The following is a 115,343-nucleotide window of genomic DNA, read 5'->3' as shown; positions in this document are numbered from 1 at the left end:
TACGATTTGTAAATTTTCCACTGCGCCTTTGGGGCTGCCTGGCAGGTTGATGATGAGAGTCCGTCCGCGGATACCGGCCACGGCGCGCGAAAGCATGGCATGCGGGGTCTTCTTGAGGCTTTCCGCACGCATAACCTCCGCAAGTCCGGGCGCAGTCCGCTGGATGACGCGGGACGTGGCCTCAGGCGCCACGTCCCGCGGGGCGAAGCCTGTGCTGCCAGTCGTGAGAATTACGTCAACCTCGCCGCTGTCCGCCCATTCGATCAGGACAGAGCAGATGTCAGATTCTTCGTCAGGAAGTATGTGTTGTCTGGCGACGGACCAGTTTTGGGCGCGGATCAGCTGCGCGAGCGCGGGTCCCGAGGCGTCATCCCGTTCACCTTTGGAGGATCGGTCGGAGATGGTCAATATCCCGAATCGTATCGTCATTGGAACTCTTTCCCAAAAACGATGTCTTCCTTCTGTTCGCGCCATCCGAGGTTCCCATAAAATTGGACGGCTTCTGTATTATCGGCAAGGACATGCAGCAAACATTTGAGGCAGCCCTTGGCTTGCAGGCGCTTCTCCACTTCTCTAAGAAGCATTGCCCCAATTCCCTGCGCGCGAAATTCCTTCTGAACCGCCAGGTGATAGATCATGCCACGCCGCCCGTCAAATGCGCCGATCACCGAACCCACGATCTTTTTGTTCTTCACCTCGGCAACCAAAAACAGGTCAGGGTCGCGTTGAAGTTTTTTATGGATCTCTTCCGCTGTGTCGGAACGCCCGACCTTCAGCCCGGCTTCAATGCTTTCCCACAATTTCAGAACAGGGCCGTAATCATGTTCAAAGCAAAACTCACGTATGCTGGCCTGGGATGACATCACGCAGATCGAATGGTCCTTTTTAACATGGTGATGAGATCATCGGGCATATACGGTTTCAACAAAAACCCATCTGCGCCGTGACGCATACATTCTTCCTTCATGCTTGCACCGGAGGACATCACCACGCGCACGTTGGTCAGGTCATCCGAACTGCGCAGGTTATCCAGAATATCCAAACCACTCTGGCTTGAAAGATGCACGTCCAGCAACAGCACGTCGGGTTTTTCATTCCGCACAGCCGCCGGCACATCCGCGTCCGCGTGTAATGCCACCACTTCAAAGCCCTCCATTTTCAGCAGGGTTTTTAATAATGACACCATGGTTGCGTCATCTTCCGCGAGCAGTATTTTTTCTTTTGACATTCTTCCTTGCCTTTGTTGTTTTGGTTTTTTTCTTTGCGGGTGTCTTCACCGGTTTCTTTCCAGGCTTTGTTTTTTCGAGCGCGGCATTGATCACGTCGTCCACGGATTCGGCAAAAATGAATTTCATGGTATTCCTGATCTCATCCGGGACATCGTCGATATCCTGTTCGTTGTATTTGGGCAGGATCACCGTTGTGAGACCGTTGCGATGCGCTGCCAGCACCTTTTCTTTGACGCCACCAATGGCAAGCACCTGACCCCGCAATGTGATCTCGCCGGTCATGCCGACCTGGGGCCGGACCTTGCGCCCTGAGATCAGCGACACGAGGGAGGTCGCCATCGTTACCCCGGCGGAGGGTCCATCTTTGGGTTGTGCACCGGAGGGGATGTGCATATGTACATCATGTTTATCAAAAAATTCGTGCGGAATACTCAAGGACACCGCCCGTGAACGGACATACGATAACGCCGCGCGAGCGGATTCCTGCATGATGTTGCCAACCGAGCCGGTGACTTGAAAACCGCGTCCGCCGGGCATGGCGGTGGATTCAACAAACAGCACGTCTCCGCCAAAGGATGTCCACGCGAGGCCCGGCACAACGCCGGGAATGGACGTGCGTTTGTTCAGTTCCTCGGGTCCAAAAAAAGTGGGGTGGTCGAGAAATTCATCCACCAGTTTGGGCGTAATCGAAAATTTCTCCGCGCTTCCTTCGGCGATCCTTGTGCCAACCTTGCGGCACACCGCACCGATCTTTCGCTCCAGATTGCGCACACCCGCCTCCCGTGTATATTGGCGGATGATCATTTTTAAAGCGTCATCGGTAAAAGCGACTTCGCCCTCACGCAGGCTGTTCTCCCGCAGCTGGCGCGGGATGAGATAACCACGCGCGATGGCCAGCTTCTCGTTTTCAGTATAACCCGAAAGATAGATGATCTCCATGCGGTCACGCAATGCGCGCGGGATGGTCTCAAGTGTGTTGGCTGTTGTGATAAAGAACACTTGTGAAAGGTCATAGGAGACTTCAAGGTAATTATCGCGGAATTCTCCGTTCTGTTCGGGGTCCAGTACTTCGAGCAGCGCGGAGCCAGGGTCGCCATGAAAATCGTTGGTCAGTTTATCCACTTCATCAAGCATGAAGACCGGGTTTTTCGAATCGACACGCCGCAGGGATTGCAGAATTCGTCCCGGCATGGCACCGATGTAGGTGCGGCGATGACCACGGATCTCGGCTTCGTCGCGCACGCCGCCAAGCGAGGCACGGATGAATTTCCGCTCCATCGCGCGGGCAATGGACTGGCCAAGAGAGGTCTTCCCCACACCGGGCGGACCCACAAAACAAAGAATTACACCTTCACGCTCACGGCGGATTGCATCCGTCGATTCCTCTTTTTTATCATCCTTGCGGTCAATACGTAATTTTCGAATCGCAAGAAACTCAAGGATGCGGTCTTTTACATCTTCAAGTCCATAATGATCCTTATTCAGGATCTCGCGCGCATGGGCAATATCCAGATTATCCTCTGTGGATTTTGACCACGGGAGCGTGACCAGCCAGTCCAGGTAGGTGCGGATGACACCATACTCTGCCGAGGCGGACGGGAGGCGGGAGAGACGCTCCAACTCGCGTTTTGCCTGCTTCAATGCTTCTTCGGGCATTTTCGCATCTTCGATCTTTTTGCGGAATTCCTCCGCCTCCTCGGATTCCCCGTCCTTCTCGCCCAGCTCGCGCTGGATGGCTTTCATCTGTTCGCGCAGGAAATATTCACGCTGGACTTTCTCAATCTCGCCGCGCGCCTCATTCTGGATCTTCTGCCCGATCTGCAAGACCTCGGCTTCACGCACCAACAAGCCGATCAATTTTTTCAACTTGTCGTACACGGAATCCAATTCAAGGATTTCCTGCGCATCCTTCAGTTCAATGCGCTGGAAGTTGGCAATCGTATATGCAGTTTGAAGCGGGTCCTCAAGCGAGGTGATCGAACCCACCAACTCGTCTGGAAAGGACGGGATCATTTGCGTGATCTGCTGGAACTGGTCACGCGCATTGCGGGCCAGCGCATCCGTCTCAATATTTGTCTCATCGCTTTCCGGCACAAGGTGGATGTGGGCCTTTAGATAGGGTTCTTCCGCAACGAACTCACCAAGGCGAAAACGCTGCATGCCCTGCACCAGCAAACGGACGGTGCCGTCCGGGGCACGGAGCAGACGATGCACGGTTGCGATCGTGCCGACCTGGTAAAGCTCTTTTGGACCGGGCGTCTCCTGCTCCGGGTTGAGCGCGGCGACAAGTCCCACGAGTTTATCGCCGCTGACTACATCGTCCACCAGTTTGATGGAACGCGCCTGTCCAACCGTGAGCGGGACTGCGGTGTTGGGATAGACAACGACTCCGCGCAACGGCAGGATGGGGAGCACATCGGGGAATTTCTGCTCCCCATCTTTGTCCACATCCCGCGGGCTGGAGGAAGCGTCGTCCTTCCTTTGGAACTGCGAAAAAACCGACGACATGAACGTGTTCATTAATTCGTCGTCTGTTTCACCAACTGTCTGAAAGAATTCGTGGATACCGGAGTGCCATCGCTGTGCGGGCATTTTTCTACTCAACCTTGATCTGATTTGGTTTTGCTTTCGGAAGGGTAATGGTCAGGAAGCCGTCTTTATATTCCGCGCGCGCCTCGTCCATGTTGACAGGACCCGGCAGACCAACGGCGGTTGCAAATTTTCCAAATCTTATTTCCATTTGATGATAGGAACGCCGTTCGGAAGAATCGGGGCGCACACCCATAATTAAGAGCGTGTCATTTTCAAGCGAGACCTCAAAATCCTCTTCACGCATCCCCGCTATTTCCATGCGGATAATATACTCAGCCTCTGTTTCGTATTCGTCCGTCGGCGGGCTCCAGATATTGGATCCCACCTGCCAGTTCAATGTACGAAGGAGGTCACGCCTGAATTCGATGAGTGTTTCTCTCGATTTGCGAATAACAGTGGGCATGGTTTTTCTCCTTCTAATTCGCAATGACACCATTTTCAGCACCCCCGGCGGGATTCGAACCCACAACCTCCTGCTTAGAAGGCAGTTGCTCTGTCCATTGAGCTACGGGGGCAAATTACAATTTTACTCCGCCTCTTCGGAAACTGGCGAGGGGTTTTGGACCGGCCGCAAACCGCGATACACACGCGGACCGGAAATTGTCTTTAAGATCACGCTGGCGGGTCTGCCAAGCCTCTTGCCAAGTTCCTCGGCGGACATGGGAACATTACCATTCACCAAAAAGGTTCGGAAGATGGCTTCGACCATCGCCGTCCGCTCGCTTTTAAATTCCGGAAGCAGGGCGCAGTGACTCATCAGGGCATGTTGAACACCATCCACAGGCTTTACTTCCGCTGTTTCAGGGTCGATCCAGTCCATCATTCCGTCTTCCTCGATATTCGCGAAGGCTTCCTGGTGTTCGGTGCACAGCAGGGAAAGCATGAAGACATGCCAGTCGCGTTCATTCTTTTTCCACCACTCAAAGTCAATATGGAACGGCGTTGTTGCGCCGGGTTTTAGCAGGCTCATTCAGCCTCCTCAGCCAGACGGAAGTGTAAATCGCCCACGTGCTTAAAGGCAGGATTGTTCACCAGCAAAACGAACAAGGGCGCCGGCGGCACACGGCGGACAAGGTTCACTGCCGCGTAGAGTTCCTGCGCATGGACATGCCCCTGCGGGTTGGATTTTGTCAATTCCTTCATAACCAGCAACACCAACTCTTCAAACGGACGCTTCTTTTCCCAAACGGGATCCAATGTTTTAAAATCAGGCACATGGATGACCATGCGGTCGTTGAACTCGGCAGTAATGGATTGTTTCAACGTGGCGAATACAAAACCGCCGTCGGTGCCCACCATGACCGTGCGCACCCAGTCTTTCGAGGAGCGCTGGCTTTTCACCTCCACAATTACTTCGCCGGGCTCCTCGCCTCTGCGAACCTGCACGAGTGAGCCTGGAATTAGTTGATGCAATTTATACCATTCGCGCAAGCCAAACACATAACCGTGTTCGCGCACAACCCAGGCGGGGATGTGCTGTTTTGTCTTTCCGTCCACGAGGGTAAAGCGAACACGTGGCGATTCATAAGCCGTGGGAAACAACGTCCGCGCCCGCGCAGACATCGGCAGTGTCCCTGCGCGCAGATGAGGGTAGATGAGCGGGATCGTGATGGACGAGACATCCTCGCGAAAGTCCTTTTCTTCGGGCGGAGTTAATTCATCATCCAGTTGCGACTCGAGGTTCTTCATCTCCGTGCTCAGCTGGCTGCGGTCATGTTCAATCTCGGTATACTCAAGCGGCGGCGGGATTTCCCGCACGTAATCCGGTTCGAGACGGCGCAAACACCACAACACCTGCCCCGCGGGACCCACTTCATCAAAGCGGTTGTCATCCTGCAAGGCATGGTTCAAGGAAAATTCAGCCAGCTTCGGGTTTACGCCGGCAGGCAACTCAATATCCTTCATCAACGCTTCGGTGGGAAGCGGCTCCCCTGCGGACATATCCAAAATGGCTTCCGCAAGATTTAACTGGCCTTGATTTATATCGATCAAAAGCGCGCGCGGGAACCAGCGTCCCGCAATCTTGACAAGTCCATCATCCGCGCTGAATGCGTCTTCCAGTTTTTTCTCGATCAAGTCGCTGTGCTCGCTCAAAATAGCTGCGGAACTGACTTCGTCGCTTTCAGGGGTCGAAAGCGGAGCATCGTTCAAAAGATGCGACTCCAGCCTGGCGGCGAACATCCGCTTGCTCCGATCTTCCATTTCGACAGTCAACACGTCGAAATCCTTCACGGATGGATTCGTTCCGGGCCGTATATCGGTCACCTTTCCGCGTTTCCAGTCCAATGCGGAAAAGACAAGTTCGTCACCGATCTCATATTTATCCCTGGGAAGAAAATTTTTACCAGCCGTTTTCTGTTTGCTTTCCGCGGCATTCCGTTCGGCACGAATACGCGCCTCCACAAATTCAAAGGAAAGATCACGCGTCGTTAACGGCGTCTCACGCTCGAACAGAAAAGTGTGTAGGTTTTCAACGTCTTTCGGGGTGATCTGAATGGATAACCAATATTCTGTGGGTAGTGTAAATGCGCCTGCCATACTCAGCCTTGTAATGAATTTGCGCCTAACGCGCGGCGTACTGATTATACCTTACCTTGCGCAGACTTCCTATACTTTGCGAAAAAAAGCACTAAATACGCGGAAATCACGGGAAATCTTAATTATCTTCTCAAGTAGATATAGTAAATTTTTACGGCTTCACAGCGACATAATAACAACACGATTCGCCATACAAAGGACAAGAATGAAAAATCAGACGTTGCCCGTAATAACAATGCTCATTGCCATCGCAGTCTCTGCATGTGGTGCATGGGCAGCCTCCCCAACGGAAACGCTTCCTCCTGCGCCCTTACCTGCCACCCAGGCTGATGCATTGCCTCAGCCCATCCAGCCCCCGGCCTCCACAGACACCCCCGCCCCTCCTGAAGAGATGCCCGCCCTGAATGTCAGTTTTGCAAATGACGTGATGCCCATTTTCGAAGCGAAGTGCATAAAATGTCACGGCGTCGAGACAAAAAAAGAAGGCCTGGATATGCGGACGCATGACGACATCCTGAAAGGCTCGCGAAAAGGCGCCGTACTCGTCCCCGGTAACGCCAATGACAGCCTATTCATACAACTGATCATCGATGGCGAAATGCCCAACCGTGGAACAAAGGTCACCCCTGAGGAACTTCAACTCATCATGGATTGGGTCAATCAGGGTGCATTGAATAATTAACCCACCTCAATCATTACTGGAAAAGACCTCCGAAATCTTGAAGATCTCGGAGGTCTTCCTTATTCGATGCCATCAAACATATGATCGATCACATCATTACTGACATCGAAGACCGAGCCGTTTTCAGGAATGGCTTCGCGAGTCATCCATTCGGGCAGGCGATCATCCTTTGCAGTGAAGCCTGCGCGTTTGTTGAATTCACGCTCCAGTTTAATGGTCTCCTTGCCCAAGGCCTGCAAAATAGTATCGGGAACATCGTCCCAGCCGTAACGCGCCTTGAGCAGGCGTTTGACAACACCATCAGGCGTGGCGGCATAACCGAAACCTGCAAAGATGCACGCACCTATCGTATCGTAGCCAGCCATGTTCAATTGGGCGTTGAGCGAGACATCCTTTTGAGCATTTGGATCAAGATGATCGATCTGCGCGCGGATGGTCAACCCGCAGGTATGATCTGCACCCTGCGGTGTGGTGGCATAGGTCAAACCCGTACCTTTGATCGAGCGCGGCTCGTACGCAGACATGGCTTGATTTTTAACCACAGGCACGCGTTCGATATTATATTTTTTTCCAGTTGCCGCCGCACCATCGCCAAGCGTGCGTCCCAACTCCGTGCCGTTACGAATTTCATCGATCAATTTCAGGGCGTCTTCCTCGCTTCCCCACCTCATTAATCCCGCCTCGGCGGCAACACCAAGCGCCGCGCCAACTTCAATGGAGTCCAAGCCCAGATCGTTGACATGCCAGTTCAAACGTCCGATTGAATCGAGCGAGTCAATATCAAGGTTCGAGCCCATCAAACCGATGGTTTCATATTCGAGCGGTGAGACGATGATCTTTCCATCCTTTCCTCCGAAGACATTTGAGCATTTAATCGTACATCCCGCCATGCAGGCATGCGACGCATCCGACGGTTTTCCGCGCGTGAGCGTGAACTCGCGCAATTGCTCGCCGCTAATCGCCTCCATATTGTCAAATGTTCCACGCGAGAAATTATGCGCGGGAATCGCCGCAAAACGCTGGGTCATCTGCGCCATGGCGGCCGTACCGTAATCACGATAGGTAATGGACTGCGGGTGTTCCATGACCGCCTTGGTGTAATCCTTCTGCGCGGCTTTGAACGCCTCAGGATTCGCGATGGCTGGTTTATGCCCCCCGGCATGGTCAAAGACAATGGCTTTAAGCCCCTTTGAGCCCATGACTGCACCCAGTCCGCCGCGCGCGGCGATGCGGGCTGGGATTTTATCCTTGTCGATGTTTTGAATCCCCGCGGATTTCATGCGCATCTCGCCGCCGGGTCCAATCAGCGCAATGGCAACTTTATCGCCATATTTTTCGAGCAGTTTTGGCGCGGTCTCGTACACGCCCAAGCCAACGAGATCATCGGCACGTTCCCATTTTCCGCCGTCTTTCAGAGACAAGTGCAGAACCCAATAGCCATCGTTCTTGGGCATGTCTTCGATGATGAGCGCGTGGATACCCATGAACGCCATGTGATAGCCCGTGCGTCCGCCTGCATTGGCTTCCTTGATGCCGCCCGTCAGCGGGGACTTGCCGCCTACCGAGATGCGGTCTGTGGACGAGAGGATATGTCCCACCAGCAATCCGGGTGTGAAGATAAGCTTATTGCCCGCACCAAGCGGATCACATTTCGCATCCACTTCATCGACCATGATGCGGGCTATCAGTCCACGCCCACCGAGGCGCTGCCAAGTTTCAGGGATAGGTTCGCATTTTAGTTCCTGCGTGCGGGTGTTGATGCGCCAGATCTGGGTTTTATGTTCGGTCATTTTCTACTCCTGTCGGCAGGATTATATTCTCACGGGTTTTCAAATAGTTTGCACGTTGTAGGGGCACAGCGCCGCTGTGCCCCTACAACATTATCCAAAATAAAGATTGTACTGCTTCTCGAAAGACCTTCGTGTGGTAATCCACATCTGCTTGCGTGGTTTCGGGCGAGATGAGCGCCATGTTGTGGAAGGGCGTCATCAGGATGCCGCGGTTGAGCGCGTAAAGATGCATGTAGCGGTCCAGTTCGGGATCGACGGCGGCATGGGCTTCTCCGCCATTTTTGGGAGGAGTGGGACGGAACCAATACTCGGAGCGATTGCCCAGACGCTTCACGATCCAGGGGAGGCTGAATTCTGCTATGACGCCTTCGACTCCCGCTGTGAATTGTTCCTGCAACTTCGTCGCCCTGGCATAGAACTCATCGGTCAGCACGTTTTGGAGCGTGGCTTTCATCGCCGCAATGGACAGGGCGTTGCCTGCCAGCGTCCCGCCGATGCCGCCCACATCCGCATCATCCACGGCGAGTTTGGCAGTGAAGGCTTGAGAGACTTCTTCGGTGAAGCCATAGATCGCGGCGGGAACGCCTCCAGCGAGGGGTTTGCCGAGGGTGAAAAAATCAGGCTCAAGTCCGAAGGAGGCGGTGTATCCGCCGGGTCCTGTGCAGATGGTGTGAGTCTCATCGATAATGAGATAGGTCCCGAATTTGCGGGTGATCTTGCGCAGGGCTTCGTGATAACCAGGGTCGGGGTGGATGATGCCGATGTTGGTCATGGCAGGTTCGGCGAGGACGGCGGCAACATCACGGGAGGAAAGCGCAATTTCGAGCGCACCGATGTCATTGAACTCGATGATTTTGGTCGTTTCACGAGGATCTATCTGCGGACCCATGTTGTTGGGACGCGAGATGGGTGTGCCTTCTTCGTCAAGCGTGACGAAGGTTTCGTCCACCGAGCCGTGATAGCAATAGTTGAAGACGAGAACTTTCGGGCGGCCTGTGATCATGCGCGCCATGCGCAGTGCAAAACGATTTGCATCGGTGGCGGTGAGGGCGAACTGCCAATATGGAAGTTTGAAGCGGCGTTGAAGTTCTTCACCCACCCAGATGACATCTTCATATGGAAGCATGAGCGTGATGCCTTTTTGAATTTGCTCGGTGATGGCTTTCACCGTGACATCGGGGCTGTGACCGGTCATCGCGCCCGTGTCGCCGAGGCAAAAATCGATGTAGTCGTTGCCGTCCACATCAGTGAAGTGCGCGCCTTTCGCCTCTTTGACAAACATAGGAAATAATCCCGCCCAGCGCATCATCCACAGCATCGGCACACCACCATGCAGCGATTTGCGTGCACGCTGATGGAGTTCGTAGGATTTGGGATGACTTTCATGGAAGAGTTCTTCTTCGGCTTTGAGGAGCTGTGTAAGTTTAGTACGGTCTAGTGTTGGGGACATGGTTGAAGGTTACAGGTTGGAAAGTTGACAAGTTTGAACGTTCTAACGTTTAAATGTTCAAATATTAGAACGCTAAACACTTTCCTTTAGCGTCTCGCTGAATATTTTCAACCCGTCATTGATTTGATCTGATGTCACGTTCAACGGGGGAATCCAGCGCAGGATGTTATCGTACGTCCCGCAGGAGAGCAGGAGCATGCCTTTCTCTTCAGCTTTATGGATAACGTCCTTGACCAATGGCTTGGCTTTTGCCTGACTACCTTCCATAACAAATTCGGTGCCGACCATCAAGCCCTTGCCGCGCACATCACCAATCTGCGGATATTCCTCCTGCAATTTGCGGAGTCCCGTCATCAATTGGATGCCTTTCTCTGCGGCATTTTCCAACATCTTCTCATCGCGCATCGCACATATGGTAGCGCTTCCCGCCGCACAGGCAATGGCGTTACCACCGTACGTCCCACCAATGGAGCCGACATCGAGTTTCTTCATGATGTCTGTACGGGTGAACACGCCGGAGAGCGGCATGCCCGAGGCGATGCCTTTTGCGGCAGTGATGATGTCAGGAACAACGCCGAAATGCTCGAGTGCAAACCATTTGCCCGTGCGTCCAAAACCCGATTGCACTTCGTCGAAGATGAGCATGATACCGTGCTTGTCGCAAATCTCACGCAAGCCTTTCATGAAAGATGCAGGCGGCACGATGTACCCGCCCTCACCCAGTACAGATTCGATCAGGATCGCGGCGGTGTCCTTCGGAGCGGTCTGTGACGCAAGGAGGTATTCCAGCTGTTCCAGCGCATACTGGCTGGCTTGCTCTTCCGTCATCTTCAGGTGGAATGCATACGGGAACGGCGTGACATATATCCCCGAAGGAAGAGGCGTAAAACCTGTGCGATAGATCGTCTTGGACGTGGTCAACGCCATCGTGGCGTGAGTCCGCCCGTGGAAGGAGCCGTTGAAGACGATCACATTCGGTCTGCCTGTGGCGGCTTTGGCGATCTTGACCGCGTTCTCCACCGCCTCCGCACCAGAGTTGGCGAAGAAGAAACTATCAATTGATGGAGGCACGATCTTTCGCAATTCTTCAATGAGTTGCAGCATCGGCTTGTGGATGACGATGTTCGCCTGCGCATGCAGGAACAAGCCCGCCTGCTCGCGGATCGCCTCCACGACCTTCGGGTGGCAGTGACCTGTGTTGGTGACTCCGATGCCGCTGGTGAAATCGAGCAGTTTTTTGCCATCATCCGTGTAGATGTATGCCCCTTCCGCACGATCGGCCACGAAATTGAAAATACGGCTCCACGCGGGAGTCATGTGGGAAAAGTTATCTTGATAGAGTTGGGTGGTCATGGATTTCCTAATTCTTCTTCAAACACGAAGGGCACGAAGTACACAAAGGGGAGGTCTTGCACCTACCCACTTTATTCCTTCGTGCCCTTTGTGTTTAATTGGCTACGCGGGCAGGTAATCAACCGCCCACTCGATATCGTGCTTCTTGAGCGTATCGGGCGTGGGGACGCCGTCGTTCGTCCAGCCTGCCATCTTGTAGTAGGTGTCGAGAGCGGTCTCAACTTCCTCATGGGTCAGGGAGAAGCCAGCGGTGGGACCCGTACCCTTCAATTCCTTGAAGAATTTCTTGGGCAGTTTGTCGTCCTTGCGGGTCAGCCCTTCGCGGGCGTTGAACACGCGGAAGAGGTCCAAACGGCGTTCGCCGACCGCCATCAACTCCTCAACGGTCACGTCCCAGCCCGTGACGGCACGCACCATCTCGACCGTCTCGGCGGGACCGTAAAGCGTCCACGCAGGACCAAAGACGAACTGGCAGACTTCAAGCGAGTCGACCATCGAATAGAAAACTTCGGTCAGGTAAGCAAAGCGGACTTTTTCGGGAGTGAGGCTGTAAGCAGGCTGCGGCTCGCCAAGTCCAAGCAGTTTGAGGCGGTCTAGGTTGAGGTCGGCAACGCCCTCTTCGTAATACGGATCATGCTCGGAGGACTGGTGATCCGCGCCGAAGGGATTGACCGCGTAGATCAAGCCGAGCGAACGCTTCGCCTGCGGCATGTGAGCAGGAGCCTCTGCGCCTTTGACGGTGATGAGGAATTCATCCGCGCCGCTGCCCCAGATCTTCGCGGCGCGTTCGGAGCCTTGCGAAAGCGCCTTACCAAAATCGCCCTCGGCGTTGACCATCATTTTCAATGCCTTGATCATCGCATCGGCATCGCCGAACTTGAGTTCAAGACCGCCCGTCTGCTCCTTCGTGATGACGCCATTCTCGAAACATTCCATCGCAAAAGCGATGGTCGCGCCCGCGGCAATAGTGTCCACCGCGTATTCGTTGCAGATCTGATTCGCAAGATTGACCGCCGCCAGGTCGCTGACTCCGCAGTACGAGCCGAACGTGCCGATGGTCTCATATTCGGCGCCGCCATAGCGGGGATCGACCTTGTACGCGCCTTCCTTGATCTCGACTACGCGCTTACAACGGACAACACAGGCATAGCAGGTATCCCGCCCCTTCAAAATCGTGGCGGACATCGTCTCGCCGCTGATGGCTTCAAAATGCTCAAACTGACCTTCGTTATAGTTGCGAGTCGGGAGTGTTCCAATCGTATTATTGAACGCCACCACTGTCGCGGTTCCGTCATTCGCCAGTCCGGGCATATCGGGGTTGTCGGGCAGTATCTTGGGACCCATCTTGTTGAGCGCGGTGAGCGCCTTGGAATCCGCAAGCGTGGGTTTCTTTTTACCGCGCACCACCACGGCTTTCAAATTCTTGGAAGCCATTACCAGGCCCATGCCCGTGCGTCCGTTGTGGCGGTTGGACATGGAAACCAAGGATGAGAACAGCACGCCATTTTCCGCGCCCATGCCATGCTGCAAGATTTCCGCTTTCGGGTCAACTTCCTTATGGATGATGTCATCCACCTCCCCCGATTTCTTCCCCATCAAATGCGCCGCGTCGCGCAGTTCATATTTACCTTCGATGATCGCCAGATACACAGGCTTCGAGGACTTCCCCTTAATTACAATTCCGTCAAACCCGGCAAACTTCAACTCGGCAGGGAAAAACCCGCCGCTCTGCGAGTCGCCGATACCGCCGCTGATGGGTGACTTGGCATTTGCATTCAAACGACTCTGACCAGAGATTGCCGCGCCCGTCGTCACACCTGCGAACAATGTCAGAACATTTTCAGGACCAAGCGGGTCGGCGCCCTTCGGCATCTCGCGCAGGATGTAGTGCATTCCCATCGCGCTCCCGCCCAGGTACTTGCGATAAAACGCCTCGTTCGGCTCCTCCACTCCAAGCGTGCCCTTTGTCAAATCAACGTGCAGGATCTTTCCGTTATATCCGTTTGGCATGGCATCCTCCGTATGAATTTTTCCACAATTATAACAACTGCCTTTGACTTTCTACAACTTGGCATTTCCGAAAGCGACAGGATGCGACCCAAGCCCAAACCTTTTCCTGCAGGCCTGTGACGCCTGCCTTCCCAACCGACGGCTGGTGAGGCGTCAAGAGGCTTTTTCTACTCTTTGAGTTTAATTATGGAGTCAGGCGGCTCATCGCCGTTCGGGAGCACACCACTGCGTGGCACTAAACTACCTGACTCCATAACGGATTCAATCGTCAGCGGCGGGGGAAGCGGAGGATTCGGGCAGGTCGTTCAGGTTGCCCCATCCAAGCGCGTTCTTCATGTCCACAGGTTTACCGTACACATCCTTCAAGATCTTCGGCGGGTCGATCTTGCCCGTCGCCAGCGATACGATGATGAAGGCGATGATCGAGATGATGAAGGCGGGCGTGGATGCGATATAAACGGCATCCCAAAACGAACAGTACAAGTCGCCTTCACAGAGGACGAAGGTCTGCTGGTAGTAATAAACCGAGAGAAAGCCCCACGATATCGAGCCAGAGAAGAATGATGTGAGCGCGCCGATGTGATTGGCTTTCTTCCAATACATGCCGATCACATAAGGCGCCACCATTCCGACCAGAATACAGGTATTCGCCAGTATTGCCAGCTCGTAGATGGTTTCCGCCCAGAGCGCGATGATGAGGCTTAAGATGCCGCTGACTGCGAGCGCAAGACGGGTGAGAAGTAATTGGGTTTTATCCGCGAGGTCGGGCTTGAAGGCCTTGACGATATTCTCCGTGAACATTGTCGCCCCAGCCAGCATGGAACTGTCGGAGGTGCTCATCAACGCCGAGGCAAGCGCCGCCACAAAGAGCGCCGTCAAAATTGGGTGCAGGTATTTCATCGCCATCGTGATGATGATAAATTGCGTTTCATCCGATGGAATATCGGGTCCGATGGCGGAATATGCTGCCATGCCGATGAACGGGGAAAGCACACCGAAGGTGATGTACAGGAACGCGGCAATATAGGTGGCTTTGACCGCCACGTTTTCGTTCTTTGCGGCGCAGGTGCGCTGGAGATAATCCTGCGCAGGAATGGAACCGAGGCCGATCGCCATCCACGCCGCGGCATAGTAGAACCATCCCAACGTGCCGCTATAGCCGAGATAGCCCTCCTCCTCTGTTGGCGCAAGCGCGAAGGGATAATCGGTGTACTGCGCGCCCGCCATGCCAAGGAAGGCATCGAGACCACCCACCGCCCATAAGATGCCGATGAAGATGACCAGCAAGCCGATGGTCGTCAGGAACATCTGCATGAAGTCGAGCGCGGTATCCGCCCATAGACCGCCTGCCATCGTGTAGATCGTCACCACGCCAGCCACCAGCACCATGCCCACGGACAAATCCCAGCCGAGCAGGGCTTGCAAAATTGCGCCGCCTGCCACGATCTGCGCCGCCGTCCAGCCGAAGTAGCCAATGATCTGTGCCACCGATCCCACCACCGACATGGTCGTGCCGTAACGCTGTTGGAAGAAATCCATGATCGTCACATATTGTGCGCGGCGCGCCAGGCGCACGATCAGGAAGGCGGACAACACGAGGCACAACGTCGCGCCAAACGGGTCGAAGATCACACCTTGCAAGCCATATTTATACGCCTCCGAACTCGACCCCATCAACGTCTCTGCGGCGAACCAGGTCGCCATGATGGACGGAGCCGCCATCCACAACGGCAGGCGGCGTCCCGCCAGCACATAATCCGTTGTCGTCTCCACTTTTTTAGACGCCCAATACCCAACCCCCAAACGGATTATCAAAATCACCACAATCCCCCCGATGATCAAACCTGAGTATTCGTACCCATCCATGGTGCCCTCCAAAAACGCGGACATCACTCCGCAAAAAATTAGCGGACAAACGCTCTCACGTTTGTCCGCTTTGTTTTTTCTATGCGGTCAGTTCCTTCATTCCATAAGGAAAGCCGTAATCTGTCATTTTTTCCATGAATGGATCAGGTGGGAAGGCCTCGGGTCCCAGTACACCTTTGCCTTTCCAGGCACCGTGCTTCAGCAAATCCATTGCGATTACCGCGGAGAAGGCGGTCTGCGCGACAACCGCCTGGCAGCCCCACGCCTTCATGCATTCTTCGTTATCCGCAACCTGATAGAGATAGACCGCCCGCTTCTTTCCATCCTTTGTGCCTGTTACATACGTCCCCGCGCAGGTCTTACCCTTCATCTTATCCCCCAGATGAGCAGGGTCTGGCAGACAGGCGGCAACCACATCTCGCGGCGCGACCTGTACACCTTTGACGTTTATCTTCTCCTTATTATCCAAGCCGAGCATGTGCAGGGTTTTCAAAACACTGATGAACTCATCGCCCAATCCATACTTGAACGTGACGCGCTTCGCCTTGACCCAGCGCGGCACAAGCAGTACCTCCTCATGTTCCACGTTAACGACTTCGACAGGTCCGATCTCAGGGAAGTCAAATATCTCAGGTTCGGAGAACGGCGGTGTGGTAAACCACTGCCCGTCCTGCCAGATCACTGGTGGATTCAGGCATTCTTCGATGGTTGTCCAGATGGAGAAGTTAGGAGCAAAGTCATAGCCTTCGATGGTGATATTCGCTCCGTCACGGACGCCAACTTCGTCAATCTCGTCGAAAAGATGATCCGCCGCATAGCGGGCGAAGACATCCGCCATGCCAGGCTCCACGCCGATACCAACGAGCGCGAGCAAACCTTTCTTTTCCCAGTCCTTGGCTTTTTCGAACTGGTAGTCGCCCAGTTTCACGCCGGGCTTGTTGAACGGGTCGGTGGGATGCGGTTCAGAGAGTGTCATCGCCATGTCCATGTAGGTCACGCCGACCTTATAGGCGGCATCGAAGATCTGCTTGTTGAAAATGGGATCCACCGAGTTCATGATGAGATCCACCCGGTATTTCTTGGCCAGTTCTTCGATGCTTTGCTGGTCCCCCGCGTCGATGAACTCGACGGGAAAGCGCTTGTTGTCCCCCAGTTTTTTCTGCACCTCTTCAGCGCGTTTGACATTGTAATCTGCCAGCACCATCAACTCCATCCACTTGCGCGGCCTGGCGATTGCGGCAATGGCCTCCCCCACTCCGCCCACTCCTACTAGCAATATTCTCATGACCTTTCCATTCTCCATAGGTTTTATAACCCGCGCATGAGCGAGTTAGAATACAAAACAATCTTTGAAAACGCTCAGAGGAGAGCGTGCGAAATGGTAAGAATAAGTTAACAGGCAGGCTGGATGCATTCGTTTCTAAAAATAGATCTCTTTGGTGATCTTCAGATACATGAAGGATTCCGTCTCGCGGACTCCATCCACCTTTGCAAGTTTTTCGGTCATGAATTTAAGCAGGTCCTCGTGGTCACTACAAAAGACTTCGACCATGATGTCGAACCTGCCGCTGACAACGACGATGTAAACAACCTCGTCGAATTTAATAAGCTTGTTTGCCACTTCCAGCATTTTGCGCCCATCCGTGCGGACGCCGATCATGGCCATGGTGCGCTTACCCATCATAAGCGGGTTGGTGACAGCGACGACTTTTAGGTAACCAAGTTTTACGAGGCGGTTGTAGCGCTGGCGGACCATGCCAGGCGAAACGCCGAGATTTTCAGCAATTTGAGCGAAGGCTTCCCTGCCGTCCCGCCGCATTGCATCGATAATATACATGTCTATCTTGTCCAGCCGCTCAGAGTGATTGCCAATTGCGCTGTCCATATTTAAATGTTATTCCTTTTCTGCAAAAATGTCAACTACATTATGATGAATAATCATAATTTACATCAATTTTGTGCTGATTCTACCATTAGGACGGCCTAATCATGACTTTATACAAACGCCTGCCGCTGCCAGCCATTAAAAAACGGCAGCCGCTCCGAATGCGACTGCCGTCTCAAATCAACTAGCTGCCAATGGAAGCTTTGAACTCCGTCCAGATGCGGTCGTACAACTGAAGAGCATCGCCCACATCCTCGATCCATTGCAATCGGGCTTCAACATCCGGGGGCGGATAGATGCCTTCGTCTGCAAGCATTTCGGGGTCAATGAATTCCTTGGAGGCTTCGTTTGGCGTTCCATAACCGACAAACTCCACGTTCTGCGCGGCAATCTCGGGGTAGTTGAGGTAGTTGATGAAGACCATCGCAGTATAAGCGTTCGGCGCATTCACGGGGATCGCGAGGTTATCCTGCCAGATGACGCAGCCTTCCTGCGGGATGACATAAATAATGCCATCGCGTCCGCCGTAATCGGGCAGTCCGGCGAGAATTGCATCACCCGTCCACATATGACCAAGGACGGTTTCGCCGGCAACGACCAGGTCATCATTGGTCTGGCTGTCATAGGCTTTTACGCACTTGGATTGCTCGATCAGCAGGTCCTTGGCTTCTTCGAGTTGGGCAGGATCGGTGGAATTTAGGGGATACCCAAGATACATGAGCGCAGCGCCAATGGTTTCACGCTGGTCGTCCAACATGCTGATCTGGCCGCAGTAGGGCGAATTCGGATCGAACATCATGCTCCAGGAATCTTCGTATTCGGTCACAACGTTTGTGTCCACGGCAAAACCAGAGGTTCCCCAGAAATAGGGAACGGTATATTTTTGTTCGGGATCGAAGTATTGGTTGACGTTCAGGTCGTCCATGTTGGAAATGTTGCTGATGAGGTTGAAATCGAGTTCCATCAACATACCTTCGGAAATCATAATCTGCACCATGTAATCCGAGGGGACGATAATGTCGTAGTCGGCGCCGCCAGCCTGGAGCGTGGCGAGAAGCGTTTCGTTCGAGTCGAAATTGGTCTCCACGACCTCCACGCCGCATTCCTCCATGAACATGTCCTTGATAGAGGGGTCGAAATACTCAACCCAGTTGTAGAAATAAATTCGTTCTGCGAGCGGCTGGCTGCCATCGCCGCAACGCTCGGACAGTTCCGCAGCGCCGCCTGCATCCGAGCCGTCGGCGGGCACGGCATCAGGGGCGGGCTGACACGCCGAAAGCACAAGAGCCACAAGCACAAACAGGTAAATCAAACTCTTTTTCATTTCTTCATCTCTCCTTTTTCTTTGTATCGGTCAACGGTCTCCGTCTAGGCGGATTTATAACTATGCGGATAGAACAGGGAACCACCTCCTTTCATTCATCAGGATAGTAACAGGAACATGGATAGGTATGCGGCGAAGGCGACGATAAAAACCGCAATCCATGCAAGCACCCTGCCGGGGTTGTTCGTCTCATGCAATTCTTCGCGGAAGCCTTTGAAGGAATTCCAAGCCCAGTAACAACCCGCCAGCAAGAGAAGCCGAATAATCAGGGACGCTGCCGTAAAATCGCCCGGCGCAAACACCGCAGGCAGGCTGGACAAGCCGTATGCACCAAGCCCCAGCCCGGCGCCAAAGGACATGGCGCGCGTGTAGAGCGCGCCGCCGCTTTGGGCTGTCAGGGAAAGCCCGACCAAGCCAATGGAACCAACGAGCAGTACCGTGGAGAGCGCGTTAATCTCCGGGGTGACGCCTTTGCGCACAAGCGAATAGATGTACAACGGCATGGTCTGATCCTGCACGCCCTTGGTAAAGACGGTGATCAGGTAGTCATCCAAAGACAGGGTGAACGCCATGAGAGCGCCGCCGATGATGCCGGGCATAAGCAGGGGCAGGGTCACCCGCTTGAAGGTATTCCACTCGTCCGCGCCAAGGTCTGCGGCGGCTTCCTCCAGCGTGCGGTCGAAGTCCGCCAGGCGGGCGCGCACGATGACATAGACAAAGGGGATGTCGAAGGCGATGTGCGCTAAAGTAATGGTGTGCAATCCGGTCGTCGCACGGATGCCAAACACGTTTTGCATAAACGGGAAAAGCGCCTGATTGAAGAACAACAGCAGGGCAATGCCCATGACGATCTCAGGAATAACAATCGGGAGATACAAATTGGCATCAAAGGTAGTCCGCAACTTGAAGCGGTAACGGTCCATTGCCAGGGCTGTCAACGTGCCGATGACAGTGGCGACAATGGTAGTAATCAAACCAACCAACAGGCTATTGCGAGCCGCTTCCAGAAGTTCGGTGTTTTGGGAGAGTTTCAAATACCATTCTGTCGAAAATCCTGTAAACACCGCTACCGAGCGGGTATCATTGAAGGAAAAGATGATCAAGATGATCACCGGCAGATAAAGGAAGCCAAACACCAAAGCCGCATTTGACCCGAGAAGCCAGCTGCCGATCCGTGTACCGAGGCGCACTTTTTGGCGGGGATACACAGGAAATGCACTCACATCGCCCTCCGCGTCTCTTCATTGCTGGAACGGAAGTAGGCGACCACCCCGATCAACACCAGCGTCATCAACACCAGCGACATTGCCGAACCAAAGGGCCAGTTGCGCGCCACGCCAAACTGACGGTTGATCAGCGTGCCGATCATCTCGACCTTCCCGCCGCCCATGATGTCGGGCGTGATGAAAGCCCCAACAACGGGAACAAATACGAGGATGAGCGCGGCGGCGACGCCGGGCAGGGTCATCGGCAGCATCACCCGCCAGAAGGCACGCTGTGGCGGCGCTCCCAAGTCCGCAGCGGCTTCCATAAGGGAGTGGTCGAACTTTTCGATGGACGCGTACATCGGCAGGACAGCGAAGGGCAGGTAGCCGTAGATCAAACCGACGACAACCGCAAACTCATTGAAGAGTAAATCCAAAGGGCCGCCAATCAGGCGCAAATTCATCAGGAATGTATTGAGCAGACCCTCTGTCGCAAGAACCGATTTGAGCGCGTACGTGCGGACGAGGAAATTCGTCCAGAATGGGATGATGACGAGAATCATCAACGCATCGCGCCAGACGGGTTTTTGCCTTGCAATAAAATAGGACAGCGGGTAGCCGATGACGATGCACCAGAATGTCACCACCAGCGCGATACGGACAGAATTCCCGAAAATCCCCATATAGAGAAAAGGATTGCAATTCACGCCTGCAAAATCGGAGGCGCAGGCGTTGAAGAACAATTCATAGTTGTTGAGCGTGTACACGGGCGGGAGCTTAATGCCGCCGGCGCGTCCGCGCTCGACAAAACTAATGAAAAGCATGATCAGGATCGGCAGGTTGAAAAAGAGAAATATCCATAGCGCCCCCGGACCCAGCAATCCTAAAAGTTGAAACCCTTTTTTACCGCGGAAGAATTTAAGCATAGTAATCCCCCGCCCTATTCTGTGAGAACGCGGGGCGAAGTAAAGGTAAAGGACATTGTCACTTCGTCACCGGTCTTCGCGATGGATTTTCGAGCAAGCGTAATATTCTGCTCGCGAACACGCGCCTTGTGACCGCCGGGGAATCGCACACCATAATGCGTATCGGTGCCAATGTAGATAACCTCCTCCACATGTCCTTTGAGGGTATTTCCATCTTTGCGATCGGAATTCAACGAGAGTTTTTCGGGACGCACCGCCACGGTTACCTGTTGTCCGTTCGTGAACGTTCGGCTCGATTCGACAAAGACGATCCCTGTTCCTGTCAGGTCAATTTCAACCTTTGAGCCGCTCTGTCCCTTCACAACACCGTCCAGGAAATTGGTCTCACCAATGAAGTCCGCAACGAACTTGGTGGCGGGGCGTTCATAGATCTCCTCCGGTACGCCGATCTGTAATGCGACCCCCTTGCTCATGACTGCGATGCGGTCACTCATGGTGAGCGCCTCCTCCTGGTCATGGGTGACATATATGAACGTAATCCCAACCTCGCGCTGGAGCGTTTTCAATTCCAATTGCATTTCCTTGCGCAGCTTCAGGTCAAGCGCACCAAGCGGTTCGTCGAGGAGAAGGACTTCAGGTTTGTTGATCAAGGCACGGGCAAGGGCGATGCGCTGTTGCTGTCCACCGGATAATTGTTTGGGACGGCGCATCTCCATGCCCGGCAAACGGACCATTTCCAGTGCTTCTGAAACCCGTTTGGAACGTTCGGTCCGGGAGACCCCTTTCATTTCCAGGCCAAACGCAATATTCTGTTCGACGGTCATATGCGGAAAGAGGGCATATTGTTGAAAGACCGTATTGACGGGCCGTTGAAAAGCAGGAACCTGGCTCATCTCCTTGCCATGAATCAGGATTTTACCTTCCGTCGGCAATTCAAAGCCAGCGATCATTCGCAGGGAGGTCGTCTTGCCGCAGCCGGATGGACCGAGCAGGGAAAAGAACTCGCCATCCTTGATCTGCATGGTGACATGATTGACCGCCGCCAAAATACCGCCCTCCGGTGTTACGAACTGCTTTAGAACATCCTGCATTTCAACTGCATACTCACTGGTCATCCATCTTCTCCTCTGAATAGTATGAAGTAAATTACATCGATTTGCTGATTTCCTTTAGCGCGTCGTCGAGACGATCAAGCAATGCATCCATCTGCTCCCGCATGACAACCAGCGGTGGCTCAATCCGGATCGTCTGCGCGTTTGTCAATGTCCCTGCCACCAAAACATTGCGCCTGAATAACGCGGAAGCCACTTTATAGCCTGTTTCGGGATTTTTGAAATGCATACCAATCAGAAGACCTTTGCCAGTTATTTTCTCATAAATTTGCGGATATTGTACAACGAATTTATCCAAATTTTCAATAAGATATTCGCCCTTCTCCGCAGCTTTTTCCCAAAGGCGCTCACGCAGAGTGATATGAATGGCAGCGATCGCGGCCGAACAGGCCAGCGCACCGCCGCCGGTGGTCGTGGTGTGCATGAAGGGGTTCGGGTACATCATCGGATGGAATATTTCCTCCGTGGTTGTCACCGCGCTGATGGGCATCACACCGCCGCCCAGTGACTTGGCAACCGTGATAACGTCGGGAGTAACATCCCAATGATCCACGCCCCATAGCTTTCCAGTCCTGCCCAATCCCGTCTGCACTTCATCTGCTATTAACAACACACCATGCTTCCTGGTTGCGGCGCGAATGCGGGGCCAGAAATCATCCGGCGGGACAATCGCCCCTGCCTCGCCCTGAATCGGTTCGAACACCACCGCTGCGACTCCAATGCCAACCTTATCGCAGATTTCGAGCTGCCGCTCCACCGCCTCTGCATCACCGAACGGGACATGATACACCTGCCCCCCATACATGGGGCCCACCGATGCACGAAAATCCGATTTCCCTATGAGTGAAAGCGAGCCCATCGTCTTGCCGTGGAAGGCTTTCACCGCCACAATGAAGGCGGTCTTCCCGGTGTACAGTTTCGCAATTTTCATGGCGGCTTCATTGGCTTCCGTACCGCTTGCGCCAAACCAGCTGTATTTCAAATCGCCGGGCAGGATGGATGCCAGCAATTTCGCCAGCACACCACGCAGCGGGTCAAGCAGCTCCTGCGATGGCATCGGCGAGCGGTCTAGTTGCGCGCGGACGGTCGCCACCACCTCGGGGTGACTCCAACCCAGGTCCATCATGCCGTAGCCGCCCAGGAAATCCAGATATTCGCGTCCCAGCACATCCTTGAAGACAGCGCCGGAACCGCTCCATTCCACCGCCGCCCAGTCGCCCGCCTCCGTCACAGATTTGCGGTACTCGAGCCAGTTGCGATTGTAATGTTCGGCAAAATTATATTTTGATTCATCAATGATCCACTTCCCCTCCTTTTCCGGAACATCCGCCTTGTGGATGATCTCGATCCATTTTTCAGCATACTCAATGGCACGATTAAGATCGCCTGACATGATCTCTCCTTATGAAATAATTCGGCAGGTCCCATCATCCGTTGACGGAACCCGCCGAATGAGGTGTAAAAAATCTATTTGTCGTATTCTTCGGGGCGCAACTTGCGGAGCGCGTCCCTGATGGGAATCAGACCAAGATAGTGAACAGGATTGGTATCCATCCGTTCGCCATCCACATCGGTGATCGGCTTGGGGGCATCCTTCTTCTGGGTCGCCAGCGAGACGACGATCATCATCGCAATGGAAGTAAGGAAGGCAGGGAGCGAGGCGATATAGGTCGCGTCCCAGAACGCGCAATCCGTGTCACCTTCACAAACGAGAAGGGTGGGGTCTCCGCCGATACCGACGTTGTAGGCGATCACAATGCCGATTGCCCACGCCAGAAACCCTCCAATGAAAGCCGCCGCCGCACCATATTGATTGGCTTTTTTCCAGTACATGCCGAATGCAAAGGGCGTGAACAAGCCGACCAGCAGGATGGACCAGGCCACCACGCCCAGTTCATAGATCACCGCCGCAGAGGCGGCAATGACGATGCCAATCGTGCCGTTGACGGCAACCATGATGCGTGTCCATTTGACTTCGCTGGCGGAATCGAGTTTTTTCCCGAATAACGGGAACAGGTTCTGGGTCACGACCGAAGCGCCCGCCAGCAGGGAGCTATCCGCTGTGCTCATCAGCGCTGAAGCGAGCGCCGCCATGAAGAGCGCCACGAGCACAGGCGGGACATAATTCAGCGCAGCCATGATCAACACCCCGTCAAAATTGACCACATTCGGGTCAAGTTTGAACATCATGATGCCGATCAAAGGAGACATGACGCCGAAGACCAGGTACAGTACACCCGCCAGATACGTTCCCCAAACCGCCGTCGATTCATTGCGAGCGGACATGGAACGCTGGAACAAGTCCTGCGTGGGAACCGAGCCGAGACCGATCGCCATCCACGCCGCCAGCCAGTAGATCCAGGCGGTCGCCTTGAAGTAGCCGAGATACCCAGCCCCGCCTTCCGTCATGTCCGGCAGAAGGGTGAACGGTTTCGGGTTGTATAGCGTTTCGCTGATGGCGGTCATGCCTTCCCAGCCGCCCACTTGATATAGCAGAAATGCAAAAATGAGGGTGACACCGCCCGCCGTGAAAAACATCTGAATGAAATCAAGCATGGTATCTGCCAGCATCCCGCCCAGCATGGTGTAGCCGACCACCCAGACGGTCACAAGCGCCATCCCGACCACGAGCGGCACATCCGGGAACAGGGCAACTACAATGGTGCCAGCGGCAACGATCTGCGCACCCGTCCAAACAAAATATGTCAAGAGTTGGGCCAGCGAAGCCAGAATGGTCATTCCCTTTCCGTAGCGGCGCTCAAAAAAGTCCACGACGGTCAGGTAGCGTGCACGGCGCATCAGGCGCGTAAAGAAAAACGCCGAAAGGAAGAGACATGCCGCCGCCCCGAACGGGTCGAACACCACCCCCTGAAATCCATATTGATATGCCGTCGAAGACGCCCCCAACAGTGTTTCAGCGGCGAACCAGGTTGCCATCACCGAGGCACCGACCATGTAGATCGGTAACCTGCGCCCGGCAACGATATAATCCGCGGCATTTGAAATTTTTCGCGAAGCCCAAATGCCGACACCCATGCGCACGGCAAAAAAGCCGACGATGAATGTCACGATCAACCAAACATGTGAATAGCCTTCCAGTTCCATTTCTTTGCAATCTCCTTTTTCCCGACCCAGCGGGTGAATTTATGCGGGCGCCCTCCCGGGGTGCCCGCGCATACCCAGAACTAGAATTTCCGGCTCCATTCCTTCGGCCAACGTTCGACCACAACTTTTTTCTGCGTGAAGAACTCCACCGCATCCGTGCCCTGCCCATGCATGTCGCCAAAGAAACTATCCTTCCAGCCGCTGAAAGGGAAGAATGCCATCGGCGCGGCAACACCAATATTGATGCCGATATTGCCCGCATCCACTTCGTAACGGAATCTCCGTGCCGCATTCCCGCTGGTAGTGAACAGGCTGGCTTGGTTGCCATACACGCCGCTGTTGGCAAGTTGGACGGCGTCATCAATGGTGTTGACGTGCATGAGACTGAGCACGGGACCAAAGATTTCCGTCTTCCAGATCTCGCTTCCAGGCTGGACGTCGGACAGGATCGTCGGGCGGACGAAGGATCCACCCTCGTAGCCTTTGATCTTCGTCCCGCGTCCATCCACGGGGACGCCTGCGCCTTCCTTTACACCGAGCGCGATCAACTGCTCCACGCGCTGCTGCGAGGCGGTGTTGATGACCGGTCCCATCTGCACGCCCGAGTCCATGCCGTAGCCGACGGTGCGCGAAGCGGCGGCGTCACAGATCAATTCGGTGAATTCGTTCTTGGCTTCGCCCACGGTCACAGCCAAAGAAACTGCCAAACAACGCTGACCAGCACACCCGAAGGCCGAATCGGCGATGATCTTCGTCGCCATTTCCATATCCGCATCAGGCAAAATGATGACGGGATTCTTCGCTCCGCCCTGCGCCTGCACGCGCTTGCCATGCGCCGCCGCAGTGGAGTAGATGTACCTCGCCACGTTGGTCGAGCCGACGAAGGTGATGGCGCGGATTGCGGGATGCTCAAGAATGCCATCCACCGCATCCTTCGCGCCGTTGACCATGTTGACCACGCCCTTGGGGAAGCCAACCTGCTCGACGAGTTTGAAAATATATTGCATCGTCATCGGAACTTTTTCGGAGGGTTTGATAACGTAGGTGTTGCCCGCCGCCAACGCATACGGCAGATACCAGAACGGAATCATGCCCGGGAAGTTGAACGGTGCGATGGTGGCACACACACCCACAGGCTGACGGATCATGATCTCGTCGATGCCGGGGGCGATATCCTCCACAAATTCGCCCTTGCCCATATGCGGCATCCCGCAGGCGACTTCGATATTTTCGTACGCGCGCACCATTTCTGCTTTTGCCTCTTCAAGGGTCTTGCCGCATTCATCCGTGATGAGCTGGGCAATTTCATCACCATGCTCGCGCATGATGTTGCGGAGTTTAAACAGGTACTGCACACGGTCATTGACGGGCGTTCTGCGCCAGCCGACAAACGCTTCACTTGCCGCTTTCGCCGCTGCAGCCACATCCGCTTTTGTGCTGAGCGGGGTCTTTGCAATCACCTTTCCCGTGGCAGGATTGATGACATCGAAATAGTCACTGACGTTAGGTTTTATCCATTCGCCGTTGATGTAATTTAGGATTTCCATATTTTCTCCGATGTAGGGGCGCAGCGACGCTGCGCCCCTACATATCATTAATTCGTCTGTGTATCCATCAATTCTGCCAGCCCCTCATCGATCATGTTCAAGCCTTCATCCAATTGTTCTTCGGTAATGATCAGCGGCGGCACGACGAAGAGGATGTTTTTGAAATTGAAGACATATACGCCATTGGAGATGAGGAAGTTCTTGAGCGCAGTGATGTCGAGCGGTTCTTTCGTCTCGCGGTTCTTCACCAATTCCAACGCGGAGAACATGCCGATGTAACGCACATCTCCCACGGACGGATGTTTGGTTTTCAATTCTTCCAAGCGCTTGCCGAGATATTTCCCCACCTTGCAGGCGTTCTCGAAGATATGATCTTCCTCATAGGCTTCGATGGTGGCAAGCGCGGCGGCGCAAGCAAGCGCGTGGCCGTTGTAGGTCAGTCCTGCTACAAGGACATGGTCATCGAAATGTTTGGCGATATGTTCGCGGACAATGACTGCGCCAAGCGGAACGTAGCCCGATGTAATTCCCTTCGCCGTGGTGATGATGTCGGGGGTGACCTCCCAGTTGTCCACGGCGAACCACTCGCCGGTGCGCCCCCAGCCGCTCATCACTTCGTCGGAAATGAGCAGGATGCCATACTTGTCGCAAATTTCGCGCATGCGGGGCCAGTATTCATCCGGCGGAATGATAAGACCGTTCGTGCCGGTCACGCCTTCGAGGATGATCGCCGCGATCTGGTCGGGACCTTCATGCTGGATGACTTCTTCCACGTGACTGATGCACTCGCGGTGACAGGTAGCCTTGGTCCAGCCAAAGGGACAGCGATAGCAATACGGGTCAAGGAAATGCACCACGCCTGAAATGGCAGGCTCCGCGGCGAGACGACGGTAGTCGCCAGTCAACGCAATCGCGCCATGCGTCGCGCCGTGATAGGAGCGATAGCGTGCCAAAATTTTGTGCCTGCCTGTGTACTGGCGGGCGATCTTGATGGCGTTCTCGTTTGCTTCCGCGCCGCCGAGGGTGAAGAAGGTCTTTTTCAAGTCTCCGGGGGTGATCTCCGCCAATTTCTTGCCGAGCAAGCCGCGCGGTTCGGTGGCAGCGCCGGGGCTGGCAAAGGTCAGCACGGCGGCTTGGTCTTGGATGGCTTTCACCACCTTGGGATGTTGATGTCCGACATTTGTATTTACCAACTGGGACGCAAAATCGAGATACCGCTTTCCATCGGCGCTGTAGAAGTACACCCCGTCCGCATGCGTCACAGGAATGGGGTTGACCGTTCCCTGCGCGCTCCATGAGAAGAAGGTGTATTCCTTATTCATATCAACAATTTCTTGAGCGGATAGTTTATTCGACATGAGTTCTCCAAAACAAAGTCAAAGGTCAACTGTCACAGATCGGTTTGACCTTCGACATTTGACCTTTGACGCTACTATTTCTTCACTTCCTTCACGATCTCGGCATAGACGTTCAGCGTCTCGTCGACGTCGGCATCGGAATGTTCGTAACACATGAACCAGGGTTCGCGGGCATCATGGTCGGGCATGACTCCGCGCGCAATGGCTTTATCAGCAAGCTCAAGATACAGCGCATGGTCACTCTGCGCCCAGTCCCGTTGACAGGTGACTGACTCGGTGTTCAACGAGAAGGAAAACATGGCGGGATAGCCCGTAAACACCGCAGGAATGTTGTTCTCTTCAAAGATTTCCTTCAGACCGTCCATCAGGCGTTGTCCGCGTTTTTCGATGGTCTTGAGGATGGGTTTGGTTTTGAGCAGGTTCAGCGTGGCATACGCGCCCGCCACGCCGGGCTTGTTGTTGGTGTATGTTCCACCCTGCGCCACGCCGTGACCAATGATGGACATGATTTCTTTTTTGCCGCCAAAGGCCGCTATCGGGTAGCCGTTGCCCAGGGCTTTGGCATACGTGACCAGGTCCGGTTTGAGGCGGTAGTATTCCTGCGCGCCGCCGTTGGCAATGCGGAAGCCCGTCTTCACTTCATCCAAAATAAAGACGCAGCCGTGTTCTTCCGTCTTCTTGCGGATGAGTTCGAGGAAGCCGTCCTGCGGGTTGATCGCGGCGCAGTTGCCCTGACACGGCTCGGTAATGACCGCGGCGATCTGGTCGCCGTAGGAACGCATGACGCGTTCAAAGCCTTCAAAGTCGTTGAAGGGCAGGGTGATGATAAATTCGCGCATGGACTTGGGGATGCCCGATGATGCAGGCACGGGGATGGGACTACGGCTATTGCCGTATGCTTCCACAGGCGCATAGGTTGACCAGAGCGTGTGATCATGGAAGCCGTGATAATTGCCTTCAAATTTCAGGATGATGTCGCGCCCTGTGAATGCGCGTGCCACGCGGATGCCGTGCATGGTGGCTTCGGTGCCTGAACAGGCAAGGCGCACCATATCGATCGCGGGGGACATTTCCACGATCATCTCCGCAACCTGGATTTCAAGTTCACCCGTCATGGCGAACAGGATGCCTCTTTGAATTTCCTCGATGACTTTTTGATCCACCTCATCATAGGCATGACCCAAAATAATGGGACCAAACGCCATGCGATAGTCAATATATTTTTTTCCATCCATGTCCCATAAATACGGGCCTTTTGCATTCTCCACATAGGGAGTGATGCCCTCCCCCCAGTATCGAAAATTTGAATTGACCCCCAACGGCACCACCTTTTGCGCGCGCTGTTGTAATGACTGCGTCTTCGAGCCGAACATGATGATCCATCTCCTTTATGAATTATGCGTTTCCGTTTTTGGTCTTTTCCTTCGCAATTCGTTCAGGGATTCTCCACTGATATACATCCTTGAGAATGATCGGCACGATGGAAGTCGTGGTCTTGCGGACTCCCGGCACCTTGCGTATCACTTCGGTCACAAAATAATAGACTTCCGACGTATCCTTTGCGACCACCTGGATGCTGATGTCGTTCTGACCGATGCCGCAAGCCACGTAGGTGACATTCTCGAATGCCGCAATTTTCTTCGCCACTTCAAGGATCAGATCCGACTCGACCTCCAGCCAGACATCCGCCTTGATGGTAAAGCCCAGCGACTCCGGACTGACCACGGCACTGATCTGAATGACGCCTTCCTCGATCATCCTGTCAATACGGTAACGGACAGCGCGCTCGGATATGCCTCCCATGCGGCGCGAAACCTCCGAGGCGGACATTCGCCCGTCTTCAAGGAGTAAATTGACAATTTTTATATCAATTGTGTCGAATTCATACATAATTGCACTATAACTCTTCCGAATACTACGCAAACAATATACATTATTGACTTTTAATTGTCAAGTCCCTTATTCGAATATATCCAAGAGCAAGACGGGCAGCGGAATTCCTGCCACCTTTTATTTCGTTTTCCAACTGCAAGTTGTCCATTACCCCACTATCCTGTACAATGTGCCAAATTTTTCGTGGAAAGAAAACTATGAAACTTGGACTCACCGGGATCAAAAAGCAGAATATTTTCAAGGCAAAGGAAATCAACGTTCAACTGGACACCACGCCTGTTCGATATTACCGGCATGGGTGGCAGTCGTGGTCGTTAAGCGCGTGGACGGACCTCTCGCCGCGCCCGATTCAAAAGCCATCCATCTATCATCCTCTGCAAACAGACCCCGTCTATGCCCGCGAGAAACATCCCCATGGATCGTGGGTGGGCGCAGTCGAATTCGCGGATGGGAACATCCTTCTGCTTGGCGCGCTTGCCACAGACGCGCATGTGTTTCTGGTCGGGGATCAACTCGCAGGTCGGAGCGAGGCGGGCGAGATCGAGTGGTTTATCGCGCATGGGGCGGAGAGTCAGGTCTTCGATGGCTACGTCAACGAGTTGGGAATCCGCTTTAGCAGGGCGGATAAGAATCATGTGCCGCGCGTGTGGTGCTCGTGGTACGGCCTGTACACCGCGATCGATGAAAAAATTCTGAACGAAACTTTTGACCAACTCGATGATTTACCATTTGAAGTTTTGCAAGTGGACGACGGCTGGCAGAAGGACATCGGCGATTGGGAGACGAACGAAAAATTTCCGTCGGGCATGGCGGCGCTGGCTGAGAAGATCAAGTCAACGGGTAGAAGAGCGGGGTTGTGGCTCGCGCCATTGATCGTCGCGAAGTCATCGAAGACCTATCGCGAACGTAAAGACTGGTTGCTGCGCGATGATAAGAGACGACTCGTCTCGGCTGGATTCAACTGGGGACAGCCGCTCTACGCGCTCGACACCACGCATCCCGACGTCCACTCATGGCTGGCTGCACTGATGGAGCAGGTGCGCCACTGGGGTTTTGACTACTACAAACTGGACTTTTTATATGCGGGTGCGTTGAAGGGGAAACGATATAACGACATGCCGCGTGAAGCTGCGTACCGTGAATGCCTTGGCTACATGCGCAAAGCGATGGGACACGGCGCATTCTTTTTGACATGCGGCACACCGATCATGCCCGCCCTCGGAATGTGTGACGCCATCCGCATCGGACCCGATGTTTCGCACGAGTGGGAAAATTACCGCAACGAGACCATCCTGCAAAATTTCACCACGCCCGGCACGAGGAACGCCATCCGCACGGTAGTTCATCGTTTGTGGCTGAAAGACTTGGTTCACATCGACCCCGATGTAACGTATTTTGAATCGCGGGAAAATGGTTTGAATCAAGCGCAAAAGGAACTGCTCAAAGACCTGGCGCTGATCTGTGATTTCAAAGCCACTTCCGACCTGCCGCAGTGGTTGACCCCCGCAGAACGCGAACAGGTGCGCGCGTTTTTACCGGCGCAGCCAAAGGTGGCACAGCTCAGCCGTTACGTGTACCAGCTCGACGACCGTATCGTGGATTTCTCCACCGCAGTGGAATTACCAAGTCCACCGCAGGGACTCGCCGCGCTCTGGGCGGAATTCCTCAGCTGGCTGGGCAATTGGACTTTCGTCCTGCGAATATTAAAGATGCTGGATGATAATGCATTGAGAAAAAGGGTTTCGAGAATTTAAGGATCATATCACTCTGGGCGCAGCGAAGAGTCTCTTTTTGAGAGAATGACAAACCCAAAAATACTTCTGAGGTGACATGAAAATCCCCAACTCCATCCATGACCTGATCGCCTCCGCTCCGCTCGCGCATTTGACCACGCTCAACGCGGACGGCAGTCCGCAGGTGACCGTGGTTTGGATTGGCATCGAAAATGACGAATTTGTCTGCGCCCATATGAGCGCGTATCAGAAGGTCAAAAACATCCGCAAGGACCCGAGGGTAGTGCTATCCATGCTCGGACATAAGAAAACCGAAATAGGCTTGCAGGAATATCTGGTGGTGTACGGGAATGCCTACCTGACCGAAGGCGGCGCAGCGGACTTGCTCCAGAAACTGGCATATTCCTATATCGATCCCGATGTGAAATTCCCGCCCCAATCTGTTCGTGATCAATCAGGGTACATCACTCACATCACGCCGATTCGGTTCGCAGGGGTTGGGGAGTGGAAATGACGAAGCGGGTATGTACTCTGAATTCTGCTCGGGGGCAAGATATTGCTCAATTATAAAAGCCCACGCTCCCGCTTTTCATCCTCTGGCATCAGGCTTATTATTCTCTCATTCATCTGAGATAACCAGACCAATTCATCGCTATGGATTTTCCTTAATCGTTTGTCAATCCAAACATGAAATTCAAGAATTTTCTGGTAATAAAGATCAGCCAGGCTTTCTACAGGAATTTCATCTTCCGATTCGTCTAAATATGATCTGGCTTTGGCTGGCCAATTTGACCAATATCGCAAAATTGATCTTCTTAAAACAAATTCTGATACAACCTGATCTAGTTTTTGTCCGTCGCTCGAAGTAATTTTCATGCTAGCTTGGGTAAATGGAAGTGAGTAGTGCAAGCTGTAATTTCTCAAGCCCTCAATAAAACCAGAAATTGGATTCTCGGTAAAGCGTGATAAAACTTGCGCTTCATATTCTGATAAAAAATCCGACTCTGCATACCATTCTGAAACCAAGGCGCGAGTATGATCTACCAAAGTCTTTGCTGCTGCCAAATAGTTGTGTAACAATCGGGTTATGTCTTTGGTAACGGCTGATAACTCATTACGATTTTTTAAGTCCCACAGTCTAAGAATCATTTTTGTCGATTTTGTGAGATGTAATAGTCGCTTGAGCTCGTGATAATTCCTGCTAAAAACAAAAAAATTTACACTCAGTAACTCAAGACGACCATAAATTTTATACGCTAGTGATGAGTATACTTTTTCTGCCAAGGAATAAGCATCTTCTGGTTCTGTCATAGATTAATCACCCAACCATCCCATCCGTCTTTGCCGCCATGACAAAATCGTTCTGGTGCAATCCCTTGACCACATGCGTCCACCACTGTACGGTCACCCTGCCCCACTCGACCACCATCAAGGGATGATGGTCTTCCTTTTCGGCGGTCATCGCGACCTTGTTCGTGAACGCCATCGCTTCGACGTAATTCTTGAATTTGAAAACGCGCTGTAAACGCGGGATGCCGTCCGCGTGGACCAATTCCCATTTGGGGATTTGCGGCAGGCGTTCCGCGATATCAGCGTCCGTCAGCGCGGGGTCGCCTTTGCGGCAGGGAATGCATTTTCCAGCGGCGAGATCAGTCATTTCTGGCTCAGAAAATCTTCGGGGTCGATACCCGCTTGTTTTAAAATAGCTCGCAGGGTGCCTTCAGGCATATCCCCCGGATGGTTTGGAACTGTCGTGAATCTGCCGGTCTTTTCATTTTTCCAGATTTCATGGCTGCCTGCCGCATGACGATAAAACTCAAAACCAAAGGTTCTGAGTTTCCTGACAATTTCACGATATCGAAATCCCGCCAATCGCCCCATTGGTTCATCCCACGATCAACGGATAATCAAAACTCTCTTCAACTTGTGGAAGGTCAACGTCACTTTGCGCTTCGATCAGTTTTCGAGCTACGTCCCGCGCAATCTCCAACGTCTCCGTGATGGTGCGCCCCTGGGCGACCAGTCCCTGCACGTCGTCGGATGTTGCAAGATACACGCCTTCGGGCAATTTTTCGATATGGATACGTACGATCCGCTCACTAACGTTAAGCATGGAAACTCCTTGTCTACGCCAATATTATACCCGCAAGGTCTTCCGGCTTGTCGAGGCGTATCCGCAACACCTTGCGCCCTGCCGCCTTCAACGCCTCGTAATCGCCCAACGCCTGCGCGCGGAGGAGCGTACCGAAGGTCAATCCCTGCGTGGGGATGTCCATGTCTGCGTCGGCGTCGTAGACCACCTGAATGAAGCGTCCCTTGTTCGGACCGCCCTTGTGGAACTGCCCCGTTGAATGTTGGAAGCGCGGACCGAATCCAGCCGTGACGGGCAGTTTGGTTTTCTCTCGAATGGCTACGCGCAAAGCCTGAATCGCTTCGATCATTTCGCCTGTGCGCGGCAGGTAGGTATTGATGGTTATGAACTCCCCTGCTTGCGGGTTTGCTAAAAATTCAGCAAGCGCGGACTTCGCATCCTTCACATCCACCAGATCGGTTTCAGCCAGTTTCCCTGTCGCCTGATACTCTTTAATCTTGGCAATGGTTCGCAATTTGCTATCCTGCACATCGGGCTGGTCGAAGGCGTTGATCCCTAAAATGTGGCACGCCGTCGAGATCGCAACCTCCCAGCGGAAGAACTCAGTGCCCACATCATACGGGCTGGCAATCGGAAATTCGATCACAGGCAAGCCCGCTTCCTTCAATGAGGTAATCCCCGCCTCCAATTCACCGTTACTCTTGAGATACACGAACAGCCGATCATCGCCATAGACATCGGGCTTGCCCAGCGGCTCCAACGCCACGGGCAGGATGCCCTTCCCGTCCTTGCCGCTGGACTCGGCGACGACCTGCTCGATCCACCCCGCCAGCGCGGACACAGGCGCATCAGCCACAACGGTGAGCTTGTCCCTGCCCATCAAAGCGGATTCTGCCATCAGAGCGCCCAGCGCCGCCCCAGGGTTACGCGCCGCAGGGACATCCGCCAGCGATTGTCTGCGCATCCGCTCCGCCGCGCCGAGCAGCTGATCGATGTCCATGCCGAGCAAAGCGGCAGGCACCAAACCGAAATCGGTTAACGCAGAGAAACGTCCGCCTACATTTGTATCCGCGTTGAAGATTTTACGGAAGCCGCGCTCCTGCGCCATTTTTTCGAGCGACGTTCCAGAGTCGGTGATGGCGATAAAGCGCGAACCGTCTCCGTCACTCAACTCCCAAAGATAATCGAACGCCGCCATCAGTTCCGCAGTGCCGCCTGATTTGCTGGCGACGATATACAACGCCTTGTCGGGCGGATAATTTTTAACGGCTTCCGCCACCTGTTGCGGGTCGGTCGAGTCAAGAATGGCTAGTGAAAGTTTGGCTGCCACGCCAAAATTCGCCATCAGCGAACTCAGCACTTCCGCAGTCAACGACGAGCCGCCCATGCCTATGACGAGCACTCGGTCAATGCCTTCATCATGGACTTGCTTGGCAAATTCAAGATAACCATCCAATCGTTTGCGGGCATCTTCGACCGAGTCCAGCCAGCCGAGACGGATTCTCACTTCGGCTTGGGCGGAGGGGTCGTTCGTCCACAAAGCCGCATCGTGTTCCCACAGGCGTTTGGGGAATGAATCCATTTCGAGTTGGGATAAACGTTCGGAAACAGGATCAGCCGCGGGGGAGATCGAAGCGAGCGCGGACTTGCGTCGCTCCTCTATCGTATCCAGCAGAGTCTTGAATGCATCCGCAAATGCCCCCACGCCTTCCTCTTCCAACTCCTGAGTCACGTCGCTCATCGAAATGCCAATGGCTTTCAAGTCAACGAAGATTTTTTGCGCGTCGTCGAGATCGCGGGTAACGGTGAGCGCCGCCCTGCCGTGATCGCGGAAGGCATCCAGCGTAGCGGGCGGCACGGTGTTGACGGTGTCGGGACCGATGAGTTCATCCACATAAAGCGTGTCGGGGTAGGCGGGATTTTTCGTGCCCGTGGACGCCCACAGCGGGCGCTGGGCGCGCGCACGGAAGCGGGCTTTGAGCGTGGCGAAACGCGGCGACGTAAAAATGGACTCGAACGACTCATATGCGAGCTTCGCATTGGCGATGGCGGCTTTACCGCGCAACAGAGAATCTTCGGGGAGTTTGGGATCGATCTTGGAATCAACACGCGAAACGAAGAACGAAGCGACAGACGCGATGTGATGAATAGGCAGGTCTTTTGATGTGCGGTCTTCGAGACCCGCGAGATAGGCATCCATCACTTCGGCGTAACGGGTAAGCGAAAAGATCAGCGTAACGTTGATATTGATGCCCGCGCCAATGCTGGCACGGATGGCAGGAATGCCTTCCTTCGTGGCGGGGATCTTTACCATCAGGTTCGGTCGGTCCACGCGGTTCCAAAGTTCCTGCGCCTGCTGGATCGTGCCTTCGGTATCGCGCGCCAGAAGCGGACTGACTTCGATGCTGACGTAACCGTCACCGCCCTTGGTCTTCTCATAAAGAGGACTGAAAAGATCGCAGGCTTCCTGAATATCTTCGACGGCAAGCTGCCAGAAGATCTTCTCCGCGTCCCAGCCGCCCCATGCCAACGGGATCAACGCCGCATCGTAATCATTCGTCTTGGCGATGGCATTCTGGAAGATGGTCGGGTTGGACGTCACGCCGCGAATATCGCCGCGCCGGATCATGGCTTTCAGTTCGCCGTTGACCAATAATTTTCTTTGAATGTTGTCGTACCAGAGGGATTGTCCAAGAGAGGTGAGTTTTTTTATGGGTGCCATTATGGGTTTCCGTTCTCTTCCATCTTCTTGATCTTCCCGACTCTTCGGGCATAACGCTCCCCATCTGGGTCCTCGCCAAGGTAACGTGCTTTCAGAAAAGCAGACACGATCACCTTCACAAGTTCGGGACCAATAACCCGCCCTCCCATGCACAAGACATTCATCGCGTCATGTGCCACACCTTGCGCGGCGGAATAGGTATCATGGCAAATCGAGGCGTAGATGCCTTTCATCTTGTTCGCCGCAATCGCCGCGCCGATGCCCGATCCGCAGATCAAAATTCCGCGCTCGGCTTCGCCGCTCTGCACCTTCTCGCCCACTTTCTTTGTGAATTCGGGGAAGTCCACCGCGTCCGCGCTAAACGTGCCGACGTCTATCACTTCGTGCCCCGCCGCCGCCACCGCTTCGATGACGACATCCTTGAGCGGAAACCCCGCATGGTCACAACCGACTGCTACTTTCATTTTCCATCCTTATTGCAGGGGCGCAGCGACGCTGCGCCCCTGCGGGTTCATAATTCTTTCGCGCGCTTCACCACATTCTCAACCGTGAAGCCGAGCTTCTCGAAGATGACTTTATACGGAGCGGATGCGCCATAGCGCTCGATACTGATGACAGAACCCGCGTATCGCTCCCAGCCGAGACCTGATCCCGCTTCGACGGCGAGCCGCTTCTGGATGTTCTTCGGCAAGACGGACTCGCGATAGGCTTCATCCTGTTTCTCGAACAGTTCCCAACTGGGGAAGGAAACGACACGCACGCCCCTGCCTTCGTCCGCTAGTTTTTGGGCGGCTTCGAGAATCAAACTGACTTCCGAACCGGACGCCATCAATATCATTTCAGGCTTACCGAAATCCTTCAATACATACGCACCTTTTTCAACGGATGCGGGCGTATCCAATACGGGCAATGCCTGACGGGTCAACGCCAGCACGGTGGGACCGCGTCTGTTTTCGATTGCCACCTTCCACGCTTGCGCGGTTTCGTTCGCATCGGCGGGACGGATGACGGTCAGGTTCGGGATCAAGCGCAATGAGGTCAAATGCTCGACGGGCTGATGCGTGGGACCGTCTTCGCCTAAGCCAACACTATCATGTGTAAAAATGAAAATGGACGGGTAGTGCGAAAGCGCCGCGAGACGGACTGCCGCGCGCATGTAATCCGCAAAGACGAGGAAGGTCGCGCCGTAGGGAATCACTCCACCAAAAACGGACATGCCGTTGAGGATGGAACCCATCGCATGTTCGCGGACACCGAAGTGGAAATTACGCCCTTCGGGCGAGTCCTTTTGGAAGGCGGGCGAACCGTCAATTTTGGTATTGTTCGAGGGGGCAAGGTCTGCCGAACCGCCAATCAGTTCAGGTAATTTTGACGCCAGCGCGTTGATGACTTTGCCGGATGCAGCGCGGGTTGCCATTCCCTTCGGGTCGGCGGGGAATTTCGGCAACGCAGTCTCCCAGTCCGCGGGAAGTTCACCGTTCAGGCGGCGTTCCAATTCACTACCGAGTTCGGGGTGCGCCTTTTTGTAGGCGTCGAAACGTTTCTTCCAATCAGCTTCGAGTACGGCGCCCTTGTCCACGGCTTTACGGTAGAACGCCAGCACATCGTCGGGGATGAAGAAACGCGGCTCTTTTTCCCAGCCGAGATTTTCCTTGGCGGCGTTGAGTTCTTCGTCACCAAGCGGTTCGCCGTGCGCCTTGGCAGTGCCCTGTCTATTTGGTGCACCATAGCCAATGACCGTGCGGCACATGATGATGGACGGACGCGGGTCGCCTTTGGCGGCCTGGATGGCTTTATCAATCGCGTCCACGTCGTTGCCATCGTCCACGCGCTGGACGTGCCAGCCGTATGCCTCAAAGCGTTTGGCACGATCCTCTGTGAAGGCGAGGTCGGTGGAGCCGTCAATCGAAATCTTGTTATCGTCGTAGAGATAGATCAAGCGCCGCAGCGAGAGATGCCCAGCCAGTGACGCGGCTTCGGAAGCGACGCCTTCCATCAGATCGCCGTCCGTGACGATGGTGTAGATATAGGAATCAATTAATTCGTGGTCGGGCTTGTTGAAAATCGTGGCGAGATGTGAGGCGGCAATTGCCATGCCGACGCCGTTTGCAAATCCCTGGCCGAGCGGTCCTGTGGTCACTTCCACGCCGGGGGTCAAGCCGTATTCAGGATGTCCGGGCGTCAGGCTCTCCCACTGGCGAAAGTTCTGCAACTGTTCGAGCGGCAGGTCGTATCCCGTCAGATGAAGCAAGGAATACAGGAGCATCGAACCATGCCCGCCCGAAAGGATGAAGCGGTCGCGTCCCATCCATTTTGGGCTGCGGGGGTTATGCCTCAAGTGGCGCGTCCAGATCGTATATGCCATCGCCGCAGCCCCCATCGGCAGGCCGGGGTGACCGGAATTCGCCTTTTGAACACCGTCGGCGGAAAGAAAACGAAGTGCATTGATTGCACGGGTTTGAAGGTCTTGTGTTGTCATGTGAGATATTTTACCATCCGCTTAATATTTATCTTTTAATTCCTTTTCAGGCAAAAATATCATTCCCTCTTTTTCATTGCCAACGGAGGAAACCTGCTCGGGTTTATGCACTGTCAGCCATGCGGTAAAGGCCGCAACCAACGCATCCAGCTGCTCCGCCAGAAACAACAGATCCAGGGGCCAAACACCCTTCATCATCTTATGCCGCGTGATCTCTTCAAAAAAATCCATCGGGTCCTTTATGCGGACACCGCGTTCATAAAGCAATAACTGTCTCTGAAGTTTCCCTTCAAGCGAAGGCTTGGAAAGCGGCACGCTGCCAGCCAGTACGCAAAAACAGGCGTGCGGATGTGTTTCCAAAATTTGATACGGCTTGTCTTCCGCGGGATATTTTTTAAAACCCATTTCCCCCAATTTGCGATAGAGTTCAAATCCCAACTGCATCCAGGCGGGGGAAAATCCAACGCTGGAGGGCGTTCCTGATACAGCGATGCCGCGCTCGCGCAATTCATACTCTGCCATACGCAGATCCGCCCCCCGAATCTTGTGGGGTGTGAGCATCTCCTTTTTCATTCTTTCGCGAACCAGTCCGCGGTTCACCCCGGCAGGTGCATTGACCGCCGCCATGGCAGACGGATACGCCCCGATAAATGCGGTCACATCGTCCACTTCACCGTCTGAAAGCGCAAGGAGATTCAGGTCACGATCCAATGCCGCATAGGTAAAGGAGTTTCGCCCGGAGGTGGGATCGATGCCGATGAAGACTGAGTCAGGAAAAGCCATGAGGTAAGTATACACGTACACAGGTAGACAGGATATACAATAACACCTCCATTTTACACCCGCATCCTCCAATTGTCTGCTGCTTGCTTACATCCTTGCCAAACATTATACTTAAACCATGATCCGATCCCAACGCCTTATCCTTTATATCCTCCTTCTGATCGCGTGTGCCGCCTGGATCGTGCTTAGCGCCGATACCACTGGGACATCCGTCTCTGGCGGCGTCCCTGCGCCCCAGGCGGGGTTCCCCGCACCGGATATTACGCTCAAAACCCCTGAAGGTGAAACCTACAGCCTTGCTGATTTAAAAGGTCAGGCGGTGCTCATCAATCTTTGGGCAACCTGGTGTCCGCCCTGCCGGGCAGAAATGCCGGCCATTCAAAAGATGTACGAAGAATACAAAGACCAGGGATTTACCGTCCTTGCGGTCAACATGACCTACCAGGATAATCCGCTGGCTGTCGTCCCGTTCGTAGAGGAATACGGCCTCACCTTCCCCATCCTGCTCGATGAAACAAACGAAACCGGCAGGGCATACCAGATCCGGTCACTGCCATCATCCTATTTCATCAACCGTTTCGGCATTATCACCGAAGTCGTCATCGGCGGACCCATGTCCGAGGCCCTGCTACGCACACGCATTGAAGAAGCCTTAAAATAACATGCTCACATTATTCCGGAACCTTTTTGCGCCTCCCCGCCACATGATCCTGCTTGTCATCGCCGCATGGGTCGGACTGGCCTTTGCCGAAAAGCGCGCCGAGCGCCACGGCATCGACAAAGACGATCTCAACAATATCGCCTTCTACGGTCTGATTGCCTTTATCATCGGCGGACGCATCTCGTTCGTTTTACAAAACTTTGCCGCCTTCATCAAAAGTCCGCTCGGCATCGTCTCGATTAACCCCGACCTCTTCGATCCGCCTGGCGCTCTCGCCGCCGCCTTGATCATCTCGTTAATTTACGGTCAAAGGCGCGGTCTGCAACTCTGGTCAACGCTTGACGCGCTCACCCCTTTCTTCGGCATTCTCGCTATCGGGATGGGATTAACCCGCCTCGCGGCAGGCACAGCGTTCGGAAAAATCACAGACCTGCCCTGGGGGATTGAACTCTGGAATGCAACCCGCCACCCTACTCAAATCTATGAAACACTCGCCGCCTTCATAATCTTTGGTTGGCTCTGGCGCAGGAGGCAAAGCCCACACCCGGGAATTCTTTTCCTTGCCTTCAGCGCGCTGACAGCCTTCTCGCAACTCGTCATCGAAACGTTCCGCGCAGACAGCACACTCATCCTGAACGGGTTAAGACAGGAACAACTGCTTGCATGGGCAGTTCTTGTAATCTGCTTCATTACCATTGAATCAAGAATGAAAGCGATAAAAGAAGAGGGCTGAAGAATTCTCCAGCCCTCTTCTTTTATCGCACACCTTAACCAAGTTCTGGTTCGATCAAACCATAGCTCCCATTGCGGCGGCGGTACAACACGTTGATCTTGCTCGTCTCCGCATTGTAAAAGATAAAGAAGTTATCGTGGCCCAGGTTCCGCATCTGTACAATGGCCTCATCCTCGGTCATTGGGTTAAGCACAAATTTCTTTCTGCGGGCAAACAGGGGGGAGAGTTCGCCGGTTTCTTCATCAAGAACATCCTCGAACACCTCGGCGGCAGAACGTCCGTCGCCGCGTCCACGGTGATGTTTTCCTTTATATCTTTCGATCTGTCGCTGCATGTTATCAAGCGCATGGTCAAAAGCGGCAAGGGCCTCGTCCGCACGCTCTTCGGTGCGCAGGGTAAAGCCCTTGCCAAAAATGGTGATCTGCGCCACATTGCGGTCGTTGGCATCGCGTGCAGCTTTATGGTGGGTCAACTCCACGCGCGCCTCATCAATGGAAGGCAGGTAATGATCGAGATTACCCGCTTTCTTGTTCACGTACTCTTCGATCTTTTCGGTCAAACGGATGTTGCGGGTCTGAACTTCCACTTTGTTGGACATCGAATCCTCCTTATTGGGATGTTAAGTCACAACCTCAAGACGCTACACATGCCTCAACCCGTGGCGGGGCAATGCGCGTGCGACTGTCAACGCATACACATCGTTGGCACCGCAGGAATACAACGCTTCAGCGCCGGACGATAAAGTTGATCCTGTTGTAGAAACATCATCCATCACGAGAACAGTTTTTCCAGACACCCCCATCCCGGCTTGAAATGCATTGCGCAAGTTCTCCCTGCGCTCCACCCTGCTCAAGCCCACCTGGGAACGCGTCTCTTTACGACGCATCAATTCATTCGGCGCGTATCTGATGCTCAACGCCAGTGCAAGCGGCTTGGCAATCATTCCAACCTGATTATATCCGCGTTCCTTGAATCTTTGTTTCCCCAACGGAATTGGAACGAGCAGGTCAATCTGCCATTTCAGATCTTTAACAAATGGCACCATCTGGGATGCAAGCGAATCCCCCATCGAAACATCACGGCGGTATTTCAACTTATGCAATGCGGTCTGCAGCGGCTCGTCAAAAACCGCCCACGCCCTTAATGCGCGATATCGCGGTCTTTCTACAAGACAAGTCCCGCAAATCCCGGACTTTTCCTGAGGCAGACCGCAAATTTCACATAGAATTCCCTGCAAGGCCTTTACGCGATGCTGGCAATCTTGACACCAGCGGGAACCAGGCTTGCCGCACCCGCCGCATAAGGGAGGGAAAAGCAGGTCAACCGCGTTCCAAAATGAACGATATAAAACGTATTTCCAATTTTTCAAATCTGCCTCTCGGTAAAGAATGGCAGTCCGGAATTGGGAATGAAATTTTAATTTCCCAGGAACGGGCCAAAAGCGCCGGCAATCTGGAATGCGGCCGGGGCCATCAGAATGATCATAATCGAGGGAAAGGTCAGCAAGGCCATTGGGATGATCATCTTCACCGGGGCTTTGTGTGCCAGCTCCTCGGCAAACTGGCGCCGCTTCATGCGCATTTGGTCAGACTGAATCCGCAAAACCTTCGCCAAACTTACACCAAGGCTCTGACTTTGGATCACAGCTGCCACAAAACTTGTTAACTCAGCAAGTCCGATGCGGTCTGCCATATCCCGCAAGGCTTCGCGCTGCGTCTTGCCAAGTTGAACTTCGCGGATACAACGTCCGAACATGATCGAAAGTTCATTCTCCCACTTTTCGCTCACTTTGGACATCGCCGCATCAAAGCCCAAGCCCGCTTCCACGCAGATTGTCAACAGGTCGAGAGCATCGGGCATCGCCTTACGTACTTCATTTTGACGGCCATTAATGCGACTCTGCAGCCATAATTGCGGGAAGAAAAATCCCAACGCAGTAAAGATGCCAACAACCAGAACGACTCTTCCAAACGGCCAATCCACCGTCGGGAGGGATGAAATCAGCAGCAAAAGACCGCCAAAAACACCCGCACCAACAAAACGCGTGGACAAAAAGGTCGAGGCATCAATCCGCCCGGGGTTTCCCGCCAGCTCCAACTTAAGGGTGGTTTCCTCCAAAAGCTTCTGAGGGGTAAAACGCGTCGAAAATTCGCCAAGCCTTCTTATTACTGGAACAACAACACGCTCCATGAAGGGCTGTTGTAATTCAATATCCTCTAGGGATACATTCTCCCCACGCTGGGTGGCCTCGGCAAGGCGGGACATGATCGGATCGCTCTCACCGCTTTGCTGGAACTGGCGGGAATAACGCATCCCAACCACAACAAGCAGAGCCGCCCCTCCCAAAATCACGACAACAACAAAGATTGCAATAAATGTAGTCATATTACACCTCAATATCCGCAATACGCATCATGATAAAGTAGCTTGAGAAGATCAATCCAAGGACAAGGCAAATGATGGCAATGGTGCAATAAATCCCGCCCTGGGTTATGGAGAGCAGGTATTCCGGGTTAAGGAACCACAAAATAATAGTGAGAAAAAACGGGATAAGGGAAAGCACAGTTCCGGATGTGCGCACCTGGGATGTAAGAACACGCACTTCACCCTTGATGCGGACACGTTCGCGGATCGTAAATGAAATATTATCCAAAATCTCGGAAAGGTTACCGCCGACCTCACGCTGAACATTGATTGCCGTCACCACAAAATCAAGGTCCTCGCTTGGGATGCGACGAAGCAGGTTTTCAAGGGCGGTTTCCATTGGGATGCCAATCTGCATTTCCTGAACAACACGATGAAACTCATCGCAGATAGGCGCAGGCAACTCTTTGCTTATCGCCTCCATCGCCTGCATGGTTGAATACCCGGCCCGCAAACCATTTACCATCAGGTTAAGCATATCGGAAAGCTGGTCATTAAACTTTCGCAATCGCTGTTTCTGCTGTGATTTTACATAGAATCGGGGTATAAAACCGCCGCCAATGGCTCCAAGCAGGAGGGAAACCGGATGGCGATTCCCCACAAACCACGCAACCACCCCAACCAGCACGATGCTAAGCATGATCAATACAAAGTACTCAGCCACCTTGAACTTCAAATCCGCGCGGGCCAGCTCGCGCGCGACCCGGTCGCCAAAGGATGTTTTTTCCACCCGTTTCGACACCCAATTCGTGAGCACATAACGCTGCGCTTCACGATCGGCGCTTTTTTTATCATCATCCAAATATTGACTGAGACGCTCTTCGACCAACACGCGTTCACTATTCGAAGAAACAATAACACCTATGGTCAATAGGATGATTAATATTGTGCCACCGATGATAATAATCCAAGTCATGCTGTTCCTTCCAGCAATTCATATTTCTTAAGCATATCAGAACAAATGGGGCAACCCTTAATAACGACGACGTTCGCCAATGCCAAAAATGGACGGCGGCAGGTGAATACCGGCGGCGTCGATTTTATCCATGAACTTTGGTCGCAATCCCGTCGGCCGCATTCGGCCCACAATTCTGCCATTTTCCATGCCGGTTTGTTCAAATACGAAAATATCGGTCATGGTGATCACATCACCTTCCATTCCGCTAACCTCCGTAATGGTTGTGACTTTACGCGTACCATCACGCATGCGCTCCTGTTGACAAATCAAATCCACGGCACTTGCCATTTGCTCCCGAATAGCCCTTACTGGAAGATCCATGCCCGCCATAAGGCACATGGTTTCAAGACGGGCAAGCGCATCGCGGGGGGAGTTGGCGTGGGCGGTCGTCATTGAGCCGTCATGGCCTGTATTCATGGCTTGCAACATATCCAGGGTTTCACCGCCGCGGCACTCACCCACGATAATTCTTTCAGGACGCATACGCAGGGCATTGATAACCAGGTCGCGGATCGTGATCTCGCCACGCCCCTCGATATTGGGCGGCCTTGATTCGAGTGTGACGACATGCTCCTGGCGTAATTGCAGTTCAGCCGCATTCTCAATTGTCAGGATGCGTTCATCAGAAGGAATAAAGCTTGACAACACGTTCAGGAGTGTTGTCTTGCCGGAACCGGTACCGCCGGAAATGACAATATTCAGACGGGCTTCCACACAAGCCTTTAAGAACTGTACCGCCTCATTTGTTATGGAGCCAAACTGAATCATTTGGTCGATTGAAATTGGATTCCTCGAAAACTTACGTATAGTCAGAACTGGACCGACCAATGAGATGGGAGGGATTACTGCATTTACACGAGACCCATCCTGCAAACGGGCATCCACATAGGGGCTGGATTCATCAATACGGCGGCCGAGCGGCGCAACAATGCGGTCAATGATCCGCATGACATGTTCATTGCTCTCAAAAGTCACCGGCACCCGGTGGAGCTTGCCTTTGCGCTCGATATAGATATTTTTCGGTCCATTTACCATGATTTCAGTAATCGTGTCATCTTCCAAGAGCGATTGCAATGGTCCAAGCCCAAGAATCTCAGCAGCAATCTGTTCGAACAGTCGTGCCCTCTCGGGGCGTGAAAGAACAATGTTCTCTTCAGAAAGGATCTGTTCAAATAAACCCTGGATGGTCCGGCGGACCTCTTCCGTCCGGGAAACATCCATGGACGGATCGATCTCAGCCAGCAGTTTATTCTGAACTCGGGTTTTTAAATCAAAATAAGAACCGGCCTGTGGAGAAGTAACAGGGGCACTGACCCTTCTTGCCTGCAAAGATGAAAGACGGGAGGAATCGCTTCCTCCCCCGCCTCCAGCCTGCTCATTGCCACCAGATTGAGGCGGTGCTGATGGTGTCCCCTGCTGGTTGCCGCCCTGGCCTTGTTCAATACGTCGAAGCAACGACATAATAATTCTCCTTAACGTTTAACAGATGCTTCACTTTCAACTTCTAATGCACTCAACCGCGCCCGAACCGCCTCAGCCAGTGAATATATACCCCTACCAACCGGCTGGGATTTATTATCCAGCATGAACGGCACTCCGCGATTTACTGCAGTAATAACCACTTTTTCATCCAGCGGGATCGATACGGACACCTCGTGCTTAAGATTTTCACTCACCCGTTCAGGGGTGATTGCAATTCGCTTGTCAAATCGGTTCATTGCAAAGACAATACGATCCTTTTTAACACCCATTGTATGGAATAGATCCAGCACCAAACGGGTGTTTTTTATGGCGGGAATCTCCTGGGTGGTGATGAGAACAATGACGTCGCTTATATCAATTGTCGAAAGGATGACATCCGTCAGGATCGGAGATGTATCCACGACAATATAAGAATACATCCCTTGCAAAAACTGCAAGGCCTTGACAAATTGATCAGCTGAAACCTTCTCTGCCATTTCAGGACGCTGAGGCGCGGCAAGGATGCGGACACCGGAAGCCTCATGCTTAATTAAAATTTCTTCAACAACATCGGGCTCCAATTCGTCGACACGAGGGGCAATATCCAGGATGGTATTCTTGCCTTGTTCATTCACAAAAACAGCAACATCGCCAAATTGTAGATTTCCATCCACGAGTACAGTGCGTGTATCTTCATTATGTAATGCGATCGCCAGGTTGACTGCAATCGTTGTACATCCCGTGCCACCCTTTGGGCTGTATATCGTAATGATCTTCCCATTTGTCAGAGGCGCCAGACTCGACATCAAATTTGGCGAGCCGGGCAGTGAAGAACCGCCCTTCTGCTTTGATCCCTTATCCCGCTCCGCGTGAGCCATTTCACCGGCGCGGCGTATTGCGGAAATCAATTCATCCCCCATTGGGGGTTTTGTCAAAAAGTCGCGCGCACCTGCCAGCATCGCACGCCGCATGTAATTCGGATCGCCTTGTACAGATAAAATCACAACCTGGATATGAGGTGATTTTTGACGGATTTCTTCCGTGGCAGAAATCCCGTCAATATCGGGCATATTGATATCCATCAATATGACGTCGGGATCTAACTCCTGTGAAAGCTGAATACCCTCCCTACCTGACCGCGCAACACCGGCAACTTCCACGTCAGATTCAAACTGCAGGAGTTTACGTACATTTTCGCGAGTCTCTGCAATATCATCTACGATGAGAACCCGAATTTTATCTACAGCCATATCACACGATATCCAATCATGAAAAGTATGTTCTATTGCTGGGGTGGTGGTGGCGGAGCATCATTCGGTAAAACGGGAGGCGTGATGGTGGTCAAGGCGGGCTGCATGGCATAAGGCAGTTTCGCAGGGACAGGGATATTATATTGACTGAGCAGGAACTGCAACGTGGATGCCTCTGTTGCCTGACGCGCCTGATCCGTCGGATTACGCAATGTCAGGGAGATTTGAGCATTCGTATAAATTAAGTATGACAACGTAACCGAGTCCTGTGGTGACACAATTAAGGTAACGATATCGGGAGCAACAGGCGCCTGCTGTTGCTCTGCATCGGAAGTTTGTTGTTGCGGCGCCGCTGCTGTGCCGGAGGGGTCAAGTGAGAAATTACCCAGCTTCATCACAACCACATCCTGAAGCAGCATCTGGCAAACCATCCGCGGACGCTGCGCCTCGGACGGGACCACGAAATAGGGCTGTTGAACCGAGGGATCCAACTCAAGCCTTCCTTGCGACGAACCCGCAGCGGCAACACCAAGTGAAAGAACCGGCAAACCTTCCGTACTGAAACCAGTACCTTCAGACCCGGTCACGGAACCAAAGCCGGTTCCTGTCAGGACGGCAGTCAGGTTGGGCAAAATCGTCTGGAAGGAGGGATCCACATCCACAAATAGGAGACAGGCGTTAATATTAACGTGCGCACCATCATTGATCGCATACCCGGATAAGGAAAGGCGGGTGGCGGGAATGGACATCGCGGTCATGCCAGGTGGAATCAAGGAAGCCCACTGTGGACCAGAGATCGGAACCGCTGAAGATGCATCATTGACCATGGCCTCGGTAATCACCACACCCTGGTCAAGAGGAAATTTCGCCACCTTATTGTTAAGCAGTATCGGCAATTTTTCCCTTGTAAACATGACGGCAACGACATTTTCCGAGGGGATGCTCATCGTCGCCAGCACATCCTCGGTAATCGGCCCGCCCTGTGGAATGTTTTGAGCGGCGTAATACACCTCAACAAAAACCTGCTGTGGCTGTTCATCCTCCTGGGGGGTAAACAAAAACTGGCGGATGGCAACAAACCCAACCACCATGCCAATTATGATTATCAGAAGTACCAAAATCAGAGTTCGACCGCGACGCATAATCTTCTCCTCTCAACGAGCAGGTTATTGACAATCTATCTTATAACATGCTCATTATACAAGAAAAATGACAAAAGCATATTATGGACAAGCAGGGCTCAAACGGCAATGAAGCCTGACAATATTGTTAGGTCGCCCATCCGGCGCCGAAAAGGGCTCAATTCTTTGCCGGTACTGAAAAGGATATCCTGGCACCGGAGCCAGCGGCGCTGTCAATTTCAAAATTCCCGCCCAGCATTTCCGCACGTTCACGAATAAGCTTCAAACCCAAATTGGAAGTTTCTGGAAGGGTTTCGGGATCGAAACCCTTGCCATTATCGTCCACGCTCACTCGAATTTGATCATTTCCAAGATCCACCTGAACCTTCACCAAGGTGCCCTGACTGTGCCGTGCCGCATTTCCAAGCAATTCCTGCACGGCACGGAAAATCATCACCTCCAAATACGGCTCGAAACGGCGTTCCGTGCCTGTGACTGTGATACTTGCCTCCATGCCGGACTGCTCCTTAAAAGCATCAGCATATTTTTTCAAGGTTGGCGTCAATCCCAAATCATCGAGCATCATCGGACGTAATTCAAAAATGAAATTGCGTACTTTCTGAAAGGTGCTCATGGCCGAAGTCTTTAAATTCCCCAACTCGCCCTTCGCCTGCGCCGGGTCAACATCCAGAAGGCGCATTGCAATCTCGGTCTGCAAAATAAAATTGGAAAGCGCCTGCGCGGGACCGTCATGCATTTGACGGGAAAGGCGCTGACGCTCCGCCTCCTGGGCACTGACGATCATTTCGATCCCGGCCATCTGACTCTTGGGACTCCCCGCCGATGTGGTCGAGGCTGAAGAATCACCCGTCCCTGAAACTGCCGCCTCCAGAACCGCCTTGTATTTTTCAAGATAAGTTTTGTCGTTTTGAAGTTTTTCCAATTGCCCGCGCATGACGAACAGTCTCTGCTGGGCATCCAGGGCGGAATCATAAGCCATCTTTAGTTCTTCACTCCCCGAATCCTGTTTTTGCACCTGCTGAAGATGTGATGAAATTGCCGTATTTCTCTGGGTTATCTTGGCAAGTTCGCCCTGGCTTTGCTCCATCATTAAATTGACCTCACGCAGGGCACGCTGCGTTTCATCCAGTTCACTCCGATAATCCACGGGTTCTTTACTGGTCATAGTATCACTCCTGGGGGCGAATATCCGTGTCTTTCAATGTTACCCATCCCCGCTTCAAGGCATATACAACCGCCTGAGTCCTATCCTCAACACCAAACTTCCGCAAGATTGCAGTGACATGATTCTTAACCGTTTGATGGCTGATGCCCAGAAGGGTGGCAATCTCCTTATTGCTCATCCCACGCACTACACAGGCCAGGACTTCCATTTCGCGGTCAGACAGGGGATGGAACGGAGTGCCAGGCTCACTATATGAGCGGCGCGCACCCTCAATTCTATCTTCCACCCACAGCTCCAGTTCGCGGCGGGTAAAGACGTTGTTGGCAAAAACATATTTTCCCTCCGCCACCTCACGAATGATGCGGGAAAGGGATTGCGGCTCAATATCCTTGGAGCAGTAGCCATAGGCGCCGGCAAGCGCGGCGTGGATGGCCTGCTCAACATCGTCATAGCCGGTCATCAATATAATTCTGGTTGCCAGCCTGTCCTGCGAAACCTGATGAGTAATCTGCTGACCATTCATGCCGGGCAGATTAACATCCAGGACGGCAATCGTCGGCTTCTTGGCGCGAATCAACTCCAGGGCTTCGTCCCCGGTCGCCGACTGGGCGATGATACGCATGTCGGGCTCCAGCGATAAGGCATCCACAACGCCCTGGCGGAACAACGGGTGATCGTCAACAATCAGTAGGGTTATCTGGTTCATCCCAAGCCCATTCTCTCTTTTGCATCGGGTATTTTTGAAACACGCATATTTTAACCCATTATGGGCTTTTCCACAGATAGACAACCATATTCTGCTGCTCAAATAAAGCCGTGATGGCGCTATTGGTTGTAAAGACCTTTTCAGCATTCTGGGAAAGCATCGGATAAAAATCGGGGAAAGCAATCAGGTAATCTGCGCCTTTTTCATTAAGGAAGATCGCAATTCTTGCTTCATCACGAATAAAGGGGATGACTTCGGGCGAGATCAAACCTGCCAGGTCTATCAACTCATGATTGTCAAAATAGCCCAACGCACCGATGTCATGCGCCGCAATGACTGAATCTGGAGGCAGGTTATCGGCAACCCATTTTGCAGTGACGACCATTTCACTTTCGATGACACCCACATCCTGGGCATAGGAGCGCGCGCCGAGAAAGACAAACCCAAAAACAAGCATGGCAATACTGCCCCGCCAAAGAGTTTGTAATGCCCAATGATAACGAGAAAGCCTTCCGCTGCCGTCAAAGTCGGCAAATGCCAGCAACCCGAGGAGAAAAAATATCGGCATGGCTGGCATGATATAGCGCCCATGTTGATACACAGGAAGACGGGAGATGTACAACCACATGTATCCAAAACACCAGATACATGCTGCGAGACCGCCCCACATGCGCGCCTTGATGGCTTTGACCAGCCATCCAACAACACCGGGAATCAACACCAGGCTTGGACCAACCAGTAATTGCAAAAACATCTGCCCCAGGCGGGTGGTGATGGGGAGCGCCTGCCAAGCTGTATATTCCGCCTGCTTTGCATAAAAGGTATTCGGCATGGGTGTGCCGCCAATGGCAAGGTTGAACAATAAATATAAGCCAAAAAGCGATCCGAAGCCGATCAGATAACGCAGGATCGGGGTGACGCGCGAACGCGTATCCTGTCCGGTAAAAAGAATCGTCATCAGGACGGGACCGAGCAGAGTCAGGCCGTCTGGGCGGACCCAGGCGGATAGACCGGTAAGCAAGCCCAGGGTTAAGTAGCGAGGCGAGTTTGTCATCAACGAAACCAAAACCGTTGTGAGAAGCAATCCGTGAAGCAAGGTCTCCATGCCGGACATCGCCGCCCATGCAAGATGCCACTCAAAGGCAATGAATATTCCAATCCAGGGCAGGCGCGGACGATAGGTAGCGACCAGCCTGCGAACAGCATCTTCGCATAAAACCGCAAGGGCAAACAAGGTGATGATGCCGAGGAAATACGTCCAGATGTACGGCGAAAGGTTCATGAAAAAACCAACGGCAAGCAGGGTGGACCAGAGCGGTGCGGTTGAACCTGCCGATGGAATGCCGGAGCGGAACGCCCACTCGCCATTCATCGCAAGATTGCGCGCGTAGGTTTGATGGATCCATGAATCATCAAGCGGAAAGCCGATCGCATAGGTGAAACGGCTTGCCAGCAGATAGACCGAGGCAATCAACAGGACTGCCAGGGCAATGACGGTCAAATCGCGCCTTGAAATTTCACTGGATGTCGAGCTTGAAGATGTGTGTACCATTGACCTCGCCTAGAAAAATAAAATCAGGATTGCCCTGCGGGGTTTCCATTAAGCTTTTTATTTGCGGAAGCGCCGCGCTCGGTTCGAGCACGAGATACCCGGCTTCGAATTGACGCGCAACGGCACGGATCGCATCCAAGCCGCCATACGGAATCGCAACGGCGGAGCGGCCCGTTTCAAGGTAATACCCCGGCGCATTGGCAACGATGACGATATCCTTCTCTGCGATCCCATTTGCAAGCAGGAATTGTTCCGCGGCGGGATAATTCTCCTCGCCCTCGCCCCAACCCAAACTGAACAAGCGCAGCTGGACGACAAAAACCGTGAGGATCAGCGCGATCATGATCAGCGCGCTTCTAAATATGACCTTTGCCTGGTCGTTGCCCCAGTTGCGTTTCCTCAGGGACGCAAGGATCGCATCGAGACCCAGAGGCGCAAGAGTCCACCACATGGGTTGAAGCGCCGCCCCCGCGTGGAAGAATGCACCGCGCGCGCCGGCAAAGGGGAACAGAAACGTCATCACAAAGAATAAAATCAACCAGGCCAGGCCGGTAAGTTTGACGCGTTCATCCTTGCGATAATAGATGATGCCTGCAACGATGAATGGAAACAGGATGATGCCGCCATGCGCGGCAAACCCGCTTTGCAGGTTTGAACTGAGGGCCCACATCCTGTTTGAAATAATATTATCCCAGCCTGATTCGAGGAAGGCCTCCATGCGGAGTTCCTCAGGAGGATAGATGAACGTCTGGTCGTAATTTTCAAGCCACAAGGCGCGGCTTCCGCCGGGCGCCATGAGCGTGGCAAAGGTATTCAAGTTCCGCGCATACCAGGGGGCCATGATGATGAGAAAACCGAGGAGAGCAATGATCGAATTGCGCAGTGCATACGTCGCGATGCGCAGAAAGGAGTCTTTAGAAGCGCGCCAGAGCGTGAAGAGAAAGGTCATGCCAAGCCAGAGCAGACCATCGCTTCTTGAGAGGGAGAGCAATCCTGCCAGAACGCCAAGCACAAACCAATAGTGTGTACGGGTTGAATCTTCGACAAGTTTCGTGGCAAAAATGAAATACAAACCGCCGAAAAGCATGAAGAGACCGAAATTATCCGTCACACCGACAAAAGGCGCATGATAGATGGAAAAAACCGCCAGCAAAGCGGACAGGATCGCAAGGTCCCGTTTTTTGGAGAACATGAAGGCAAGCGCGGCAGTGACAGGTACAACCAGTGCTGCGATGATGATGAAAGGCAATCTGGCTGAAGCGTAATTGACCTGGCCCGTCAGCCACATGCCCAAGGCAGAGACGATGGAAGCGAGGGGCATCCAATAGGTGTGCGAGGGATGCGGCAGGGATGTTGTACCATCCAGATAATTCCACAAATACGGCTCTGTGAAACCTTTGCCTGTTACAAGCTGGATGCCGCCTGCAAAGTAATAATCTGAATCAAGGTAACCGGGGGCGGGCTGAAATTGCGCAATGATCGTCGGCAGAATCAAGCCGCATATGAATAGGACGAAGTATGTGCGAAATGGCATGGTCAAATCTATGTACGCGGCGCCAAGTCAACCCAGGTGCGAGGCGGGCGCAGCGCCCACCAGCGCATCCAGTATAAGCCCAGAAGGGTGAAGAGGGGAGCGAAGAGGAACATGATCCCATCGGTCACCTGGCCCAGGCGTGGCAGGACAAAAAAATACATGACCCAGGGGACAAGGAAGGCAGCCAATAGGAGCAGGGTCGTCAAACCATTTCCAATGCGCTGCCAGCGGTCATGAACGACGGCAAAGATGAAGGCCAGCGGAATCACCAGCACCGCGAGATTTTCCATTTCGGTGCGAAAACCGAGCATGGGCGCCGCAGCCAGCGAGAGACAGCATGCCCAATAAAATCTTCTGAACTCCGCATTGTGGGCGGTACTCCACTCGTAGCCGAGGAGGATCACCAGAATGCCGATGAATATCCAGGCAAGCGTCCCGCCCAGTGACGGGAAAATTTGGGAAAATGCCTCGTGGATCGTGAAGCCAAAGTCGGCGCGCAGGTTATTCATTCCGGCACGCAAATAAGGGATGAGCCAGTTTGGATAGAGGAGAAAGGATATGGCTAACAATATAATGGAAAGCATCCCGAAACCCGCATATACTCGTATACGTCCCTCCTTATAGATGCGCCACGCAACCAGAAACAAGAACGGTGCGCCGGCCTCCCAATAGAACAAAGAGACCGCCATCAATGCCCCGACGAGTTCATCCTGTTCGGCGCGCAGGGCAAGCAGGATGCCGGCGTAGATCAAGCCCAGCAGTAGAACGGGGCTTGCCTCCAGAATGGCTTGAACTGCGTAGAAATTGAATATACAAAACAGAAAAAATAAAACATATAGGAAACGCGGCACTTCCCAATCCGTCAGGCGCAGGCTGAAGTAGGCAAGCGCGAACAAAGCCAGTTCGAGGATCAAGGTAAATATCGCGCGGGCAAGCTGCGGGTCGGGAAGAAACGAGAGGGGGAAAAAGAGCAGGAGAATGTGAAAGGGCGTATCCAGAATGTAGGGCTCATCCCCCGCCTGCGCCGGGCCTTCATACATCAATTCCTGCACGCGCACAGGGACTTCCCCGCTGTACGGGTCGATCGAATCAAAAAGAAAAGCGCGCGCACCCACCCAATGGACGTAAAAATCGCCGCCACCCGTAAGCGAAAGGTTGGCAAAGACCAGCGCCGTCGAGACGACCAGGAACAGGATCGTGACAAGCGCAATGAATTGATAATCGCGCGGCGTAAGTGACTTGGACGGAGGCTGGAAGGTCATTTATTCGATCACAAACCGAAAGATGGGGCGCGTCGGTGCATTCCGCGCAACTTCCTTGAAGCCTGCTTTTACATATGCCGATGCCGTGCCGGTAAACAGGAATGGGGCGGGCTGGTTCGTCTTTGAATCCAGCGGGTACCCTTCCACAATTTTACCGCCATGCTTCTTCACATGTTTTATTGCGGCTTTCAGCAATTCAACCGCAATCCCCCGGCGGCGGTGATTCTTTTCGATAAAGAAACAGGTGACAGACCACACATCCTGATCGTCAACTGGTTTGAGGACGCGCGAATGAGCCAGTTTTGGATATTGACTGCGCGGCTCGACTGCCACCCAGCCGACGGGATATCCTTCGGAATAGGCGATCAAACCTGGAGCAATCTTCGCATCCACAATGGACTTTTGCATCTGCCTGTTCCCGTCGCCTTTGTTTTCATCGAAGGCCTTACCGCGCAGTTTCCAGAACATGCACCAGCATCCGCCGCAGGCACCGCGCTCGCCGAACAGAATCTCGAAATCGCGCCACAGCTTTTGTGTGAGCGGATGAAAGGAAAGGTCAAGTTCGTCAGAGCTCATGGGTGTCGGGGTTTGAAGGTTTGAGGTTGAAAGTTGCAGGTCAGTGCCCCTCAACCAAATGGTCACGGTCAATTGTACCTGATGTCCACTCCTTGAACTGGGAGAGCATGACCGCCACAAAGATCAACGCACAGCCAAAGATCTGGATCGCGATCAGCGTTTCATCCAGCAGCAGCCAACCCGCCAGCACCGCAAACACAGATTCGAGGCTCAATATCAACGCCGCATCGGCGGGAGGCGTATGCCGCTGCGCCCAGACTTGCAGTGTGTAACACAGCCCGAGCGAGAACAGGGCCGTGTAGGCGATGGCAAACATCAGTTGCGGATCGTACGGCATCATCGGCTCGACGACCACACCGACGCAGAGGTTCAGCAGTCCGCACACGATCAATTGACCGACCGAAAAGGACATCGCCTCGAATTTGGATGCGTATTTTCCCAGAATAATGACGTGGAACGTCCAGAACAATGCGCCGATCAGTTCGAGTGCGTCGCCGAGGTGAAGTTCAAACTTCCCACCCGTGGACAGGAGAAATGCGCCCGTGCCTGCCAGCCCCACCGCGACGATGGACATCCAATGCGGCTTTTCGCCCCAGAACAGGAACAACGCAATCGGTACCAGCACCACGTACAAACTTGTGATGAAACCCGCGTTGCCCGCCGTGGTGTAGACCATGCCCGCCTGCTGGAACGCGCTCCCCAAAAAGAGGAAGAAGCCCGCCACGAACATCCATGTGTATTGCTCGCGCGGCATGTGGGTCCGGCTTGCAGCCTGGCTTGCGTCATTAACCGTCTGCAATGACCGCCACGCAAACGGCATAACGACCAGCGCGGCAAGCAGGTAGCGCGCCCCGTTGAATTGATAGACGCTGCCCATCTGTCCCGCCACGCGCTGGGCAACGAAGGCGGAGCCCCAGATGATGGAGACGAGCAGGAGGGTCAGGTCGGCTTTGATGCGCATGGGAGAATGGTTCCAAGGGTCGGATGACAGGTTGGGGATGCGGCGGGTAGATTTTACTGTAAAACGCCAACCCATTTGGAAACTTGTGGCACGCAATCCCATGGGGTCTTATCGATGTAAAGTTTGATATACTGCAAAAATGGTCATCAAGTTCGAAGGCAAAATTTTCCACTGGCGCGGTCCCGCTCCCTATCTCTTCGTCGCCGTTCCAGCAGAGCAGAGCCAGGAAATAAAAGCAGTATCAGGATTGGTGACGTATGGTTGGGGAGTGATTCCCGTCCACGTGCGCGTCGGCAAAACCGAGTGGAAAACGTCCCTCTTCCCCAAAGATGGCAGTTACCTTGTACCCATCCGAATGAGTGCCCAAAAAGCGGAGAATCTCAAAGAGGGCGACAATGTGACAATACAGCTTGAAATTCGTTTATAAGCGCCAAGTCCCACACAGTACAGCAGCTGCCAGCAATATCAAGGCGGTTGCTTTTTATTTCCATCATCACGGGTGATACAATTGCCCAACTACCTGTTATGCACAGCCCTGAAACCATCGCCAATGAAAAAGAAGAGCTCAAACATGCCGTCCAGAACGCGCGCCCGTTCAAGCCGCTGTATGTCAAGTTCAAGGTGTTTTACGGCTGCAACCTGAAATGTGAGATGTGCAATCATTGGCGCGAGACGCGCGAGCCGCCCGTCAGCGCGGAGAGGTTCAAGGAAGTCATCAGCGAACTGGCGGAGATGGGCACGCAGAAAATCCACATCTCAGGAGGCGAACCGATGTTGCGTCCGCACATCCCTGAGTTTGTGGAACTGGCGGCATCGCTCGACATCAAAGTCACCATGACGACCAACGGCACGCTCATCACCAAGGAAAAAGCCAAGCGGCTGGTGGAGGCGGGTCTGCGCGGGGTGAATGTCTCCATTGATTCCCCCATCCGCAAGATGCACGAAAAAATTCGCGGCGTGGAAGGCGCGTTCAAAGCCACTGTCAAAGCCGTGGAATTCTTCCGCCGTTACAAGCACAAAGGCAAGCTGGCCATCCGCATCAACACCGTGGTCAGCCGCACAAATTACGAGACACTTGCCAGCCTCCCTGACATCGCCCATCAACTCGGCGCAGACGGCATCAACTTGATTCCCGTGGATGACCATTGCGGCGAGATCCTGTCCATGCGCAAGAAGGACATCGCCAAGTTCAACGTAGAGATCGCGCCACGTATCGCAGAACGCGCGCTCGAACTGGGGCTGATCGTTTCAGATGAAGATGCGTTCCCCTTTGGCAGGGGCGAGTCCGAGGTTCGTTTGGGACGCGCCGGCAGGTACGCCTTCGGCTATTATGAAAAACATCCCTGCTACGCGCCGTGGACGCACAGTCTCATTGACTTCAATGGCAATGTCTATGTCTGCTGTATGACACGCGAAAAAATCCCCCCGCTTGGCAATATCATCCATCAATCGTTCAGGGAAATTTGGGACGGCTCGGCATATCGTCAGGTGCGCTTGAAGATGCATCCACCGTCACTCAAGCCGTGTCAGCGCTGTGATGATTTTATTGATGAGAACAAAAGAATCTGGGAGATGATTGGACCATATTAATGTCGTTGCGAGGGGCCGCTTTGCGGCGACGAAGCAGACTCTATATCATGAGATTGCTGCGCACCTGGTTTCGATACGACCATCCTTAACTACTCAACCAACGGCGCCCGCAACAGCATGTTAACTTAGATCAGAAAACATATCCCCGCTGTTCTCATCGTCCCAGGCGCTGGCACGCCCAAATGTATCCAGGTCGCCAGGCGTGAACAGCGCAGCAGCGATCGGCAGCGCCACGGGCATCTCAAGTCCCTGCTGACAGGCCAGGCATACACGCCCCTGTTGAGCCGCATTCGTGTGTTCATCACAAAAACCGCGCCCGCATTTCACGCACGACCCCAGCGATGGGTTATCGCACTGATGCGGCACAAGATAACCGATTATCATTTCACATTGTTCAGCCATTGAGACACCTCTATGAAAATCGCCTTGCTTAGCGAAAAGTATACACCAGACCTCGGCGGTCTTGCAATCTCAACAGGACGATTGGGGGAGCTGCTCGCCTCGGCCGGACATGACATCCGCCTCTTCATCCCAACCTCCACCCTGCCAGCCACCCTCCAGCAGACTCAACCTTCAAGCGGAGTCCACCTCACACGCTTTGGCGCACACAAACGCGTGGACGATACACTTGTGGATTGGTTCGAACTCATTGTTGAAGAACACAAACGCGAGCCGTTCGATGTGATCCATGCGTATTTTCTTCCGCAAGCGGGATTCGTCGGCACCTATTCGGGGAAGTATTTGGGTGTTCCCAGCGTCGTATCCATCCGTGGCAATGACATTGAGCGCGCCGCATTTGACCCGTCCAAATTCTCGCATGTAATGTATGCACTTCAAAATGCGGAGGCAGTGACAACAAATGCCAACGAACTGGCGAAGAAGGCAAAAGCGTTCGTTGATAGAGACGTGCAGTTGATTCCAAACGGGATTGATGTTGAGCGATTCAAACCAATGGAGCGACACCTGCTTTTAGGCGAGTCGCTCGGCATGCCAACGCCGTGGACCTTTGTCCACGGCTATTCCTATGCAGCCCCTTCGGGGCTTGAGGGCTCTTCAGCACCCTTCGTATATCAGCACGACGGTTCATCGTCGGGCGTGCCCGTAATCGGCTTCGTTGGCGAACTGCGCGAAAAGAAGGGACTGGCTACCCTCTTATCTGGCTATGCGCAGGTCAATAAAAAACGACCCGTCACGTTCTTAATCGTCGGGCAGGTAAGAGCTGGAGCGGATGAGCAAGCCCTGGCGGAGTTCCGAAGCGCGAATCCCGATGGTCGAATCATCATCACAGGACATGTCCCCCATAAGTATCTGCCTGCCTACTACTCGCTGATTGACGTCTTCGTTCACCCTTCATTACGAGACGGAATGCCCAACGCCCTGCTGGAAGCGATGGCATGTGAAAAACCTGTCATTGCCACGCCCGTCGGCGGTGCAGTGGATGTGATTCGAGATGGAAAGAATGGTATCTTTATAAACGTCAATGATGCAAATACACTGGCAGGGAACATTCTGGATTTGTTAGATGATCCTGAGAAGCGTGCCGCACTCGGCAAAAACGCGAGAGAATCCATCATGAACAGGTTTACGCCAGAGAAGGAATTGCGGGCTAATTTGGATGTGTATCGAACGATTGGAGTGAAGGTTTAACTCAAGAAGGAGGTGCAGGTGGCATACTACCTTGTCACTGCCAAGCCAATTCCGTCAAAAATGAAGGCCTTGCGGGCATGGCTGGATTCAAGCGAGATTCGCGCCATGCGTCCGTTCGGACAGGCGCTGCACATGGGGCTGGATCATGCGCGCTGGCAATCCAAAGGCGTGGCGATCTGGGAGGAGGAGGATTACTGCGTCCCGCCGCTGGCGCAGGAGCGCGCCGCCGTGCTGGATGCGTACTTCACCGACTTGCAGATTCAGCCCGTGAAGAAGGATGAAGGGTGGAAACAAATTGAACGATTGAAGAAAATATGGGAACCTCAATGACCACATTATTTGACAGTACATCCACCGTTAAATCCGAATTGAACAAACAAAAATACATCGCATCCGCCGAGATCGCGACCATCGTCTACCTCGCACAAAAACTGGGCAAGTCGCTTCTGGCGGAGGGTCCTGCGGGCGTGGGCAAGACGGAACTGGCAAAAGCCATCGCAGGTGCGACCGGACGGGAATTGATCCGTCTGCAATGCTATGAGGGCCTGGACGAGTCGAAGGCGTTGTATGAGTGGGAATATTCCAAACAGTTGCTGTACACACAGTTATTGCGCGACAAATTGAACGACACGCTCGGCAAAGCCGGGTCGCTCGCTGAAGCCGCAGACAAATTGGCAAAAGAGGAGGACGTCTTTTTCTCCGAACGGTTTTTGTTGCAACGTCCGTTATTGAAGGCGATTTTAAGCGAAAAGCCGACGGTGCTATTGATCGACGAAATCGACCGTGCGGATGCCGAATTTGAAGCATTCCTGCTCGAAGTTTTGAGTGACTTTCAAATATCCGTACCCGAATTGGGGACACTGACAGCGAAGCATAAACCTTTCGTGATCCTCACATCCAACAACACGCGCGAACTCTCCGAGGCGTTGAAACGGCGTTGTTTGTATCTTTTCATTGACTATCCAACTTTGCAGGCAGAGCTTGCTGTCGTGCATTTGAAGGTCCCCGACTTGAATCCCAAACTGGCACAGCAAGCCGTGGAATTCGTACAGCGCCTCCGCAAAGCGGACATGCGCAAATCCCCGTCCATCAGCGAAACTCTGGATTGGGCGAATGCGCTCGTGGCGTTGAACGCGTCCCAGTTGGATAAGGATGTGCTGGAAGATACGCTATCCGTCCTGCTGAAACACGAAGCGGATCTGCAGAAGGCAAAGCGGCAGTTGATAAATCCACCGCAGCAGCCGAGGCAGAGACCACCCGCGGATGATTTTGGCCGGTTCTCCGGAAACTAGCTCCGGGCGTAAGGCCACCTAGCGATGAGCGGCGGGTGTCAGGGGATTCTTAAGATTTAAATTTCAAACGATTCTGGAAAATCGGCACTTATTAAGGATCATTTTGCGTTCCTGTCATAAAACATGCTTGGCCATCCCCGCTAAAATGGGTTTATACTACGCCAACGTCCATGCAAGCCGGCAGCTGGATCGTGCCAATGCACCCGAAAGAGCGCAAGTTTCATCCATCTCCTGGACACTTCCAATGCACACAAACGAGTTGCAAATGACAAATGCAGACAAGACCAGAATAGAATGGGTCGATGTGTTTAGGTTTTTCGGAATATGGGCCATTTATGTTGGTCATTTTGGCACCGCCGCCGGCAAGGCCTTTCCATTCGTTTTTACCTATCACGTACCAATGTTTTTCTTTGCCGCAGGCTTTTTTTCATCCAGGTATTCCAGGGAGACCCCTTTCAACTTCATCAAAAAAAAGACCTTGCAGCTCATGGTGCCCTATGCGGTTTTTAGCATCATTGCATTAATTGTCTTTACCATCCAAAACAACTGGGGTGTTGCGGAGGCAAGGGACGCCGCCATGTCCTTTGTGTTTGGCATACGGAATCAGGTGCTCGCAGGTTCGTTATGGTTTCTTCCCTGCCTGTACCTGGTGATTATCATTGACTATTTTGTCCTTAAAGTTTTCAAACTGCCCGTCTTTTCATTGGCGGTTTCCATCGGCACATTTATCGCGACCCTAACCCTTCTACCCAACAACCCCGCGCAAGACCCGTCCTGGTTCCTGAATTTGGACAGTGCGCTTTTTTATTATATTTACTATTCCCTTGGGCGTATTTTTTTTCCTCTTCTACACAGTGAACGGACTTCATTAAAAAGCCGCCTGCTGGAAAGCCCATTGATCGTTGCGACCTTTGCAATGACCGCCATTATTTATTTAACCGGTTCTGACTGGCTTTTCCATAAGATCGTTCTGCAATTTCCCGCCATCCCTGCATTCGGGCTTCCGTATGAAGTTTTTAATGTCCTCATGGCATTGATATTGATCTATTTCAACGTGCTTGCCGCAAAACTATTTGCGCGCGTTCTGTTTTTCGGAGAATTGGGGCGGGAAACGCTCGCCTTTTGTGGAACCGAAGATGTGACAAAATCCATTCTCACGCAATTGCTGGAAATGCTTCGCCTAAAGGTCGACCTCATCAACCCGTTTATAACCATTGCTTTTTCCCTGATATGCCTGGTGGTTTCCAAACATACCTTGATAAAGTTTTTCAACACCCATTTCCCACAGGCGGTTGGGAAACTGAGGCCGGCGGACGAAAAAACGCAAGCCGCCGGCGGGCAGCAGCGTCAAAACCGGACGGAGCCTGCCGAAATCAACTAAAAACACCCCAACACAAAAGGTTCTGGAAGAGCCTTTTGTGTCGAACGATGATTCATTCATGAACCTTCAAACTGATACAACAAAACCCCTGCGGCAACGGACAGGTTGAGCGAACTGCCGCGTCCCTGCATGGGCAGGGAGACGGTCACGTCACAGGCGGCGGATTGTTCGGGAGAGAGTCCCTTTTGCTCATTGCCCAATAATAATATCCATGGAGGTTGAGGGATGATTGCCCGATAAGCCACTTCCGCTTTGGCGGAGGTGGCGATGAGCTGCATGGTCTCCCCGCGCGCCCACTCGATAAACGTATCGAATGAAGTCTGCACGACGGGCTTCCAAAACAGAGTCCCCATGCTGGCACGGACGACGGTGGGATGATACGGTTCCACGCCGCCATCGAGCAGGAAGAGCGCATCGCCATTGACCGCATCCATGGTACGCAGGATGGTGCCGACGTTGCCGGGGTCCTGCGGGGAGACGAGCGCAACCGCGCGGGCAACGGATTGCAAGTCTGCGAAAGTAAATTTTTTCTGCCGCACCACTGCAAGGATGCCCTGCGGGTTGTCCTTGTCAGCCAATGATTCCATTACCTGGGCAGAGACAGCCTGGGGCTTAATGGCGAAGCGGTTGATCAAAGCGTGCGCAAAGGGACTGGTCAACACCCCCGAGGCGTACAGGATCGTTTCGATGTCCCAACCCGCCTCCACCGCCTCGCCCACATGATGGATCCCCTCGACGAGAAAAGTTCCCTTTTCGTTGCGCGTCCTTTTTTGGCGGAGCGCGCGCACCTTCTTGATGAGCGGATTGGACGTGCTGGTGATGATGTTCATGCGGGGAATTGTATCCGAATTCCTGTAGTATCATCGGTTGAACAGGAGCAGCCATGTCAACCATGACCGAGCAAGCCACACAAAAACCCTACTGGAATTACGCGCTCTGGCTGGCGATTTTTACGATCCTTTACAACATTGTGGAAGGGTTGGTTTCGATCGGATTCGGCCTGAGCGATGAGTCGCTGGCGCTCTTCGGCTTCGGTGTGGATTCGTTCATCGAGGTCATGTCGGGAGTCGGGATCTTGGTGATGGTCCACCGCATCCGGCGCAACCCGAATTCCTCGCGCACACCGTTCGAAGTGACGGCACTGCGCGTGACCGGCACGGCGTTTTACATCCTGGTTGCCGGGCTGGGGGTGACAGCCGTATACAACATCGCCACAAACCATAAACCCGAGACAACCCTGCCGGGCTTGATCATTTCGATCCTTTCGATCGCGGTCATGTGGGCATTGGTGGCAGGCAAACGCAGAGTGGGACACGCGCTCCATTCCATACCCATCCTTGCCGACGCGAACTGCACAATGGTTTGTGTTTATATGTCCGTGGTATTGCTGGCATCGAGTTTCATCTACGAACTGACAGGCATCGGCTTCGTGGACAGCCTCGGCGCGATCGGGTTGATCTATTTTTCAACGAAGGAAGGGCGGGAGGCCTTCGAAAAAGCCAGGGGACTGGAATGTGCCTGCGATGATGAAGACCGTCACTAGTATATAATTACCGTATGAAATACCTTCGCTGGCTGGCGTTCGTGCTGATTCTTTTTTTATCGGCGTGCCAGCCAAACAGCATGTCCATCACCATCCTTGACGGCGAAACCATCCTGCGCGTCAATACCAGCGAGCGCGTCCCGCTGGTCATCCTGGCCGATGCAGGTATCGTGCCGGGTGCAAAGGACCGCGTCATCGTCAACGGCGTTCCCCATGCGCTGGATCAGCCCATCACCGTAGGCGGCGCAGTCCACTTGCAATTGCGCCGCGCGGTGCCGTTCACCCTCGTCACGCCCCTCGGAGAGCAAGGGATTTATTCCTCCGCCTTGACGGTCGGGGAGGCCTTGAGCGAGGAGGGCGCCCTGCTCGGCAAAAATGACCATGTCAACCCGCCTCTCGATTTCCCGCTGATCGACTCAATCATCGTGACCTATGCCCCCGCCCGGGATCTGTTCGTGACGGTTGACGGCCATGCGATGCGCATCCGCTCTGCCGCAGGGACGGTTGGTGGGGCGCTTGCAGAGGCTGGGATTCCGCTGACGGGTCTCGATATCAGCCGTCCTGCAGAGAACGAGGCACTGCCCGCCGATGGACAGATCCAGGTCACACGGGTCCGGGAATCCATCAGCATCGAGTTGGAACCGATCCCATTCTCCACTGAAACGCGAGAGTCTCCCGACATCCCATTTGGGCAGGATGAGATCATCCAGCCCGGCGTGGAGGGCGTGGCAATGGTTCGCACGCGCATCCGCTACGAAAATGGCGCGGAGGTCAGCCGCGAAGTAGAGTCGGAAGGCGTGCTTCGAGAACCGCAAACCCGCATTGTGGCAAACGGCTCAAAGATTGTGCTTTCACCGCTGGGCGGCGGTTCCCCGCAGGAATACTGGCACGCCACGGAAATGTACGCCACATGGTATTCGCCCTGCAACTCCGGTATCAACGGCTGTTCGTACGGAACGGCCAGCGGCGCGCGCGCCGGTTATGGTATTGTGGCCGTGGATTATTCGATCTATTCCTATCTGGGTGGGATGCGGGTGTACATCCCCGGCTATGGACTTGCCACCATCGGCGACACCGGCGGCGGACCGATCATCGAAACGGCGCTCGGCGTGCCGCGCACCAAATGGATCGACCTCGGGTACGACGACAACAACATCGGCGGGCTTTCCGGCTGGGTGACGGTATACTTCCTTGCGCCGGCGCCGGCGGAAATCCCTTACTTCTTAAAATGACACCTTTCCAAAAAACAATCATCGCCGTTCTTACCGTTATCGCCTCGGCCGTCCTGCTGGCGGCCGGAATTAACCTTCTGCAAACCTACCGCGCCTTTGCCGCCCAGCCGCTTGGACCCGGGCTTCCGGCCGCCGCACAAACCCTGCCGCCCACCTGGACGGCTTCACCCGGTCCCTTGCCCACTTCAGCAGGGGTGGTCACGCTTGCGCCAACGGTTTCCTTTGCCACCAGCACACCGCAGGCAAAATGCGGCGGCCCTGACCTCATGAATATCCTTGTCATCGGCGCGGACACACGCGGCGACAACTACACCTACGGGCTGGCAGACGCCATCCGCATCCTGCGAGTCGATTTTGTAACGCCCAAGGTCACCGTGCTTGAATTCCCCCGCGATCTATGGGTGGAGATCCCGCACATTGCCGATAACCTGAACGGACAGGACCACGAAAAACTCAATCAGGCCTATTTATACGGTCAGCCGGGCTTCAAATACTGGGACGACCCCAGCGGAGGTTCGGGCCTGCTCGCGCTCACCCTCAACCTCAATTTCGGCATTCAAGTGGATCATTACGTCACCGTCAACATGCGCACCTTCGTGAACATCGTCGATGCACTCGGCGGAATCGACATCAACATCCCCGATAAACAGACCGCGCGCAGTATGGACCTGCCCGTCGGGGATAACCACCTGGACGGCGACCAGACCCTCAAAGTGGTCCGCAACCGCGACGGCGGAACCTTTGAACGTGCCGACAATCAAAACCTGGTGGTGTGCGCCCTGCGAAAAAAGGTCACCAGCCCACGGGTTGTCACGCAGATCCCTCAATTGATCGAATCGTTTAAGGACAACATCCGCACCGATTTCACACCGGAACAGCTCAGTCAGCTGGCATGCCTCGGCACACAAATGCCGCCGCAAAACATCGCCTTTGCGAGTTTCCCGCAGGAACTCTTCAGGCAAACCCGCATCTATGACCCCGTCTTCGATAAACGCATCTCCATCGTGGATGCCGACTTCACCATCCTGCGCGAGTATGTCACGCAGTTTCAAAACGGCATCTGGCCCCCGCCGCCTGCCGCCGGCCGGCCGGCCGATGAAGAAGTAGACCCCGTCTCTGTTTGCGAATGAATTCAGCTCCCATTCCTCCCCTCAATGCCTCCGCGCTGCTTAAACGATTTGGTCTGCGCGCCGATAAACGCCTCGGGCAGAATTTTTTGCAGGATGAATCGGCGCTGGAAAGGATCGCCGCCGCTGCGGAAATTCAAGGGGATGACTGTGTCCTTGAGATCGGACCCGGCCTTGGCAGTCTCACCCGTTATCTGGCTGTCTCTGCCAAAAAGGTGACAGCGGTCGAACTGGACCGCGACCTGCTCATTCCATTGCAGGCAGTTCTCCAGCCTTATCAGAATGTGCGCGTGGTGCATGGCGATATTCTCAAGCTGTCCATTGCGGAATTAATTGACCAGCCGAATTACATCGTCGCGGCGAATATTCCCTATAACATCACTTCTGCAATCATTCGTCACCTGCTCGAAAACCTCCCGAAACCGCGCCGCGTGGTGTTGACCATCCAAAAGGAAGTGGCGGAACGCATCTGTGCCCAGCCCGGGGACTTGAGTCTGCTGGCGTTGAGCGTGCAGGTCTACGGTCAGCCCCGCATCGCAGGAAGAATCCCCGCTGCCGCCTTCCACCCCGCGCCGAAAGTGGATTCCGCCATCCTGCGCATCGACATCTACGAAGAACCTCTCATCTCAAAGGAATTGGTGGATACCTTCTTCAAACTCACCAAAGCGGGTTTTGGACAAAAGCGCAAGACATTGCGCAACTCGCTTTCATCGGGATTGCACATTTCCCCGCAGAACACAGAATCCCTGCTCACTTCGGCAGGGATCGATCCCATGCGGCGGGCGGAGACGCTTTCCATCGACGAGTGGAAAGGACTGTGCGAGAAGCGGTAATTTGTTGGCTTAACCCGAAAGTTACCTGGCGTAACCCGGATGTTTGCTGCTGAAAAACAGGCCGCCGTCCATTTTTCGAATAGTACCAATGGTACATCCGCATATGGTACCGCGGGCATATTCCCCTGCTTGACCACTCATCAAAGTATGTAATAATCGACCCGTCTGAGGAGTTATTTTAACGTTTACAAAAGGAGAAAGAAAAAAATGAAGAGGAAACCAAGCTTTATATTGTATGTACTTCTGATCATTGCGCTATCCGCCTGCAACCTGCCTGGCGGAGCCACCCCGACCCCGGATTTTGCATTGACGCTCACCGCGCAGGCGCAGCTGCTGGAAACCGGCACCCCCGCACTCGTTCAGGAGACGGCAACGCCGGAGCTCACATCCGCGCCGGACTCCACCCCCACGCCCTCCGTCCCAACTGTGAACGTCAGTGTTAACACGAACTGCCGTACAGGTCCGAGTACACAGTACGATAACATTGATAGTTTGCTTATTGGGCAAACCGCAGAAATAGTTGGAAAAAACACGCAAACAGGTTATTGGATCATTAAGAGACTCAATGGTTCAGGTACATGTTGGCTGTTCCCGCAATATGCAACTGTGAGCGGAAACACGGCGAATTTACCGGAATATCCTGTTCCGCCGACGCCAACTCCGTCATCCACACCGACTGCCACAACCACGCCCACCCCGTCCGCGCCTGCGGCAGTAGACAACGTCACCATGAACATGGCATGCCCCAACGCCATCCACTCCGGCACGTTGCAATGGGAGGATAAATCCAATAACGAAGACGGATTCAACATCTATGCGAATAGTGTACTGCTTGCCAGTATTCCAGCAAACAGCACTTCATACAATGTGGCATCCGCACCCGGCGGTCCATTCCTGCCGGGAATTGCATCCATCTTTGAGGTCGAAGCCTTTAATGCTGCGGGCAAGGCGTCTAAGAAGAGCGTAACAAAGGGCTGTCCGTAGGGCAATCTTGATAGGCAGGAATAACCACCTCGCGGGTGTACACCTGCGAGGCGGTTTTATTGTGGTAATGGCAGCGTTTTCCCAGTACCAAGGACTTCAGGAGAATAGTACCAATAGCACATTCCACGCATTGACCTGTAATCACATTATGTCATAATAGGTTCATCAGAAAGGAGCAAAATAATGTCACGAAGAAGACTTACTCCAGTGGCATTCCTGCTGGTGATCATCATTTTATCCGCCTGCAACCTGCCCAGTGGGAACGGCACCCCGACCCCGGATTTTGCATTGACGCTCACCGCACAGGCACAGCTGCTGGAAACCGGCACCCCCGCACTCGTTCAGGAGACGGCAACGCCGGAGCTCACATCTACTCCGGAATTCACGCCGACGCCTTCGGTGCCGACCGTGAGCGTCAGTGTCAACACGAACTGCCGTACGGGTCCGGGCACGCAGTACGACCTGATCGGCGGCTTGAACGTCGGGCAAACGGCTGAAGTGGTCGGTAAAAATTCGTCCACGAATTACTGGATCATCAAAACCCCCGGCGGATCCGGGAATTGCTGGCTGTGGGGTCAGCACGCTACCGTGGCCGGCAACACCACCAATCTTCCGGAATATCCCGTTCCGCCCACACCCACCCCCTCGCTGACGCCGACACCATCCATTCCTGCGCCAGTCAATAACCCAACCATTACCAAGAACTGCGTCATGATCAATCCCGTCCCGCCACAAACCTTCCTTTATCAGGGTGTTTTAAATTGGGAAGATGAATCCAACAACGAAGATGGATTCAATATCTACCGTAATGGCGCTTTACTGACCAGCGTTCCAGCAAATACCACTTCATTTAATCTTCCGCCGTTTGGTCCTTTCCCGATCAATCTGCCCGTACAATACGGTGTAGAGGCATTCAATGCAACAGGCAAAGCAGCCATAAAGGTCGTGATTATGACCTGTCCATAGAAAAGAAAGTAAAAAGCCTTGCGGAGCAAGCTCCGCAAGGCTTTTTGTAAATCCCAAATCGTCAGTCCAATATTGACTTAAGTTCCCTCTTCCCATGAGCTGAGGTACTTCAACTGTTCGTCGGTGAGGATGTCAATGCGAATGCCCATGGATTCAAGTTTAAGGCGGGCAATCTCGTTATCAATGTCGGTCGGGACCGAGTAGACCTTCTTCTCAAGTTTGTCGGCATTCTTCGCCATGTATTCAGCGGATAATGCCTGGTTGGCAAAGGACATGTCCATTACGGAGGCAGGATGCCCTTCGGCGGAGGCGAGGTTGATCAGGCGTCCCTCGCCGAGGATGTTGATCTTGCGCCCATCCTTGGTGGTGTACTGTTCAACGAACGGGCGGACAAGATTCGGCTCGCCCACGCTCATTTTCGCCAGTGCGGGAATATTGATCTCGACATTGAAGTGACCGGAGTTGGCAACGATCGCGCCATCCTTCATTAATTCAAAGTGCTTCTTATCCAGGACATTGATATCACCCGTAACCGTGCAAAAGATATCGCCAATTCTGGAGGCGCTGTCCATCGGCATGACCTGATAACCGTCCATGACCGCCTCGAGTGCCTTCATTGGGTCGATCTCGGTGACGATAACCTGGGCCCCCATGCCGCGGGCACGGGAGGCGAGACCACGCCCACACCAGCCGTAGCCGGCCACGACGAAATTCTTGCCAGCCAGCAAAACATTGGTGGCACGGATGATGCCGTCAATGGTGGATTGGCCCGTACCATAGCGGTTATCAAAAAGATGCTTGGTGAGTGCATCGTTCACCGCAATGACGGGGAATTTCAACACACCATCCGCCTCCATTGCCTTCAGGCGGATCACGCCGGTGGTGGTCTCTTCAGTGCCTCCGATGACGTTTTTGAGCATCTGCTTGCGTTCATCGTCCTTGAGTCCCTTTGCCCAAGCCGCAAGGGACGGTTCGAGTTTTTCAAAGCGACCCATCTCAATAAAGAACAGGGAGGAAACCAAATCGGCGCCGTCGTCCATGGTCATATGGGGCTTGTGTTCCAACGCGGCGCGTATGTGTTTGAAATAGGTTGTTTTGTCTTCACCTTTGATCGCGAAGGTGGGGATTTCAAACTGGTTCACCAGCGCAGCGGCCACATCGTCCTGTGTGGAAAGCGGATTGGATGCGGTCAGGACGATATCCGCACCGCCATCCTGGAGTGTCACCATTAAGTTCGCAGTTTCAGTGGTCACATGCAAACAGGCGGAAACACGCAAGCCTTTGAGGGGTTTTTCCTTCTTGAAACGCTCACGGATTGAGCGCAGGACGGGCATTTCGCGTTCCGCCCAATCCATGCGGCGGCGGCCGCCTTCCGCCTGATTTAAATCCTTCACATCGTAATTGTTCATTTATTGCTCCTTCGATATTCAGTGTACGGGAATCGTATCTCGTTGGTCTTTCGGGAAAGCAGGCCGACTCCCAACGCCTGATTCCCAATCCTTAATACTTCAACAACAGGTCCAGCCTGCCGCCGTCATCGAAATGACGGCGGAAGCGTTGGACAAATTCATCCTTTGTATAGGAGTGATTCTGCGTGCCGCGTTGTTCGAGGCAGTATACCGCGGATAGCGAGCCGATCTCGCCGCATAACTTCCAGTCGAAGCCATGGGCATAACCGGCCAGGAAACCGCCGCGGAAGGCATCCCCAACACCGGTGGGATCCACGATCTCCTCCTCGGGGACGGTTGGAATGTGCACTTCGGTATTATCCGTGTAAAGATCGGCGCCATCCTTGCCGCGCGTAATGACCAACACCTTCACGTGCTTAAGGATTTGCCCCATATCCCAGCCTGTTTTCTTGGAGATCAAACCGAACTCGTAGTCATTGCAGAACAGGAAGTACGCGCCTTCCATGTCGCGTGCAAGTTCATGCCCTTCGAGTCTTAAGACCTGCTGGCTCGGGTCGTACAGATATTTGATGCCCAGCTCACGGCATTCGGCCGGGAATTTCATCATTGCATCCGGCGCGCTGGGCGAGACGATGACCAGGTCTGGTTTTTGATCGAGCTCCTTCAGGGATTGGGAGGCGGAGTGCGCCATTGCCCCAGGGTAGAAGGATGCGATCTGGGCGGAATCAGTGTCGGTCGTGGCAAAGAACGAGGCGGTGAAAACGCCGGGCACGACCTGCATCAGGGACGTATCCACGCCTTTCGAATCCAGCCATGCGCGATAGTCGCCGAAGTCCTCGCCGACGGTTGCCATCACACGCGGTTTCTGCCCAAGCAGCGCCATGGTGTAGGCGATGTTCGGGGCGATGCCGCCGCGTTGTTTGGACATCGAATCGACCAAAAACGAGAGGCTGATGGACGCCAGGCGTTCGGGCAGGATCTGTTCCTTGAACTGACCGGGGAAGGTCATCAGGTAGTCGTAGGCAACGGAGCCGGTGAGCAGAATATCCATTTCGTTTCCTTGTCGCAGTAAATGGCGCACTCTTGCGAGTGCGCCATGGATGTCAAGCGGGGAAAGTTTATCACGGGCTTTTGTGAATGTAAAGTTTTTGAGCCGCCAATTTTGCGTGACCGCAGGCAGGGTAATGCATCATGTCAATCTCATGAGGAACACATTATTTTGAGACTTTGACCCAATCAAACAGCACCTCAACCGGTGGAACGAATGCCCCGTCCGGGCAATCTGCCGAGGGTCCGAGATGACCGATTTTTAATTCTGCATCAGAGACCGAGCCCAGATAGGCATAGACCCCTTCGGGCTGGCCGATCCAAAGGTCAAACCGTTCGCCTCGTGCTTCCACCTTCAACTTGAGATGCAACCTGCCACCCTGCTCAAGCGGGCGGATGACCGGCGAGACGGTTAACGGGACCAACTCGCTGACCTGCCCCATGACATCCTTTTGAAAGAGATAACCACCTTGCGCCGGGTAGACCCACAGAAGATACCAAGCCTTTTCACGCGTTCGCATAGTGAAACCAGCACCCACATCCAGGACGTCGGCCGGGGTACTGAAGGCGGTTTCGATAATGAAATCCCCATATTCATCACGAGACCAAGCGGCATCCCAGCCGCATTTGGAGAAGAAGGCAAAGCGATATTGACCGTTCTCATAACCCGCCTGGCTCTTCTCGCCGGGGCCGCCAAAGGCGGGCCAGCCGCTGGTATCGTTGCTAAAATCGTCATACAGCAAAAGGCCCTGCTCCCCAGGCTCTGCGATCATCGTTGGCGCTGGACTATCTGCAGAGGCAGGAGTGGTCTCTTGGGCCGGTCCTGTTTCAATGGTTTGAGGTGCGGGTTCCGCCGCAGGTTGAATAAAGATGAGCGCTGCCCCAATTCCGATCAGGAGCAGGAGAAGTACCAGCCAGACCCAAGCGGGCAGGGACCGCTTCCGTTTGGACACGGTGGGAGGTGCCTGCCGTGTGACAGGCACGGATATTTTCACATCCCTGCCGCAATTCTGGCAGAAGCGCGAAGCGGATGGAGTTTCCGCGCTGCAATGCGGGCAGGCGATGTTTTCCCTGCCAGCCACAATTTTCTTCTCCCGCATGGGCGCACCGCAATTTCCACAAAACTGCGCGCCCGCTTCGGTCTCGAAACCGCAGCTTGTGCATTTCATTGATTCCTCATGCTTTCATCAGTCACTGCAGTGCGGCGCACACGACTGCCAGCAGCCCCATTGACCGGAGATTTCACACCAGCAGCCGGGCGTACAGTTGCTCGAATCGTTCGACTTTTCCTTTACGCACTGGTAACTGCTGGAATATCCAACCCAATTGCAGGTTTGACCGGATGGGCAGCCATAGTTCCTGCAATCTTGTGGTTGGGTATCCGGTTCGGTCAGATTCTGCAGATCAAGTCGCAGGTCTTCCTGGTAATTAACCGCCGCACACCAGGCAAATACTGCCGGTGACTCGTAGTTGATATGAACCCCCCATGCATCCGGTATAAACTCCAAGCCTTCAGCGACTTCCGCGCTACAAACAAAGTCATCCATCGCAGCATCATGCCAGCAGTCTTCTTCAAAAGCTCCTCCCTTGATCTCGCCATTTTCGATCCAATCCAAGCCGATCCGAACTTGCAAGTTGACGGCTTTCATTGCCTCGTACAATTGAGCGAACTCGGGTTTGAACGTTACATAGACCCCATCGTCATGCGGGGTAACCTCATTGACAAACCGCTCGCGAAATTCATCTGCAAAAGCAGATGAATGGCCTTCCACTGGCATGAACATTTTCAGTTCTTCAGGGAGGCATCCGCAAGGGTCCTGGTCTGTGCAGTCAACACCTTTTGGGGCAATCGCGTCAATCTCTTCCTTGGACCAGGGAGCAGGCTCCGCACCCGCGGCAAGGTCCTGCCCGCAGGTGCCATCGCGAAAGACCTGCATGGAGGAGACATTGTCGTTGATGAGCAGATTGCTGCTCGGAAATCTCCCATGTTCTTCAAAATTCGAAAGCGAGGCGTTCAAACACAGGTTTGGTCCCTTCAAGCCCGGGTTCGCAAACAAATGCACCGACCAGCCCAGCGGTATTTTGATCGCAGACGCCTGGTTATCGAATCCTCCGGTGTTCAAGTCTTGAAAACCATCCCCCACCCGCTGGCGGTAGCCCGGGTCGTCGGTGTCATTCGTGCAATCAAAGCCCGCATTCCAATACAGGATCACCCCGCCGGCCTCCGGGCAGTATCCCGCTTCTGTTGACACTTCGGTTGAAACTTCCGGCGAAGCAAAGACCGGCTCAAGCGGGGCGGGTAGCGGGTCTTCAGAAGCGAACCTGAGCGGCAGGACTCCGCCTACTACCAAGCCTCCAATCACTATGAAGCCCAATAGTATGCCAAAAATAACCCAGGCCCAACCGGACAACCCTGTTCGTGCAGGAGACAGCGTGCGGGACGCTGCCAGTCCCTCAATCTTGTTTCCACAACTGATACAAAATTTTGCCCCTGCCAAGTTTGCCGTCCCGCAATTTGGGCAAAACAACGCCGTCGATGCCCCGCAATACCCGCAGACCTTTGCCGTGTCGGGAACTTGCTTTCCACAATTTTTACATTGCATGGTATTTTCTCCTTAAGGCACTGATCCCCGCGGCATACAAACTCCTTGATGACATGTGTAATCACCCATCCAATCACAGTCTGCAACTGAACTGCATGATATGCCTGAAAGAGGTTGCTGTCCCGATCCGCCCTGGTTCGAAGGCTGTTGAGGCGGGGCTTCGACAAGGCAGGGGTTTTCAGGCATGGATACCGCGCTGACAAAAACCGGTTCACTACAACCATTTACATGGACCTCAACCGGCTGAATGGACTTGTAATATTCAACAGGCACAGGGAAGGTGCAATAAAGCCTTTCATCATAACCAGATTCAAGGCCGCAGTTGCGAATCTCGGAATGGCCAATCTTCACCTTATATTCCCAATTGCCGTCATCACCCAAAACATCGTATGTCAATCCAGGAACTCCGCCAGGCATTTTTACATAAAATGTCATCGATCCACCACAACTTTGAGGGAAAAAGACGAAAGACATGGGAATATTCTTAAAAATATCACAACGAGCAGTTGAGGAGGCCGTAGGGGTTATGGTCGGAGGCTGCGCGGTGGGACTTGGTAAAACCGGGGAATTATCAGGCACAGAAACAGGCAGCTTGTCACTTACAGGCGGGAGGCTGTTTACAGATAATCAGTAGATCACGAAAGCACAAAACATGATTGATGTTGAATGACCTCAGTCGCACCCCAGAAGCGTTCAATGGCACGACTGAGCAGGAAAGCGACACGGCGCAAAGAAAGCCAGAAGCGATTGAAAGATTCTAACGGTGTTTTAAGCGCGGAGGCCAGATTCTGGCGCAAGGCAATGTACAGATTGAACAAGACAAAAGCCAAACCAACCAGCAGCAAGCGGATGACAGGATTACGGGTGGAAGTTCGAGCGCGCACCTGGTTCATTTGTCGGTAGCTCGACTCAATGCCGAAGCGTTGACGATAAAGTTCAAACACCTGGGCAGGCAAAATGCCAGAGGGCAATCCGGAGACGGCGTACGCAAACCACTTGCTCTTGTGTCGTCCATAGCGTCCTTTGGAATAGCGCTGGACGACCACCGCCTGCACTGTATATATGCCATATTTTGGGCTGTTAAAGGTGTAGGTGGTGACACGTGATTTACCTTGAAACAAAGTCCGCACACCGCCCGACTTGCCACGCACGGGAATGGGCGTTACGAAACTGACCTTGTGTTGGTCCAGAACCTTGAAAACCGGCTTGGAGCAGAAACCTTTGTCCAAAAACACCCGTCGAATGCGAAATTTGAGTGTTTTCAGGCGTTTCAGCAGCCAGCGGACGATGTCGGCCATATCCTCGCCATGTTCGATGAAGCGCAACGCCACAACGTAGCGCCGATGGTCCCGCACAATCGAAACCGTGGCGTAACCATGAAAATGGGTTGTCCCAGACTTGGGTGCACTGCGTACGATCTCCTTTCTGTCTTCATACGGCTGACCATGATATGGGATCAGGGTCAGGTCAATCGCCACATTGAAATCGCGTTTGCACTTCCATACACTGGGATGGAGTTGCCGATGAAAGATGCGGTTCAATCGGTTCTGCAAACCGGCTCGGTCTGGCAGCGACTGGGCTAATACTTCTCGCAGACGATTACCCGAAGGCGCATTCTGCAACTCCAGACAAGCCGATTCAATGCTCAAACGATGCACATTGGCGTATGCCAACACATACAGGATATCTTCGGCAGTGATCCGGGTGTTTCGCAATTCCAGCGGCAGGTTCTTGCGAACCACCGTCATGAAGGCATTCAGCACTTGCTCGGAACGAATTGTTCGGGTAATCTTGATTGTGGGCTTGGACATGGTTATGGGTTTCCTTGGTCGGAGCCAAGTTAACCACGTTCAAGCCTTTTCGTGAACTACTGATAATTGAAATTTAACCTGCTGGCTTTTACATTCATCACCCAACGCATCGGAACATGCAGGAATCTGGCACATTTTTGACAACGGAGTTACCTTACCCTGTATCGCATAGTTGCATTGAACACTCCTTACCGTCCCGTTATATATTTGAGTGATGCTCGGTGAGCCCGGCGTAGTGCCCACTGTGTATACTAAGCTAACAGTACCCAGGGCAAGGACTGCCCCCACTTTGAAGGCCCCACCGATGAAGCCGCCACCATAACTAGGACCTTTGGCTATCTTGAAACTACCGACCTGATTATGTGCAATTCGCCCAGGCAACTTCACAACATAATTTTTTGTTTTATTCCACGCTTTTTTCCAGAAACCCATGACATCCTCCTTATGGCCCAGATACATATTGAAACAGGGTGACACCACCATCAAGAACATTAACCAGTATGCGGATGGCCGTCGGCGGTTTATCACATATAAAATCTACAACATAAACCGGCCGTCCCTGGTAGGTAGCACTTTCTACAGTGCGCAAATCCAAATTTATGTCCGGATATTGCCTGACGGCAAAGTCAGTTGCCAGATGTATCGCGTCAGTTTCATTTACTTCTTCAACAAACAGCGCCGGGGCAATGCTCGAGTTTACCCATAGTAAACCCTGTCCCAGGAACCAACCACCTAGAACACTTAATACAGTGATCAACACCAAGGACCATAAGGATTTTATTAGGTTGCGCTGTGGTTTTCTATCAAACCGCGTATGTAGTAAATCCGATGGAATGGCCGCGGCGTTGTTGCCATCAATAGTCCCAGCGGAAAGAACCTCTCCGCACTCTTCGCAGAACTGTATCCCTCCCCGATTAACATACCCGCAATGGGAACAGGCGCGTTTCGCAGGTATAGCAGAAGATGGATTCGGCATTGGTTTCCCACACAACATACAAAAACGCGCTTCCGAACCATTTTGCTGCCCACAATTTGGACAAAACATCACTACTCCTCTCACTTTTCAACCCAACCATCCGGAAGACAGGGCTGGAATCACAAACAGCCATCCTTTACGGGTTCACCTTGCACCATATTGCTACGCTGCTATTTTGGGGCACTTATAATGGGACCGGTAAAAGGGACGGCTGTTATTTTCAGTTTTAATTATCGTACGGGCTTGTTTTCTATTTTCAAAGCCATGGTAGCATGGTTTTTTGATGATTTCAATATAACAAAACTCACAGCTTAATTACAAATTGCCGCATCAATTGCACATATACGACCTGTATTGTTAAATTCATAAAGAGGTGTTTGCAAATGCAAACACCTCTTTATGAACCATGCATCCTGTCATTTCAGGAAACCCTATTCTCCCAAAACCAGTTTCTTCAAACTCGCCTCAAACGGCGGATAAGCCACGCCGTTTTCCGTGACAATGCCCGTCACCAGCCGGTTCGGGGTGACATCAAAGGCGATGTTGCGGGCTTTTGCATTCTGCGGCGCAACGCGCTGGCCTTCGAACTCCAGGCCGAGCACTTCCTGCGGATTCCGTTCTTCGATGGGAATCAGATCGCCGTGCGCGAGGGAGAGGTCAATGGTGGAGGTGGGCACGACGGGATAGAACGGCACGCCGTTATCGAATGCCGCCAAGGCCAGCATGTAGGTTCCGATCTTGTTCGCCACGTCCCCATTGGCGGCCGTGCGGTCTGAACCGACAAAGCATTTCTGCACCTTGCCTGCCTTCAAAAAATATCCGGCGGTATTATCGCTGATGATCTCATAGGGAACGCCGTATTGTTCCAATTCCCAGGCCGTCAGCCGCGCTCCCTGCAAACGCGGACGGGTTTCATCCACAAAGACGTGAATCCTTTTGCCCTGCTCATGCGCGGTACGGATGACGCCCAACGCCGTGCCCCAGTCCACAGTGGCGAGCGCACCCGTGTTGCAATGGTGGATAATGGTATCGCCGTCATTGATAAGCGCCGCGCCATGCTCCGCCATGCGTTTGTTGATCTCGACATCTTCATCGGCAAGCTTTTGGGCTTCCGCCAAAACCATGTGACGAAGTTCATCCACGCTTCTTCCACCGCCGGCAGTTGACACAACCGCCATGACCCTGTCCAGGGCCCAAGCCAGGTTAACCGCTGTGGGGCGCGCCGCCTTCAACCTGGCGGAAGCGGTACCCAGGTCACCGAGCAGGCTGGAGGTCGAGAAGGAGACGGATTCAAACGCAGCCAGCGCAAGCCCGAAAGCGGCGGCCGCTCCAATGGCGGGCGCGCCGCGCACGACCATGTCCGTGATCGCATGCGCCACCTCGCGGTGCCCGCGATAGGACAGCACCTCAAAGCGCCCCGGCAAAATGCGCTGGTCGATCATCTTAAGTTCGTTGTTTTCCCAGAATACAGTCCGCATGCCATTATCCTTTGGAATATTTTTCGCGCAGTTCGATCAGTTTTGTCTGCGCTTCGGGCGGGACACGCTTCACTTCGCCAAGCATTTTTGCGCGCCAGTAGATTTCAGAAACATGCTCGATGCGTTCCAGATGGATCAGGGCCTCGTCGAGATTCTTTCCATACGTCAGGCTGCCGTGCTGGCAGAGCAGCATGGCATTATAGGCCTTCAAAAACGGGCGAATCACATTGGCATCCTCATGCGAAGATGGTGTGGCGTATTCGGTGATGGGAACATCCCCCAGCGTAAGCAGCACTTCGGGCAGCACGTCCACCGGAAAATCGAGGCCGGCAATTGTAAGCGAGGTCGCAAAAATGGGATGGGCATGCAGCACCGCATGGACATCTGCGCGGGATTTATACACTTCGAGATGCATCGGTGTTTCGGAGGATGGCTTGCGGTCCGACCTCGATGAAATCACGCCGCCTTCCAGATCGACGACAAGCATGTCATCCGGATTCAAGCGTCCCTTTGAAATGCCGGAAGGCGTGATGAGAATATTTCCATCCGCCATGCGCGTGGAAATATTGCCATCATTCGAAGTCATCAAATGACGCCCATAGGCGATGCGCCCGCACTCGATGATGGCAAGGCGCAGGTCTGATTCTGGGGAGGCAGCGGGGAAATTCAGCATGGTTGTGAGATTATAACTCGATTAATAACCCCGCTTGACGCGTCTGTCTTTTACCAGTATAAAAACAGGATGAAGTACATTCGCATCCTTCTCGGAGTTTGGCTGGCTGCTGTCATGGCGGCTTGTTCCGCCTTTCCGAACCTCCCCTCCATTCCTCCCGGCTGGACGTTAACCCCAAGCCTTCCCCCCACCCCTGAAGCGACATTCACACCAACCATCACGCCCACACCGCTCCCCACCGCCCGTGTCGGCGTGGGAGACATTGCCCTGTTTCATGGCGACTACGACACCGCGCTGCTGCACTATCAGATTGCCCTGCAAGACTCCCCCGATCCATTGATTCGCGCAGGCGCTATATGGGGACAGGCGCGTATTTATTTTGCACAGGAACGCTACACCGAAACGCTGTCTGCCTTGCAAACCATCATCGCGGAGTATCCGCAATCCCCGCATCTTGGGCAGGCGTATTATCTGCAGGGAATTGTGTATTACCGCCTTGAAAATTATCAATCCGCGGCGGATGCATGGCAGACCTACCTCGTCCTGCGGCCCGGGTATCTGGACGCCTACGTGCAGGAATTGCGCGGCGACGCGCTCTTCGGCACAAGGAATTTCGCTGAGGCATTGTCTGCGTATACCGCCGCCATCCAGGCGCCCGCCCTCGGCGATGATATCAGCCTCGATCTAAAAGTTGCATCCACGTACACGCGCATGGAAAAATATGATTCCGCGCTGGCATTATACGATGGGATCATTGCGCGCGCGCCCAACGATTTCATCAAGGCTCAGGCGATGTACGAGTCCGGGTTGGTGTATCAGAGCCTCGGTCAGAATGATGCGGCGCTGGAGAAATTCCGTTTTGCAGTGGAAAATTATCCGCTGTCCTATTATTCCTATCTCAGCCTGGTCGCATTATTGGACGGCGGCGGAACAGTCAGTGAACTGGACCGCGGTCTGGTGGATTATTTTGCCGGGCAATATGTGGTGGCCATCGCCGCCTTTGACCGCCACCTTTCATCCAACCCCGCAAATAACGACGGCACGGCCTATTATTACCGCGCGCTCTCCCGGCGCAATTTGAGTTTCTACGACGAGGCCTTGCAGGATTACACCACCTTTATCGAAGGCTATCCCGCGCATCCGCGCTGGGGTGACGCCTGGGGCGAAAAGGCGTTCATTCAATGGGCGCAAAAAGGGTTGTATTCCACTGCCGCGCAAACGCTATTGGATTTTGCGAACGCGGTCCCCAACACCACACTCTCGACGGATTATCTGATGAGCGCGGCGCGCATTTATGAACGCGACGGCCAATACGACAAGGCTGTGGAGACATGGGCGCGCGTGGCGAATGAATACCCCGGCACGCTGCAGGCTTCCAATGCGGTCTTCCTGATGGGCATCATTTATTACCGCCAGGGGAATTACACCTCCGCGCTGGAATCCTTCAACCGCAGTCTGGTATTGTCCGAATCTGCAAGGGATCAGTCCCGCGCCTTTTTATGGATCGGGAAAACACAGCAAAAACTTGGGGATGCAAATGCCGCCCAGACTGCATGGCGCGAGGGACAAAACCGAAACCCCGGCGGCTATTACAGTGAGCGCGCCAGGGACATATTAATGGAGCGTGCGCCGTTCCTGCCCGTGTCTTCGCCAAACCTTGCCTCGGACCTTTCCGCCGAGCGCCGCGATGCAGATACCTGGATGCGTTTGACGTTCGACCTCAGCTCCGATGTGGCCCTGGATGGACTCGGGGCCCTTGCCGAGGATGCACGCGTCATTCGGGGGAGGGAATATTGGGATTTGGGTTTGTACGAAAAAGCGCGTTTCGAGTTTGAAAACCTGCGTATCGAACTGGAAAATGCACAGGATGCCGTCGGGAGTTACCGCCTGACCCATTATCTTTTGGACCTGGGCATGTACCGCTCGGCCATCTTTGCGGCGCGCCAGGTCTTGACGCTGGCCGGGATGAACGATCACGCTGAATCCATGCTGGCGCCTGCGTATTTCAGCCGCATCCGCTATGGATTGTATTATTCCGACCTGGTGATTCCCGAGTCGCAAAAGAACGGACTCGATCCCCTGTTTACGTTCAGTGTCATTCGGCAGGAGAGTTTCTTCGAAGGTTTTGTCAGCTCGAACGCCGGTGCGCGCGGACTGATGCAGGTCATCCCGTCCACCGGGGCGCAGATCGCCGGGGAGCTCAACAAGCCGCTCAACTACACGGACAGCGACCTGTACCGTCCTGTTGTGAGCGTGATGTTCGGCACGCATTATCTTGCCAAGAACCGCACCTTGCTTAACGACGATTTCTATGCAACGCTTGCGGCGTACAACGGCGGACCGGGCAATGCGCTGCAATGGAAGGAACTTGCAGGCGATGACCCCGACCTGTTCCTGGAAAGTGTGCGCTTCGAGGAAACCCGGAATTACATCCGTAACATTTATGAAATTTATGTGATCTATAAAAGGTTGTACGGGGCGACTGAACCGTAATAATTTACCGGCAGGACATAAACAAAAAGATGAGGGACATTCGTTATTGGAAGTCCCTCATCTTTTTGTTCAAATCTCAAGACATCTCAATCCATATGCGCGAGAACGCGCTGGTGGGCCGTCTCAACGTCCATGTCCAATACGGAAACCAGTTTGTCCCTGCCCGTTTCACCCGCCACGATTTCCACACGGGATTTGGGCACGCCAAGCACTTCCGCAAGGAATACAACCAGCTCAAGGTTCGATTTATCGTCCACCGGTTCGGAGGCAAGATGAACCTTGATCGTCCCATCGTTCAACATCCCGACGATCTGGTTGCGGCTTGCGCGCGGCGTCACCCGCACCGCCAAGGCAGATCCGCGTTTGCCGTCATGAAGGACATATTTTCTGGGCATGGTTCACCTCGATTATATGGAAAGAAGGATGGAGATAAAAATGCGTGATAGGATTTCGACGGCAAAGATCAGGATCAATGGACTGAAATCGACCATGCCCGTCCTCGGCATCAGGCTGCGGATCGGGTTCAGGAACGGATCCACAATCCGTCCCAGCACCTCGCGGATCGGATGATAGGGCGGTAAAAAAAACGAAAGCAGCGCCGAAGCGATCACAATATAAATGAAAAGCTGGGCGACCACCCGTATGAACAAAGCCAAAAACTCAAAACTCATTCAACCTCCGTTTTATCTTCTCTCGGACCGACGATCGCCGTGCCCACCCGCACGAAGGTCGCGCCTTCCTCCACCGCTGTTTCATAATCGAAACTGGTCCCCATCGAAAGTTCGGAAATATCCGCCTGCGGGAACTGCGCCGCAAGGTAATCCTGTAATCGCCGCAACTTCTGAAAGTACGGGCGTGAAAACTCTGGCGTGGCGCCCAGCGGAGGCATGGCCATCAGTCCGCGCACCTTCAAATTTGGCAGGGCGATGACCGCTGAAAGTTCATCCGCCAGTTCCTGCCAGCCCGCTTCATCCCACGCGCTCCAGCCGCCTTTGCTATCCTCGCCGCCCACGTTGAACTCCAGCAAAACAGGCAATGTCCGTCCGGCTTCGCGGCAAAACCGATCCAAGCGGCTGGCAAGTTTCAGGCTGTCCAGGGAATGTAAAAAGTTAAAGTTCCCAGCCACGAGCTGCGCCTTGCGGCTTTGCACGTGACCGATCATGTGCCATTCTACCGCAGAAAATTCATGCAGGGATTGAAGTTTCATAACACCTTCCTCGGCGTAATTCTCCCCCAAAATTATCACGCCTGCCTCGATCGCCGCGCGCACCACCTCCACAGGCTGGGCTTTTGTGACCACGACCAGTTTGACGGATTCAGGATCCCGTCCCGCTTTTTTAGCGGCGGATGTGATCCTATCCAGCGTCATTAAATACCGTTCGCGGATGGATTCAACCAGTTCGCTCATAGCTTGATTGTACCCCGCCTCTTCCGCGGACCTCAAGCGTGTAACGCCATCAACGCGCCGAATCGGCCCGTTTGGCCTTTTTCCGCCCGGTGCGAGAACCAATCCTCCAGCTGACAGGCTGTACACAGACCCGAAACCTGAATCCGCTCGACGCCTGCGTTTTGCAGTTGAATCACATTTGCCGTCCACAGGTCAAGGCGTGTGCTTCCGTTAATGGTTTGCAAAATGCGTTCTGCGTCCCTTCCGTATTTCCTCCGAAATTGCGATGCAACATCCTCGCCGACTTGGTAATGATTCATGCATATGGATGGACCTATACCCACAACAATATGTTCAGGCGTACAACCGTAACGGGACTGCATCCCTTTTATGGCGCTCCTGGCTGCGCCTTTGACCGTCCCCATCCAGCCGGCGTGGGCAATGCCGATCACCTGTTTATGCGGGTCGTGGAATAAAAGCGGGACGCAATCCGCAAAGCGCATGAAGAGAGTTACCTCGGGATTATCGGTAAGGAGGATGTCCGCTTTGTGCGCGGGCTGATCGAGGGCGCGAGGTGAATCCGCGTGGACAATGTCCGTACCGTGGACCAGCCACACGTCATGGATGGAGGCGTGGGCGCGTCCAAGCGCGTCAAACGAACGGATACGATTCTCGACCACATGAGCGGGTTCGTCCCCCACCGATCCGCCAAGATTAAGCGACTGCCAGGGAGCGGGGCTTACGCCGCCACGGCGGGTAAAAACAGCCTGGGTTACCGAATTTGAGAAGATATCAAAGCTGTAATAGCGCAGGTTCCCGTGTTCATGAAAAGGCATTATTCCGAGGCCTGGTTGATTGCAAATTTTTTCATGTAATACTGGCGCGTTTCGCTCATGGATTCTTCGATGTTTGGATAGGCGAACCAGGCGGTTGTAAATCCAAAGAGCGCGCCTGTCAGCGTGCGCAGGAAGGGCGTGCTTTCACGGTATGGGATCAGGGAAGCGAACCAGTCCCAGTTGAACTGGCTCAACAGCTGTGAAAATCCGTCCAGGCCGATGGGAGCCACGCCGATCAGCAGCCAAAACATCCAATGCAATGATTTAAAACGGCGTCCCGTTGCGCCGAACAGCACACCGAATGCGAGCAGTGCAAGATAGATCGAGATGTCACGTTCGCACAAGGCAACCTTGTAGCCGACCGCGTCATCCCCGATGTAATTGCGGGCTTCAAAGCGGGTGAAACTGTAGGGATCGCCCAGATTGGCAATGCCGGTCACCTGCTCGAACGTTTTAACCCCGCTCACACCCGCCTCCGCCAGCGGATAAAAAGGCTGTTCGCCAAAGAGGAAAAAGGAACGGAAACCGAACTGGTGGCAGAGCGGTTTATATATTCGATAGATGGCCTGTGCGGGCAGTTCGGCGCCAGACTTCATCAAGGTGGGGGCGAGGAAGGGCAGGCCGACGTACAGGAACATGAATAAATTCAATACAAGCAAATAACGCCTGGCGATCCAGAATGAAACCCGGTCTCCGGGTGTCACTGTCTGTCCCTTCCTGACCCGCATTTTATATTCGGGGTCTTCCAATGTTTCCAGTTGATTTTTTCTATCCGCCGCGGCGCCGATGGTTGCCTGCAGTTTCTGGCGCGTGATGGGCGCCTTCAGCGAGTAGGGTCCGGCCTCCACGACGGGGATGATCTGCCCATATTTTTCCACAAGGGAATGATCGGAATCAATATCCACTTCGATGAGCCGGTGCGGATAGTGCACCTGAAGTTCGAGCAAATCTGCCTTGACTTCATCACAGAGCTTGCAGTCTTTGCGGGTGTAGAGAGTCACATTAAGCATGGATCGTTCCTGTAATAAGATACGTCCCGCAGGTTCGTGACGGGTCACGAACCTGCGGGACGGGGGAATGCATCAGGCGGCTAAATGCCGAAATCCACCCAGAAAAACTGGCCCTGCTGGGCAATCAACTCAAAGATACCGGTAAAAAGAAGCGCACCGACAATAACCAGTATCACACCCATTGCAATCTCGACATAGCGCATGACCTTGTTGTATTTTTTCAAGGTGATGGTCACCCAGCCAATGCCTAGAGCGGCGATCAAAAAGGGAATTGCCAGACCCGCCGAATAGAAGGTCAGCAGCGTGGCCCCGAGGGAGACCGATCCGCCGTTGATGGCAAGTGTAAGAATCGCGCCGAGCACAGGTCCCACACAGGGAGACCACCCCGCCGAGAAGAACACACCCATTAAAGCGGATGAAAGATAACCCAGTTTTGGATCGGGCGCCTTCTGCACGCGCGTATCGTATGAAAGGAATGGAATATGAAAGACACCGATCATATGCAGGCCGAAGATGATGACGACAATGCCACCGATCTTCGCCAGCCAGTAGCGCAGGTCATACAACAGGCCGCCTGCGAAGGATGCCGCAACCCCGAGCGTAATAAACACAATGCTAAAGCCGAGCACAAAGGCAAGGCCATGTGAAAAGGTCAGCCAGCGGCTGGACTGTGAGGTCGCGGCACCTGCCGCGCGTCCGCCGAGATAACCCACGTAGGCTGGCACAAGCGAGAAAACACAGGGCGAGAGGAAGGAGGCCAAGCCTGCCAGAAAAGCCAGCCCGATGCTGATTTGAGAAATTTCCATGAATGTCACTTTCAGACTTTTGAAGTCATTTGGGGAATCTTAAGCTGTTCCAAATTAGAACTTGGTTTCCTTCGAATTCACGATTGTGCCGTAATCGGGAAGGTTTCTGCGTTCCTCGCCGGCTGCAAGGGAAACATGGGGTGATGTCCAGCGGAAAATCCATTTTGCATCTTCAGGCAATACGTTGACGCACCCATGCGAACGGCGCTCGCCAAAAGCGTTATGCCAGTGCGCCCCGTGAATGGCAACGCCGCCTTGAATAAAGGTACACCACGGCACTGCCGGAGTGGAATAACCAGCCGCCTCATCTCCGGCGGTCATGTTCTTGGAGATGATCTTCCAGTGGGTCAGCAATGTGCCTGCCGGGGTGGCGTATGTTTCGACCACCTCGCCGGTGACGGGGTCATATCTCTTCCCGCTGGAAACGCGGCAGAAGAATACCTCACGAGTTCCCTCAAAACAGGACAATGTTTGATAGTCCAAATTCAACGAGATGGTCTTCTCGTTCGGGTCCACATCCGGGCTGATCATGGATACATCCGCATCAGTCAGGACCTTGAAGCCTGCGCCGTCCGCCCAGAAAAATTCGCCATATCCGCCGCCATACCCATAGCCGCGCCCGTTGGCGTCCTCGTTCCAACGATATTCCACAAAGCCATTGTTCTGGCGGATCTGGTCCATCCACACCACCTGGCCATAATACAAGCGCGGTGGAAATTGATAGTCAATATGATCCCTCAGCCACGGCGAAGCAAGATTGCCCTCATGCGCAAGATCCACATACGGAACGGTCACCTCCGCCCAAAAGCCGGGCAGTCCGGCGGGGATTTCCGTTATCGGAGTATTTGGACGGTTGCGCGTGGGCTGGACCACCGAGCCATAGATATAGCCCTGCGGCGTTTCCACATAGCGCTGGTTTGACAAACCGCCGACCACATTGCCGATCACCTCGCGCCCCCATTCCACGAGCGTATCCGCGCCAAGTTTGCCGATGGAAGTGTCAACGTTCGGATTATTGGTGGGGCGGCTGCGCAGGTCCACCCCGTTATCCACCACACGCCCGATGATCTCGCTGGCGGGGAATGGAGGCAGACGCTTTGGCGTATATAAGGATTCGAGAGCAAGGGATTTAAACGGCCGGAACGCCAGTGCGCCCAAACCGAACCCGGCCAGTTTTAGAAAATCACGTCGTGAGACCTCTGTTTTCATACGGCACCTTTTAAATAATTTCTGCGACAAGCATACCTTCAAATAAAACGAGCGTCAACGGCACGGTTAGAGCGCATTAATCTTGCAAATAGCCTTCCAGCGCCCTCAAACATCCTGCGCTCAATTTATGCCCCACTTCATCTTCACAATAGGTGACCTGCGCGCCAGCCTGTTCAAGCAACCCAATGGATTCGCGGGCACGGTCAATCGGAACCATTTCATCCTTTGTGCCGTGCGCTACAAAAATGGTTTTTCCCGCCAGCGTTTTTTTCATGATGTAGTCGTCCAGGCCGGATGGGACAAAGCCCGCCAGCACGCCCATTTTTCGAACACGCTGCGGATGAAGCATGCCCAGCATATTGACCACCGCCGCACCCTGGCTAAATCCCATCACATCGAATTGAGACGCATCCAACTTGACCGAGGCTGCGTACTCGTCAATAAGGCGGACCAATGCCTCGGCGGAGGGAAAAAGATCCTCGAAACTGGGCCTGCCCCACGTCCCGGGTTGAAGCGGTCTCCATGAATAGCCGCTTGGCTCAGCGGGATGCGGCGCACGCGGAGCAATGATCCAGTACTCGGGCGAAAGTCCACGTATAAAGACCCACATGGAATTTTCGTCGCCCGTCCAGCCGTGCAAAAGCAACAACAGGCGCGGATTTTCCGATTTCGACGGGCGGACGCGCAATGTCCATTCATGGAAGGCCGTGAGTTTGGTGTTAGTCGCGGTTTGCACGTTTTACGATCCAATCCAGCCCAAAGAAAGAAAGAAAAATTAAGGCAATGGGGACCAGCGCGCCGAGCAGGCAGAGAAATCCGCTGACTGCCGCAGCGAAGCCATAAATGACCCAGATCAAGCCAAGCCCGACGATGAACAGCAAAAGGAACGCACCGATCAAAATGCGTACATTTGTATCTTTCATGTATTTGCGAAGATCACGGGTCATTTATTTACCTGTTGCAATGATCGGTCATCCAAAAAGTTTCCTGCCCATGCGGGCATGCCAGGAAACCGCACGTTTGAGCTGCGGCAGGGCTTCCTCCAGCGCATCTTCGCCCAGCTGCGCGACATCTGCAATCACAACCTGATCGAGAATGCTGAGGTGTTGCACCTTGGGACGGATGATGACATCCGGTTTATCCAATTGCAGGCGAAAGTTCGCTACCGCGCGGCTGGAAACATCCACCGAGCGCAGGAAGACATCCAGGGATTGGGCCAGTGAGATGCGGGCAATACGCTCCACGATGGGCTTCGGCAAAATGCCCGGCACTGGAATGCTGTATCTGTGCACCGGAACACCCAATTCACCATTGAGTGTGACCGCCACAACCGGCAAATCCGGTGATAACTCACGCGCCACCGAGACCGGGACAGGGTTCAAGACGCCGCCGTCCACCAATTCCCAGTCATCTAGATATTGTGCAGGAAAAATCCCCGGCAGGGCAATGGTGGCAAGCACTGCATTCATCAGCCTGCCTTCGGCAAGGGTGACTTCGCTGCCGTTGATGATGTCCACCGTGCTGACGGCGCAGGGGATGTGGAGGTCGTCAAAGGTCTTATCGCCAAGAACGCGTTCCAGCATTTTGCGCACGCCAGCAAACCCAAGCAGGGACGGTCCATCCTCGGGGTCGCGTCCGTAGAGGTGGCGCTGGTCCACCTCTTCAAAGATTTTTTGTATCATCGCAGGCGGGTTGCCAAGCGCATAAAACACGCCAACCATCCCGCCAAAGGATGTGCCGGCGACCGAACGAATTTTGTATCCTTCCTTTTCGAGGCGGCGAAGGACACCGATGTGGGCATTGCCCTTGGCGCCGCCCCCGCCTAAAGCCAGGGTGATATCCATTTTTTCTATAAAACCTCTCTGTATTTCCTATGAATAGACAGGGTTGGAGGCGGGGATTATACCTTTCGCCATGGTCCAGGAATTCCTCCTATGAACTACTCGGGTCGCGGATCAACCAAACCGCCACACCTGCCCCCATGAACGCGGCAATGATCAATATCACGACCAGTATCCGTGACGAACCAGGGCTGGAGGCGGATGGCTCAATATTCTCCAGCACAGGGATCGTGGAATCCTGTAGCGGCATGGATGTTGCAGTCAGGCTGGCTGTGGGTACAACGGTTTCTGTAACCTCAAATGTCGCGGTTGATTCAGGCGCGGATGGGGCAGGTTGCGTGGCAGATTTCAACACGAGTAAATCCTGCCCTTGATATATGATCAAATCATCGCCAAGGTTGTTCAATGCCTGAATATTAATAATGGTCGTCCCGTAGGCAATGGCAATGCTCCACAGTGATTGGCCGTATTGTACCTTGTGCATCACATCCCCATCCGGGCGCGCCGTGCTGATCGTGACGGGGACCATGAACTGGCTCACCCCCGCAGACTCATTCCCCCCGCCTGGAACGCTGGTCAGAATGGACGGGGCGCCGCTTTGCATTTGACCGCTCCCGGTCACCGCGGCGGTATCCACGGCGTAATAATATGAATTGCCCGATTGCGAAATCCCCGCGCCGATATGCGTGAAATTTTGCGAGAGCATGGTATTCATATGCGCATCATCCTGCCAGCCCGGCGGGACACCGTTCCAGTCAAGGGGACCATACGTGCTCAAAATATTTTCTGCGCGGAATCCGCCGAGCGAGAGATCGCCCGCCAATGGAAAACCAAGGGCAAGCAATTGCTGTGTGTATGTTGTTCCGCCCGGACGGGCATGGGTCACATTCCCGGTTGCCGCCATGTAATCCGCCTGTGACTGGGCGGACTGCATCAAAATGGGATGATCCGCCAGCGTGGGAAGTCCATAGGAAAGACGCAGGCCATTCACTGCCGCGATCATCTGGGCAGGCAAGGTAATCTGCTCCGGCAGCGGGCGCGCGGAAACTTCCCCTGGCAGGGAAAGACTCAAGGTCAATAAAAGAAGTGTCAGGAAAATGATGCAAAGAATCGGTTTTTTCATAAACAAATCAAACTTAGGGTTCCGGTAAAGCCGTCTCGGTAAAAGTGGACGTTGGTTCAGGTGTATTCGTAAACGGTGGCTGGGGTGTATTGGTGGACGGCACTGCTGTCGGCTCCACCACAACAAAGGATAATACCAGAGTGGAGCCAAACATATGTCCGCCGCCATCCATCATGCGCCAATAACTGGTGTAGGTGCCTGGTTTTTTAGGCGTGGTTCCGCGCACCGAGACCTCGGCCCAGCTCCAAACCGCCACCTGCTTTTGGATGGCATCGCTCGAAGCTCCCAAGCCATCACCGGAGAGCAGCGTCAGCCTGTATTGGTACATCCAATTGCATGTACCTGTGTTTTGCACCTTCCAGGTTTTCGTGAAATCCTGATTCTTTTGCAGGGCAGTTCCAGCCGGCATGGTCACGTCACGGACAAACGCCAGATTGTTGCATCCATACGCCAGCACGTTTGGATTAACCGTTGCAGTCGGCAATGTGCCGCTGGCCGTCGGTGTGGCGGGTGTCAATGTGCCCAGCGTGGCGATATAAAAAATGAAGGTTGGCGTTGCCGATTGCGGTGTGACCGCTGGATACGGCGTAAACGTGGGCAGGGGCGTCATCGTTAAAGTTGTTGTAACCGTTTCAGGCGTAACCATGGCGGTTTGTGTCTCAAAAAAGGACGCCGCCATGGTGCCAACCGCGGCAGTTAATAGACTGTCCACGTCCATCTCACCCGCATCCGGATAGCCTCCACAACTTACGGCGAAAATGGAAACCAGCAAAAGTGTCAATATTGTTATCAGGTTCAATTTCATGCAGTGCCTCAGACGCCATTATCATACTAGAAAATCAATGTGAAGAAAAATTTCCGGGCATTTGAAAATCGGAAGGCGGGGAATCATGTCAATAAGACAGATAACGCGCCGAGCAACCTGTCCATGTCACTCTTCGAGTTATATCCCTGGACGGACAGGCGCAGCAATTTGTTCCCCTGCCAGTCGATCAATGGAATTTCTATGCGGAATTCATCGTAAAGTCTTCTCTTGAATATGACAATGTCGGTATCCGCCGGCAGGGTGGAGACGGTCATTTGGGCGAACCAGGTTTCAGGGTCAATGTGAAGCGGGCGTTGACCCGTCAGGTCATGGATCCGTTTCCACGTTTCGACAGCGAGGCGATGACACGCGCTTCGCACCTTCGCCCAATCCTGCTCCTGTTGAAATCGAATCGCCGCAGGGACAGCCAGGAACGCAGCAATGTCGCGCGTGCCCCACCATTCGTTGTAGTCAATGAAGTTGGAACCACTTGGTGTCAGCGGCTCGTAGCCCCACGAAACGACCAGCGGCTTGAGCAAATGCTGGACTTCGGGACGCGCATACAAAAAGCCCGCACCCTTCGGTGCACACAGGCATTTGTAGTGAGATGCGGAAACAACACGGTCACTAAACACTCAGAACTAGATTTATCATTGGTCGCGTCGGTATACAAGCGAGATTATATGGCAACCTGCGGCAAAAGCACTTTTAGGGCATGTACCAACGCGTCAATATCCTCCTGAGAATTGTACCCCTGCACCGAAATGCGGACAAACTGTTTGTCTTGCCATTGGATCAGGGGTACTTCTATCTTATGCTCATCGCACAAACGACTTTTAAGCACCGCAAGGTTAGACAAAGGGATCGGGGCAATACCCATTTGACTGTAAAAATCTGAAGCGAGTGGATACAACGGGGGCATATTTACCAAGGTACAGATTCGCTCAATCGCCTGACGCAGCAGGTCATGACATTCATTTCGCACTTCACTCCAATTATTGTCCCGCATGAATTGTAATGCTGTTGGGACGGTCAGCACCGCGGCAGGGTCCTTGGTTCCTGTCCATTGCAAGATGTCGATAAAGCGGGAGCCTGTGGTTGTCTCCGGGGTGGGGTTGTATCCCCAACTCACAATCAACGGATCGATTAGATGCTGCAGTTCTCGCCTGACGTATAAGAACGCCGAACCTTTCGCATTGAGCATCCATTTATGACAATTACCGAAAACGAAATCGGCATCCAATATTTGAAGGTCGACGTGAATTTGCCCAGGAGAGTGCGCCGCGTCGATCACTGTCAATATTCCCGCCTTTTTTGCGAGTTCGCATATCTTTTCCAATGGCAAGCGTAGAGCGGTTGGAGATGTGATATGGCTCAGATAAATAACTTTTGTTTGCGGGGTGATGCCCAGCCAAAATTGGTTAATGATCTCTTCTTCGGAATGAACAGGTACGGGAATAGCCTGATGAATATAGTTTGCACCCGTTTTACTGCAGATGAAATCCCAAGTGTAATCACAAGCGCCATACTCGTGGTCGGTGGTCAGAATCTCGTCACCCTGCTTGAGTTTCAATGAGTGAGCAATAACATTCACTCCATGCGTCGCATTAGGAATGTAGACCAGGTCATCGACATCGGCATTGAGATATTCCCCGAGGGCGCTGCGAGAATCTTTCAGAAGTCCATCAAGTTCGCGTCCAAGGAAGAGGACAGGCTGGCGTTCCAAACGCAACTGCCAGTTATGATAGGCTTCAAAAACAGGTTTTGGAGTTGCGCCAAAGGAACCGTGATTGAGAAAGACCACGCATGAGTCGAGCAGAAATTTTTGTTTAAGGTTGGGCATAAGGTTCCTAGAGGTATGAAATAACCAAACGGTGAAATTTAGCCAAACTACTACGGGCTTTTTATGATTTATTCTGTCATCCACTTGGTACAGTTCTCCAAAGTTTGCGCGTGATGGTCATGCAACCATCCTTTGAAGGATCCATACCCCCCACGGAAGTATTGGCTACGGCGTGAATTTTCAATTGCCACTTTCACCTTTAAACGATTTCGAATTATGTCGGGATCGCTCAGCAATCGAGATCTTTGACAGGTCGGTTTCATCCATAAGATGCGACCTTGTCGACTTCAAGCGGAAAACCATACTGTGTACCATGGTTAAAACGATTCTATGTATCATAGAGGTGGGAATTGCAGTAATCGCAGGAGGTAGTCGTACTTAATATTTTACTAGCCCTTCGGAACAATGCGGCTCCGGAACTCATTAACCATCAGAATATTATGCCCAAAAACCATCGCATTTCACCTTGATTTTAGTCCTGAAATGGCGTTGGTACACCGAAAGGGTTGACAGGGCGTGAACGTGTAAGTTACGTTTATGCCTAAACAAATCAAAACACACTCACACTCAAAGCCATTGTATCGTGTCAAAAACTGGTCTGCGTACGAGAAAGCGTTGGTAGAACGCGGCTCGATCACGCTCTGGTTGTCGGATGATTTTGAGCAAACCTGGCTTTACGCTGGCAAAAAGCAACGCGGCAGTCAGTTCGATTAGATCTTTCTTGTATGAAGAGCAGTACGAGGTTGAAATGAGGAGTGAATTTCTACTTCATGTTTTCCGCGGTCATCAGAATCAAAGAAGTTTGGCCACCGAACAGCATGGATGGGTGGATACACCGCCAAGGCACGAGAAATGATGAAAAACCATAGGGATGTTCCTCAGGTATATTCCGGGTGGTTAATTGTACGCTACCTATAATTAGGTATTTCTAATACCACGTTCGGGCGTTGTGATCCCTATCTTAATTCGCTAAGATATCAAAAAGCACCAAGGTTTTAATAATCCTTTGTACTAAGTGCTTCACTCGCTGAGTTCCGGGAGCAGGCAGAAAGCGTTTTTTCTCAAAAATAGTTGTTTCTGTCCAGGACGATTTCGCGAGAAGACTACTTATTGAAGTTTGAGTAAACAATGTCATCGAAAATTGCTCAAATTTACTCGTAAAATCGGCATTTTTACCGTGACATTAATTTATCAAAGGTCAATAGTCCCAGATATGGCGATTTAGCATCAGCCAAAGCACAAGCTATGGTGGCTGACTACCACAGGATTGCGCGTAACGGTCGCAATTAGGTCCAAATAGCACCATAGGCTATAAGCAATCTGTATTCTCGGGGGGAGCACTTTGTGACAGGAGATCAACATAGATATTGGAGGTGTCCCGAAAGAAATTCCGCCCCATCAGTTTGCAGTTATCTAGAATTCCAAGGAGAAAAAGAATGAAACGCATCTTTTCGTTAGGACTGACATTGCTGGTACTGATGAGCCTGCTCATTGGTTGCACGCCCACCGCTCCAGCAGAGACCGAAGCGCCCCCCGCTGACGCAGCGACTGAAGTTGCCGATACGGAAGAAGGGTCTGCTGATGCGCCCGTTGCTGAAGGTCCGCAGGGGACGTTGCGTGTTGCCCTGCCCACTGAACCCAGTTCGCTCTATATCCCCACCACTCCGGATAAAATTTCAGATATCGCCGCCTCGCAGCTCTATGACCCGCTTGTCTTCCAGGACAAGACCGGTGCAATTGTCCCTGCGCTCGCCGAGAGTTGGGAAACCAGCGAAGACGGCACGGTGTGGACCTTCAAACTGCGCCAAGGCGTGACCTTCCACAACGGCGACCCGTTCACCGCCGACGATGTGGTTGCCACCTGGGAATATGGCATTTCCGATAGCTCCTCCTGGCCCGAGAAGTACAACATCGCCACTGCCGTCGAAAAAGTGGATGACTTCACCGTCACCGTAACAACTGACGGACCCAAACCTTTGCTGCTCGTTACCATGCATGACTTCTGGAGCATCATCCCCAAGAAGTACATGGACGAAGTCGGCGTGGATGGTTTCCTTGCCAACCCTGTTGGTACCGGACCGTTCATGTTTAAGGAATGGGTCAAGGGCGACCACATTACCTATGTTGCCAACCCGAACTACTGGCAGGCTGGCTACCCCAAAGCGGCTGAATTGGTATTCCGCTTCATTCCCGAATCCGCCACCCGTGTGGCAGCCATTCAGCAGGATGAAGTGGATATCGTCACCCGCTTGAGTGCCGAAGAAGCCGAAAGCCTCAAGAGCGCCGCTGGTGTCAATGTCATTCAATACCAGGTTCCGCGCATCTACTACATTGCATTCGACAACCTGAGTAGCGGTATTGATACACCCATTGCTGAACCGAAAGTTCGCCAGGCGATGAACTACGCCGTGGACGTGGACGGCATCATCAAAGCCTTGTTCGCAGGCAACGGTCAACGCGCCGCTGGGTATGTGGCAAGCAGTGAATTGGGCTATGGTATCGTCCCGCCCTTCCCCTATGACCCCGAAAAAGCCAAAACCTTGTTAGCCGAAGCGGGCTATGCCGACGGCTTTGAGATCGACATGGCTTGTCCGTCTGGCGTTTTCGCCGCCTTCCAGGAAGTTTGCCAAGCCATCGTCAGCAACCTCGGCGATGTCGGCATCACCGTCAACCTGGAGATGATGGAATCCGGCGCGTTCTGGGATCTGATGGTCAAGAAGCAGCTGCCCCCGCTTAACGGCGACAGTTGGGCTGATGAGAGCGGCGAATCCTACAACCGTATGGCTGGCGCTCTCGGCGGTATGGATGCAGGCTACTCGCTGTGGTCTGACCCGAAGATCGACGAACTCCTCGACCAGATTTCCAGCGAACTCGACCGCGATAAGCGTAAGGCTCTCTACGAGGAACTCCAGGTCTACATGCAGGAGAACCCGCCCTTCATCTACCTGTATGAACCGGTCACCTTCGAAGCCACTCGCGACACCGTGACGGGCTACAGCCCGCGCCCGTCTGAGATGCTCTACCTCTACGACACCGCGGTAGCTCCGTAACGCCGCATATATTTACGAGTTCCCCCTCACGAGATAAAATCTCGTAAATCAATACACGCCCTCATGGAGGCTGACTTGATCGGTCTCCATGAGGGGCAATTCGTTCTTTATCCGCCCACTCCATATGCAATCTAGTTTGACCCGGATAGATACCCAATGCTGAAATACACTGTCAGAAAAGCTGGTCAATCCCTGCTGCTTGCCTTGGGAGTCTTAATCCTCGCCTTCGCCATGGTGCGCATGACAGGCGACCCGGCGAGTCTGATGATGTCCCGCAACGCCTCGGCGGAGGAAAGAGAAGCCTTTCGCGAAGCGATGGGATTCAACCGCCCCGTCCTCATTCAATTCGTGGATTGGATCACGGATGTCTTTAGGGGGGATTTTGGAGACTCGCTGCATTTCCGCGAGCCAGCCCTGCCGCTCGTCATTCAACGCCTCCCTGCCACCCTGAGGCTGGCAGCCACCGGTTTGGCGTTTGCCATCCTGATGGGGGTTCCGCTCGGCTTGATCGCTGGATTTCGCGCGAACAGTCTAATCGACCTGTTCGGACGTTTGATCGCCCTGCTCGGTCAAAGTATCCCAAACTTCTGGCTTGGCTTAATCTTGATCCTGGTCTTTGGCCAGCAGCTTGGGTGGTTCCCCGTCTTTGGCGCGGATAAACCTGAGTCGGTGGTGCTGCCTGCCTTTGTACTCAGCCTGCCTGTTATGGGAGAGTTGCTGCGCCTAACGCGCTCCGCCGCGCTCGAAGTCCGCAATGAGGATTTTGTCCGCACTGCGTTCAGCAAGGGGCTTCACAGACATACCATTTACATCAAACATGTTCTGCCCAATGTTGCCATCTCGTTGGTCAGTGTGATCGGCGTGGAATTTGGATACATGTTGGGCGGGTCCATTTATATCGAAACAGTTTTTGCCTGGCCCGGTATGGGGCAACTGGTGGGGCAGGCGCTCGGCTGGCGTGATTTTCCGCTGGTGCAAACCATCGTCGTCTTTACCAGCCTGGTTGTGCTGGGGCTCAACCTGCTGACCGACCTGATCTACGCGCTGGTCGATCCACGGATTCGCCATGGCAAATAAATCCTTCCCTCATGGGGCGGATAGCCGCCTCGAAATCGAAGTTACATTCAAGGATCGCCTTGCCTATCTGGGACGCTTGCTCTGGCGCGACCGAACCGGTGTGATCGGAATCCTGATCTTCGTCACCGTGGTCATCGCCGCACTCTTCGCGGAATCCCTGACGCCGTACAAGCCGCTCGACCAGGACTTGTACGCCAGTAAAATGCCGCCGATGTGGGAGGAAGGTGGTTCGCCTGAACACCCGCTGGGTACGGACAACCTCGGGCGCGATATGATGGCGCGCATTATTTATGGGGCACGTGTTTCACTGGGCGTCAGTTTCTTCGGCGCGATCATCGCCGCCATCATTGGTGTCTTCCTCGGCGCGGTTGCCGCCTACGCCGGCGGGCGCTGGGACGAGATCATCATGGCGCCGGTCAATCTGGTGCTGTCCTTGCCGTATCTCCTGTTCGTGGTCTTCATCGCTTCGGTGCTGGGCAGCAGTCTGTTCAACGTCATCCTCATCTTCGGCGTGACCAATTCCCCGATCTTCGCCCGGGTCACGCGTGGAGAGGTATTGAAGATCCGCGAGTCGGCGTATGTCGAATCCGCCATCAGCGCCGGGGCAAGGTGGTGGCGGGTGTTGCTTTTTCACGTCATGCCCAACCTGGTGGGACCATTGGTCACACTTATCTCCTTCCAAATCTCGGCGATGATCTTTTACGAAGCAGGTCTGGGTTTCATCGGTCTCAGTGTGCCGCCTACCGTGCCCAGTTGGGGCAATATGCTTGCGGAAGGACGGCGTTATATTGCCAGTTATCCGTGGTTGACCACCATGCCGGGCTTGGCGATCATGTACACATCGCTTGGCATGAACCTCCTCGGCGATTGGCTGCGGGATGTCTCCGACCCGCGCACGCGCCGCTCCGGCAGATAAAGGTGAACAGGGTATGGCATCCATTCTCGAAGTAAAAAACCTGATTACCAAATTTCACACCGTGGATGGTGTGGTGAATGCGGTCAACGATGTTAGTTTTTCATTGGAAGACGGCGAGACCTTAGCCATCGTGGGCGAAAGCGGCTCGGGCAAGAGCGTTTCGATGATGTCCATCATGGGATTGCTCCCTTCGCCGCCCGCACGGGTGGAGAGTGGTCAGGCATTGTTCCAGTCCGAGACTGGCAGAGTGGACTTGATTCAACTCCCGTACGAAGCGATGAGTGACTTCCGCGGCGGGCAGATCGGGTTCGTGTTCCAAGACCCGGGCACATCGCTCAACCCCATCCTGACCATTGGCAAACAAATTTCCGAAACGCTGATTCGCCACCTGGACGTCAGCGCGAATGAGGCAAAGGATAAGGCGGTCAGTCTGCTTGCCGAGGTTGGCATCCCAGACCCAATGTTAAGATATGATGCGTTCCCCTTCCAACTCTCAGGCGGGATGCGCCAGCGGGCGATGATCGCCATTGCCGTGGCATGCACGCCGCGCATCGTCATCGCCGACGAACCGACTACCGCATTGGATGCCACCATTCAGGCGCAGATCGTCAGCCTCTTCAAACAGCTCCGCGCCAAGATGGGCGTCTCGACGATTTGGATCACACATGACCTCGGTCTCGTGGCGGGACTCGCCGACCGTGTGCTGGTGATGTACGCAGGACAGATTTTGGAAACCGCGCCCGTGGATGAGTTGTACGAAAATCCCCAACATCCTTATACGATTGGCTTGTTAGGCGCGTTACCGCGACTCGACTCGCAGGAATCAAAACGCTTGGTGAGTATCGATGGCACGCCGCCCGACTCGACCATCCCGATCCATCACTGTCCGTTCGCATGGCGATGTACACATGCTTTCGAGCGTTGTTGGAACGAAAAGCCCGCGCTGAACGCAGTCGGTGAAAAACATACTGTGGCATGTTTTTATGCAGTGGAGGAAGGCGGCTAACATGACAACCCAACCTCTCCTGCGCGTGATCGATCTCAAAAAACATTTTTACATTCCCAGCGGTTTGTTCGGTCAAAAGACCATCGAAGTCAAAGCAGTGGATGGTATTTCCTTTGAACTCAACGCGGGTGAAACGCTTGGGCTGGTGGGTGAAAGCGGCTGCGGCAAATCCACCGCGGGACGCACGGTTCTCAAGCTGTACCGCCCAACGGCTGGCAAGGTGTTCTTCGATAACCAAGACATCACATCGATCCCCTCCGAAGAACTGAACAAATTGCGCACCCGCATTCAAATGGTGTTTCAAGACCCGTACGCCTCGCTTAACCCGCGCCACACGGTCAAGACCATCATCTCGGAACCACTCGTCATTCATGGCTTGATGAAAGGCGCCGAACTTGACGACCGCGTGAAGGAATTGATGGATCTCGTCGGGCTGAATCCTTCGTATTTGAAGCGCTTCCCGCATGAGTTCTCTGGTGGACAAAGACAACGTATCATGATCGCTCGAGCCTTGTCGATCAACCCGGATTTTGTCGTGTGCGATGAGCCGATCTCGGCATTGGATGTGTCGATTCAGGCGCAGGTGGTCAACCTCTTGCAGAATTTACAGGAACGGTTGGGCGTGGCGTATCTTTTCATCGCGCATGACCTGAGCATGGTCAAGCATATCTCGCATCGCATCGCAGTGATGTACCTCGGCAAGATCGTGGAATTGGCGGGACGCAACCGGATTTTCAGCAATCCGCTTCACCCGTACACGCAATCGCTTACCTCTGCCGTGCCGATCCCCAGCCCGAAGATGGAGCGCAAACGCCAACGCATCATTTTGAAAGGTGAACCACCCAGCCCAGCAAACCCGCCGAAGGGATGTGTCTTCCATCCGCGCTGCCCGATCGCAAAAGATATTTGCAAGACCGAAGTCCCGCAGATCGCGGAAGCCCAGCCGGGTCATTTTGCTGCCTGTCACTTCCCAGGCACGCCGATCCAAAGCGCATGAAGACCATCAACGAAACTGTGGACGTGGTGGTGGCCGGTGGTGGGACTGCCGGTCACATTGCCGCGATTCAAGCGGCACGGTTGGGGGTGAAAACCTCTGTCATTGAAGCTGGAACCATGCTTGGCGGGACGATGACGGCAGGCGGCGTGAACATGCCGAATCACTTTTTCAGTAAGACCGCCCCGGTGGTGCAGGGCATTCCGTGGGAGCTATACACCAAGTCGAAAGTGGTGGAAGGACTGCCCATCCCTGATTACAGAAAACGCAGACCTGTCGAGTCGCCGGGATATTACAGTTACATCAATGTGCCGGTTTATGCGTCCATTGCCGAGCAAGAAGCATTAGATGCGGGAGTCAACCTGCATTATCACGAGTTCATCTCCGAGGTCAAAGCAGATGGGAATTGGTGGGAGATCACCTCGCATGGGCGCGGCATTCGGCGCGTGACGCGGGTCAAGGAGATCATCGATTGTTCCGGCGATTCGGACGTGGTACGTATGCTTGGGTTGAAGACCTTGAAGTCCAAAGTCTCCCAACCCGGCACATTGGAATACAAGCTCGAAGGCATCGAACACGAGCAAATTTGGAAGGAAGAAGTCCAAACCATTTACGAAGAAGCCATGCGCGATGGCGTTCTGCAAAAAGGCGATTGGGCGTACGCCAACATGGAGCCGTTCCAGTATTACCTTCAGCATGGCGGGCACAACGCCACCCACATCTACGATGCGGACACTTCCGACGCGGATGGGCAGACCCGCGCCAACATCGAGGGCAGAAAGCGGATGATGCGTATGTTCAAGTTCGTGCGCGAATCCATCCCCGGCGGTGAGCGGGCCACGCTGAAGATGATGGCTCCCTTCGCGCTGGCACGTGAGACCTATCATACCGTGGGCGAGTATCTCATCACGAAGGAAGATTTTTTCAAAGCAACCGATTTTGAAGACAAGGTTTGCAACGCCTTTAATTATGTTGACTTGCACAGTCAGGACATGGGCTGTGAAGTGGAATTTATCGAAGGCGAAGAGTTGCTGCCCAAAGTACCTTTCCGCGCATTGATCCCCAAAGACAGCAATCGCATCACGGTGGCGGGCAGGAATATTTCCGCCAACCGCATCGCTTTTGCGGGAATCCGTGCCCAGTGTATTTGCATGGCAATGGGTCAAGCCATGGGCGCGGCGGCGGCGATGGCTGTGCAGCGCGGCGTATTTTCAAGAGAACTAAACAGCAAGGATATTGTCGCCGTCACCGTCGAGCATTGTGCGGTTCGGATATGAAAACCTTTATACGAGGTGAAGGATGAAACAAATTACAGAATCGGCGAGGCAGGTTCCTGTCCTTACAGAGGTAGATGTGTTGGTGGTGGGCAGCGGTCCCGGCGGACTTTCTGCCGCGCTGAGTTCCGCCCGCGCCGGTGTGGACACGATGTTGATCGAGCGGTTCGGCTGTCTCGGCGGCAATATCACCGCTGTGGGTGTGGAAGGCATCGCCTGGTATCGCAAGGAAGGTACAACAGATGTGGAGGGGATCGGCATCGAGTTCGAGCAGAGGGCAAAGTCTCTGGGGGCAACCAATCCGGAGCCGCAGTCCAGAAGCGAGGCAATCAATGCCGATATGTTCAAGTACGTGGCGGATGTCCTCGTGCAGGAGGCGGGAGTCAAAGTCCTTCTCCATACGGTTGTGATCGATGCCATTGTCGAGGAAGATCAGATCACAGGTGTCATCGTCCACAACAAGATGGGCAGGCAGGCGATCCTTGCCAAGCGCGTCATCGATGGCTCCGGCGACGCGGATTTGGCGTTCTTCACCGGTGCGCCGACTCGCAAGACGCCGAAGGAAGAAATGTTGCCTGTCACGGTGATGTTCTCTTGTTCGGGTGTGAACAAGAAAAAGTTTTTGGAGTATGTGAAAGAGAATCCATCATCGTACAAAGATTGGGGTAAGAATTGGGATATTCAAAAAGGCGGCAAGGAAGACGATCTCTTCAGCCCGTACCTCGAAAAGCCATTCGACAAGGCGCGTGAGATGGGCGTCATCCCGCCGGGGATGAAAAGCATCGGCGGTACATGGAGCGCCATCACCGACAGCGGCGAAGCGACCTACCTTAACATGATCCACCTGACCGAGTTCGACGGCACCGATGTGTGGGACTTGACCCGCGCCGAAATGGAAGGCAGGTATCAGGCGTTGCAGGCGATCAAGGCATTGAATCATTTCGCTCCCGGTTTTGAAGACGCGAAACTCCGCACCTATGGCATGACCCTCGGCGTGCGCGACACACGCAAGATCATCGGGCGCTACAACCTGACCGAGAACGATGTCCGCAATCAGGCGCGTTTCGAAGATTCCATCGGCATCTTCCCCGAATTCATCGACGGTTACAATGTGCTCGTCCTGCCGACAACGGGACGCTATTTCCATGTGCCGTATGGTTGTCTCGTCCCGCAGAAAATTCGAAATCTGCTGGTGGCGGGAAGAAGCATCGCTGGCGACAAAATTTCCCATGCTTCCGTTCGCAATATGATGTGCTGCACAGTCACCGGCCAGGGCGCGGGTGTGGCGGCGGCGGTTTCTGTAAAAGATGGTGTGAGCGTGGGCGATGTCAACATCGGCAATGTGCAGAAGGAACTTCTGCGGCAAGGCGTGAGAATCAAATAATCAGATCGTGGACGATGGACGGTAGACGGTCCTCGGTCTATCTTTCACCGTCACAAAAACTTGAGGGCATAATGAAAACATATTCCGATCTAAACACCCCCGAACGAATCCTGTTGGGACCTGGTCCGAGCATGGTGTCTTCGCGCGTTTTGCGGGCAATGGCACATCCGCTACTCGGTCATCTCGACCCGAAGTTCATCGAATTGATGAAGGAAGTGCAGGAACTTCTGCGCTATACCTTCCAAACCACAAATGGAATGACCCTGCCTGTTTCCGGCACTGGCAGCGCAGGCATGGAAGCAACGGTTGCCAATCTGCTCGAGCCGGGTGATTCGATTTTGATCGCCGTCAACGGATATTTTGGGGAACGACTGGTCGACATGGCAGGGCGCTATGGCGCAACTGTTCACCGCCTCGATAAACCCTGGGGGGAGGCTGCCACTCCCGAGGAGGTGAATGCGGCGCTGAAAGCGCATCCTGCCAAAGTCGTCGCTGTTGTCCATGCCGAGACATCCACCGGCGCGATGACTCCGCTCGAAGGCATGGCGGAAGTCGTCCACAAGCACGGCGCATTATTGCTTGTTGATTGCGTCACCTCGCTTGGCGGCATTCCGCTCAAGATCGACGACTGGGGTATTGACATTGCATACAGCGGCACGCAGAAATGCCTCAGTTGTCCGCCCGGTCTCAGCCCGGTGACGGTTGGACCCAGGGCGCGTGAGGCGTTCCATCATCGCAAGACCAAGGTTGCCAACTGGTATCTCGATCTGACCATGCTCGACCAGTACTGGGGCGATGACCGCACTTATCATCACACCGCGCCGATCAGCATGAACTTTGCGCTCCGCGAAGCCCTGCGCCTCGTGCAGGAAGAAGGATTGGAGGCGCGTCACCAGCGTCACTGTGAGAACAGCAGATTGCTGTGGGATGGTTTGGAAGAACTCGACCTGCGCCTGATCGTTCCCGAACAACACCGTCTGCCCACATTAACCACAGTGGCAATCCCCGACGGTGTCAACGACGCGGAAATCCGCAAACGCCTGCTCGAGGAATACAATATCGAAATTGCGGGCGGCCTGGGCGCGTTCAAAGGGAAAGCTTGGCGCATCGGCTTGATGGGTCATTCCTCCCGAAAGGAGAACGTGACGTTATTGCTGTCCGCCCTTGCGCAGCTTCTGCGTTAGCGCAGGCGGCCCGCTCCACAAGTTATAATCAACGAAGACTGGCTAGAAAAAACAGCCCTCCACTTGGAGAAACGAATGATCCGTGTGCGTTTGCTTATAGGTTTTGTGCTGGTTGCCCTGCTTCCGGTCATCGGCGTGGGGATTGGCACGTACATTGTCGGTTACCAAAACGGGCGCCAGCAATCCATTGACCGGCTCGAGTCTGTGGCGGCGCGCAAGGAATTGGCGCTTCAGGTATGGATCCAGTCCTTGCAACTGGAATTGCAGGTTGCGTCCAAAGGGGATTATGCGCCAAAACTGACCAGCAACGCGCTGGCGTTATCGAACGAAAACATATCCTATACATGGTACAACGACCTGGTGCGAAAGCGGCTCCAATATTTTGTAGATCAGTCTCCCCAGATCACGGAACTATTCCTGGTGGATCTCAAAGGAAGGGTGATAGTCTCCACGGTTCCGACGAGAGAACGCAACAGCTACGCCGATTTCATCTTCGATGTGCATGACTTGACCATCGCCCATACCCAATTGCCGTTCCGCTGGGATTTAAGCCTCTCGCCCCAACCTGCTCAGGAGATGGTTTCGGATCCTTCGTCGGTGTTTGTTTTGATCCCGGTAATAAAGGATGACGGTCACTTCGTCGGCGCTATTGGCGGCAAAGTCGGTGTGGATGCGCTCCATGCGATCTTGAACGAAACCACAGGCCTCGGCGAAACAGGCCGGGCTTACCTGGTCAATTGGGATCATACGCTGTTGGTGGGAACGGATTGGCGTGCAGATGATTCCGAATCGGCAGAAGACCTGCATATCGTCCGGGCAGGCGGGATTGACAGGGCGATTGAAGAATCAGCCAACTTCGATGGCGTTTATTCCAATCCGGCGGGGGAGACCGTGATCGGCATTTATCGCTGGCTTCCCGACCTGAACGTGGTTCTTGCAGTGGAGCAGGATTCCGCGGAGGCGTTTCAGGCGGTTTCCGCCAACACGACCATCAATCTTGTGATTGCGCTCATCGCGCTTGTCCTGGCTGTATTTGCCGCGCTGTACATGACACAAAACATCGCAAACCCCATCACAGATTTGGCGGATACCGCCTCCCGTATTGCGTGCGGCGACCTGAAGCCGATTGCCAATGTTGCCCGCGAAGACGAGGTCGGCGCGCTGGCTCGCGCGTTCAACAGCATGACATCCCAATTGCGGGATTTGATCAACTCTTTGGAGCAACGCGTCCAGGAACGCACCCATGATTTTCAGGAGGCAAACGCCGCGCTGGAGCAAAGGGCGTTGCAATTGGAAACGAGCGCGCAGGTGGGGCGTGAGATCACCTCCATTCTCGAGATTGACGTTTTACTGAATCGGGTCGTGGAGTTAATCCAGGGCGCATTTGGTTATTATCATGTGCAGGTGTTGTTGCTGGACAAGGACGCCAGGCAATTTGTCATTGGGGCTGGCAGTGGAAATCGCAACGTGCAACACCGCTATATAAGCCTCAAGGAAAAAAGCATCAATGTGGAGGCCGCAACGACCGGCAGGGTTCAACTGGTCAACGACGCGCAAAAAGACCCAAATTTTCTCTTCGACGACAGGTTGCCAAAGACGCGCTCGGAATTGGTTGTCCCCTTGAAAGTGGGAGAACGGGTGATCGGCACGCTGGATGTGCATGATTCCAGGTTGAACGCATTCGCCACGGAAGACGCCCTTGTAATTCAAAGCCTGGGAGACCAGATCGCGGTGGCAATCGAAAATGCGCGTCTCTACGACCAAAGCAGGAAACTGGCCGTTTTGGAGGAGCGCAACCGTCTCTCCCGCGAGTTGCACGATTCGGTCACGCAATCCCTCTACAGCCTGGTCCTTTTTACGGAAGGCTGGCGGCGCACGGTAAAGAGCGAAGGCAGCGAAAAAATAGAGGAATACCTTAACCGAATTGGGGAGATCGCCCAGCAGTCGCTGAAAGAGATGCGGTTGCTTATCCTTGAATTGAGGCCGCCAATGCTCGAACAGGAGGGGCTTGTGGGCGCGTTGAAAAAACGGCTGGACGCGGTGGAAAAACGAGTCGGCATCAACGCGCGCGTCGTGATGGATGATTTCATCGAACTGCCGGCGTTTCTGGAGAAGGAACTTTATCGGATCGCCCAGGAGGCGCTGAACAATTCCCTGAAACACGCTAAAGCCACAAAAGTGACCGTGCGGTTCTATGTGGAGGACCAAAATATCGCGCTGGAAGTTGTGGATGATGGAATGGGATTCGATCCTGAGGCAGTGGGACATCGAGGAGGTATGGGGTTGCTCAATATGCGCGAGCGGGCAAAGAACCTGGGAGGCAGTTTGACGATCCACTCCACGCCGGGCAAAGGTACAATTGTCAGGGTAAACGCGCCAACAGCCGAAACGATGGTTGAGCCGTCTTGATCGGTTAGACTTGAAAGATGGAGACAACATACTTGGAATGAAAACCATACGCGTATTGGTCGCCGATGATCATCCCATCGTTCGAGATAGCCTCCGCACGCTGATCGCCACCGAACCAGACCTGGAACTGGTTGGGGAGGCAGTGGATGGCGAGGAGGCGGTGCGGAAAAGCGGGGAACTTAAACCCGATGTGGTTCTTATGGACCTGGTCATGCCGGTAAAGGACGGCCTGCAAGCCATCAGCGAAATTAAACACGCGCATCCCGATATATCCATTTTAGTGTTGACCAGTTTTTCAGACGAGGACAAGGTCTTTCCCGCCATTCGCGCAGGAGCGCTGGGGTACTTATTAAAAGACTCCTCGCCCCAGCAATTGCTCACAGCCATTCACGATGTGCATCGTGGCGAAGCCTCCCTGCACCCGAGCATCGCCCTGCAATTAATTCGGGAGATCAACCGTCCATCCGACCTGCCGCCCGTTGAGAATCCCCTCTCGGAGCGCGAACTGGAAGTGTTGAAACTCGTCGCACAGGGATTGACCAACCAGGAAATCGCCGCGCGGTTATGTCTAAGCGAATGGACGGTGCGAACGCACGTGCGGAATATTCTTGGAAAATTGCACCTGGCGAATCGCACGCAGGCGGCATTGTTTGCCTTGCGGGAGGGATTGGCCGACCTGAAGAACGAGTAGACGGGTCTTTTCAGGGTTGCCGTGCAGTTTTATTTCGTTTTGCCATATGATCCCAACATCAACTTCGGTCTGTAGTGTAACCCCTCCGCCGGATGCGCAGACCGAATTTCCTCGCTCCCCGCCACATCCGAAATGGTCCGCGCCCATTCAGCGATGAGCGTCGTTTAAGATTGAACATCCCACAATCTTAATCCAAAACTTGTGCTGAGCCGGGTCAAAGCGCCAAAAAACAGATATTGTTATAATCCTTCCCATGCGTTTCAACCTGTTTCGACAATCCGACATCCCCGAAAAATACCGTTCGAACTTCAGGAACCTCTATCTCGACATCGCCTGGTTTGGCGTGTTGAGCGGAACCGCCATCAACTTCGTCAACGTCTATGCCACGCGCCTCGGCGCGAGCGGCTTGCAGATCGGCCTGCTCACGGCCACCTCTGCCATCGTCAGCCTTTTCCTTGCCATCCCCGCCGGGCACTGGGTCAGCAAACGAAAAACGGGGCAGGCGGTTTTCTGGTCCTCCATCGCTTTCCGCATAGGCTACTTCCTGTGGATCCCGCTGCCTTGGCTCTTCGACGCGCAAGGCCAGATCTGGGCGCTCATCAGCCTGACCTTTCTCATGGCGATCCCTCTCACCCCGCTCGGCGTCGGCTTCAACGCCCTCTTCGCGGAAGCCGTCCCAGACCGCTTTCGCGCGCGCGTGGCAGGTACACGCAACGTCACCTTCGCCATCGCCTACATGCTCACCTCCCTGATCTCGGGAATCCTGCTCAAAGCGATGCCCTCCCCCACGGGGTATCAAATCGTTTTTGCGATCGGGGCCGTCGGCGCGGCGATGAGCAGTTACCACATCTACCGCATCCGCCCGGCAAAGGGCGACACCGCCCCGCTTCCCCCTCCGCCGGCACTTGATTCTGAATCCCAAACAGGATTCCCCCGCGGCATTGCCGGCCTCCTCCGCCTCGATGTATGGAAAACGCATTTCAAGAACGTCCTGCTGGCATTGTTTATCTTTCACCTGGTGCATTACCTATCCAACCCCATCTATCCCCTCTTCAATGTACGCGTCCTCAACCTTAACGACAGTCATCTTGGCAACGGCATGGCGCTTTACTACCTGTCCGTACTGATGACCTCCACACAACTGGGGCGCATCGTCAACCGGTACGGCCACAAACAGGTGACGGGTTGGGGCGTGATCGGGATGTCGACATACCCCATCATGCTGGCGTTCGCACAGAACGTCCTGCATTATTACGCGCTTTCCTTCCTCGGCGGATTCCTGTTCGCGCTGGTCAACGGTGCGTATGCCAACTACATGCTCGAAAACATCCCGGCTCATGACCGTCCCTCGCATCTGGCATGGTACACCATCATGTTCAACTTCGCCGTGCTGAGCAGCTCCATTGCAGGGCCGCTCATTGCGGATATGATCGGGCTTGCCCCCGCGCTCATCTTATTTGGTGTCTTGCGAATTGTTGCGGGCATCATCCTGCTCAAATGGGGATAGAAAAAAAACGGTGGTCGATATGGCGGCTGGTTTTGATAATCCCTTCAGGACTACTCAACCAGCCGCCATATCGAGACCAGCATTCATTCCATGCTAAAATCATTCAGTGACTGAAAACATCAAGATCATCGCCACCAACCGCAAAGCCGGTTTTGAATATACCCTCATCGAAAAGTTTGAGGCTGGCATCGCCCTGCAGGGATCGGAGATAAAATCCATCCGCGCGGGGCAGATCAGCATCCAGGAATCCTACGTGGATGTGCAGAACGGCGAGCAAGCCTGGCTGCTCGAAGCCCACATTGCCCCCTACGAACAGGCGGGTAAGTTCTTTAATCACGAACCGCGCCGCAAGCGCCGCCTGCTTCTGCATAAAAAAGAGATCCGCGAGTTGTGGAATAATGTCCGCATCAAAGGCATGACCATTGTCCCGCTCCGGGTTTATCTCAAGGACGGGCGCGCCAAAGTAGAGATCGCCATCGCCAAAGGCAAAAAGGCCTACGACAAACGCGCCACCATCGCCAAACGTGACGAAGCGCGCGATAAAGAACGAGCCATGCGAGTGAGATAGAAGGAAACCAAATGCCCCCTTCAACCATTGGTGGGATCAACCTGCTGCCCGACCCTGAAAAACGGGCGATCTACGCCAAATACATTCCACAGGATCTGCTGGATAAATTCAACATTCCTCCACTCACCTCCGCCGCGGGGTACAACCTGTTGCAATTCCGTTTTGCCAAAGGTTCCACGGATGTGGAGATGCGGCTGTACCACAAGGCCGATTTCCCCGACCCGGTCCTATACGCCCACCTAACCGATACGATGAACGGGCAAATCCATGTCCTGCTGTACATTCTCAACGACCCCGCCGCCCCCCGCTTTGATGTGGATAAAATGCCCGACGGCACGCCGACCAAGTTCGGGATTTTGAAGCGCAATATCGAAGCGGAGGCAAAGGCTTGTGAGGCGGGACTGGCTCCAGGTCAGGTGCGCAGCGGGCTCAAGATGCTGGGCCAGGCTGTCGTAGCATTTGAGGAGTTTGTCACATCGCTGGGGCATGATGTGTATTTCGTCGAGCCCTTGTATTATCACAACGCGGTCATCTTTGAGCGCTATGGCTTCGCCTATCAAATGGGCAAACGCCTGATGGAAAGCATCCACACGGGGTTTCAACCCCGCGGCGACCTGCACTCGCAATTGGACGGCTCGACCCCGTTCCGCAACCCTGAAGCCGCCAACAGCATCCGCAAACGATCATGGGCGATCCACGCTGGAATTCTTGGCGAGCCGTTCACCAATGTAACCATGTACAAACGCATCGGCAAATCCGCGGGGATCAGCACGACACCAGGCTGCGAGTGGTGAGACGGCTCACAATAACTTCCGAATATGTTCGGTATGATCGCGTTCGTGCCAGAGCGCGCGGCGCAACACCTTGCGCGGACTCCAGAACTCGCCATCCACTCCAACCACTTGCTTTGAATCCCTGAATGCCGGCAATCGTTCAATCATCAATGTACGGACTTTTTCAAGGCGCGCGAGCGGCTCTTTCGGCACTTCCGCCTTTGGAAATGCCAGGCCAAGCCGGTCCAGATACCACCACTCCGCGCCGCCGATGTGGTTGACGATGCCTGCAACATCCCAGCGCTCGCCCTCCCTTTTGATTTCCCATTGTTCCGGAGTCAGGCTTTCGATGACATTCATCAAGTCTGCGCGCGACCATGACAGCAGTTTTCGTCCGCGTTCGATATCGACGGCAGTGAGTGGTTTCCAGTCATGCTCAAAGAATGGATCCACGTCATAACCACCTTCATCCACCCGTTCAAAATCCTCGTTGATTTGATAATCCGTCCATGCCTGCCCGGCCTGAAGTTCAATTTTTAAATTCCCGGGCAGCCATGACACTCCATGCCGCCCGATCCACGTTGCGTATTCCGCAATCGCATTGACTGCATTGGCAAGGGCCTCCTGCTCATTTTTCCCATAGGCATAACAACCCGGATGCTCGAGCACCCATGCAATGGAACGGACGCCTTCGTTGTTGTTCTCGATTCCAATCCGAAATTTCATGGTACATCATCCCTGGATCAATCCTGGATTCAGTATAACATCTTCCCCTCGCGCCGAATCAAAAACCGCCGGGCAGCCTGTTTTCGCAGAGCCTGGCGGTCTTCGGTTGACGTGTAGTAGCGGGGGCAGGACTTGAACCTGCGACCTTCGGGTTATGAGCCCGACGAGCTGCCACTGCTCCACCCCGCATCGGTTGGTTTAGCCCGCCGATAGTACCAAGTAACCATAAAAAAGTCAAGCACTATGGGCCGCTTTGCAAAAAAGGATGTCCCTGCAACCTTAATGAAACTAGTACCAATGAGTGAAAGCGTTTATTAAGATTTGGTGTATAATGCAAATACCTTAACGAACTTAAGTTTACAAATTTAACCTTGTGCGGGTAAAATTCCTTTTCAAAACAGGCCTTATTCAAAACCTATTATGAAGACCACCACACTTCTGGTCATTGAAGTTAAACACGCCGAGATCCCTTCTTTTGCCTCCGATTTGCAGAAGAAGGGATTTGATGTACACATTGCCCAAAACGGCAGTAAAGCGGTTGCATTGCTGAAGGAGGTAAGCCCGAGCCTGGTCATCATCAATGCGGCCTCCCTGCGCAGCACCGGACTGCGCATCTGCCAGTCCCTGCACGAAAAGGACTCAAAACTGCCAATTATCCTGATCCTCGATGAAGACCGCGAGGTCAACAAGGATGCGGCGGACGCGGTCCTGTATTTGCCCTTCACCGTGCAAAAACTTGTCAACCGCATCAAACCGCTTCTGCCCGGTGACGGAAAGAACATCCTGCACGTCGGTCCCATTCGGCTCGACCTTGAAAAACGCCGCGTGCGCAGTCTCGGTAAAAGCACAAAACTGACCCCGCGCCTGGTTACGCTGTTGCAGTTATTGATGGACAAACACGGCGAAGTGGTGGAACGCGAACCCCTCTTCAAAAAAGCCTGGGAAACCAACTACACCGGCGACACACGCACCCTGGATGTGCACATCTCCTGGCTGCGCCGCGCCATCGAGCTCGACCCCGATAACCCAAAATTCCTGAAAACCATCCGTGGCGTCGGCTACCGCCTAGATGTTTAACTGAAACTGTTTTCCCTGAACGGTTACCAATCGGATGCAGACATTGCCTCCGATTTTTATTTTAAGTTCCAGGGGAAGTGTACCGCTTCGCATGTGACGTTGAGCCTGTGCCGCACTCTTGAACAGTTTCCCGTCCCAATCAGGGTCGACCTCCCAAAAATCCACATCGAAGGAGGTATCCAGCCTGACATAACCGTCGGATAAATTCACCTTTATTATTTTTGATTTATACGCAACCACATTTTTTATTGCAGAGTCGCGCTCAAATGAAAAAACGGACGATGTTTCAGCCAGTCTCGCGCGCGCTGTTTGCACCGCCCGCACGGATTCATCGCAGGTGATGAATTTGCGCCCGTTCCTTGCCGCCACAAGGGACGTGGTCCCCGAGCCGCAGAAAAAATCCGCCACAAGGTCGTTTTTATTCGAAGAGGCGCGAATGATTCTTTCCAGCAAGGCTTCAGGTTTTTGGGTCGGGTATCCCGTACGTTCATTGTGCAGGCGCGCGACCACTGGAAAATACCACCAATCCTCAGGCACCTTGCCGCGTTCCAGATCAGGGACTTTACCGAAACCCGCCTTGCGTGAGGCTTTGAAGGTTGCCACGGTGTTCGGGTTATACGGCTCACGGACATCATCCGCATTAAAGACGTAATCCCTGCTTTTTGCATAAAACAGAATTGTGTCGTGCTTGCGGTTGAACGCAGTCTTGATCGGGGAGGGTCCGTGATATGCCCAGATGATCTCGTTGACGAAATTCTCGGCCCCGAAGATCTCATCCAGGATCAGGCGGGCATATGCATCTGCGTGCCAGTCGAGATGAAGATACAATGCCCCGTCTGGTGAGAGCAGGCGGTGCATCAAGGAAAGACGCTCATACAAGAACTGCAAATAGGCATCCAGATCAGTCCACGAGTCATGATACCCTTCGGCTAATTTCCATTTTGAGGGCTTGCGCGAATCCTCCCCCCTGCCAACCCGCGTCGAAAATGTACGGTTCGTAAAAAACGGCGGATCGGCATAGATGAGGCGGATGCGCCCTTCGAATTCCGGAAGGAGCGCTGCCATCACGGAAAGATTATCCCCAAGGATGATACGACCTTCGGGACGGGCATTTGGATAGGCACGTCCCGAAGGGTAGAGAATCGAATCTTGAATAATCGCCGCAGGCGTCGGCGGCGGCAGATGCTTTCCGTTCCAGTTGAGAATCGGCATCGCGGGGATTATCCTTTGGGATGGGGGAGGCGTGGAGTCGGTGCGGGAGGGAAAATCCAAAAAATATTAATAATGGATCTCGACCTTTGTACCAAACCCGCGGGTCGCAACGGCGTCGCTGGAGTGGATCGGCTTTACCCAGCGGAAGAGCCAGTTGGCTTCATCGTTCCGCATGTTGACACAACCCTTGCTCATGGGTGTGCCGAAATTTTCATGCCAGTAGGTTCCGTGGAAGGCATGGCCTTCCACGGTGAAGAACAAGGACCAGGGCACGCCGGGCAGGACATAATTATCCACATCCGCAAGCAGGTTGCCGGTGGTCTCACTGCTGAAATAACTGTTACCCATGTGCTTGGCAGGCACTTTATCCATAATGGAAAATGTGCCCGTGGGAGTGATGGTTTTTATGCCCGTGCCGGCCGTGGAACCGCCCGGCACGCCGCTGGAAACATTGGTCTGGAAAACAAGGTTGCCGTATTCATAGGCATACAACATCTGCGTCGAGAGGTTAAGCTCGATCAATTTCTGTTCGTGGGGCACATCCGGCGAGATCGGCTGCATATATTCAGGAGGCAATACCCGCAAATGAATGGCCGGCACAAAATACGAGACGTTGGAATCCAGTTCATCGAAGATGCGGTACCAGGGACCCTTGTAATCCGCCATTTCCGGCCCATCCTCCAGCGCCTCGACCCAATGGACGGAACCGTAATATAAGGGAGGCGCAATGGCCTGCCAGCCGAATGTTTTTGAAAAACGGTACGGCGTGGTAAATGGTACGGAGACTTCAGTGAGCAGTCTTTTGCCTTCGGGAATGGAACCGGGCGGCGTTTGATAAATGGTCTTCACACGGTGCAGGCGTCCGCGGTGCAGATAGCCCCCCCACACCCGATACCAGACCGGATTGTAGAGCGGCTCCTGCGCGGTCACTTCTTCATACACATGCACGAGTTCATCGCGATACCAGGTCAGTTCGATGCGGCTCTCATCCGTCGGCTCCTTGCGCACAGGCATTTGCGCGGTGGCGATCCGCACGACGAAGCTGTCGTCAAAATCGGTCAGCCCCGGCAGGAAGGGCGAAAACGCCAGCCCGCCCAGGGTCAGCCCGCTTAGCTTTAGAAAGTCTCTTCGAGAAAGGGATGGTTTCATGCGGAAAATTGTACACCATAATCTTTAAGATTTAATGAGAATGGCATGAACAAAAAAACTGCCACCCGCCGAACGGATGGCAGTCTGAAGTTTCAATTGGAATCAGGCTTCGACGGTATCCGCGATCATATCCTTGAGCAGGATCTCGAGCGCCATCGAATGGCCGCAGCGTTTATGGGTCAGGTAGAATTCACAATCACAGTTAAACACGCCGTTATCATAGGTTACATGGTGGTCGTTATTATCACCATGAAAGGTAAGTTCAAACTTGTTGAAGTGAAAGCGCGTGCGATCCTCAGCATATCGCTTTGCTTTTTCGATCTTGCCGATCATTCCGTAGTCCATGGCACAAGTCTCCTTTTTGTGTGAAATATAAAAAAAAGACACGCGGGAATATCGCGTGTCTGGTTCAACAAACCCTGGGTTCTCCGTAAAATAATCTCATATCGGCGTTACCTCTATACGAACGAGTATAGTATGTTTCAAAGGGCGAGTCAATATGAAAACGGATTTTTTAATGGAATCGTATGGGAACTGTAGGGATGAAATCATCCCAATCTCATAAACCGACTATGCGCAGTCCGCTTCAACCTTAACGGATGCCGGCCTCTATGAAACCCACCTCGTACCCGCCCAAACACTGACCAGCGTGACTGCCGCGCTGAGAACTGTTCCCCAGGCCATATCCACCACGGTCATCAGGACAGGCCAGTCTGTCAGTGTGGCGTGATTGGTCAAGTCATAGGTGGCGTACGTGACCAGCCCAAACAAGGCCCCGCGCAGGGCGGCTTGCCAGAGCGAACCCCCGCGCACGCCCGGCTCCACGGCAAAAAAAACCATCCCATACACGAACAGCAGGTAGAATAAGCCCGCCGCAAGGAAGTTGGGGCTATCTCCCATTAGGTGACCGATCTGTGAACGATAGAACGACGGAGCCACGAGTCCCAGCCAGAGGGAGTCAATGGCGAGAAAGCTGATCAATGTGATGAAGTAAAGCTTGAGTTTCATGACAGAGTTCCCATGCAACACACAGGCGGAGGCCCGCTTCCACCTGTGGAATTTATTTATTTGCTTTTTGTCTTGTTGACCGTCTTCCTTTTGGCAGCCGGTTTCACGGCGGATTTTTTCGCGGTCGTCTTTTTTGTCACGGCCGCTTTTGGTCTGGTGACGGTTTTCCTTCCCTTCGGGACATCCTTCTTGACAGAGGTTTTCTTCGTCTTTGTCTTGACTGTCGTTTTCTTTCCTTTCAGGGACGATGTCACTGCCGGTGTACGGGCAGCACGTTTCTTTTTGGCAGGCGCTTCCTTCACTGGAGTCACTTCGGCTGCTGCAAACAATTTCCTCCACTCGTCCTGCATGGATGGGACGCCTGTTCCTTTTAATTGGTCAAAGAGGATTTGCCACTCGGCCCCGTCCACGAAACGAAAGTCCATGAAGGCATGGCATTGATAGGCGCCGAGTTCCACGTACATGCCGTTTTCCCAGATCTCACTGCACGAACGGATATATTCCAATTGTGCGGCGTAATCCTTGAAGATGACATATCCCGCCCGCGGCAGGCCGATGCCTTCGGCGAGATTCTTTCGCTTAAGCCTGCCGGAGCCCTTATCCAGCGCGGCCGCGGAAGTGTTGATCCAGCCGCGGGTATCGGCAAATTTGTTGTGATAGACGACAAGTCCGCGCTCTTCGTTGTGCAGATTGGAATATGCAAAGACATCTTCATCCACGCTGCCGGCCGGGCGGGAAAAGTCGTAGAGCAGGAAGTGTTCGACATCTGCGAACAGGGATCGGCGGTGAAGAAGCGGGAAGATGCGCCAGGCGTGGGCCTGGGTCAAGCCGGCATCGGGTGTCTCCTGCCATTTCGGACGGCGGAATTCCATCCCATATTTTTCGGCAAAACCCTCCACCTGTCCGTGACCGAACATGGGCAGGCCGGGCAGGGTTGAAAGCAGGGTGCAAACGCCGAAGTATTTGTCGCTTTTTCCGAATTGCTCAACGGCGGTTTTTTCATCGGGGTTGTTCATGAAGTTGACATAACGCTTTAGAATCTGCGGGTCAAATTCAAGCGTGTTCTTGATGGCGAGGCGGTACCTGGCATTGTCCTCGTCGCGGAGCATGTGCATGAAGGCGGAGTTGTACACACGGTGCATGCCAAGCGTGCGGACGAAATACCCCTCCATCAGCCAGAAGGCTTCAGCGAGCAGGAGTGTATCGGGTACTTCAGCGGCAACACGGTCCACAACCTCGCGCCAAAATTCTTCAGGAACTTTTTCGTCAAATTCGGTCCTGGTCATGCCGTATTGCGAGCGGGAGGGGATCGTGCCGCCAGCGCCGGGTTCGGG

The 115,343-nt window shown here is 53.7% G+C and carries 112 protein-coding genes and 2 tRNA genes (2 of these 114 running past the window's edge); 34 read left to right on the top strand and 80 right to left on the bottom strand.

Features of this window, described 5'->3' with window-relative positions; all coding sequences use genetic code 11:
• The 8 genes from QY332_08600 to QY332_08565 form a co-directional block, all read right to left on the bottom strand.
• Window positions 1–429 carry the 5' portion of a MogA/MoaB family molybdenum cofactor biosynthesis protein gene (locus QY332_08600; GenBank protein ID WKZ37988.1) on the bottom strand. Its footprint begins 66 nt before the window's first position, so 429 of the gene's 495 nt are visible here — the first part of the coding sequence; the start codon lies at window positions 427–429; its stop codon lies beyond the left edge, outside the window.
• Window positions 426–863 carry a GNAT family N-acetyltransferase gene (locus QY332_08595; GenBank protein WKZ37987.1) on the bottom strand — a complete coding sequence of 146 codons (438 nt, stop codon included), beginning with the start codon at window positions 861–863 and terminating at the stop codon, window positions 426–428. The genes QY332_08600 and QY332_08595 overlap by 4 nt, the downstream gene beginning before the upstream one ends.
• On the bottom strand, window positions 863–1,228 hold the full coding sequence (locus QY332_08590) for a response regulator (GenBank protein WKZ37986.1): 366 nt from the start codon (window positions 1,226–1,228) through the stop codon (window positions 863–865). The genes QY332_08595 and QY332_08590 overlap by 1 nt, the downstream gene beginning before the upstream one ends.
• Window positions 1,194–3,821 (bottom strand): endopeptidase La, encoded by a 2,628-nt coding sequence (lon, locus tag QY332_08585; GenBank protein ID WKZ37985.1) that lies wholly within the window; start codon window positions 3,819–3,821, stop codon window positions 1,194–1,196. The genes QY332_08590 and lon overlap by 35 nt, the downstream gene beginning before the upstream one ends.
• A 4-nt stretch (window positions 3,822–3,825) precedes the next feature.
• The gene (locus QY332_08580; protein WKZ37984.1) at window positions 3,826–4,224 is read right to left on the bottom strand and encodes an Hsp20/alpha crystallin family protein; all 399 of its coding nucleotides are present in this window, start codon (window positions 4,222–4,224) and stop codon (window positions 3,826–3,828) included.
• A 39-nt stretch (window positions 4,225–4,263) separates the two neighbouring features.
• A tRNA-Arg gene (locus tag QY332_08575) sits at window positions 4,264–4,336 on the bottom strand.
• Between the two features lie 11 nt (window positions 4,337–4,347).
• Complete coding sequence (locus tag QY332_08570) at window positions 4,348–4,791, bottom strand: hypothetical protein (protein WKZ37983.1); 444 nt, start codon at window positions 4,789–4,791, stop codon at window positions 4,348–4,350.
• A complete protein-coding gene (locus tag QY332_08565; GenBank protein WKZ37982.1) occupies window positions 4,788–6,359 on the bottom strand; it encodes a hypothetical protein in 1,572 nt (523 codons plus the stop codon). Before QY332_08565 ends, QY332_08570 begins: the two co-directional genes overlap by 4 nt.
• Window positions 6,360–6,564: 205 nt before the next feature.
• Between QY332_08565 and QY332_08560 the strand changes: the two genes are divergently transcribed.
• A complete protein-coding gene (locus QY332_08560; GenBank protein WKZ37981.1) occupies window positions 6,565–7,041 on the top strand; it encodes a c-type cytochrome domain-containing protein in 477 nt (158 codons plus the stop codon).
• A 59-nt stretch (window positions 7,042–7,100) separates the two neighbouring features.
• Here the strand turns inward: QY332_08560 and QY332_08555 are convergent, their stop codons facing one another.
• The 17 genes from QY332_08555 to QY332_08475 all read right to left on the bottom strand — a co-directional run bounded on the left by QY332_08555 (window position 7,101) and on the right by QY332_08475 (window position 29,862).
• Window positions 7,101–8,831 (bottom strand): aldehyde ferredoxin oxidoreductase C-terminal domain-containing protein, encoded by a 1,731-nt coding sequence (locus QY332_08555; GenBank protein ID WKZ37980.1) that lies wholly within the window; start codon window positions 8,829–8,831, stop codon window positions 7,101–7,103.
• A gap of 82 nt (window positions 8,832–8,913) precedes the next feature.
• The gene (locus QY332_08550; protein WKZ37979.1) at window positions 8,914–10,281 is read right to left on the bottom strand and encodes an aspartate aminotransferase family protein; all 1,368 of its coding nucleotides are present in this window, start codon (window positions 10,279–10,281) and stop codon (window positions 8,914–8,916) included.
• A 72-nt stretch (window positions 10,282–10,353) separates the two neighbouring features.
• Window positions 10,354–11,634 carry an aminotransferase class III-fold pyridoxal phosphate-dependent enzyme gene (locus tag QY332_08545; protein ID WKZ37978.1) on the bottom strand — a complete coding sequence of 427 codons (1,281 nt, stop codon included), beginning with the start codon at window positions 11,632–11,634 and terminating at the stop codon, window positions 10,354–10,356.
• A gap of 102 nt (window positions 11,635–11,736) precedes the next feature.
• On the bottom strand, window positions 11,737–13,644 hold the full coding sequence (locus tag QY332_08540) for an aldehyde ferredoxin oxidoreductase family protein (GenBank protein ID WKZ37977.1): 1,908 nt from the start codon (window positions 13,642–13,644) through the stop codon (window positions 11,737–11,739).
• A 261-nt stretch (window positions 13,645–13,905) separates the two neighbouring features.
• Window positions 13,906–15,510 (bottom strand): sodium:solute symporter family protein, encoded by a 1,605-nt coding sequence (locus tag QY332_08535; GenBank protein WKZ37976.1) that lies wholly within the window; start codon window positions 15,508–15,510, stop codon window positions 13,906–13,908.
• A gap of 79 nt (window positions 15,511–15,589) precedes the next feature.
• A complete protein-coding gene (locus tag QY332_08530) occupies window positions 15,590–16,795 on the bottom strand; it encodes a saccharopine dehydrogenase C-terminal domain-containing protein (GenBank protein WKZ37975.1) in 1,206 nt (401 codons plus the stop codon).
• A 135-nt stretch (window positions 16,796–16,930) separates the two neighbouring features.
• Complete coding sequence (locus tag QY332_08525) at window positions 16,931–17,395, bottom strand: Lrp/AsnC family transcriptional regulator (GenBank protein ID WKZ37974.1); 465 nt, start codon at window positions 17,393–17,395, stop codon at window positions 16,931–16,933.
• Window positions 17,396–17,579: 184 nt separating this feature from the next.
• Window positions 17,580–18,719 carry a spermidine/putrescine ABC transporter substrate-binding protein gene (locus QY332_08520; protein ID WKZ37973.1) on the bottom strand — a complete coding sequence of 380 codons (1,140 nt, stop codon included), beginning with the start codon at window positions 18,717–18,719 and terminating at the stop codon, window positions 17,580–17,582.
• 98 nt (window positions 18,720–18,817) lie between these two features.
• Complete coding sequence (locus tag QY332_08515; protein WKZ37972.1) at window positions 18,818–19,942, bottom strand: ABC transporter permease; 1,125 nt, start codon at window positions 19,940–19,942, stop codon at window positions 18,818–18,820.
• Window positions 19,939–20,850, bottom strand: coding sequence for an ABC transporter permease (locus QY332_08510; protein WKZ37971.1), 912 nt, complete (start codon window positions 20,848–20,850; stop codon window positions 19,939–19,941). Before QY332_08510 ends, QY332_08515 begins: the two co-directional genes overlap by 4 nt.
• A 14-nt stretch (window positions 20,851–20,864) precedes the next feature.
• Window positions 20,865–21,965, bottom strand: coding sequence for an ABC transporter ATP-binding protein (locus QY332_08505; protein ID WKZ37970.1), 1,101 nt, complete (start codon window positions 21,963–21,965; stop codon window positions 20,865–20,867).
• A 31-nt stretch (window positions 21,966–21,996) separates the two neighbouring features.
• A complete protein-coding gene (locus QY332_08500) occupies window positions 21,997–23,355 on the bottom strand; it encodes an aminotransferase class III-fold pyridoxal phosphate-dependent enzyme (GenBank protein ID WKZ37969.1) in 1,359 nt (452 codons plus the stop codon).
• Window positions 23,356–23,429: 74 nt separating this feature from the next.
• Complete coding sequence (locus QY332_08495) at window positions 23,430–25,067, bottom strand: sodium:solute symporter family protein (GenBank protein ID WKZ37968.1); 1,638 nt, start codon at window positions 25,065–25,067, stop codon at window positions 23,430–23,432.
• Window positions 25,068–25,147: 80 nt separating this feature from the next.
• On the bottom strand, window positions 25,148–26,614 hold the full coding sequence (locus QY332_08490) for a CoA-acylating methylmalonate-semialdehyde dehydrogenase (protein ID WKZ37967.1): 1,467 nt from the start codon (window positions 26,612–26,614) through the stop codon (window positions 25,148–25,150).
• Between the two features lie 47 nt (window positions 26,615–26,661).
• The gene (locus tag QY332_08485; GenBank protein WKZ37966.1) at window positions 26,662–27,972 is read right to left on the bottom strand and encodes an aminotransferase class III-fold pyridoxal phosphate-dependent enzyme; all 1,311 of its coding nucleotides are present in this window, start codon (window positions 27,970–27,972) and stop codon (window positions 26,662–26,664) included.
• Window positions 27,973–28,046: 74 nt separating this feature from the next.
• On the bottom strand, window positions 28,047–29,345 hold the full coding sequence (gntE, locus tag QY332_08480; GenBank protein WKZ37965.1) for a guanitoxin biosynthesis PLP-dependent transaminase GntE: 1,299 nt from the start codon (window positions 29,343–29,345) through the stop codon (window positions 28,047–28,049).
• Between the two features lie 22 nt (window positions 29,346–29,367).
• Window positions 29,368–29,862, bottom strand: coding sequence for an Lrp/AsnC family transcriptional regulator (locus QY332_08475; GenBank protein ID WKZ37964.1), 495 nt, complete (start codon window positions 29,860–29,862; stop codon window positions 29,368–29,370).
• A gap of 200 nt (window positions 29,863–30,062) precedes the next feature.
• On the opposite strand from QY332_08475, the gene QY332_08470 reads away from it, so the two are divergent.
• Together QY332_08470 and QY332_08465 are read left to right on the top strand one after the other, a co-directional pair.
• Entirely contained in the window at window positions 30,063–31,619 is a 1,557-nt protein-coding gene (locus QY332_08470; protein ID WKZ37963.1) for an alpha-galactosidase, read from the top strand.
• Between the two features lie 76 nt (window positions 31,620–31,695).
• Window positions 31,696–32,112 carry a TIGR03618 family F420-dependent PPOX class oxidoreductase gene (locus tag QY332_08465; protein WKZ37962.1) on the top strand — a complete coding sequence of 139 codons (417 nt, stop codon included), beginning with the start codon at window positions 31,696–31,698 and terminating at the stop codon, window positions 32,110–32,112.
• A gap of 50 nt (window positions 32,113–32,162) precedes the next feature.
• On the opposite strand, the gene QY332_08460 is transcribed toward QY332_08465, so the two are convergent.
• From QY332_08460 to QY332_08425, 8 genes are read right to left on the bottom strand one after another with little or no spacing between them, the layout of a single operon-like run.
• A complete protein-coding gene (locus QY332_08460; protein WKZ37961.1) occupies window positions 32,163–32,909 on the bottom strand; it encodes a hypothetical protein in 747 nt (248 codons plus the stop codon).
• 7 nt (window positions 32,910–32,916) lie between these two features.
• A complete protein-coding gene (locus tag QY332_08455; GenBank protein ID WKZ37960.1) occupies window positions 32,917–33,255 on the bottom strand; it encodes a 4a-hydroxytetrahydrobiopterin dehydratase in 339 nt (112 codons plus the stop codon).
• The gene (locus QY332_08450; protein ID WKZ37959.1) at window positions 33,252–33,479 is read right to left on the bottom strand and encodes a type II toxin-antitoxin system HicA family toxin; all 228 of its coding nucleotides are present in this window, start codon (window positions 33,477–33,479) and stop codon (window positions 33,252–33,254) included. Before QY332_08450 ends, QY332_08455 begins: the two co-directional genes overlap by 4 nt.
• A 4-nt stretch (window positions 33,480–33,483) precedes the next feature.
• A complete protein-coding gene (locus tag QY332_08445) occupies window positions 33,484–33,711 on the bottom strand; it encodes a type II toxin-antitoxin system HicB family antitoxin (GenBank protein ID WKZ37958.1) in 228 nt (75 codons plus the stop codon).
• A 13-nt stretch (window positions 33,712–33,724) separates the two neighbouring features.
• The gene (locus QY332_08440) at window positions 33,725–36,412 is read right to left on the bottom strand and encodes a bifunctional transaldolase/phosoglucose isomerase (GenBank protein WKZ37957.1); all 2,688 of its coding nucleotides are present in this window, start codon (window positions 36,410–36,412) and stop codon (window positions 33,725–33,727) included.
• The gene (gene rpiB, locus QY332_08435; GenBank protein ID WKZ37956.1) at window positions 36,412–36,876 is read right to left on the bottom strand and encodes a ribose 5-phosphate isomerase B; all 465 of its coding nucleotides are present in this window, start codon (window positions 36,874–36,876) and stop codon (window positions 36,412–36,414) included. Before rpiB ends, QY332_08440 begins: the two co-directional genes overlap by 1 nt.
• A gap of 47 nt (window positions 36,877–36,923) precedes the next feature.
• On the bottom strand, window positions 36,924–38,891 hold the full coding sequence (tkt, locus tag QY332_08430; GenBank protein WKZ37955.1) for a transketolase: 1,968 nt from the start codon (window positions 38,889–38,891) through the stop codon (window positions 36,924–36,926).
• Between the two features lie 21 nt (window positions 38,892–38,912).
• Entirely contained in the window at window positions 38,913–39,674 is a 762-nt protein-coding gene (locus QY332_08425; protein WKZ37954.1) for a DUF429 domain-containing protein, read from the bottom strand.
• Window positions 39,675–39,792: 118 nt separating this feature from the next.
• Between QY332_08425 and QY332_08420 the strand changes: the two genes are divergently transcribed.
• Together QY332_08420 and QY332_08415 are read left to right on the top strand one after the other, a co-directional pair.
• Window positions 39,793–40,335, top strand: a complete 543-nt coding sequence (locus QY332_08420) for a TlpA disulfide reductase family protein (GenBank protein WKZ37953.1) — start codon at window positions 39,793–39,795, stop codon at window positions 40,333–40,335.
• A gap of 1 nt (window position 40,336) precedes the next feature.
• The gene (locus QY332_08415; GenBank protein WKZ37952.1) at window positions 40,337–41,068 is read left to right on the top strand and encodes a prolipoprotein diacylglyceryl transferase; all 732 of its coding nucleotides are present in this window, start codon (window positions 40,337–40,339) and stop codon (window positions 41,066–41,068) included.
• 34 nt (window positions 41,069–41,102) lie between these two features.
• On the opposite strand, the gene raiA is transcribed toward QY332_08415, so the two are convergent.
• From raiA to QY332_08345, 14 genes are all read right to left on the bottom strand, one after another.
• Entirely contained in the window at window positions 41,103–41,666 is a 564-nt protein-coding gene (gene raiA / locus QY332_08410) for a ribosome-associated translation inhibitor RaiA (GenBank protein ID WKZ37951.1), read from the bottom strand.
• A gap of 42 nt (window positions 41,667–41,708) precedes the next feature.
• Complete coding sequence (locus tag QY332_08405; protein ID WKZ37950.1) at window positions 41,709–42,170, bottom strand: ComF family protein; 462 nt, start codon at window positions 42,168–42,170, stop codon at window positions 41,709–41,711.
• Window positions 42,171–42,484: 314 nt separating this feature from the next.
• Window positions 42,485–43,381, bottom strand: a complete 897-nt coding sequence (locus tag QY332_08400; protein ID WKZ37949.1) for a type II secretion system F family protein — start codon at window positions 43,379–43,381, stop codon at window positions 42,485–42,487.
• A gap of 73 nt (window positions 43,382–43,454) precedes the next feature.
• Entirely contained in the window at window positions 43,455–44,408 is a 954-nt protein-coding gene (locus tag QY332_08395) for a type II secretion system F family protein (protein WKZ37948.1), read from the bottom strand.
• Between the two features lie 57 nt (window positions 44,409–44,465).
• A complete protein-coding gene (locus tag QY332_08390; protein ID WKZ37947.1) occupies window positions 44,466–45,911 on the bottom strand; it encodes a CpaF family protein in 1,446 nt (481 codons plus the stop codon).
• A gap of 11 nt (window positions 45,912–45,922) precedes the next feature.
• Window positions 45,923–47,161: a response regulator gene (locus QY332_08385; protein ID WKZ37946.1), complete on the bottom strand. Its 1,239-nt coding sequence runs from the start codon at window positions 47,159–47,161 to the stop codon at window positions 45,923–45,925.
• Window positions 47,162–47,193: 32 nt separating this feature from the next.
• Window positions 47,194–48,303, bottom strand: a complete 1,110-nt coding sequence (locus QY332_08380) for a hypothetical protein (GenBank protein ID WKZ37945.1) — start codon at window positions 48,301–48,303, stop codon at window positions 47,194–47,196.
• Window positions 48,304–48,460: 157 nt separating this feature from the next.
• Window positions 48,461–49,468, bottom strand: a complete 1,008-nt coding sequence (locus QY332_08375; GenBank protein ID WKZ37944.1) for a sensor histidine kinase — start codon at window positions 49,466–49,468, stop codon at window positions 48,461–48,463.
• 4 nt (window positions 49,469–49,472) lie between these two features.
• Window positions 49,473–50,174 carry a response regulator transcription factor gene (locus tag QY332_08370; GenBank protein ID WKZ37943.1) on the bottom strand — a complete coding sequence of 234 codons (702 nt, stop codon included), beginning with the start codon at window positions 50,172–50,174 and terminating at the stop codon, window positions 49,473–49,475.
• A gap of 58 nt (window positions 50,175–50,232) precedes the next feature.
• Entirely contained in the window at window positions 50,233–51,726 is a 1,494-nt protein-coding gene (locus tag QY332_08365) for a hypothetical protein (protein WKZ37942.1), read from the bottom strand.
• Window positions 51,692–53,260 (bottom strand): hypothetical protein, encoded by a 1,569-nt coding sequence (locus tag QY332_08360; GenBank protein WKZ37941.1) that lies wholly within the window; start codon window positions 53,258–53,260, stop codon window positions 51,692–51,694. The genes QY332_08365 and QY332_08360 overlap by 35 nt, the downstream gene beginning before the upstream one ends.
• 8 nt (window positions 53,261–53,268) lie before the next feature.
• Complete coding sequence (locus tag QY332_08355; protein ID WKZ37940.1) at window positions 53,269–54,522, bottom strand: hypothetical protein; 1,254 nt, start codon at window positions 54,520–54,522, stop codon at window positions 53,269–53,271.
• Entirely contained in the window at window positions 54,523–55,098 is a 576-nt protein-coding gene (locus QY332_08350) for a GNAT family N-acetyltransferase (protein WKZ37939.1), read from the bottom strand.
• Between the two features lie 40 nt (window positions 55,099–55,138).
• Entirely contained in the window at window positions 55,139–56,059 is a 921-nt protein-coding gene (locus QY332_08345; protein WKZ37938.1) for a DMT family transporter, read from the bottom strand.
• Window positions 56,060–56,198: 139 nt separating this feature from the next.
• Between QY332_08345 and QY332_08340 the strand changes: the two genes are divergently transcribed.
• The gene (locus tag QY332_08340; GenBank protein ID WKZ37937.1) at window positions 56,199–56,486 is read left to right on the top strand and encodes a DUF1905 domain-containing protein; all 288 of its coding nucleotides are present in this window, start codon (window positions 56,199–56,201) and stop codon (window positions 56,484–56,486) included.
• 47 nt (window positions 56,487–56,533) lie between these two features.
• Window positions 56,534–57,649, top strand: a complete 1,116-nt coding sequence (locus QY332_08335) for a radical SAM protein (protein ID WKZ37936.1) — start codon at window positions 56,534–56,536, stop codon at window positions 57,647–57,649.
• Window positions 57,650–57,769: 120 nt separating this feature from the next.
• On the opposite strand, the gene QY332_08330 is transcribed toward QY332_08335, so the two are convergent.
• Window positions 57,770–58,051: a hypothetical protein gene (locus tag QY332_08330; GenBank protein WKZ37935.1), complete on the bottom strand. Its 282-nt coding sequence runs from the start codon at window positions 58,049–58,051 to the stop codon at window positions 57,770–57,772.
• 12 nt (window positions 58,052–58,063) lie between these two features.
• Here QY332_08330 and QY332_08325 point away from each other — a divergent pair, with 12 nt between their 5' ends.
• The 4 genes from QY332_08325 (at window position 58,064) to QY332_08310 (ending at window position 61,969) form a co-directional block, all read left to right on the top strand.
• Window positions 58,064–59,296, top strand: a complete 1,233-nt coding sequence (locus QY332_08325; GenBank protein WKZ37934.1) for a glycosyltransferase family 4 protein — start codon at window positions 58,064–58,066, stop codon at window positions 59,294–59,296.
• An 18-nt stretch (window positions 59,297–59,314) separates the two neighbouring features.
• Window positions 59,315–59,626, top strand: a complete 312-nt coding sequence (locus QY332_08320) for a hypothetical protein (protein WKZ37933.1) — start codon at window positions 59,315–59,317, stop codon at window positions 59,624–59,626.
• Window positions 59,623–60,588 carry a MoxR family ATPase gene (locus QY332_08315; protein WKZ37932.1) on the top strand — a complete coding sequence of 322 codons (966 nt, stop codon included), beginning with the start codon at window positions 59,623–59,625 and terminating at the stop codon, window positions 60,586–60,588. Before QY332_08320 ends, QY332_08315 begins: the two co-directional genes overlap by 4 nt.
• 265 nt (window positions 60,589–60,853) lie before the next feature.
• A complete protein-coding gene (locus QY332_08310; protein WKZ37931.1) occupies window positions 60,854–61,969 on the top strand; it encodes an acyltransferase family protein in 1,116 nt (371 codons plus the stop codon).
• A gap of 56 nt (window positions 61,970–62,025) precedes the next feature.
• Here QY332_08310 and QY332_08305 read toward each other — a convergent pair whose 3' ends face one another.
• The gene (locus QY332_08305; GenBank protein WKZ37930.1) at window positions 62,026–62,799 is read right to left on the bottom strand and encodes an RNA methyltransferase; all 774 of its coding nucleotides are present in this window, start codon (window positions 62,797–62,799) and stop codon (window positions 62,026–62,028) included.
• A gap of 53 nt (window positions 62,800–62,852) precedes the next feature.
• Between QY332_08305 and QY332_08300 the strand changes: the two genes are divergently transcribed.
• The 6 genes from QY332_08300 to QY332_08275 all read left to right on the top strand — a co-directional run bounded on the left by QY332_08300 (window position 62,853) and on the right by QY332_08275 (window position 68,654).
• Entirely contained in the window at window positions 62,853–63,512 is a 660-nt protein-coding gene (locus tag QY332_08300) for a cation transporter (GenBank protein ID WKZ37929.1), read from the top strand.
• A 14-nt stretch (window positions 63,513–63,526) separates the two neighbouring features.
• The gene (locus tag QY332_08295; GenBank protein ID WKZ37928.1) at window positions 63,527–64,744 is read left to right on the top strand and encodes a G5 domain-containing protein; all 1,218 of its coding nucleotides are present in this window, start codon (window positions 63,527–63,529) and stop codon (window positions 64,742–64,744) included.
• Window positions 64,741–65,874: an LCP family protein gene (locus QY332_08290; protein WKZ37927.1), complete on the top strand. Its 1,134-nt coding sequence runs from the start codon at window positions 64,741–64,743 to the stop codon at window positions 65,872–65,874. The genes QY332_08295 and QY332_08290 overlap by 4 nt, the downstream gene beginning before the upstream one ends.
• Window positions 65,871–66,704, top strand: a complete 834-nt coding sequence (gene rsmA / locus QY332_08285; protein WKZ37926.1) for a 16S rRNA (adenine(1518)-N(6)/adenine(1519)-N(6))-dimethyltransferase RsmA — start codon at window positions 65,871–65,873, stop codon at window positions 66,702–66,704. Before QY332_08290 ends, rsmA begins: the two co-directional genes overlap by 4 nt.
• Window positions 66,705–66,911: 207 nt before the next feature.
• A complete protein-coding gene (locus QY332_08280; protein WKZ37925.1) occupies window positions 66,912–67,688 on the top strand; it encodes a hypothetical protein in 777 nt (258 codons plus the stop codon).
• Between the two features lie 183 nt (window positions 67,689–67,871).
• The gene (locus QY332_08275; protein WKZ37924.1) at window positions 67,872–68,654 is read left to right on the top strand and encodes a hypothetical protein; all 783 of its coding nucleotides are present in this window, start codon (window positions 67,872–67,874) and stop codon (window positions 68,652–68,654) included.
• A 77-nt stretch (window positions 68,655–68,731) separates the two neighbouring features.
• Here the strand turns inward: QY332_08275 and ahcY are convergent, their stop codons facing one another.
• The 4 genes from ahcY to QY332_08255 form a co-directional block, all read right to left on the bottom strand.
• On the bottom strand, window positions 68,732–70,063 hold the full coding sequence (gene ahcY / locus QY332_08270; protein WKZ37923.1) for an adenosylhomocysteinase: 1,332 nt from the start codon (window positions 70,061–70,063) through the stop codon (window positions 68,732–68,734).
• Window positions 70,064–70,154: 91 nt separating this feature from the next.
• Complete coding sequence (locus QY332_08265) at window positions 70,155–71,114, bottom strand: carbohydrate kinase family protein (protein WKZ37922.1); 960 nt, start codon at window positions 71,112–71,114, stop codon at window positions 70,155–70,157.
• Between the two features lie 163 nt (window positions 71,115–71,277).
• Entirely contained in the window at window positions 71,278–72,279 is a 1,002-nt protein-coding gene (locus QY332_08260; protein ID WKZ37921.1) for a zinc ribbon domain-containing protein, read from the bottom strand.
• An 18-nt stretch (window positions 72,280–72,297) separates the two neighbouring features.
• Window positions 72,298–73,461 (bottom strand): hypothetical protein, encoded by a 1,164-nt coding sequence (locus QY332_08255; protein WKZ37920.1) that lies wholly within the window; start codon window positions 73,459–73,461, stop codon window positions 72,298–72,300.
• A 28-nt stretch (window positions 73,462–73,489) separates the two neighbouring features.
• On the opposite strand from QY332_08255, the gene QY332_08250 reads away from it, so the two are divergent.
• The gene (locus QY332_08250; GenBank protein ID WKZ37919.1) at window positions 73,490–73,729 is read left to right on the top strand and encodes a hypothetical protein; all 240 of its coding nucleotides are present in this window, start codon (window positions 73,490–73,492) and stop codon (window positions 73,727–73,729) included.
• Here the strand turns inward: QY332_08250 and QY332_08245 are convergent.
• The 6 genes from QY332_08245 to QY332_08220 form a co-directional block, all read right to left on the bottom strand.
• The gene (locus tag QY332_08245; protein ID WKZ37918.1) at window positions 73,726–74,187 is read right to left on the bottom strand and encodes a hypothetical protein; all 462 of its coding nucleotides are present in this window, start codon (window positions 74,185–74,187) and stop codon (window positions 73,726–73,728) included. The two genes, QY332_08250 and QY332_08245, sit on opposite strands and share 4 nt — an antisense overlap.
• 161 nt (window positions 74,188–74,348) lie before the next feature.
• The gene (locus QY332_08240; protein ID WKZ37917.1) at window positions 74,349–75,524 is read right to left on the bottom strand and encodes a transposase; all 1,176 of its coding nucleotides are present in this window, start codon (window positions 75,522–75,524) and stop codon (window positions 74,349–74,351) included.
• 39 nt (window positions 75,525–75,563) lie between these two features.
• Entirely contained in the window at window positions 75,564–75,956 is a 393-nt protein-coding gene (locus tag QY332_08235; GenBank protein ID WKZ37916.1) for a hypothetical protein, read from the bottom strand.
• A 10-nt stretch (window positions 75,957–75,966) separates the two neighbouring features.
• The gene (locus QY332_08230) at window positions 75,967–76,569 is read right to left on the bottom strand and encodes a zinc ribbon domain-containing protein (GenBank protein ID WKZ37915.1); all 603 of its coding nucleotides are present in this window, start codon (window positions 76,567–76,569) and stop codon (window positions 75,967–75,969) included.
• Window positions 76,570–76,931: 362 nt separating this feature from the next.
• Window positions 76,932–77,978 carry an S-methyl-5-thioribose-1-phosphate isomerase gene (gene mtnA, locus QY332_08225; GenBank protein ID WKZ37914.1) on the bottom strand — a complete coding sequence of 349 codons (1,047 nt, stop codon included), beginning with the start codon at window positions 77,976–77,978 and terminating at the stop codon, window positions 76,932–76,934.
• 4 nt (window positions 77,979–77,982) lie between these two features.
• Window positions 77,983–78,651, bottom strand: coding sequence for a class II aldolase/adducin family protein (locus QY332_08220; protein WKZ37913.1), 669 nt, complete (start codon window positions 78,649–78,651; stop codon window positions 77,983–77,985).
• Window positions 78,652–78,720: 69 nt separating this feature from the next.
• Here QY332_08220 and QY332_08215 point away from each other — a divergent pair, with 69 nt between their 5' ends.
• Window positions 78,721–81,144 carry a tetratricopeptide repeat protein gene (locus tag QY332_08215; protein WKZ37912.1) on the top strand — a complete coding sequence of 808 codons (2,424 nt, stop codon included), beginning with the start codon at window positions 78,721–78,723 and terminating at the stop codon, window positions 81,142–81,144.
• A gap of 86 nt (window positions 81,145–81,230) precedes the next feature.
• On the opposite strand, the gene QY332_08210 is transcribed toward QY332_08215, so the two are convergent.
• The 14 genes from QY332_08210 to QY332_08145 form a co-directional block, all read right to left on the bottom strand.
• Window positions 81,231–81,539, bottom strand: a complete 309-nt coding sequence (locus QY332_08210) for a DUF167 domain-containing protein (protein WKZ37911.1) — start codon at window positions 81,537–81,539, stop codon at window positions 81,231–81,233.
• Between the two features lie 12 nt (window positions 81,540–81,551).
• Window positions 81,552–81,815 (bottom strand): YggT family protein, encoded by a 264-nt coding sequence (locus QY332_08205; GenBank protein ID WKZ37910.1) that lies wholly within the window; start codon window positions 81,813–81,815, stop codon window positions 81,552–81,554.
• On the bottom strand, window positions 81,812–82,552 hold the full coding sequence (locus QY332_08200) for a YggS family pyridoxal phosphate-dependent enzyme (protein WKZ37909.1): 741 nt from the start codon (window positions 82,550–82,552) through the stop codon (window positions 81,812–81,814). The genes QY332_08205 and QY332_08200 overlap by 4 nt, the downstream gene beginning before the upstream one ends.
• Before the next feature lie 32 nt (window positions 82,553–82,584).
• Entirely contained in the window at window positions 82,585–83,367 is a 783-nt protein-coding gene (gene pgeF, locus QY332_08195; protein WKZ37908.1) for a peptidoglycan editing factor PgeF, read from the bottom strand.
• Entirely contained in the window at window positions 83,367–84,377 is a 1,011-nt protein-coding gene (locus QY332_08190; protein WKZ37907.1) for a DUF2085 domain-containing protein, read from the bottom strand. Before QY332_08190 ends, pgeF begins: the two co-directional genes overlap by 1 nt.
• A gap of 80 nt (window positions 84,378–84,457) precedes the next feature.
• Window positions 84,458–85,183, bottom strand: a complete 726-nt coding sequence (locus QY332_08185) for a cytochrome c biogenesis protein CcdA (GenBank protein WKZ37906.1) — start codon at window positions 85,181–85,183, stop codon at window positions 84,458–84,460.
• Between the two features lie 54 nt (window positions 85,184–85,237).
• Window positions 85,238–86,392: a L,D-transpeptidase gene (locus QY332_08180; protein WKZ37905.1), complete on the bottom strand. Its 1,155-nt coding sequence runs from the start codon at window positions 86,390–86,392 to the stop codon at window positions 85,238–85,240.
• Window positions 86,393–86,468: 76 nt separating this feature from the next.
• Window positions 86,469–87,128, bottom strand: a complete 660-nt coding sequence (locus QY332_08175; protein WKZ37904.1) for a hypothetical protein — start codon at window positions 87,126–87,128, stop codon at window positions 86,469–86,471.
• Window positions 87,112–87,339, bottom strand: coding sequence for a hypothetical protein (locus QY332_08170; GenBank protein WKZ37903.1), 228 nt, complete (start codon window positions 87,337–87,339; stop codon window positions 87,112–87,114). The genes QY332_08175 and QY332_08170 overlap by 17 nt, the downstream gene beginning before the upstream one ends.
• 24 nt (window positions 87,340–87,363) lie before the next feature.
• On the bottom strand, window positions 87,364–88,236 hold the full coding sequence (locus tag QY332_08165) for a patatin-like phospholipase family protein (protein ID WKZ37902.1): 873 nt from the start codon (window positions 88,234–88,236) through the stop codon (window positions 87,364–87,366).
• An 88-nt stretch (window positions 88,237–88,324) separates the two neighbouring features.
• A complete protein-coding gene (locus QY332_08160; GenBank protein ID WKZ37901.1) occupies window positions 88,325–89,356 on the bottom strand; it encodes a CAP domain-containing protein in 1,032 nt (343 codons plus the stop codon).
• Window positions 89,357–89,369: 13 nt separating this feature from the next.
• On the bottom strand, window positions 89,370–90,161 hold the full coding sequence (locus QY332_08155) for an NBR1-Ig-like domain-containing protein (GenBank protein WKZ37900.1): 792 nt from the start codon (window positions 90,159–90,161) through the stop codon (window positions 89,370–89,372).
• A gap of 83 nt (window positions 90,162–90,244) precedes the next feature.
• Entirely contained in the window at window positions 90,245–90,796 is a 552-nt protein-coding gene (locus QY332_08150; GenBank protein WKZ37899.1) for an aminotransferase class V-fold PLP-dependent enzyme, read from the bottom strand.
• Between the two features lie 44 nt (window positions 90,797–90,840).
• Window positions 90,841–92,004: an aminotransferase class V-fold PLP-dependent enzyme gene (locus tag QY332_08145; protein ID WKZ37898.1), complete on the bottom strand. Its 1,164-nt coding sequence runs from the start codon at window positions 92,002–92,004 to the stop codon at window positions 90,841–90,843.
• 537 nt (window positions 92,005–92,541) lie between these two features.
• On the opposite strand from QY332_08145, the gene QY332_08140 reads away from it, so the two are divergent.
• From QY332_08140 to QY332_08075, 14 genes are all read left to right on the top strand, one after another.
• Window positions 92,542–92,718, top strand: a complete 177-nt coding sequence (locus tag QY332_08140) for a hypothetical protein (GenBank protein WKZ37897.1) — start codon at window positions 92,542–92,544, stop codon at window positions 92,716–92,718.
• A 722-nt stretch (window positions 92,719–93,440) separates the two neighbouring features.
• Window positions 93,441–95,054 carry an ABC transporter substrate-binding protein gene (locus QY332_08135; protein ID WKZ37896.1) on the top strand — a complete coding sequence of 538 codons (1,614 nt, stop codon included), beginning with the start codon at window positions 93,441–93,443 and terminating at the stop codon, window positions 95,052–95,054.
• A 156-nt stretch (window positions 95,055–95,210) separates the two neighbouring features.
• On the top strand, window positions 95,211–96,131 hold the full coding sequence (locus tag QY332_08130) for an ABC transporter permease (protein ID WKZ37895.1): 921 nt from the start codon (window positions 95,211–95,213) through the stop codon (window positions 96,129–96,131).
• Window positions 96,121–97,047 carry an ABC transporter permease gene (locus tag QY332_08125; protein WKZ37894.1) on the top strand — a complete coding sequence of 309 codons (927 nt, stop codon included), beginning with the start codon at window positions 96,121–96,123 and terminating at the stop codon, window positions 97,045–97,047. The genes QY332_08130 and QY332_08125 overlap by 11 nt, the downstream gene beginning before the upstream one ends.
• 13 nt (window positions 97,048–97,060) lie before the next feature.
• Window positions 97,061–98,053 carry an ABC transporter ATP-binding protein gene (locus QY332_08120; GenBank protein WKZ37893.1) on the top strand — a complete coding sequence of 331 codons (993 nt, stop codon included), beginning with the start codon at window positions 97,061–97,063 and terminating at the stop codon, window positions 98,051–98,053.
• A 1-nt stretch (window position 98,054) separates the two neighbouring features.
• A complete protein-coding gene (locus QY332_08115; GenBank protein ID WKZ37892.1) occupies window positions 98,055–99,050 on the top strand; it encodes a dipeptide ABC transporter ATP-binding protein in 996 nt (331 codons plus the stop codon).
• The gene (locus QY332_08110; GenBank protein WKZ37891.1) at window positions 99,047–100,324 is read left to right on the top strand and encodes an FAD-dependent oxidoreductase; all 1,278 of its coding nucleotides are present in this window, start codon (window positions 99,047–99,049) and stop codon (window positions 100,322–100,324) included. Before QY332_08115 ends, QY332_08110 begins: the two co-directional genes overlap by 4 nt.
• 22 nt (window positions 100,325–100,346) lie before the next feature.
• Window positions 100,347–101,705: an FAD-dependent oxidoreductase gene (locus QY332_08105; protein WKZ37890.1), complete on the top strand. Its 1,359-nt coding sequence runs from the start codon at window positions 100,347–100,349 to the stop codon at window positions 101,703–101,705.
• Window positions 101,706–101,776: 71 nt separating this feature from the next.
• Window positions 101,777–102,889: an alanine--glyoxylate aminotransferase family protein gene (locus QY332_08100; GenBank protein WKZ37889.1), complete on the top strand. Its 1,113-nt coding sequence runs from the start codon at window positions 101,777–101,779 to the stop codon at window positions 102,887–102,889.
• 75 nt (window positions 102,890–102,964) lie between these two features.
• A complete protein-coding gene (locus tag QY332_08095) occupies window positions 102,965–105,298 on the top strand; it encodes a histidine kinase (protein ID WKZ37888.1) in 2,334 nt (777 codons plus the stop codon).
• 37 nt (window positions 105,299–105,335) lie between these two features.
• A complete protein-coding gene (locus QY332_08090; GenBank protein ID WKZ37887.1) occupies window positions 105,336–105,989 on the top strand; it encodes a response regulator transcription factor in 654 nt (217 codons plus the stop codon).
• A gap of 253 nt (window positions 105,990–106,242) precedes the next feature.
• The gene (locus QY332_08085) at window positions 106,243–107,496 is read left to right on the top strand and encodes an MFS transporter (GenBank protein ID WKZ37886.1); all 1,254 of its coding nucleotides are present in this window, start codon (window positions 106,243–106,245) and stop codon (window positions 107,494–107,496) included.
• 106 nt (window positions 107,497–107,602) lie between these two features.
• The gene (gene smpB / locus QY332_08080; protein WKZ37885.1) at window positions 107,603–108,064 is read left to right on the top strand and encodes an SsrA-binding protein SmpB; all 462 of its coding nucleotides are present in this window, start codon (window positions 107,603–107,605) and stop codon (window positions 108,062–108,064) included.
• 11 nt (window positions 108,065–108,075) lie between these two features.
• Window positions 108,076–108,858 (top strand): hypothetical protein, encoded by a 783-nt coding sequence (locus QY332_08075; GenBank protein ID WKZ37884.1) that lies wholly within the window; start codon window positions 108,076–108,078, stop codon window positions 108,856–108,858.
• A gap of 6 nt (window positions 108,859–108,864) precedes the next feature.
• Here the strand turns inward: QY332_08075 and QY332_08070 are convergent, their stop codons facing one another.
• Together QY332_08070 and QY332_08065 are read right to left on the bottom strand one after the other, a co-directional pair.
• Window positions 108,865–109,563 carry a DinB family protein gene (locus QY332_08070; GenBank protein ID WKZ37883.1) on the bottom strand — a complete coding sequence of 233 codons (699 nt, stop codon included), beginning with the start codon at window positions 109,561–109,563 and terminating at the stop codon, window positions 108,865–108,867.
• A 117-nt stretch (window positions 109,564–109,680) separates the two neighbouring features.
• Window positions 109,681–109,752 (bottom strand) — tRNA-Met (locus QY332_08065).
• 231 nt (window positions 109,753–109,983) lie between these two features.
• Here QY332_08065 and QY332_08060 point away from each other — a divergent pair.
• A complete protein-coding gene (locus tag QY332_08060; protein ID WKZ37882.1) occupies window positions 109,984–110,640 on the top strand; it encodes a response regulator transcription factor in 657 nt (218 codons plus the stop codon).
• Here QY332_08060 and QY332_08055 read toward each other — a convergent pair.
• From QY332_08055 to QY332_08035, 5 genes are all read right to left on the bottom strand, one after another.
• Window positions 110,629–111,852 carry a site-specific DNA-methyltransferase gene (locus QY332_08055; protein WKZ37881.1) on the bottom strand — a complete coding sequence of 408 codons (1,224 nt, stop codon included), beginning with the start codon at window positions 111,850–111,852 and terminating at the stop codon, window positions 110,629–110,631. The two genes, QY332_08060 and QY332_08055, sit on opposite strands and share 12 nt — an antisense overlap.
• 66 nt (window positions 111,853–111,918) lie before the next feature.
• Window positions 111,919–113,001, bottom strand: a complete 1,083-nt coding sequence (locus QY332_08050) for a L,D-transpeptidase family protein (protein WKZ37880.1) — start codon at window positions 112,999–113,001, stop codon at window positions 111,919–111,921.
• Window positions 113,002–113,103: 102 nt separating this feature from the next.
• A complete protein-coding gene (locus QY332_08045; GenBank protein ID WKZ37879.1) occupies window positions 113,104–113,346 on the bottom strand; it encodes a hypothetical protein in 243 nt (80 codons plus the stop codon).
• A gap of 264 nt (window positions 113,347–113,610) precedes the next feature.
• Window positions 113,611–114,009, bottom strand: a complete 399-nt coding sequence (locus QY332_08040) for a DUF2177 family protein (GenBank protein ID WKZ37878.1) — start codon at window positions 114,007–114,009, stop codon at window positions 113,611–113,613.
• 56 nt (window positions 114,010–114,065) lie between these two features.
• Window positions 114,066–115,343, bottom strand: the final stretch of a protein-coding gene (locus tag QY332_08035; GenBank protein WKZ37877.1) for an alpha-amylase family glycosyl hydrolase. Its footprint extends 1,587 nt past the window's final position; only the last 1,278 of its 2,865 coding nucleotides appear in the window; its start codon lies beyond the right edge, outside the window; the stop codon is at window positions 114,066–114,068.

Source organism: Anaerolineales bacterium (genome assembly GCA_030583885.1).
Classification (GTDB): domain Bacteria; phylum Chloroflexota; class Anaerolineae; order Anaerolineales; family Villigracilaceae; genus Villigracilis.
This window is presented reverse-complemented; position numbering and strand designations above follow the sequence as displayed.

What these genes read in the sequence shown, in the direction of transcription:
- QY332_08345 (WKZ37938.1), bottom strand. Translation starts at nt 56,059, where the DNA reads ATGCGCATCAAAGCCGACCTGACCCTCCTGCTCGTCTCCATCATCTGG.
- QY332_08340 (WKZ37937.1), top strand. Translation starts at nt 56,199, where the DNA reads ATGGTCATCAAGTTCGAAGGCAAAATTTTCCACTGGCGCGGTCCCGCT.
- QY332_08450 (WKZ37959.1), bottom strand. Translation starts at nt 33,479, where the DNA reads ATGGGGCGATTGGCGGGATTTCGATATCGTGAAATTGTCAGGAAACTC.
- QY332_08315 (WKZ37932.1), top strand. Translation starts at nt 59,623, where the DNA reads ATGACCACATTATTTGACAGTACATCCACCGTTAAATCCGAATTGAAC.
- QY332_08180 (WKZ37905.1), bottom strand. Translation starts at nt 86,392, where the DNA reads ATGAAAACAGAGGTCTCACGACGTGATTTTCTAAAACTGGCCGGGTTC.
- QY332_08100 (WKZ37889.1), top strand. Translation starts at nt 101,777, where the DNA reads ATGAAAACATATTCCGATCTAAACACCCCCGAACGAATCCTGTTGGGA.
- QY332_08235 (WKZ37916.1), bottom strand. Translation starts at nt 75,956, where the DNA reads ATGGGTTTCTGGAAAAAAGCGTGGAATAAAACAAAAAATTATGTTGTG.
- QY332_08105 (WKZ37890.1), top strand. Translation starts at nt 100,347, where the DNA reads ATGAAACAAATTACAGAATCGGCGAGGCAGGTTCCTGTCCTTACAGAG.
- QY332_08210 (WKZ37911.1), bottom strand. Translation starts at nt 81,539, where the DNA reads ATGCCCAGAAAATATGTCCTTCATGACGGCAAACGCGGATCTGCCTTG.
- tkt (WKZ37955.1), bottom strand. Translation starts at nt 38,891, where the DNA reads ATGACAACACAAGACCTTCAAACCCGTGCAATCAATGCACTTCGTTTT.
- QY332_08465 (WKZ37962.1), top strand. Translation starts at nt 31,696, where the DNA reads ATGAAAATCCCCAACTCCATCCATGACCTGATCGCCTCCGCTCCGCTC.
- QY332_08400 (WKZ37949.1), bottom strand. Translation starts at nt 43,381, where the DNA reads ATGCGTTATTCCCGCCAGTTCCAGCAAAGCGGTGAGAGCGATCCGATC.
- QY332_08135 (WKZ37896.1), top strand. Translation starts at nt 93,441, where the DNA reads ATGAAACGCATCTTTTCGTTAGGACTGACATTGCTGGTACTGATGAGC.
- QY332_08160 (WKZ37901.1), bottom strand. Translation starts at nt 89,356, where the DNA reads ATGAAAAAACCGATTCTTTGCATCATTTTCCTGACACTTCTTTTATTG.
- QY332_08555 (WKZ37980.1), bottom strand. Translation starts at nt 8,831, where the DNA reads ATGACCGAACATAAAACCCAGATCTGGCGCATCAACACCCGCACGCAG.
- QY332_08240 (WKZ37917.1), bottom strand. Translation starts at nt 75,524, where the DNA reads ATGTCCAAGCCCACAATCAAGATTACCCGAACAATTCGTTCCGAGCAA.
- QY332_08500 (WKZ37969.1), bottom strand. Translation starts at nt 23,355, where the DNA reads ATGTCAGGCGATCTTAATCGTGCCATTGAGTATGCTGAAAAATGGATC.
- QY332_08110 (WKZ37891.1), top strand. Translation starts at nt 99,047, where the DNA reads ATGAAGACCATCAACGAAACTGTGGACGTGGTGGTGGCCGGTGGTGGG.
- QY332_08055 (WKZ37881.1), bottom strand. Translation starts at nt 111,852, where the DNA reads ATGCCGATTCTCAACTGGAACGGAAAGCATCTGCCGCCGCCGACGCCT.
- QY332_08565 (WKZ37982.1), bottom strand. Translation starts at nt 6,359, where the DNA reads ATGGCAGGCGCATTTACACTACCCACAGAATATTGGTTATCCATTCAG.
- QY332_08290 (WKZ37927.1), top strand. Translation starts at nt 64,741, where the DNA reads ATGACACCTTTCCAAAAAACAATCATCGCCGTTCTTACCGTTATCGCC.
- QY332_08075 (WKZ37884.1), top strand. Translation starts at nt 108,076, where the DNA reads ATGCCCCCTTCAACCATTGGTGGGATCAACCTGCTGCCCGACCCTGAA.
- QY332_08560 (WKZ37981.1), top strand. Translation starts at nt 6,565, where the DNA reads ATGAAAAATCAGACGTTGCCCGTAATAACAATGCTCATTGCCATCGCA.
- QY332_08060 (WKZ37882.1), top strand. Translation starts at nt 109,984, where the DNA reads ATGAAGACCACCACACTTCTGGTCATTGAAGTTAAACACGCCGAGATC.
- QY332_08545 (WKZ37978.1), bottom strand. Translation starts at nt 11,634, where the DNA reads ATGACCACCCAACTCTATCAAGATAACTTTTCCCACATGACTCCCGCG.
- rpiB (WKZ37956.1), bottom strand. Translation starts at nt 36,876, where the DNA reads ATGAAAGTAGCAGTCGGTTGTGACCATGCGGGGTTTCCGCTCAAGGAT.
- QY332_08185 (WKZ37906.1), bottom strand. Translation starts at nt 85,183, where the DNA reads ATGGAAATTTCTCAAATCAGCATCGGGCTGGCTTTTCTGGCAGGCTTG.
- QY332_08265 (WKZ37922.1), bottom strand. Translation starts at nt 71,114, where the DNA reads ATGGATATTCTGCTCACCGGCTCCGTTGCCTACGACTACCTGATGACC.
- QY332_08385 (WKZ37946.1), bottom strand. Translation starts at nt 47,161, where the DNA reads ATGGCTGTAGATAAAATTCGGGTTCTCATCGTAGATGATATTGCAGAG.
- QY332_08395 (WKZ37948.1), bottom strand. Translation starts at nt 44,408, where the DNA reads ATGACTTGGATTATTATCATCGGTGGCACAATATTAATCATCCTATTG.
- QY332_08050 (WKZ37880.1), bottom strand. Translation starts at nt 113,001, where the DNA reads ATGAAACCATCCCTTTCTCGAAGAGACTTTCTAAAGCTAAGCGGGCTG.
- QY332_08125 (WKZ37894.1), top strand. Translation starts at nt 96,121, where the DNA reads ATGGCAAATAAATCCTTCCCTCATGGGGCGGATAGCCGCCTCGAAATC.
- QY332_08440 (WKZ37957.1), bottom strand. Translation starts at nt 36,412, where the DNA reads ATGGCACCCATAAAAAAACTCACCTCTCTTGGACAATCCCTCTGGTAC.
- QY332_08310 (WKZ37931.1), top strand. Translation starts at nt 60,854, where the DNA reads ATGACAAATGCAGACAAGACCAGAATAGAATGGGTCGATGTGTTTAGG.
- QY332_08120 (WKZ37893.1), top strand. Translation starts at nt 97,061, where the DNA reads ATGGCATCCATTCTCGAAGTAAAAAACCTGATTACCAAATTTCACACC.
- mtnA (WKZ37914.1), bottom strand. Translation starts at nt 77,978, where the DNA reads ATGCGGACTGTATTCTGGGAAAACAACGAACTTAAGATGATCGACCAG.
- QY332_08190 (WKZ37907.1), bottom strand. Translation starts at nt 84,377, where the DNA reads ATGCTTAATGTGACTCTCTACACCCGCAAAGACTGCAAGCTCTGTGAT.
- QY332_08280 (WKZ37925.1), top strand. Translation starts at nt 66,912, where the DNA reads ATGAAGAGGAAACCAAGCTTTATATTGTATGTACTTCTGATCATTGCG.
- QY332_08570 (WKZ37983.1), bottom strand. Translation starts at nt 4,791, where the DNA reads ATGAGCCTGCTAAAACCCGGCGCAACAACGCCGTTCCATATTGACTTT.
- QY332_08145 (WKZ37898.1), bottom strand. Translation starts at nt 92,004, where the DNA reads ATGCCCAACCTTAAACAAAAATTTCTGCTCGACTCATGCGTGGTCTTT.
- QY332_08200 (WKZ37909.1), bottom strand. Translation starts at nt 82,552, where the DNA reads ATGAGCGAACTGGTTGAATCCATCCGCGAACGGTATTTAATGACGCTG.
- QY332_08415 (WKZ37952.1), top strand. Translation starts at nt 40,337, where the DNA reads ATGCTCACATTATTCCGGAACCTTTTTGCGCCTCCCCGCCACATGATC.
- QY332_08360 (WKZ37941.1), bottom strand. Translation starts at nt 53,260, where the DNA reads ATGCCATTTCGCACATACTTCGTCCTATTCATATGCGGCTTGATTCTG.
- QY332_08520 (WKZ37973.1), bottom strand. Translation starts at nt 18,719, where the DNA reads ATGAAAAAGAGTTTGATTTACCTGTTTGTGCTTGTGGCTCTTGTGCTT.
- raiA (WKZ37951.1), bottom strand. Translation starts at nt 41,666, where the DNA reads ATGTCCAACAAAGTGGAAGTTCAGACCCGCAACATCCGTTTGACCGAA.
- QY332_08475 (WKZ37964.1), bottom strand. Translation starts at nt 29,862, where the DNA reads ATGTATGAATTCGACACAATTGATATAAAAATTGTCAATTTACTCCTT.
- QY332_08260 (WKZ37921.1), bottom strand. Translation starts at nt 72,279, where the DNA reads ATGAAATGCACAAGCTGCGGTTTCGAGACCGAAGCGGGCGCGCAGTTT.
- QY332_08275 (WKZ37924.1), top strand. Translation starts at nt 67,872, where the DNA reads ATGTCACGAAGAAGACTTACTCCAGTGGCATTCCTGCTGGTGATCATC.
- QY332_08550 (WKZ37979.1), bottom strand. Translation starts at nt 10,281, where the DNA reads ATGTCCCCAACACTAGACCGTACTAAACTTACACAGCTCCTCAAAGCC.
- QY332_08505 (WKZ37970.1), bottom strand. Translation starts at nt 21,965, where the DNA reads ATGACCAGTGAGTATGCAGTTGAAATGCAGGATGTTCTAAAGCAGTTC.
- QY332_08535 (WKZ37976.1), bottom strand. Translation starts at nt 15,510, where the DNA reads ATGGATGGGTACGAATACTCAGGTTTGATCATCGGGGGGATTGTGGTG.
- QY332_08045 (WKZ37879.1), bottom strand. Translation starts at nt 113,346, where the DNA reads ATGGACTACGGAATGATCGGCAAGATCGAAAAAGCAAAGCGATATGCT.
- QY332_08095 (WKZ37888.1), top strand. Translation starts at nt 102,965, where the DNA reads ATGATCCGTGTGCGTTTGCTTATAGGTTTTGTGCTGGTTGCCCTGCTT.
- QY332_08165 (WKZ37902.1), bottom strand. Translation starts at nt 88,236, where the DNA reads ATGGATATCACCCTGGCTTTAGGCGGGGGCGGCGCCAAGGGCAATGCC.
- QY332_08205 (WKZ37910.1), bottom strand. Translation starts at nt 81,815, where the DNA reads ATGAGTTTTGAGTTTTTGGCTTTGTTCATACGGGTGGTCGCCCAGCTT.
- QY332_08525 (WKZ37974.1), bottom strand. Translation starts at nt 17,395, where the DNA reads ATGGACAGCGCAATTGGCAATCACTCTGAGCGGCTGGACAAGATAGAC.
- QY332_08330 (WKZ37935.1), bottom strand. Translation starts at nt 58,051, where the DNA reads ATGGCTGAACAATGTGAAATGATAATCGGTTATCTTGTGCCGCATCAG.
- QY332_08085 (WKZ37886.1), top strand. Translation starts at nt 106,243, where the DNA reads ATGCGTTTCAACCTGTTTCGACAATCCGACATCCCCGAAAAATACCGT.
- rsmA (WKZ37926.1), top strand. Translation starts at nt 65,871, where the DNA reads ATGAATTCAGCTCCCATTCCTCCCCTCAATGCCTCCGCGCTGCTTAAA.
- QY332_08380 (WKZ37945.1), bottom strand. Translation starts at nt 48,303, where the DNA reads ATGCGTCGCGGTCGAACTCTGATTTTGGTACTTCTGATAATCATAATT.
- QY332_08365 (WKZ37942.1), bottom strand. Translation starts at nt 51,726, where the DNA reads ATGGTACACACATCTTCAAGCTCGACATCCAGTGAAATTTCAAGGCGC.
- QY332_08040 (WKZ37878.1), bottom strand. Translation starts at nt 114,009, where the DNA reads ATGAAACTCAAGCTTTACTTCATCACATTGATCAGCTTTCTCGCCATT.
- lon (WKZ37985.1), bottom strand. Translation starts at nt 3,821, where the DNA reads ATGCCCGCACAGCGATGGCACTCCGGTATCCACGAATTCTTTCAGACA.
- QY332_08445 (WKZ37958.1), bottom strand. Translation starts at nt 33,711, where the DNA reads ATGCTTAACGTTAGTGAGCGGATCGTACGTATCCATATCGAAAAATTG.
- QY332_08140 (WKZ37897.1), top strand. Translation starts at nt 92,542, where the DNA reads ATGCCTAAACAAATCAAAACACACTCACACTCAAAGCCATTGTATCGT.
- QY332_08305 (WKZ37930.1), bottom strand. Translation starts at nt 62,799, where the DNA reads ATGAACATCATCACCAGCACGTCCAATCCGCTCATCAAGAAGGTGCGC.
- QY332_08300 (WKZ37929.1), top strand. Translation starts at nt 62,853, where the DNA reads ATGTCAACCATGACCGAGCAAGCCACACAAAAACCCTACTGGAATTAC.
- QY332_08390 (WKZ37947.1), bottom strand. Translation starts at nt 45,911, where the DNA reads ATGTCGTTGCTTCGACGTATTGAACAAGGCCAGGGCGGCAACCAGCAG.
- QY332_08470 (WKZ37963.1), top strand. Translation starts at nt 30,063, where the DNA reads ATGAAACTTGGACTCACCGGGATCAAAAAGCAGAATATTTTCAAGGCA.
- QY332_08420 (WKZ37953.1), top strand. Translation starts at nt 39,793, where the DNA reads ATGATCCGATCCCAACGCCTTATCCTTTATATCCTCCTTCTGATCGCG.
- QY332_08155 (WKZ37900.1), bottom strand. Translation starts at nt 90,161, where the DNA reads ATGAAATTGAACCTGATAACAATATTGACACTTTTGCTGGTTTCCATT.
- QY332_08090 (WKZ37887.1), top strand. Translation starts at nt 105,336, where the DNA reads ATGAAAACCATACGCGTATTGGTCGCCGATGATCATCCCATCGTTCGA.
- QY332_08490 (WKZ37967.1), bottom strand. Translation starts at nt 26,614, where the DNA reads ATGGAAATCCTAAATTACATCAACGGCGAATGGATAAAACCTAACGTC.
- QY332_08540 (WKZ37977.1), bottom strand. Translation starts at nt 13,644, where the DNA reads ATGCCAAACGGATATAACGGAAAGATCCTGCACGTTGATTTGACAAAG.
- QY332_08295 (WKZ37928.1), top strand. Translation starts at nt 63,527, where the DNA reads ATGAAATACCTTCGCTGGCTGGCGTTCGTGCTGATTCTTTTTTTATCG.
- QY332_08070 (WKZ37883.1), bottom strand. Translation starts at nt 109,563, where the DNA reads ATGAAATTTCGGATTGGAATCGAGAACAACAACGAAGGCGTCCGTTCC.
- QY332_08325 (WKZ37934.1), top strand. Translation starts at nt 58,064, where the DNA reads ATGAAAATCGCCTTGCTTAGCGAAAAGTATACACCAGACCTCGGCGGT.
- QY332_08350 (WKZ37939.1), bottom strand. Translation starts at nt 55,098, where the DNA reads ATGAGCTCTGACGAACTTGACCTTTCCTTTCATCCGCTCACACAAAAG.
- pgeF (WKZ37908.1), bottom strand. Translation starts at nt 83,367, where the DNA reads ATGCCTTTTCATGAACACGGGAACCTGCGCTATTACAGCTTTGATATC.
- QY332_08530 (WKZ37975.1), bottom strand. Translation starts at nt 16,795, where the DNA reads ATGAGAATATTGCTAGTAGGAGTGGGCGGAGTGGGGGAGGCCATTGCC.
- QY332_08495 (WKZ37968.1), bottom strand. Translation starts at nt 25,067, where the DNA reads ATGGAACTGGAAGGCTATTCACATGTTTGGTTGATCGTGACATTCATC.
- gntE (WKZ37965.1), bottom strand. Translation starts at nt 29,345, where the DNA reads ATGTTCGGCTCGAAGACGCAGTCATTACAACAGCGCGCGCAAAAGGTG.
- QY332_08460 (WKZ37961.1), bottom strand. Translation starts at nt 32,909, where the DNA reads ATGACAGAACCAGAAGATGCTTATTCCTTGGCAGAAAAAGTATACTCA.
- QY332_08115 (WKZ37892.1), top strand. Translation starts at nt 98,055, where the DNA reads ATGACAACCCAACCTCTCCTGCGCGTGATCGATCTCAAAAAACATTTT.
- QY332_08580 (WKZ37984.1), bottom strand. Translation starts at nt 4,224, where the DNA reads ATGCCCACTGTTATTCGCAAATCGAGAGAAACACTCATCGAATTCAGG.
- QY332_08245 (WKZ37918.1), bottom strand. Translation starts at nt 74,187, where the DNA reads ATGTCTTTCGTCTTTTTCCCTCAAAGTTGTGGTGGATCGATGACATTT.
- QY332_08590 (WKZ37986.1), bottom strand. Translation starts at nt 1,228, where the DNA reads ATGTCAAAAGAAAAAATACTGCTCGCGGAAGATGACGCAACCATGGTG.
- QY332_08485 (WKZ37966.1), bottom strand. Translation starts at nt 27,972, where the DNA reads ATGTCGAATAAACTATCCGCTCAAGAAATTGTTGATATGAATAAGGAA.
- QY332_08250 (WKZ37919.1), top strand. Translation starts at nt 73,490, where the DNA reads ATGCCAAAAATAACCCAGGCCCAACCGGACAACCCTGTTCGTGCAGGA.
- QY332_08215 (WKZ37912.1), top strand. Translation starts at nt 78,721, where the DNA reads ATGAAGTACATTCGCATCCTTCTCGGAGTTTGGCTGGCTGCTGTCATG.
- QY332_08375 (WKZ37944.1), bottom strand. Translation starts at nt 49,468, where the DNA reads ATGACCAGTAAAGAACCCGTGGATTATCGGAGTGAACTGGATGAAACG.
- QY332_08230 (WKZ37915.1), bottom strand. Translation starts at nt 76,569, where the DNA reads ATGTTTTGTCCAAATTGTGGGCAGCAAAATGGTTCGGAAGCGCGTTTT.
- QY332_08595 (WKZ37987.1), bottom strand. Translation starts at nt 863, where the DNA reads ATGTCATCCCAGGCCAGCATACGTGAGTTTTGCTTTGAACATGATTAC.
- QY332_08510 (WKZ37971.1), bottom strand. Translation starts at nt 20,850, where the DNA reads ATGCTTAAATTCTTCCGCGGTAAAAAAGGGTTTCAACTTTTAGGATTG.
- QY332_08355 (WKZ37940.1), bottom strand. Translation starts at nt 54,522, where the DNA reads ATGACCTTCCAGCCTCCGTCCAAGTCACTTACGCCGCGCGATTATCAA.
- QY332_08425 (WKZ37954.1), bottom strand. Translation starts at nt 39,674, where the DNA reads ATGGCTTTTCCTGACTCAGTCTTCATCGGCATCGATCCCACCTCCGGG.
- QY332_08220 (WKZ37913.1), bottom strand. Translation starts at nt 78,651, where the DNA reads ATGCTGAATTTCCCCGCTGCCTCCCCAGAATCAGACCTGCGCCTTGCC.
- QY332_08455 (WKZ37960.1), bottom strand. Translation starts at nt 33,255, where the DNA reads ATGACTGATCTCGCCGCTGGAAAATGCATTCCCTGCCGCAAAGGCGAC.
- QY332_08130 (WKZ37895.1), top strand. Translation starts at nt 95,211, where the DNA reads ATGCTGAAATACACTGTCAGAAAAGCTGGTCAATCCCTGCTGCTTGCC.
- ahcY (WKZ37923.1), bottom strand. Translation starts at nt 70,063, where the DNA reads ATGAACAATTACGATGTGAAGGATTTAAATCAGGCGGAAGGCGGCCGC.
- QY332_08370 (WKZ37943.1), bottom strand. Translation starts at nt 50,174, where the DNA reads ATGAACCAGATAACCCTACTGATTGTTGACGATCACCCGTTGTTCCGC.
- QY332_08170 (WKZ37903.1), bottom strand. Translation starts at nt 87,339, where the DNA reads ATGACCCGTGATCTTCGCAAATACATGAAAGATACAAATGTACGCATT.